Source organism: Peribacillus sp. V2I11, assembly GCF_030817135.1.
Lineage (GTDB): Bacteria > Bacillota > Bacilli > Bacillales > DSM-1321 > Peribacillus > Peribacillus simplex.
The window spans coordinates 1,369,535-1,484,877 of sequence record NZ_JAUSYW010000001.1 but is presented as its reverse complement, the minus strand read 5'-3'; the positions used below and the strand labels follow the sequence as shown (position 1 = coordinate 1,484,877).

Here is a 115,343-nt window from a genome sequence, read left to right as displayed (position 1 = left end):
TGTGGAGTTGCTTAGACAACCAGGATGTTGGCTTAGAAGCAGCCACCATTTAAAGAGTGCGTAATAGCTCACTGGTCGAGTGACTCCGCGCCGAAAATGTACCGGGGCTAAACGTATCACCGAAGCTGTGGATTGACACCATTAGGTGTCGATGGTAGGAGAGCGTTCTAAGGGCGTTGAAGTCAGACCGGAAGGACTGGTGGAGCGCTTAGAAGTGAGAATGCCGGTATGAGTAGCGAAAGAAGGGTGAGAATCCCTTCCACCGAATGCCTAAGGTTTCCTGAGGAAGGCTCGTCCGCTCAGGGTTAGTCGGGACCTAAGCCGAGGCCGAAAGGCGTAGGCGATGGACAACAGGTTGATATTCCTGTACCACCTATACATCGTTTGAACGATGGGGGGACGCAGAAGGATAGGGTAAGCGCGCTGTTGGATATGCGCGTCCAAGCAGTTAGGCCGGAAACGAGGCAAATCCCGTTTCCATTAAGGCGGAGCTGTGATGGCGAGGGAAATATAGTACCGAAGTTCCTGATTCCACGCTGCCAAGAAAAGCCTCTAGTGAGATGTAAGGTGCCCGTACCGCAAACCGACACAGGTAGGCGAGGAGAGAATCCTAAGGTGTGCGAGAGAACTCTCGTTAAGGAACTCGGCAAAATGACCCCGTAACTTCGGGAGAAGGGGTGCTTTTTAGGGTGAATAGCCCAGAAAAGCCGCAGTGAATAGGCCCAGGCGACTGTTTAGCAAAAACACAGGTCTCTGCGAAGCCGCAAGGCGAAGTATAGGGGCTGACACCTGCCCGGTGCTGGAAGGTTAAGGGGAGAGGTTAGCGCAAGCGAAGCTTTGAACCGAAGCCCCAGTAAACGGCGGCCGTAACTATAACGGTCCTAAGGTAGCGAAATTCCTTGTCGGGTAAGTTCCGACCCGCACGAAAGGTGTAACGATCTGGGCACTGTCTCAACGAGAGACTCGGTGAAATTATAGTACCTGTGAAGATGCAGGTTACCCGCGACAGGACGGAAAGACCCCGTGGAGCTTTACTGCAGCCTGATATTGAATTTTGGTACAGCTTGTACAGGATAGGTAGGAGCCTGAGAAGCCGGAGCGCTAGCTTCGGTGGAGGCGTTGGTGGGATACTACCCTGGCTGTATTGAAATTCTAACCCGCGCCCCTCATCGGGGTGGGAGACAGTGTCAGGTGGGCAGTTTGACTGGGGCGGTCGCCTCCTAAAGAGTAACGGAGGCGCCCAAAGGTTCCCTCAGAATGGTTGGAAATCATTCGTAGAGTGTAAAGGCACAAGGGAGCTTGACTGCGAGACCTACAAGTCGAGCAGGGACGAAAGTCGGGCTTAGTGATCCGGTGGTTCCGCATGGAAGGGCCATCGCTCAACGGATAAAAGCTACCCCGGGGATAACAGGCTTATCTCCCCCAAGAGTCCACATCGACGGGGAGGTTTGGCACCTCGATGTCGGCTCATCGCATCCTGGGGCTGTAGTCGGTCCCAAGGGTTGGGCTGTTCGCCCATTAAAGCGGTACGCGAGCTGGGTTCAGAACGTCGTGAGACAGTTCGGTCCCTATCCGTCGCGGGCGCAGGAAATTTGAGAGGAGCTGTCCTTAGTACGAGAGGACCGGGATGGACGCACCGCTGGTGTACCAGTTGTCTTGCCAAAGGCATAGCTGGGTAGCTACGTGCGGACGGGATAAGTGCTGAAAGCATCTAAGCATGAAGCCCCCCTCAAGATGAGATTTCCCATGGCGCAAGCTAGTAAGATCCCTGAAAGATGATCAGGTTGATAGGTCAGAGGTGGAAGCGTGGCGACATGTGGAGCTGACTGATACTAATAGATCGAGGACTTAACCAACGCTTTTTAAAAAATGAAATACCTTCTTCTTATTATCTAGTTTTGAAGGAATGAAAATTTCTTCTTGCATTTTTTCGAAAAGATGTTACAATAATATATGTCTTGAAAAAATGTTAACAATGTTTGGTGACGATAGCGAAGAGGTCACACCCGTTCCCATTCCGAACACGGCAGTTAAGCTCTTCAGCGCCGATGGTAGTTGGGGGTTTCCCCCTGTGAGAGTAGGACGTCGCCAAGCTTATATTGTTCCGCAGTAGCTCAGTGGTAGAGCATTCGGCTGTTAACCGAACGGTCGTAGGTTCGAGTCCTACCTGCGGAGCCATTATTGGAGAGCTGTCCGAGTGGCCGAAGGAGCACGATTGGAAATCGTGTAGACGGGTAACCCTGTCTCAAGGGTTCAAATCCCTTGCTCTCCGCCATTTATACCTGGCCCGTTGGTCAAGCGGTTAAGACACCGCCCTTTCACGGCGGTAACACGGGTTCGAATCCCGTACGGGTCACCATTTAGTCAACATATTGGAGGATTAGCTCAGCTGGGAGAGCATCTGCCTTACAAGCAGAGGGTCGGCGGTTCGATCCCGTCATCCTCCACCATTTCTTAACGAGATCAAGTTGTTTCTGCTGAAACGCTCAACACGAAAACTTGATGCATAATAGCAACATTATTACCGTCGCGGGGTGGAGCAGTCCGGTAGCTCGTCGGGCTCATAACCCGAAGGTCGCAGGTTCAAATCCTGTCCCCGCAATCTATGGTCCCGTGGTGTAGCGGTTAACATGCCTGCCTGTCACGCAGGAGATCGCGGGTTCGATTCCCGTCGGGACCGCCATTTTTATTGCTTGGCTCAGTAGCTCAGTCGGTAGAGCAAAGGACTGAAAATCCTTGTGTCGGCGGTTCGATTCCGTCCTGAGCCACCATAGTAGTGCCGGTGTAGCTCAACTGGTAGAGCAACTGACTTGTAATCAGTAGGTTGGGGGTTCAAGTCCTCTTGCCGGCACCATGTTTCATCCATATGCGGAGGGGTAGCGAAGTGGCTAAACGCGGCGGACTGTAAATCCGCTCCTTCGGGTTCGGCAGTTCGAATCTGCCCCCCTCCACCATATTTCTTACAGGGGTATAGTTTAAAGGTAGAACAGAGGTCTCCAAAACCTCCAGTGTGGGTTCGAGTCCTACTACCCCTGCCAATTTCAATCCTATAATGGCGATTGTGGCGAAGTGGTTAACGCACCTGATTGTGGTTCAGGCATTCGTGGGTTCGATTCCCATCAGTCGCCCCATTTAATAAAACATGGTATAATGAATACAACGTTAATGGGCTATAGCCAAGCGGTAAGGCAACGGATTTTGATTCCGTCATGCGAAGGTTCGATCCCTTCTAGCCCAGCCATATGCGAAAGTAGTTCAGTGGTAGAATACAACCTTGCCAAGGTTGGGGTCGCGGGTTCGAATCCCGTCTTTCGCTCCAAAAACGTTGGCGGCATAGCCAAGCGGTAAGGCAGAGGTCTGCAAAACCTTTACCACCGGTTCGATTCCGGTTGCCGCCTCCAACATACATGCCGGTGTGGCGGAATTGGCAGACGCGCACGACTCAAAATCGTGTTCCTCTGGAGTGCCGGTTCGACCCCGGCCACCGGTATCATCAATAGCGAAGAATCGCTATTACAAAAAGCTTCACACTTAATTGTGTGAAGCTTTTTTGTGTTTATGACGTATTACAAAATATGTACAAAAAATGTGCGGGGGTATTGTGCAATGATTTTTCATCACTCAAGAATGAAGGAGAATTGAAACCAAGGAGCATACAATCCCGAATCAAACATTATTAAAGGTGTTAGGATATCATTTCACTTTCAATCTACACTATGACATACGTCTATGGAAGATACGAAACGATACATGAAGTTATTGGCCTCTGGGGAGAGGCATAATAAATATTCTCCATTAAAACAATAAGCAATAGTTTAGAGAACGTTCGTTCTTACGGTGGAAATGAAAAACGAATGGGTCAAAGAGCATTAACTCTCCCATTCGTTCCAAAAATAATGATTGCCCATTTCAGATTTCAATATTCATAGCATTTAGTTCTGCTTCCGTATAGCCAGCAGCGGATAGTGCGATTTCAATTTCTTCAGCAGCCTTATAATCAAATAATTTAAATTTAGACATTAAAGCGAAAGCATTTTGATCTTCAATTGCCAAGGCAACAGCTTCCACGTCTTGTAGTAACTTCAGGTCTTCAATGTAGAATTGAGCGGTTCTCATCGCTAAATACTCATTCAGTGTAGTTGAACTGTAGAAAAGTCTTGTTAAAGTGGCGATTGCGTTAGGAACGAAAATCTTATTCATAATTACCCCTCCACTATTCTTAATTTTCTGTCATTTTAATTACTACAAGTATGAGTCACCATATAAATGTTGTCAATCTTTATCTGTTGAGCATTTTTTTCACCAGAGAATGTATGTCTGTACTCAAATTGAGTAAATAGAAAACAGGTGACTTTGCCAAAGGCAAAATATCGCACCAAAGCGCACCAAGTAAGCGAAGGAACGGTTGCTGAGTTTATGAAGCGACCCAAAAGAAACATACAGAAAAGAGTCATGTTGATTCAAGCCCGGTTGCACGCACATACAAAAAAAAGACCCCTGCTTATAAGGCAAGGGCCTTAGGCTCGATCATAACAAGTTGGATAGAAGAGATACTTTTTATATAATGCATTTACCTCTTTATTCCGATGTTCCCCGATTTCATTTCTTAGCTGGCCTTCCATACATTTCATTAATGTTTTTGACTCCACTTACTTTTTTTATTAGAAAAAACCTTTTAATTTATCTGCTAGTTTTTTTTGTCTGTCTAGGAACAAATGCCCGTGCGTATCAATAGTTGTTGTAATACTTGAATGACCAAACCGTTCTTTAATGACAGTGATATCTCCTCCAAACTCAATTAGAGAGCAGGGTGAGAATGTCTGAAATCATGTAATCGTATAGGTTCTAATCCAGCTCGCTTGCAAATGGTAGGAATGCGTTTAGTAAATTGGTTTCTCGTAGGTGTTACTTCCCTAAAATCTTCATGTTGACTATTAATAAATTTTTAAAATTCTTTTGGAGTCCAAAAATTCTTTTTTTCTTTTCTACTCACAACTTAGGTAATGTATCACAAGGATTTTTTTGGATTATTCCTTCATCAATTGCAACATTAGTGGAGTTAGATATTTCTTCTAAAATAGTGTTAATAAATAATATTCTTTATTTTCATAATTTATAGAAAAAGATGAATCGGTACAAACTATAGATAGGTATATAATAAAAATGGGTATTTTTTCAAAAAAAGCAAGGTGCGGGAAGGTAGCTTTAAGTTATCCGAAAAAACGTTGAAGGTTAACTAGTATCTTACTAATTTAAAGGTGTATTCAATTTAAACTGAAATAAAGTAGGAAGAAATCGAATACTTTATATGTTAAATAATCAGTGGAATTCACAAAAATATGAAAGTGGTTAATGGGAATTGGCTTATTATTAAGTATTATTCTAGTTTTTCTGATTCCAGTTAATGCTCATGCATATACTACATACAATGGCCACAAAATGTCTTCAGGAATTGGAAACTATGGTAAAAGTACAAAGTATTATTGGGTAGATTCATCCGCAAGCACTTATTCTACAAAAATAGCAAACATTTGATAGGTGGATATATTCAACAAAATATGCTGGTATTACAACACCAGCATCCTATAGGAAGACAACAAATAAAAGTGCCAGTACTATTGATTTTTATCGTGTCAACTCTCTTTCGGGAACAAATGTTATTGGAAAAACTATTTTTTATGTTAACCAAACAAATGTTAATGTTTCAGCACAAGACTGGTATTGGTCAAAAATCCAATTATCTAAAAGTTTAATGACTTCTTTACCTAAATATCAACAAGCAACTATTAGTCATGAAATCGGACATGCTTTTGGTTTAAATCACACGAATAATCAGTTAATGGATGCAACTATAAGTGATGCTTATAGCTTAGGAATCCAATATCCTAGAAAAGATGAATACAATGGCATCAACTATCTTTATAAATAATAGGGGGAAGAAAAATGAATAAGATAAAATTTTTATTCGTTTGTTTGTTATCATTTTCTGTTCTAACTGCATGTAATGGTGCAACTGAAGAATCTCAAAATAAGGGACAAGATAAATCTGTGGTAACAGCTGAAGACGATAAGTCTAATGATTCTACTAAAAAAGAAGTTGTTGCAGATAATGAAAATGTTTCTATGGACAATGTAACAGTTATAGAATCTGAACTTGCCTTTGCTTTTGATTATGAAGATGTTGAACAGTTAAGAGAGGATTCAGAATTAGCTGTTGAAGGATTAGTTATGTCTACTGAGAATTATGTATATATGGATGAAGAAACTGGAGAGGGTGAACCCTTTACAAAACTATCCTTTAAAATTAATAAAGTTTTAAACGGAGATTCAAGTTTAGAAGGAAAAGAGATAACAGTATTAGAGCAAGGTGGATATATTACTGCTAAACAAAGCGGGATGGGAGAAAAGTTTCCAGATTTAACAGAAGAGGAATTAAATGAGACCTTTTTTATCATACCTGATGGACATAGACCATCTGTAAAGGGTGATGAATTAGTTGCCTTTTTAACTAGTCAGACAGATGGTTTTGAAACTGGATTTGATTTTTACATATTTATTGGGGTATACCAATCAAAATTTGAATACGATGAAGATAGTGAAGAGTATGCAAGGCCTTCTGAGGATTTCGACGAATTGATAGGAGAAGCAGAAACACAAAAGGAAAAGGAAGTTATTGAAGAAGAGATACAAATAGAAGAGGACCTTAATACTGAAGTAACTAAATTAGTGAAATGAATTAAATTTAACTTTTCTTTATATGGGTGTGAATTGAAATATTAAGTTTGAACCATGGCTACATTTTGGACTCCATATCATTTTAATTTTCTTGTTTAAAACAAACGAAAACTATCAAACTATCAAAATATCATAAAATAAAGGGTTTTAATGATAGAAATTTATTAAAATAATTATAACAGACTTAAAATCGTGTTCCTCTGAGTGCCGGTTCGACCTCGGCCACCGTTCTCGCGAATAGCGATGAATCGCCATTACAAAGAGCTCCACACTTAATTGTGTGAAGCCTTTTTGTGTTTATGACGCACACAAAATATGTACAAATAATGTATATTAACAGCAATAGTTTAGTGCACGTTTGTTCTTGGGATGAAAATAAAAACGAATGGGTCAAAGAGCATTAACTCTACCATTCGTTCCGTAAACAGATTGGCCAATGATTTTAGATTTCAATATTCATAGCACTTAGCTCTGCTTCCGTATAGCCAGCAGCGGATAGTGCGATTTCAATTTCTTCAGCAGCCTTATAATCAAATAATTTAAATTTAGACATTAAAGCGAAAGCATTTTGATTTTCAATTGCCAAGGCAACAGCTTCCACGTCTTGCAGTAACTTCAGGTCCTCAATGTAGAATTGAGCGGTCCTCATCGCTAAATACTCATTCATTGTAGTCGAACTGTAGAAAAGTCTTGTTAAAGTGGCGATTGCGTTAGGAACGAAAATCTTATTCATAATTACCCCTCCACTATTCGTAATATTCTGTCATTTGAGCTACTACTAGTATGAGTCACTCTAAAAATGTTGTCAATCTTTATCTTTTGAGCATTTTTACTCACCAGTTGAAAGTAAAGCTGTACTCAAATTGAGTAAATGGAAAACATGCGACTTTTCCAAAGGCAAAAATCATTGCACCGAAGCACACGAAGTAGCGAATGAATGAATGTTGTTTACGAAACGAACCAAATTACATGTGACATGTTGATTCAAGTTCGATCGCTAGGTCTCAGGCTCGATCATAACAAGTTGGATAGAAGAGATATATATTATTTACTACATTCCATTTACTTCATTCAACAAATGGGCCGATTTTTTAGAAATTCTTTCATTGATGAGATCCTTTCTGTGTTCAAAATTTCAAAGGGCTTATAAACAACAGATCCTTATTAACTGTGAAGAAGGCGGGCTTCCACATTACGCAGCTCTCCAGATGAAACACTATCAGCCACAATTATTTGCAATGTTCTCGTAGCTGTCATTCGTTTGTCTGGATGCTTCATTTGCAGATGCTGTTGTATCGCTCGGAAAAGTTCATTATTTTCTGGACGGTTGGCGTTATAGATTTCTTGTAAACTCTTCGATTTTTCCATGGCTTTTCCTACTTTCCATCAAGTGTGAAATACATATGAAATCTTATGCGATAATATATATTTCCGTCTGGGCTTTTCCAATTCCTTCTTTTTTCAATTAAATCTTCTTTAAAGAACAGTGAAGTTGCTCCTGATTTTTTTACAGGGCGTTAGCTTACCTGTCTCACTGCTTGACCGTTGCCGTATATGTTGTTGTTTTTCTTTGTCTTTAACACGACGAAAATAATTCAAAACCTGTACATCTAGATTAGACGGTAGGGAAGTATGGTAAGAAGTGTGACCTTAAAAAGGGTGAAATAAAATCAGTAAATAATAGATGAAGAAGCATTTGAAAATTTCTTTAAAGAATTATTATTTAAGAAATCTTAAACCAGGAAAGTAGTTCCTCTAACCTTACTTCCATTTATTATCCGATTCCTGGTTTTGTAAATAATATCGTTGAAATATGGTAATAAATAATAAAACCACTATCTAAGAACACTTCACATGACAAATTTTCTAAGGGGGGGAAATTGTGAACAATATGGGATGTCAATGCAGGTCCAATGAAGAATTACAGCAACTGGTCGATCAGGCAAAAGAATATACAAATATGGGAACAGTGGCAGACTATATACCGGCTCTTGAAAAGGCGAATCCTGGGGATTTGTCTGTTGCTATTTACTATCCTGACGGAAAAGGATATTGTGCGGGGGATGTAAGTGGGAAAATGACCCTGCAAAGCATATCGAAAGTTTTGACACTTGCACTGGTATTAATGGAAAAAGGGGAGGAATATGTCTTTTCCTATGTAGGAAAAGAACCCACTGGGGACCCTTTTAATTCGATTGCCAAGTTAGAGACAAACAAGCCATCTAAGCCGTTAAACCCAATGATCAATGCAGGAGCATTGACTGTGACCCACATGATTGCAGGTGACAGTGTAAATGAGCGATTTCAGCGTATTTTACAATTTATCCGGGAGTTGACGCAAAATCCTACTATCGGTTTTAATGAAGATGTTGCCCGGTCAGAATACAATACAGCAGACTTAAATAGGTCGTTAAGCTATTTTTTAAAGCAGCATAATGTAATAAATGAGGATGTGGAGGAATTAATCGAATTGTATTCGAAGCAGTGTGCCATTGAAATGGACAGTCAGGATTTGGCGAGGATAGGCTGTGTGCTGGCCATGAATGGGAAAGATTTGTTGACGGGAAAGCAAATCATCCCCGGGGACATTGCTCGTATTTGCAAGACATTCATGGTTACTTGCGGCATGTATAACGCATCAGGTGAATTTGCCATTAATGTTGGCATTCCGGCTAAAAGCGGTGTGTCAGGGGGAATCATGGGGGCCGTCCCCGGAAAATGTGGGATTGGAATTTATGGTGCAGCGCTGGATGAGAAGGGGAACAGCGTTGCTGGGATAAAAATCTTGGAAATGTTGGCGAAAAAGTATTCCTTAAGTATGTTTAATTTGTAAACATTGACACCATTAGTGATGAGTCGATGATTTAATCAAGTTATTTTTTATTCGAATGTTGTCTGGAGTTAAAAATTGTTTGTCTCGTTAGCATGGCTTAGGAGAGTCAGAGAAGAGAGAGAATGAAGCTTGGAATAGAGCTTTTTCGTTATGTTATGTGTGGTGTTACAGGAAGAGGAAAAGGCCTACCAGATGCAGTATTAAATGAGGTTCAGCCTAAAGTCTACAGAAACAAAGCATTTACTTTCACGGCAAAAAAAGACCTCTGCACATAAGGGCAAGGTCTTAAGCTGATTATAACAAGTTGGAGAAAAGAGATACTTTTTTATATAAAGCATTTACCTCTTTATTTCGATGTTCCCCGCTTTCATTTCTTAGCTGGCCTTCCATATCGGTCATTAAATCAGCTAATTTCAATGCCTTTTGTCTGTCGGAAATATTGCTGCGAATGATATATTCATATTTTGCATTGTATTCAGTCAGTGACATTTCTTCCGTCCTCCTATAGTACATAGTCATTTAAGCTGTCTTCTGTTCCTTCATCTGTAATCCCGATGTACTTTAGTGTAATTTCAGGGTGTGGATGGTTAAGGATCATTTGTAACTCTGCAATGTCCTTACTTCGTTTATAGTACAAGTACCCGAATGTTTTCCGCATGGTATGGGTACCGACGCTCTCGATGTCTACCATGTCAGCTGCTTTATTAAGCTGTCTGTAGGCTTGTATCTTGCTTATTGGCTTATCGCCCTTACGTGAAGGGAATAGCCATTCACCATCAATTGTATCTATATAGGCTGCCAATTCCTTGCATACAGTATTAAGCTGTATGATTCTTGGCTTCTTTGTTCTGCCTTCCTTGATGGTGACCTCCATCTTGCCTTTAATATCCTTTATCTTCAACGATAATAAATCAGATACACGCATGCCGGTATTGATGCCTAACAAGAACAATATGTAGTCCCTCTCACTGCAATGTCTTTTCAATGACCATTTCATATCATCTAACTTTTCCAATGATCTGATTGGTTGAACGTCAATTAAATGTTCTTTTGGCAAATGTGATCACCCTTTTTTCATGCCAGTGGAATCGGTATTTTGAATGTATACTTTTTTATTAATTTAAGAGTAACACTGAAAAAGGATGGAAGTCAATGTGTTGGGTACATTGATAGCATGGTATACGGGGGAGGTTAAGATATTGGGACGAATTGAGATGAAAAAAACGCGGTCTCCTCTTAAAGAAAGGCGCGTTTTTAGGTAAGTGGGCAAACTTCACTATTCATAGTACATTCCCTAGATTTAATGAATAAGGCATAGAGTTCTTCGATATCGTCATGATTGGTATTAAGGTTGGATTTTAAGTGTGGATAGCTATAAAAAATACTGAAACTTGATATATAATGAATCAATAGTAATATTTTTCTAAACTAGTGTTATTGATGGATATTTAATAGGTCAATCTAAAGGAAAAGGGTTAGGTTCATTCAGAAAGAATAGGTCTTTTATAATTATTATGCTTTATCAGGATTGGGGAAACCACCATGAAGAGAGTTTTAGCTAAATTGAAAAAGTTACTGCCTTTAATGTCAAGGTTGTTTACTATGGCAATTATGATTGCGGTTTTTTACTGTATGTTCATGTTCGCAGACCTGGAGAATGAAAAGACAGACAGCGAGCGTCATAACGAGCGATCCGTGAATTTTGAAGAGATGAGCGATCGAGAATCGGAAGAGAAGCCAGCAGGTTCTTTGGTAAACTATTGTAAAGACAGCGCTAATGAGAGTCGCTCCTCCAGTTGGTTTGGTATTGAAGAAAACGAAATGGAACCTAGCGAATACACGGTTGAATGCATTGAACACTTGGAATAGCAGCAGGGTTCCCATGGATCACCCGGAAATTTGAAATTCAGGTTTCACAACAAGGTATCCGGGACGTCAGGGTGTATCGAACAAGATTTGGAAAAGGTAAGGACACATTGCGTAAGCGGGAGGTCACATCCAAAGATTTGGTTGTGAACGGAGCGGAATGAACGGAGGATTTTAAGTGTCTTGGAAAATAAGGGCTTCACTGAAATGTTGGTGACGAACCGGTTCACAGCAGGGGAGGCCGGGGAAAGTCTATTTTTTGCATACAGAATATTGACATTAGCCTGTTTGGATCTTGACCAAACAGGTTTTTAGTATGAAAGGAAATCCAATGGAAAAAATGGAATAGAATATATAGAATTAAGGAAAATTTTTCACCCCCATATCTTTTTCTCTTTCTGAAACGTTTATAGGATAGAGGGTGTTGAAGGAGTGAGAAAAATGATAAATAAGTTAAGGGAACATATTTCTGAAGAAAATGATAACGGTGCGATTTTGCGTGAGGTCTATCCTGAATTGCTTCGGTTTTGCCGATTTCTGACTCAAAATAATTGGGATGGGGATGACTTGGCACAGGAAACGATATTGAAGGCAATGCAGGGTTATGGAAAGAAAACGGAGATAACAACGGCTTTATTGAAGACGATAGCCCGCCATTCCTGGATTGATACGATTAGAAAAAGAAAAAAAGAATCCTTAGACGATCTGTTGGATACCGAACAGCAGGGATCAATTGGGGAAAATGCCTTTGAAACGGTTGAATTTATAATAAAATCCCTTACCCCGAAACAAGCTGTAGTGTTCATATTAAAGGAAGGGTTCCTCTATCGGTCCAAAGAAATATCGGATTATTTGAACACTACGGAAACGGCAGTGAAGGCCATCTTGAACCGTGTGAAAAAGCGTTTTGACAATGACGTTGAAGAGCGTAAGTTGTCTTGCGTGGAAGATTGGCAAGATGAGGAGGAACAGCGGCTCATGTCCCTGATGACACAGGCTTTAAAAGCCCAAAATCCTGATATCCTCATTAGAAGCATCCCATCTTTCAAATCCCTGAACAGTGAATCGATGATTCCTAAACTGATGAATCGTTCGATTCTTTCCAAATCAAGCTTCACTCCTTCAAACACACTCTCAATGGCTGCATAGCCAATATTATTGTTAGGAGGAAGAAGAGATATGACCACCATACCATATGTAATTGAGCAATCAGGCAAGGGTGAGCGCTCGTACGATATTTATTCCAGACTTCTAAAAGACCGTATCATCATGATTGGGGAAGAAATCACCGATCATTTAGCCAATAGTGTCGTTGCCCAATTGTTATTCTTGGCAGCAGATGCACCTGATAAAGAAATTACCATCTTCATAAACAGTCCGGGGGGATCGACTAGTGCCGGTTTCGCCATTTATGATACGATGCAATATATTAAGCCCGATATCCGGACTGTATGTACGGGAATGGCTGCATCATTCGGTGCCATGCTTTTATTGGCGGGTACGAAAGGAAAAAGGTGCGCTTTGCCAAATAGTGAAATCATGCTTCATCAACCGCTTGGTGGGGCGAGGGGGCAAGCCACGGAAATTGAAATTTCTGCCCGAAGGATTTTGAAACTGAAGGATCATATCAATCAAATCATTTCGGAAAGGACTGGGCAGCCTATCGAAAAGGTGGCGAAAGACACAGATCGTGATTACTTCTTAAGCGCAAATGAGGCGAAGGATTACGGTTTAATCGATGAAATTATCATTAAAGGTAATTAATAAAAAGTCCTGGATAAAAATAAACTGGAAGAAAACGAAAAGAAACGGTCGATATGTAAATCGGCCGTTTCAGACTGTAGACAAACTCGATGAAAATCGAGTTTGTCTATTTTTATGGCTTGTACAATTTGGACGTTGATTTCCACTCCAGGCACTCGCTTTCCGCGGGCGGTCGGGAAGCCTCCTCGGCTTTCGCCTGCGGGGTCTCCCCTAGACGCGCTTTTCCCGCAGGAATCTCGTACCTTCCGTTCCAATCAACTTTGTCTTACCTTTTAGATAGAACACTTTTGCCTGGAGTCATTTTTGTTTTAAAATAGAAGTATTAAAACTTGAGGTGATGAGGATGCTTTCTAAACATGATTCTATTCAGCGAGATCAACTTGAAATGATTACTTTAGATCAACTGGTGCCACCGAACCATTTGGTTCGTAAAATGGAGGCTGCCATTGACTTCACTTTCATTTATGACTTGGTGAAAGATATGTATTCAGAGGTAGGACGCCCAAGTATTGATCCAGTTATTTTAGTTAAACTGACTTTCATTCAATATACCTTCGGTATTCGTTCCATGCGTAAAACGATTGAAGAAGTTGAAACCAATATGGCTTACCGTTGGTTCTTAGGCTATGGTTTCCATGATAAAGTACCTCATTTCTCTACGTTCGGGAAAAATTATGAGCGACGCTTTAAAGATACAGACCTGTTTGAACAGATTTTCTATCGCATTTTAAACAGCTGCTAATAAAAAGTTAATAAGTGCTGAACACGTTTTCGTGGATTCCACACATGTGAAAGCCAGTGCGAATAAACGGAAATTTGAAAAGAAATCGTTCGTAAAGAAACACGAGCGTATCAAGGACGTCTTCAAGAAGAAATCAATCAAGATCGTGAAAACCATGGAAAAAAGCCTTTTCCACCAGATAAATTTGATAAAGAAGAGACCAAAGAGATTAAAGAAAGTACAACGGATTCTGAGAGTGGCTACTATGTGAAAGATGAACGAACAAAACAGTTTGCCTATTCATTCCACGCGGCCGCAGACCGCAACGGTTTTGTATTGGGAACGATTGTAACACCTGGAAATACACATGACAGTCAGATCTTAGAGCCACTAGTTGAACAAGTGATTGAGAAAGTTGGAAAACCGGAAGCCGTTGCCGCAGATGCAGCTTATAAAACACCAGCGATTACAAGCTACCTATTTAACAAAGAAATCATACCGGCTTTACCTTATACACGTCCTCGCACCAAAGAAGGATTTTTCCGCAAACAGGACTATGTATACGATGAACATTTTGATTGTTACCTTTGCCCTTCGGGCGAAACTTTAAAGTACTCAACAACAAATAAAGAGGGCTATCGCGAGTACAAATCGCCAAAACAAATTTGTACAACATGCTCATTTTTATCTCGGTGTACAGAAAGCAAAGACTGTCAAAAAGTGGTGACACGGCATATCTGGCAAACACATGTGGAAGAAGCAGATCATCTGCGTCATCATCAAGATGTAAAACCTATATATGCAAAACGTAAAGAAACGATTGAGCGTGTATTCGCAGATGCAAAAGAAAAGCATGGTATGCGTTGGACTACTTTAAGGGGACTTAAAAAATTGTCGATGCAGGCGATGCTTACTTTCGCTGCCATTAATTTAAAGAAGATGGCCAATTGGACATGGCGAGGTCCAAAAATGGCCTAACATAGTGGGCTCGTAGAGCCCCAATCTCTTAACTTTAGGCGAAAATTCAAAGGGAATTTCAAAAGGGGTTCAGAATTTTTTAATTCTGAACCCCTTTTGTCTACAAACTGAAACGGTCGATATGTAAATCGGCCGTTTCTTCTTTTACCCTCTTACATTACTCCATATATTTATCCACAAAATCCCATACCTTGTTCCAATACTTTTCAGGATCCACTAATTCAGCTTCACCATGCCCGGCACCCGGTATTATCAATTTTTCTTTGTCTACGTTCGCTGCATTGTATACGGCATCCAGCATGGAATAAGGGACGAATGAATCATCTTCCCCATGGATGAATAACATGGGTGTTTTACTTTTGAGTACTTGTTTGACAGCTGATGCTTCAGTTAAATCGTAGCCTGCGCGCAGCTTTGTCACCGTGTTGGCTGCTTTCATTACTGGAAATCTTGGCAATCCGAACAAATCATCAAGTTGATAGGTGAATACGTCCATTACCGAGGAATATCCGCAATCCTCTACGATCACTTTAACATTGGAAGGCAGCTTTTCCCCGGAGGTCATCATGACGGTCGCCCCTCCCATGGATATCCCGAATAATGCAATGTTTGCCTGGGAGTCTTTATCGGTAATTTGCTTGATCCATAAAAGCATATCTTTCCGGTCATCCCAGCCCATTCCAATGTAATCTCCTTCGCTTTTTCCATGTCCGCGAAGATCAGGTGCCAGCACATTGTATCCATTTCCATGAAAATTGCGTACCCACCGAATCATTTGTGTGTTATTGCCGGTATAACCATGAACGATAATAGCCCATTTATGGTCATTGTTATTATTTTCATAAAGTTTAGCACTAAGTTTTAGTTGATCTGTAGAAACAATGCTCATCTCATCCGGTTGATGCTCTTTGGCAAATTCCGAATCTGCCAATTTACTGGATTCAGCCACTTCACCTGAAACGGCTTCAGACTGGGCAAGATGGGGGTTATCGCTTAAAAAGTTTTTTTCCTTATTCGGATTTAAGGCGATATTGTAAAAATGGTTCCCGGTAAAGCCATACATAACGACTAGAATTACAATAATGCATATTGCAGCAATACTGAATTTCTTCATTCAAGACTCCCTCCAAAAAACTAAACCATCATTTTTAAATAATACAATATTTAGTAGTGCTTGTGAAAAAATAGAATGATGCTAGGGTGATTATTAATATCTGAAACTACTGAAATTATCTTTGAGTAGGGCAGAGACAAGAATTTTAGGTGTCTGCTTTACTGGATAGTCCATCCATTTAATATGTTAAAATAAATATTATCTAACATTATCAAAACCTTGGAGGAAGTTTTTATGAAGAAAACGCAAAAGGTTTTACTCATTAGTGGAATCTCATTTGTTTCATTATCCGGCTTGGGGATTTCTTCCTTTAAAATCATGGAAAACTCCAATGAGTACGAAAAAGCCAAACTGGAAATCGAAGCCAGGGAAACCAAGGAACAAATTGAAAGAGAAAGAGAGGATATAAAAATCAAAGCCCAAAGGGAAGAGAAAGCTAAAGCGGCGGAACTTGAAGCGAAAACGGCGATATATGATGGGATAGAATTTGAAACAGGACTTGATGAAGACTCAACCGAAACGGAAGTCATGGATGTCATGCATAAAATGACTCATCAAAAGGTTCGATCGCAAGATAAATGGGGAGCTATACCGATGTCCCCTAAAATTATAGAAGAAGTTTATAAAATAGTGGATTCAAGTGATTTTCAGCATAGAGATAGATTGCTCGGCATTGCTGCCCGGTGGCGAGACTTTAATTTCAGCACAATCGTTCAGGACCATAACTTCTTTTGGGAAGACAAAGAAGGCACAGTTGGAAAAGCCCATGGCACATTAAGTGCGGCAGAAGAGATTGAATACATTGAAGTGAATTTTAAATGAGGCGATTTGCAGGGAAGTACTTAAATGCTAAAGAGCGATTTGGAAGACCTGTTCAATAAAGAAAACACTCAAACCTCCTGCAATAAGGCCAGTTTCTCAGGAGGTTCGAGTGTTTTCGAACCTTACACTCTATAAAGGAGTTTTATTTTTTAATAATTAGTCTGCTGGAGTCGTTCTTCTTGTTTACGGGAACATCTTTTCCTACTGTGACCCGGCGAACGACGCGGTGCTGGTCCCCGTAATCGGCAATAGCGTAATGCTGAGTGGCCAGGTTATCCCAAATGACCACGTCCCCTTCACTCCATTGCCAACGCACGGTATTTTCTAAGCGCGTGACGTATGAATCGAAGATACTTAATAATCTTTCAGATTCACTTGTTGTATATCCTTCCACTCTTCCTGCAAAGCCACCTAATAACAAATGCCTTTTTCCTGTTTCTGAGTGCACGTGAACGACTGGGTGCCTTGTTTTATAAATGGTCGATTCGAATACATCACGATATTTCTTTTTAACCTCATCATCGATGTTTTCAGCTGGTTTGAATTGAGCATAATCATATTCATTTGTATGGATCGCCCATAGTCCGTCCGCTAATTCCTTCAATCCATCCGGCAGGTCCTCATATGCTTCATTCGTATTTGCCCAAACTGTATCGCCGCCGACATTAGGGATGGTTACCCCTCTTAAAACAGAGTATTTTGGAACTTCTGGAACGAAAGTGACATCGGTATGCCAATGGTTTGCTTTAGCACCCCTTTCGGAATCAAGTTCGAAAATATAGTTAGTATTGTCTTTGACCGGTACTGTAGGATGTGCATAAGGCTCACCCAATAGCTTGGCAAATGCTTCTTGGCCTGCATCGTCCAAATGATTCTGACCTTTGAAGAATACGACTTTATGATCGTTTAACGCTTGTTTGATTTCACTGAAAATAGCTAAATCCAAGTCTCCGCTTAATTGGACTCCTTGAATTTCCGCTCCAATCCTTCCTGCTACGGGTACCACTTTTATTTGTTGTGTTTTAGTTTCCGTCATAATCAATCTCCTCCTGTAAGGTATGTCTTTTTATTTTTTAAAGGCTTCATCAATGTATTCATTGTGGATCTGGTTTTTAAAATTAAATGATTTCTTGATATAACCCACATCAGCTAAAGTATCGATAGATTCTTGTTGTGCTTCGATGGCATCTTCGGTAAAGAAGATATTTGGTTCTTCGGCTGTTATTATTGTCTTGACTGTCCCCACAGGCAATTTAGTTTCTTTGGAATAAATTTCAGATGCTTCATCTGGATTTTCAATTTGCCAGTCGGCAGCTTGTTTATAAACCTTTAAATAGGCCTGGACAATTTCAGGATGTTCTTTTGCAAATCCCTTACGTGCAATGATTGCACCTGGAGCTAATATTTTTCCTTTTACTTTAAGTGCGACAGCATTCCCTTTTTCAATATTATTAAGGTAATAAGGGTTCCATATCGCCCAGGCGTCCAATTGTTTGGTTTCAAAGGCGGCTTGAGCATCATCTGGTTGTAAATTTATGAGTTTAATATCATCAGTCGTTAAACCATGTGCTTTCAATGCCTTGATTAAATACACATGACCCGTTGTCCCCGAAGCAACACCGACCGTTTTTCCCTTTAAGTCTTCAATCTGCTTTATGTTACCTTCTGCTTGAGCCAGGATCCGGACAGATGACTCACCTCGACCTGTTTGTGCAATCACTTCGAATGGCAGATTCTTATCAATGCCGGCAATCAGTGCACCATCCCCTAAAAAAGACAGGTCAACCCGATTGGAAGCAAGAGACTCCAATAGTGGGGGACCACTCGGGAATTCACTCCACTCGATTTGGGCATCCAGTTTAGAAAACTCTTCGTTGAACAATCCCTTTTCCTTTGCAATGACCAATGGCCCCATCTTGCCATTTAAGGCAATATGAACTTTCAGTGGATCACTTTTCCCGGAAGCTTTGCCGGCATCGGAATTACAGCCTGCCAATACAGCGATGCAACTGATGGCAAGTAGTACTGCGGTTAACTTGTTACGATATTCCTTCATGAATTCCCTCCTTTTTTAATACACTTACCACATCTGGATGGTCAGATTAATGACAAAAAAGGAGATTCAACGAAGAGTTTGCCGGGGTTACTCTTCATTGAATCTCCGGTAGTCCAGTTGATTCAAATGCCTATATTTAATTGGCTCCTGTGTGAAGCGGATTTGTGTATGAATGCATCTTAACAGCTGTTAGAATTATCTGTCAATTATTTTTTACCATTAATCCGATAAAATAAATTGGTATTAGGTGTTGATTATAAATAATCGATAAGTTAATATAAAATGAAATATTGAATCGACTAGTTAACTAGAGATTCAGCAAAGGGACAATATGTGCCTTATTGCTGGATCTCTATTTTTTTTATTTGAGAAAGGGTGAGGATATTGGTTGCGACATTAGAAATTAATCATGTAAGCAAAACATTTAAGAATGAGAATGAAAGTGTCCATGTTTTGGATAATTTAAATCTGACCGTCAACAATGGTGAGTTCGTCACCATCATTGGTCCGAGCGGCTGCGGGAAAAGCACGTTATTAAAGTTGATCGCAGGACTTGATTCAGACTTTGAAGGCGCGATCATAGCAGGGGATCATCCGGTTAGCGCCCCTTCTAAAGACCGTGGTTTCATTTTTCAGGAGCACCGCTTATTTCCATGGCTGAACGTGGAGAGGAATATTGCAGGTAACTTACAATTAAAGAAACCGGACATTCGAAAAAGGGTGGATGATTTGATTTCACTTGTTAAACTAAAAGGTTTTGAAAAGGCTTATCCACGCCAATTATCCGGTGGAATGTCGCAGCGTGTTGCCATTGCCAGGGCCTTATTGCGTAATCCTGAAGTTTTATTGCTGGATGAGCCATTCGGTGCATTGGATGCATTCACGCGAACGCATCTTCAAGAGGCTTTACTAGAAATATGGGAGAGGAATAAGACAACGATGGTGCTTGTCACCCATGATATTGATGAATCCATCTTTTTATCGAGGAAAGTGGTCGTCATGGATGCAAAGCCTGGGCGGATTAAAGCGATCGTTCCAATTGATTTACCATATCCAAGAACTCGAACAAGCAAAGCGTTTCAGGAATTCAGGTCCGTCATATTAACCCAACTTGATCATCATCCAGTAGAAGTGGAAGATTGGAGCATTTAATTAAATTTTTGAAAAAAGGAAGGATGAAAATTATGTCTACACAGACCGTTGCTCAAAACAAGCCGCTAGTAATAAGGGAAACGACAAAGCAATCCAAACTTGCCAAATCGGCATTGCGGGGTTCGGTCCTTCCCGTTGTCGTGTTGATTGCATGGCAAACATTAGGATCGGTTGGCATCCTGCCTGCCCAATTATTCTCATCACCATTATTGATCGTCACGACTTTCATTGATCTCGTTCAGTCGGGGGAAATGGGCATGCATTTACATATCAGTTTAACGCGGGCTCTTCTTGGCTTTGCATTAGGTGGTTTTTTAGGCTTATTGTTAGGAGTCATCGTTGGCATGCAAAAAAAATCCGAAGAATATCTAAACCCAAGCATTCAAATGTTACGAACGGTCCCTTTGCTTGCGATTACCCCTTTATTCATCATGTGGTTCGGGTTTGGTGAACTATCTAAAGTGCTGCTTATTGCTTTAGGTGCTTTTTTCCCTTTATATTTACAAACTTTTTTGGGCCTTCGGAATGTGGATAAAAAACTATACGATGTTGCCTTAATCTTGGAGTTTAGCCGTCGGGAACAAATAACGAAGCTCATGATTCCGGCAGCTTTACCAAACATATTACTTGGTATCCGTTTAGCCTTAAGTGCGGCTTGGATGTGCCTGGTCGTCGCTGAATTGCTGGGTGCGGATAGAGGGGTAGGCTTCATGATCCAGGATGCCCGTTCATTCATGCAAACGGACGTCGTATTCGTAGGCATCATCATTTTTGCCCTGGCTGGCAAAATCTCAGACTCGTTTGTCCGCTTTTTAGAAAATCATTTGCTGAAATGGCAAGATAGTTTTAAAGCCTAATTGAAAAAGGATGACCGCCTGGTGAAGGGTGGTCATCCTCTTTCTTATTTCGAATGTAAGTTTAATCTATTTCTTTATATAAGGGCAAATAAATGGTGAACGATGTTCCTTTGTTCACTTCGCTCTGTACCACGATTTTCCCTTTGTATTTTTGAACGATGGAATAACAAACGGTCAGGCCGATACCGGTTCCCCTATCTTTAAGTGAATAAAATGGGGTACCTAGTATTTCAAGCTGTTCTTTTGAGAGGCCTATTCCTGTATCCGTTATTCGTATTTTTGCCATGGTGCGTTCCTGCTCTGTTTCCACCTTGATGAATCCGGGTTTGTTCATCGACTCAATTCCATTTTTCATGATATTGACCAGTATCTGTTTAAGCTCGATGGGATTCATGTTAATGAACAGGTCGTCACGGAAATCCAGGAGAAAGCCGATGTTGCGATTATTGGCGAAACTGGTTAATAGATCGGAAATCTTTTGAATTTCATAATTTAAAGGAATGACCTGTACATTATCCGTTTGCGGTTTTGCCAAAGACAAATAGTCATTGATGATCACTTGTGTATATTCAAGTTCTGTAAGCATGGTCTGTACATAAAATTTTTCCGTTTCATTCAGTTCCTTCTCTTGGTCTAATAACTGGGCAAATCCTTTCACGACTGTAATCGGATTACGTATCTCGTGTGCAATGGTGGCAGCGAGCTGTCCGACTGAGTTCAATTGCTTGGCCTGCTGTATTTCCTTATGAAATGCATTAGTGGATTCCACCCTATTATTGGTTCCTATGAATACGAATACCAATATGATTTGTATAGCGATGAAATTAAGCGTGTTGCCGAAACTATCCAAAGCGACATAGTCATAAGTGTATTGAAGATCCGTTTTTGAAATGATCAAAATGGAGGCGGGACCCAATATGATATTTAAAGTGGCGACAATATAAAACCCGATTTTATCAAAGAGAAAAATGGGTATCAAGGGCGCTATAGCAAATAATGCCAGCATGATGGCGGTATCTGGGAAAATCCAGAATTTGCTATATGAATAAACAGTAATTAAGAAAATGAATAGGGTTTTATAAAAATTGACTTCTGTTTTTAAGAAAAATAACAGAGAAATTATCATCCCCGATATTAAAATGACCTGTAATATCATCTCGGAGGGATTATCTTTCCAACTTATAGGTGATACAGAAATCCCAACTAATAGTAAAAAGGATATCATTGCCATGAATGCTTTTAGTATAAATCGGTGTTTGTTTTGATAATATTGATAATTTTTTAACATAATTCCCCTTAATATTAATATTCTGTTTGTTTGTTTAATAGTAATATGATACTAGTTTTTTGTAAATCAGAAAAAGATAGATTTTGTCATCCCTCTATCTATATTTTAGAAAGGGCATTTCTCCAGGCAAGGTTCAGGTGGAAATTAGTACCGGAAGGGGTTCAGTATAGGAAAACACTTGTCCAGGACCCGTCGTAAGCCAACATTGGCACATCTGATCTAATATCTGGAATTTATCGGCTCTAAGTTTGATTTATTATGGATATGGAAGACTTAACGTATTAATGAAACGGTTAAAGACATATTTAACAGCGAAGTAAGGAGTAAAGTAATGAGGAGAATTTTGAAATATTTAGTTATATTCATTTGGGTGACTGTTTTTTTCTGCTTTTTCAATATGTTCATGCCAAGAAACTTACTATATTTTCTTATTGGTTTACCAGTATCCATGTTTGGCACATTTTTCATTACGATTTTTTTAGAAAAAGAGACTTTTAGTGGGTTCGTTTCTAATCATTAACCAAATAATTAAGCTGTCATTCACCTTTTGGGTTGGGTATAACAAACTAAAAAAATGCCCTGCGGGTAATCCGCTTGTTAGGTTATTTTACCCATTTTAACTAATATATTATATCTTTACATTATATTCGCTATAGATTCACATTCCCCTTTTAAAATAATAGTAATAATAGGAGGAGAGAGGGGAATGAAAACGAATATAATGAAATTCGGTTTATGTATGATGAGTGCGGCATTTTTATTGCAGGCTACTTCCATGGGGGCTTCAGCAGCAAAAGGAAATCATTCCAATTCATCTATTTATGAGAAGAAAATCGTGAATATCGCACATCGGGGAGCTTCTGGTTATGCACCTGAACATACCATTCCCGCTTATCAATTGGGAGAACAAATGAAAGGCGACTACATAGAAATCGATCTTCAAATGACCAAGGATGGAAGATTGATAGCAATGCATGATGAAAAGGTGAATCGTACAACGAATGGTACCGGTCTGGTGAAGGATTTAACGCTGGCAGAAATCAAGAAACTGGATGCCGGTACATGGTTCAATGAAAAATATCCGCAATTGGCAAAAGAGGTCTATGAAGGGTTAACGGTTCCCACTCTTGAAGAAGTCTTTAAGAAGTTCGGCAAGCAGGTCAATTATTATATCGAAACAAAGTCCCCTGATGTGTATCCAGGAATGGAAGAAGAACTCCTGCAGGTTCTGGAAGAATATAAAATGGTGGATTCAAAAGGCAGTACCAAGAATGTATTAATACAATCGTTCAGTAAAGAAAGCCTGATGAAGGTTCATGACATGAATCCAAAGTTACCGCTTGTGCAACTTTTTTCTTATAAGAACCAAGCAACCATTTCGGATGAAGAATTGGATTCCATTAAGGAATATGCAATTGGCGTTGGCCCGAACTTCAGTAAGGTAGACGGACAATATGTGAAGATGGTTCGTGACCATGACCTCCAATTCCATCCATATACGGTAAATGAAAGAGCCGATATGAAAAAGGCTCTTGAATGGGGTGCAACGGGGCTGTTTACGAATTATCCGGAAGTATTCAATGAGGTACTAAGAGAGTACAAGCACCATAATAATGGCAATAAATAAAGTACTAAATAAATGGTTTCATAGGTGAGTCCCGGTTTTCCGGGGCTTTTTTGTAATGAAGGATATCTAATTATTGAAAAAATTGGATATTAATAGGCTTAGTAGTCTTTTGGACGGGTATATTAAATGTAATAAGAATATTTTAGGAGGCTGATTATGAAGGCTGTAACGTTTCAAGGAGCAAAAGATATACAGGTAAAACAAGTTGAAGATCCGAAACTCCAGCAAAAGGATGATATCATCGTCCGGGTGACTTCAACGGCTATATGCGGGTCCAATCTCCATATATATCAGGTGCTATGCCGACGCATAAAGATTATGTCATTGGCCATGAACCGATGGGAATCGTTGAAGAAGTGGGTCCGGAAGTGACGAAGGTGAAAAAAGGGGACAGGGTTGTCCTGCCTTTCAACATTTCTTGTGGACACTGTTATTATTGTGAACATGATATGGAGAAGTCAATGTGATAATTCCAACCCCAATGAAGCGGTGGATACAGGCGGAAATTTTTGTTTTACTGAACGATATGGGAACTATCCCAGCGGGCAGGCAGAATATTTGAGGTCCCATATGGAAACTTCATGCCGTTTGTCATCCCAGAGTCATGTGAACTTGAAGATGAGGCACTATTGTTCATGTCCGATTTGCTTCCTACCGGATATTGGAGTGTAGAGAACGCTGGCATCAAGAAAGATGATACGGTAGCGGTATTGGGCTGTGAGCCGATTGGTTTGATGGCTCAGAAGTTCGCTTGGATGAAAGGAGCAAAAAGGGTCATTGCCATCGACAATCTTCCTTATAGACTCAAAAGGGCAAAACAGATGAATAAGGTTGAGGCGTATAACTTCGATGAATATAACGATATGGGCAGCTGCATTAAGGAAATCACTTCAGGCGGGGCGGATGTGGTCATGGATTGTGTGGGAATGGATGGCAAGAAATCAACGATCGAGGTGATTGAGCAAAAGTTGAAACTTCAGGGTGGAACGTTAAGTGCTATCGAGATTGCACTTAATGCCGTACGTAAATTCGGCACGATTCAACTGACTGGCGTATACGGATCCAAATATAATATGTTCCCATTAGGCAATTTATTTGAGAGGAACATTAACCTGAAAATGGGGCAAGCACCGGTCATTCACTACATGCCCAAGCTTTTTGATAAAATCACGGCAGGAGAGTTCGACCCCACGGAAATCATATCCCATAAAGTCCCTCTTGAAAAAGCGAGTGAAGCTTATCAAATCTTTAACGATCACCAAGATGAATGTATTAAAGTGGTGTTAAAGCCATAATGTGATTGCGTGAAAGGATATTTACAATAAGGCAGTTCACATTTGAAATAAAAAATATTCACAGTTAGCTGTCTTGTTTTTTCTTTTTCTTAGCTCTTCCCCCAATAACCGTCAAAAATGATAACTAAAATATGATTACACTTACATTTGTTAAATGAATGATTAAAATTAATATACCTATAAACAGCAAAAAAGCTCTTAACTAATAAGAGCCTCAGTTTGTAGACAAAAGGGGTTCGGAATTAAAAAATTCTGAACCCCTTTTGAAATTCCCTTTGAATTTTCGCCTAAAGTTAAGAGATTGGGGCTCTACGAGCCCACTATGTTAGGCCATTTTTGGACCTCGCCATGTCCAATTGGCCATCTTCTTTAAATTAATGGCAGCGAAAGTAAGCATCGCCTGCATCGACAATTTTTTAAGTCCCCTTAAAGTAGTCCAACGCATACCATGCTTTTCTTTTGCATCTGCGAATACACGCTCAATCGTTTCTTTACGTTTTGCATATATAGGTTTTACATCTTGATGATGACGCAGATGATCTGCTTCTTCCACATGTGTTTGCCAGATATGCCGTGTCACCACTTTTTGACAGTCTTTGCTTTCTGTACACCGAGATAAAAATGAGCATGTTGTACAAATTTGTTTTGGCGATTTGTACTCGCGATAGCCCTCTTTATTTGTTGTTGAGTACTTTAAAGTTTCGCCCGAAGGGCAAAGGTAACAATCAAAATGTTCATCGTATACATAGTCCTGTTTGCGGAAAAATCCTTCTTTGGTGCGAGGACGTGTATAAGGTAAAGCCGGTATGATTTCTTTGTTAAATAGGTAGCTTGTAATCGCTGGTGTTTTATAAGCTGCATCTGCGGCAACGGCTTCCGGTTTTCCAACTTTCTCAATCACTTGTTCAACTAGTGGCTCTAAGATCTGACTGTCATGTGTATTTCCAGGTGTTACAATCGTTCCCAATACAAAACCGTTGCGGTCTGCGGCCGCGTGGAATGAATAGGCAAACTGTTTTGTTCGTTCATCTTTCACATAGTAGCCACTCTCAGAATCCGTTGTACTTTCTTTAATCTCTTTGGTCTCTTCTTTATCAAATTTATCTGGTGGAAAAGGCTTTTTTCCATGGTTTTCACGATCTTGATTGATTTCTTCTTGAAGACGTCCTTGATACGCTCGTGTTTCTTTACGAACGATTTTCTTTTCAAATTTCCGTTTATTCGCACTGGCTTTCACATGTGTGGAATCCACGAAAACGTGTTCAGCACTTATTAACTTTTTATTAGCAGCTGTCATTAAAATGCGATAGAAAATCTGTTCAAATAGGTCTGTATCTTTAAAGCGTCGCTCATAATTTTTCCCGAACGTAGAGAAATGAGGTACTTTATCATGGGAACCATAGCCTAAGAACCAACGGTAAGCCATATTGGTTTCAACTTCTTCAATCGTTTTACGCATGGAACGAATACCGAAGGTATATTGAATGAAAGTCAGTTTAACTAAAATAACTGGATCAATACTTGGGCGTCCTACCTCTGAATACATATCTTTCACCAAGTCGTAAATGAAAGTGAAGTCAATGGCAGCCTCCATTTTACGAACCAAATGGTTCGGTGGCACCAGTTATCTAAAGTAATCATTTCAAGTTGATCTCGCTGAATAGAATCATGTTTAGAAAGCATCCTCATCACCTCAAGTTTTAATACTTCTATTTTAAACCAAAAATGACTCCAGGCAAAAGTGTTCTATCTAAAAGGTAAGACAAAGTTGATTGGAACGGAAGGTACGAGACTCCTGCGGGAAAAGCGCGTCTAGGGGAGACCCCGCAGGCGAAAGCCGAGGAGGCTCCCCGACCGCCCGCGGAAAGCGAGTGCCTGGAGTGGAAATCAACGTCCAAATTGTACAAGCCATAAAAATAGACAAACTCGATTTTCATCGAGTTTGTCTACAGTCTGAAGCTCTTAACTAATAAGAGCCTTTTTGCATGCTTAATTACTCTATGGCCTATTCGATCGGGTAACGCTGATTCTTCCTTCTTTGGATCTATTGAGGACGGGCTAAGATAATTCCAAAGGTGTTAACCTTAATAATAAATTTTATGTAACTCAAATGCTTAAAAGATCCTATAAAATAAACCAACAATAATAACTCTATCTATTATTTTGAAAAGATTTCTTTTGCATTGTCCATGGCCATTTTATTTCCAAGTGCTGAATAGTCAAGCCATGGCTGGTCCGGAACTACGTAAACATGTTTTCCTTTAACTGCTTTCAAGCCTTTCCAAATGGGGGTATCTTCTAACTGCTTAAAAGCTGTCTGAGACTCATCGTCACCGTTGACAATGACAAATATAGCATCTGCATCGAAATCTGGAAGAACTTCTTGAGATATGACTTCGTAAGGTAGATTCTCATCAATGTCTTCAACACCATTGGCAGGTTTAAAACCTAAATCCTGAAATAAGATGGGGCCCATTGGTCGTTTTGTACTAAATACTCGTAACTCCTTTGCCGTAACACGTATTGCCATTACTTTACTGCCTTCACCAAGTTTATTTTCAATTAAATTTTTCACTTCTTTTGTTTGTTTTTCATAATCTGAAATGAATTTTTCTGCTTGCTGTTGACGATCGACAAGTTTACCTACGGACTTTAAATGATCTCTCCATGTTCCTTCATCAAGATTAAATACTTGAGTCGGTGCAATTTTTTCATATTTTGATACATCTTGTCCTGAGAATTCCTTATCAAGATAAATCACGGAGGGGCTTAGTTCAATCAACGCTTCCATATCTGGATCTTTCACAGGTCCAAGCTTTTGCGTATCTTTTAATTGATCCTTCACATGAGGGAGAAAATCTTTTAATTCTCCACCAATAACAGAACCAACTGGAGTTATACCTAATGCAAGCAAATCATTTGTTAGGTGGATGGAAAGTGAAGCGATTCTAGGTTCTTCACTCTCAGGTTTATTTTTTGGTGCTGATTTACTATCATTTGAAGAAGTTTGTCCGCAAGCCGACAAAATAAGAATTAACATAATGCTAAATAAAATAGTAAGTTTCTTGTTCATTTTTTTCTCCTTATTGAAAAGTTATTTTGTTTTTGTGAGCAAATAAAGAAAATAGGGAGCTCCTATAGCAGCGACTACTATACCAGCTGGAATAGCATTTGGCTGAAATATGGATCGACCAATGGTATCCGCAAGCACCAAAATAATGAGCCCTATAAGTCCTGCAACTGGAAGGAAATGTTGGTACATTGGGCCAACAAGACGACGGGCAAGATGAGGGGCGACTAGACCAATAAATCCAATACCGCCGGCCATCGCTACACTCGCACAAGACAAGCCAACAGCAGTTACCAGCATCAGCAAACGTTGTTTTTGAACGGAAGCACCAAGTCCAGCCGCTACGTCATCACCAAGTGATAAGGCATTTAATGTGTTGGATTGGAAGTAAGCATAAGGTGCTAAAATAAGGATCCAAGGAAAAAGGGCAATAACATGAATCCAATCTCTTCCCCATACATTTCCAACTAACCATCTTGAAGCAAATGAGTAGGTTTCTTCATCAAGACGAAGAGACAGAAAAAGTGTAATAGCACTAAAACCAGCAGAAATCGCAATTCCAATGAGAATAAGTCGAATGGGCAGTATGCCTTTGTAACGATCATAGGCAAGTAAAACAATAAGAAAAGCAGTTAAGATTCCGCCTAAAAAGGTAAATAACGGTATAAGAATTGATGCTTTTTCATCTAATGAATGAAAATATGTAACAAAGATAATGAGACCAAAGGAGGCACCTGCATGTAAACCTAAAATTCCTGGATCTGCCAAAGGGTTACGTGATAATCCTTGTAAGATTGCACCGGAAATTCCTAATCCAACTCCCGCCAACATGGTAATCAAGATTCGCGGCATACGGTAATCGAACAGCACAGTGGAACTTTTAAAATCACCGTAGCCAAAAAGCGTTTGGATTACTTTTAAAGGTGAAATCCGTAATGTACCTGTATTCAAGCTTATTAATACTGCAACTATACTAATTAAAATAAATACCATAGTAACTGTATATGCCCTCTTGTTGTCTGCATTCATAAGGTATTTCACCTATAGGTCCCTCCCTACTTTACGAGCGATATAGAGAAAAAAAGGAACACCGACAAGGGCTACCATTATACCTATTGCCAGTTCTCTAGGCGGGTTCAACGTTCGAGCTCCCAGATCAGCCAGTATTAACAGTATCGAACCCAATAATGCTGACATTGGAATGATGAGCTGATAATATCCTCCAACCAATTTTCGTGAAATATGTGGGATTACGAGTCCAACAAAACCTATTGAACCAGCGGCCGAAACAGAAACACCTGCCAGAATAACGGCTATTATCATTCCGAGTATTCTGATACGATTCGTATTCACACCAAGATTGGTGGAAATATCATTGCCCAATGAAATGAGTGACACAGATCGCCCTAACGATATTGCCCAAATAATAGCGATAAGAATAATAGGAACCAACACTTTCAAATGACTCCACTTTATCCCTGCAACACCTCCGGCATACCAGAATGCTAAATCCTGACTCAAATCATAATAAATAGCCACTCCTGAGCTTAGTGAATGCAAGAGCGCTGCTATCACGGCACCTGAGATTGTTAGCCTTATAGGTGTTAATCCTCCCGGGACGGATGAGCCAATTATAAAAATGCATAATGTACTCAATACAGCTCCAATAAATGAAAAAATCATCAAAAGAGAATATGGAATGTTTGGAAAGAAAGCAAAACTAAGAGCTACCACAAACATGGAGCCTGCGTTAATTCCAAGTATCCCTGCATCAGCTAAGGGATTGTGGGTTACTCCTTGCATTAATGCACCTGCAACTGCAAAAGCTGCTCCGACCAATGCTGCTCCAATAACCCGTGGAAGCCGTAGTTCGTGGATAATCTGTTGCTGAGTCAATGCAGGATTATAATTAAAAACCGCTGACCACACCGTATTGAAGGTAACCTCTTTTGCCCCAAATGTTACAGCCAAAAACAGGGACACAACCAATCCAAAAATCACCAGGATGAATAAACACATTAGCAGAAAAACATTTGAACGATTTTTACGTTCCTTTAGAGAGAGAGTATGGAACATTTGTTAGGTCATCCTTTACTTTTCAATGAATGAAATTGATAATCATTATCACGATGAGTATAACTTTACTCTTTGTTGAAATCAAACTATTTTTCAATATATTAAAATATTGAATGATTGATATGTGTTTCCATAGCGCTTCTAAAGGCAGTAGAATCGTGGAAGAATTGTAGATTTGGAGAATATCATTAGTACAAAAATAAGCGGATGAAACATTCAAAATCTATTAATATGATCAAGGGAAAAAAATGAATTGATGTTCAAAAAAGACATGTTGCAAAGTGATCAGGAATAAGGGTTTTTGATAATGAAATGAAGTATTTATATTATATAATGATAGTGACAAAAGGAGGATGTACAGATGGTATATAATTCGGCAGCAGAACTTTGTGAAGGGTTTGGGTTTCCGCCCGTTCACGTTAAAGTGACGATAGAGATCGTCGATAAGAGATTGGGACCTGTAAAGGCGGAAGCGGAGATTGCCATCAAGCCTGTTAAGTCAAAGGAATATCTAGAAGTATTGGTGGAAGAATTGGAGTCGGAGCATATCTTTGCTGATGAAAATGGCAGTATCTATGGCAGCTTCGGCATCGATCAAAGCATCCAGATATATGATGAAGTCCTGACTACCATTCCGTTCGAAGAGTTAATAGGAAATGAAAATTGGAAAGGGACAGTTGAGGAAACCATCACGGTGGATAAGCTAAAGGAACAACTGGGGAAATCCCTCAATGATTATCAATTCAGTGATTTGAGCGGGAAATATAAATTCAGGAAAAGATGTACGATAACAGAACTTCAATTCATAGATTAAACCATGACTGGAGAAGGCGAAATGCTTTCTCTTTTTTCGATGCCATCATAATCAAAGCCTAACAGTGACACAAACCGTAAGATTTTTTAAACATACACAATGTCAAGGAGAGCTCAGTATGGTTTTTACTGGTTTCAACTGGCATTTATTATATAGTTTTACATAGGGTAATATATTGATAAGGCCTTTACAAGAAAAAGAAACGAATATTTCAAAAGATAAAAAGGAGAATATATGAAAATTGGTTTGGTACGGCATTTTAAGGTGACACATGAATTTCCTACTGGGAGATTTGTGACGGCGGATGATATGAAGCAATGGTTTGAGGACTATGATGCAGCGGATATTATTTATGGAACGACTTTATTTGGCGTGGAGGAATGGCAGGAATGTTATTGCAGTCCTATGTCGAGGGCTGTCAAGACAGCGGAACATATCTATCCAGGTACGGTTCATCGGATGGAGGAGCTGCGGGAAATACCTTCTCCCCCTCTTAAAGGAAGGGTAAAACTGCCGTTCATCCTTTGGGCCATCTGGATTCGCAGCTGCTCGGTGTTCAACAAGCAGACAAGGGCGGAAATCAAGATTGCAGAGCGAAGGATCAATAAAGTATTGGATGAAGTCTTTGCAAAGGGGGAAAGGGATGTCCTGATCGTAAGTCATGCCGCCCTCATGGTATATATCAGGAAGGAGCTGATCCGACGGGGGTTCACAGGTCCGAAATTCAAGATTGCCAGTAATGGAAAGCTTTATGTATTTGAAAAATGATGAGGGGGGAATATAGGGTTTCCCACCAGAAAGAGTAAGACATTTTCCGAATAGTTATTCTTTTTTTATCGGTTGTGGTTTATTATTGTAATAGCGTAATTTTTACGAATTCAATAATGGGGAAAGAGGGGTGGACAATTTGCTGAAAGCAGTTTTTTTTGATTTAGATGATACATTACTATGGGATCAGAAAAGTGTAAAAGAGGCTTTTGTGGCCACATGCGAAGTGGCTAAGGAGAAATATGATCTGAATGTCGAAGAGTTTGAAGAAGCGGTGCGAAAGGAAGCGCGCGAGCTTTATTCCTCTTATGATACATATGCATTCACTCAAATGATCGGAATCAACCCATTTGAGGGACTATGGGGGAATTTTCAGGATGATCATGATGAATTCCGGAAGATGGCCGGGATTGCACCGGCTTATCGGAAAGAAGCGTGGACGAGAGGTTTAAAGGCATTAGGGGTCGATGACCCGGAATTTGGGCTTGAACTGGCAGAACGTTTTCCTGCCGAGAGACGCAAAAAGCCATTTATCTATGAAGAATCATTCCGTGTTCTGGATGAATTAAAAGGGAAGTACAAATTGCTATTGCTTACGAACGGATCTCCTGAACTGCAAAATACCAAACTTGAAATTACTCCTGAACTGGTTCCTTATTTCGACCAAATCGTGATTTCAGGCGCATTTGGACGAGGTAAACCAGATGCCTCCATTTTTGAGCATGCTTTGGAAATCATGGAGCTTGATAAGGATGAAGTATTGATGGTCGGCGATAATTTAATGACCGACATCCTTGGAGCATCACGTGTAGGCATAAAGTCGGTCTGGATAAATCGCCATGATAAGGAACGGAATGAAGTGCTTCCAACCTATGAAATCAAGCATTTAGAGGAGCTTTTCCCCATCCTTGAGAGCCTGGGGAGTTAATTGGAGATACTCTCCAAATAACAAATTTTGGAGAGTTGTAAACGGAATATTAGGTCTTTAAAAGTATTTACAGAATGAAAAGGGTGATATATAGTTACCCTGTAATCAATTAAATTATTCAGACTAGGGGTGTCCAATAAAAGTTGGGCTGAGAGGGAAGCGCTAAAGCTTCTTAACCCTCAGGACCTGATCTGGTTCATACCAGCGTGGGGAAGTTAGAATCTACTAAATAATGACATTTCATTTGGTCATTTTTGTAGTCATACTAACGTCAGCCGGGTCTTAAATATGAGATCTGGCTTTTTCGTGCGAAATGGATTGGATTTTGTCCTTTTTAAATAACTTAAAAAGGAGAAATGAAATCATGAGTAATTCAGTAAATGACATGAACGTTTCAATTATGTCCAGTTTTGCCGGGAGTAAAAAAGTGTATGTTGAGGGATCTAGACCTGATATTAAAGTACCTATGCGTGAAATTAAGCTAAGTCCGACTACAGGGGCATTCGGGGAAGAGGATAATCCGCCTTTACGGGTATATGACACAAGCGGTTTTTATACGGATTCAGAATATCCCATTGATATTCATAAAGGTCTTGCCCCGATTAGACGCAGTTGGGTTCTGGAACGGGAAGATGTTGAAGAGTATGAAGGCCGTGAAATAAAGCCCGAAGATAACGGGTATAAAAAAGTGGAAACACAATCCAACGCCGAAGTTTTTCCGGGATTGAAAAGAAAACCATTGCGTGCAGTGAAAGGGCAAAACGTAACCCAGCTCCATTATGCCCGTAAAGGTATCATCACTCCGGAAATGGAGTTCATTTCGATCAGGGAAAATGTGTCCCCTGAGTTCGTTAGAGAAGAGGTAGCTAGCGGGCGTGCGATCATTCCGGCAAATATTAACCATCCTGAAAGTGAGCCCATGATCATCGGACGTAATTTTCATGTGAAAATAAATGCAAATATTGGAAATTCGGCTGTTAGTTCATCGATCGAAGCTGAAGTGGAGAAAATGACTTGGGCTACACGATGGGGTGCAGACAATATAATGGATCTTTCCACCGGAAAGAATATTCACACGACCCGGGAATGGATTATAAGGAATTCACCTGTGCCAGTTGGGACGGTTCCGATATATCAAGCATTGGAAAAAGTGAATGGAGTCGCGGAAGATTTAAATTGGGAAGTTTTCCGGGATACATTAATCGAGCAGGCTGAGCAAGGTGTCGATTACTTCACCATACACGCTGGTGTGCTTTTGCGATACATCCCCATGACAGCAAAGCGAGTTACGGGAATTGTTTCCCGGGGGGGCTCCATCATGGCACAATGGTGCTTGGCCCACCACCAAGAAAGTTTTCTCTACACTCACTTTGAAGAGATTTGTGAAATCATGAAGGCGTATGATGTCTCTTTCTCATTAGGTGACGGCCTCCGTCCTGGATCCATTGCAGATGCAAACGATGAGGCACAATTTGCTGAATTGGAAACACTAGGGGAACTGACGAAGATAGCTTGGAAGCACGATGTTCAAGTCATGGTGGAGGGACCCGGTCACGTACCGATGCATTTGATTAAAGAAAATATGGATAAGCAGCTGGAAGTCTGTCAAGAAGCTCCATTCTATACCTTGGGACCATTGACAACGGATATAGCTCCTGGATACGATCATATCACTTCTGCGATTGGTGCTGCCATGATTGGATGGTTTGGAACTGCCATGCTTTGTTATGTGACACCGAAAGAGCATTTGGGACTTCCGAATAAAGAGGATGTTAGAGTAGGGGTCATTACTTATAAAATTGCGGCCCACGCAGCTGACCTTGCTAAAGGCCATCCGCAAGCAAGAAAACGGGATGATGCACTTTCGAAGGCTAGATTCGAATTTCGTTGGAGAGATCAATTCAATCTTTCCCTCGATCCTGAAAGGGCGGTCGAATATCACGATGAAACACTTCCGGCTGAAGGTGCCAAAACAGCCCATTTCTGTTCAATGTGCGGACCAAAATTCTGCAGTATGAGAATCTCTCAGGACATCCGTGATTTGGCGAAGGAAAAGGGTCTGGGTTTTGAGTCGGTGATCGATGAAGGGCTTAAAGAAAAAGCGAATGAATTTAGGAAAACGGACGGGGAAATCTATCAATAATTCCGACGAGAGGGAGAATTCGATGAATCGGGTAATCCAGATAAAAGTTGAAATGAAACAGTTGGAGACTCAATTGGAACAGCTGAAAAGGGAGCTGAACATTTTTCGGGAGAATTGTAATCATGAATTTGTAAAAAATGATTATAGTCAACAATGCACAAAGTGCTACTTAATCGAAAGTCTGCATTGGTAATGATTCCTTAATCGTCCTTTCATTATCGGAATTAATCCCTTAATCATGTTGGACATATCACAAAGTCAACATGGTTAAGGGAGATTTCATTTTACAAACTTGTTTTATTAACATGAAGAGGAGGAGGGACAAGCCATCCTTTTTCCTTATTCAATCTTAGGAAGTCAGCACCCAATGCCGCTTTTTTTGTATGGAATTGTGCGAACATCTGTGCAATATCTTCGCGGATGCATTGACCCATGATCTGGCTACAAGCAACTAATCCTGCATTAATATCGATTGATACTGAAGCAGAGATTTCAGGATCTTGAAGTCGTGCCCCAACGGGAATATCCTCTAAATTAGCTTTAGGCCTTTCAGGTGGTGATGGAGGCAGTCCTACGCTATTTTCTTTTAATAATAATTCAATTTGGTCATTTTCCTGTTTCCCTTGATTGATCACTTCTACAAGTAATTTATGCAGGTCTTTATCTCCTGTATGATTAAGCATAGTTTGATGACAGGCAATCAAACCTTTTGTTGTTGTCAGAAATGCCCATTCCAAATACCTCTCCGTAATGCATAGGTTCTTCTTTCGGATTTCCGCTTAAGATTCCCATAGCCATCCTCCTTGAATTTCACTAATTTAACGCATAAGTTACCCATTATTAATCCATGTATACATGAAAATGTTAGAGGGATTTTAGCCTTTTATGCCTTGTAGCCATTCTTGATAACATTCATCGCAGAGAATTTCATTCCTATCCGTGTCAGTGACTTGAAACGTTACGACATGGATTTTTTTTTCTTCCGTGTCATCAGTACAATAGAAGCATTTATGTGCCATTAGAAATCCTCCCATTCAATAAAGTGTTTATATTAGTTTAAAACGTCACGGTTTTTTTATACAGAAAACATGATGTAGGCAGCTTATTGGTCTTCTTGGAAGAGTTTAGATTGAATAATCCTGTTGGGTTTTAACATACTAAACTTGTTCGCATTACTGATAAAATGAGGAGGAAATACGATGCAAAACCAATATCAACAAGGTCAAGTACACCAGAACATGCAAACGGGTGCTATTCCCCCACAAATGAATCACGGTGGTCACGAAGTATTCGATGTACATGAAGTGTTATCGGGAACGATTGATACACTAAACACTTATATGCTTTTGCGTCAGCATGTAAAGGATCAGGAATTGCGGGACATTCTGGATCGTCAAAATCAGTTCATCCAAGATGAATATAATATTACATTGGAGTGCTTCCAAACGGGCCAGGATCCTTCTAAACCGACCCAGAGCTACAAAATGAACCAAGGTAACGATTTTATATATGGATTGACACCAACGCAGCCAAAGAAACCTTTGCAATCCGTTTCGGAAATTACGGATGAATGCATTTCAGCCATGATGCTCGGAGCTGTCAAGTCTGCTGCATCCATGAAAGCGATGGCAGCGCTTGAAATAACAAATCCGGTAGTACGCCGTGTATTTGCGGATTCCGTTCCGAACTGCATTGAAATGGCATATGAGATTTCGTTATATCAAAACAAACATCATTACTACCAAGTTCCACAGCTTGCACAGCAGGATATGCAGCAAATGATGAATTCGTATGCACCCGCACAAGGAAATAACAACATCAGACATTAAAAGCACCCATTGAATGACAAGGCTTTTTGGCCATGAATGCTAAATGGATTTCTTTGTCAAGAACATAAAGAAGGGGTAGGACTAAAACTGTCCTATCCCTTCTTTTTTACTGTTTCATCTGATTTATTTCCTGAATGCATTCCTGGACGAGGGTAACAGCCTGACTCATGGTTGCTCCTCCGCCAAATGCCGCGGTCACACCAATGGCTTCAAGAATTTCTTGTTCGGAACAGCCTTGATCAAGACATCCTTTTGTATGATAGATAATACAGTATTCATCTTGTGAATATAAGCTTATTCCTAGTGCGATTAGCTGTTTTTCTTTCTTGGATAATTGACCTTCTTTAAAGCACTCTTCCGTAAACGAATTGAATTTCTCCGCGAGATCAGGCATTTTATGCGTAAAGGCACCGATTCCAGCTTTATAATCACGAAGAGCATTTTCAGTAGAATTGTTAGCTTCAAATTCCATTTTCCATTCAGCTCCATCCAAAATTTTTTCATCAAAAATTAGTATGAGCTAAATGTTGGACGATTAAACAGAAACACAGGAGTTACCGAAGTGATCATGTAACTGTTCCTGCTACAAGGCAAGTGATCCCTTAGGACGGGTGACTTTGAACCATTGATGGCAAAGGATGCAGATAAGTGCAACGTCAATGGCATCACCGGCATAGTACATTAACATTCCGCCATTTTCCGCTTGTTCCTTGGTGACACCGCTTGGCGGATGGGCAAAAATATATTTAGAAAGGATATCATGGCCCGCCAGTGAAATTGTAAATATGATAGCTCTAAACATGAAGTTGAACCTGTGGGGCGCAGGGTCCATATAAATCATCGAGGCAGTGAATAGATAGCCCGCCAAGAACATGTGAAAATGCACTAATGCATGTAGAAGGGCATTATGATGCATCAACCCATATAACCCAGTCGTATAAAGAATCCAAAGCCCCCCAATATTAAGCACGGAGGCAGTGATAGGATTGCTTAAAATGCGCAGCGGCCAACTTTTCAACACCTGTGAAAGGCGTCTTGCTGATGGCACATCAAGTGTTCGCAGTGCAAGAGTAATAGGTGCAGCAAGCACGAGTAAGATGGGTGCAATCATTCCAAGCAGTAAATGATCGACCATATGCGCCGTGAAGTCCATATGCGCGCGATTGGCTATGGGGCCAGTAATTGCTGAGGCTGCACAGATGGTGCCAAGAATCCAAAAGAACGTACGGTATAAGGGCCATTTTTTATAGCGGCGGCTCGAAAGTACGACAGCTCCGATATAAATCACTATAACAAGCGCGAATAAAATCAATAAAATCGGTTCAAAACCAGCACCATTATCATGAATATGTCCATTACTGTGCATTACGGGCGTCTTCTTTCATTTTAAGTAAGCTGAGCCTTGTTTGAATGACGAGGGTAATGCCAACCAAGATCATGATTGTGGCTGCAATGTTCCAAATCAAGTCGTATGGAAGAATGTCGACATTGTAACGGATTTGATGGAGACGCATGAGCTTGTGCTGGATGATCCCGTCATATAACTGAAATGAACCTGCCCCGAGTAAAACTCCTCCTATCCACCTTTTCAGCCATAATCCCTTTCGACGACGAAGGTCAGCAAACATGAACAAAGACCCGACCGTTGCAAACCAGCTTAGGGCATGAAATAAACCATCCGAGACAAGCCCGATATTGGATGTGGACTTGTCATAGAAATGGTGCCAATGTAATAGTTGATGAAAGATGGCCTCATCGATGAATGCGACCAATCCGATCCCAAATAGAAAACCGGACCATAGATTACGAGCGGAATAAGTATAACGTAATTCTGAAATAGATTGATCTTTTTGATTTCGGGGCTTGAAACCCATTTTCCATCCTCCTTTTAGGTTTCTTCGATATGGATCATTTTCCCATATATGGTTCTACTTTACCCTGTATTGTAAAGTTATAGACAGGTAAATGGACCTTTTATAAATCTTTTTTATCGAGCCATTCATAGCCCTAAGAGAATACTTGGCTATTAAGTTCAGTGATCATTGTCAACCACGTGTAAATTATTTCTAATTATTGTTCATTATAACTGGATTCATGTTTCAAGCATGGACAGGCGGGTAATAAAAAACCGTAGATCATATAAAAAAACAACCTAAAATAGAAGGAGGAGTCTATATGTTTCGTCATCAAAAAGAATTGCAATTTGAAGTTAAGGTAGATCGACCAGATCCGATGCTTGCCCGTCAAATTCAGGAAGTGTTAGGCGGACAGTTTGGGGAAATGACTGTCATGATGCAATATCTTTTTCAGGGTTTCAACTGCCAAGGAGAAGAAAAATACAAGGATATGCTGATGGATATTGGTACAGAGGAAATTGGACATGTAGAAATGCTTTGTTCGCTCATAAGTCAATTACTTGATGGCGCTTCTCCGGAAGATCAGGCTGAAGCCGCAAAGGATCCTGCTATGGCAGCGATCATGGGTGGAATCAATCCCCAGCATTTGCTCGTAAGCGGACTTGGCGGACTGCCAACCAACTCGAATGGGGTACCTTGGAACGGATCTTATATTGTAGCGAGCGGGAATTTATTAGCTGACATGCGGTCGAATCTGCATGCCGAAAGCCAAGGACGCCTTCAAGTTGCACGTTTATATCATATGACCAAAGATGAAGGGGTCCGTGCTACGTTCCGTAAAATGTTAGCCCGTGATCGTTACCACCAATATCAATGGATGGCGGCCATTGCAGAACTTGAAGAGAAAAATGGCGTTGTCGTTCCCGCGTCATTCCCACCGGAAGCGGAAATGGAATCTCAACCGGAAGCGTACGAATTCTGGAACTTGTCAGAAGGTAATGAATCAGCAGACGGCCTGTGGGCAACAGGAAGCGCCCCAGATGGTACGGGAGATTTTGTTTATATAGCAGAACCAGTTGCAAAAGGGCAGATTCCTAACCCTAAGGTACCGGCAGCACAATTGCATCATGACTTGGATAGAGATCAATTGCTTAATAAAAGGTAATAGAATCCTTCAAAATATGTCGATGGCCCCAAAAGGGACATCGGCTTTTTTTATTCTCTCATTTTTACCATAACCTAATTATTTGCTTGTGGATATTTTTTGGAGTAGCATAGTTTCCATCTTCAAGACAAACCATTTTAAAGGATGGTCACTAATTTAATGGTAAGGAGTGGGTCGAATGAAAGCGGTAGTGGTTAAAGAACCGGGTGGAGCAGAACAATTGCTATTTGAAGATTTTTCCAAGCCTATGCCCGGAAAAGGGGAAATATTAATTAAGGTGAAAGCCTCTGCGATAAATAGAACGGATATTGTTTCGAGAGAAGGGAAATCCGGTTATATGGGCAATCCAATATTGGGGATTGAAGTTTCTGGGGAAGTGGTGGAAACAGGGGAAGGTGCAAATATACAATTAGGGACAAGGGTGATGGGCCTTGTAAACGGCGGCGGTTATGCTCAATATGCCTTGATGCCGGCTGATCGAGCGATGAAAATCCCGGATAACCTGTCATTTGAAGAAGCGGCAGCGATTCCTGAGGTATTCTTGACTGCGTACCAAACCTTGTTTTGGTTAGGTGAATTGACGGATCAAGATACGGTATTGATTCATGCTGGCGGAAGCGGTGTAGGCACAGCTGCTATCCAACTGGCAAAAAAATTGACAAAAGCCAAGATCATCACTACAGCCGGCACAAAGGGAAAATTGGATTTCTGTCACTCACTAGGAGCGGATATCTGTATCAACTATAAAGAACAATCTTTTGATGAGGAAGTACTGAAAGCTACAAATAATCAAGGAGTGGATGTTATCCTGGATTTCATCGGTGCTTCTTACTGGGAGAAAAACCTTAAAAGCATAAAAACTGATGGACGATGGGTACTGATAGGCATTCTAGGAGGAACTGTAGTCGAGAAGGTGAACCTGATGGAACTTCTCTTAAAAAGAGTACAATTAAAAGGCACTCTATTAACTCCTCGGAGTGATGAATATAAAAAAGAGTTAACGGAAGAATTCATTAAAAAGGCCATGCCGTTGTTCCTCCAAAATGAAATCAAGGCAATCGTGGATCATGTCTTCGCTTTTGAAGAGGTGCAAAGGGCGCATGGACATATGGAAGCCAATAAGAATTTAGGTAAGATCATCTTACAGGTAAATGAATGATTAAAGAAAACTGCTTCCAAGCATGAATGGAGGAGGTTGCCCAGGATTAAGACATTATTGGGCGACCCCTTTTCATGTGATAAGGAAAAGGTGGAGCTAATGGCAGATTGATTGAAGAATGAAATATGGACAAAGTATAATGAATATATACAAATTCAAGATACTCTTCGTCGGTATCTGTCTAAAGGGGGGAATCTTAATGAATGAACTGAATGCATTATTCAGGAAAAGAATAGGGCTCCAGGAAGATGTGAAACTGACATTTGAGAAATTAGATGAAATTCTGGATAAGACAGCGAAAACCATTCCTTTTGAAAACTTATCAATCATGGCATCCCATCTGAGTGATATCAACAAAGAGAATATCATCAACAAAGTCCTCGGAGGAATGAGGGTGGATTATGCTATGAATTGAATACAGCCCTTTATTTTTTCCTGATGGAAAATGACTTTGATGTATTCTTGGTTCGGGGTGTCATCTATAATCAGGGGTGGATGACCATAGGAAGGACACATGTCACCATTCTATTGAACCATGAGGGCCAAACGTATTTGATCGATACGGGTTTTGGCGGGAATCTGCCTTTAAAACCAGTTCCGTTGAACGGAGAAACGATCGTTTCCCAAAATGGTGAATTCAGGATAAAAAAAGAAAATACCGACCATGGGGATCATATCATTGAATTAAAACTGAAACATAAAGATCGCGATTGGAGAATAGGCTATGCTTTCGATTCTACAAAACCCGTAGGAAATGTAGCGGAACTTAATGAGGTCCAAACGATCATCAGGGAAAATCCCCAATCTCCATTTAATAAGCATCCATTAATCACCCGTTTGACAAACAGCGGGAACATCACTTTAACTGATACATCCTTTACACAGTGGGAAGATGGGAAAGTGACGAAAGAAGAAATAGATGGAACACGATTTAAAGAGTTAATGAAACAACACTTCGATAGATAAAAGGTCTGAATATCAAAAGCTACCTCACCGAAAGACTGTCCATTCTCGACAGTCTTTTTATGTATAGTATGATCATCCCATGGACGTCATTGATGTGAAAGATGATCTAACTTTGCTGAAAGCAGGAGAATTGTCATTCCTTGTCGAATGAAGTAGTTGAAAAGAGGCTGATGAAAATGAGTAATGCAAAATATAAATTTTATTATGTGAATGGTGAGACAGAAGAGTTAGAGACGAATGAACAATATTCTGATGAAGCGAATAGTATCCTGAAATTGCAATTAATTCAAAATGCGACGTGGCTGCAAGCCGGTGGCAAACATATCAATTTGGCTAATGTAATCAGTATTGAATATACAGGAGAAAAAGGTAATCGTAAATCGGAGTCGATAAAGTTCAGACCTAATAAGTAAAACATCCATTATAAATGTTCAGTTTTTCGACAAAAGGGGGTTCGGAATGTCTCATCCCGATCCAATATTAAGACTAGTTTATAATTTAATGCTTTATGAAATTCTCATTGAATTGAAGAAATTTGCGACCCTCCTGCCGAATAACTGGCTAGTCGAGATTCAGCTAGGTGCTTTTGGCGAGGAGGCTTGGCAGACAGCCGGCGGAAAGGGAGCGAATTTCTGAAAACACTTGAAAACTGTAGGCAAACTCGCTTTCTTCGAATTTGTCTACAGTCTGAAACATCCATTATGGATGTTTTTACTATTTATATAGATTCGAATTCAGTGGGGTGAGAAGGATATGAAGAGGAAGAATCGATTGGTTTTTACTAGATCGAATGCGGCAGCTAAACGAAAATTTGATGAAGCGATCACCATTTTGGAATATAGTGTAATGCTTGTTGAATTCTTTGGATTAGAAGAGTTCAACAATATAATTGCCGGACAGTTAAGGCTGATTCTATGTGAAACGAAAAATACGCGCATAAAGCGGGAAAAGGTCACGATTGACCAATCCTTAATAAAGAAAATCAATCCTAACCCAAAATTGTATCCCATTAAAGACTCTAGTCAAATGAGCAATGTTCATATTACGGAAGACCTCTTCGATTATACTAAACAGAGGATTGAGCTTAAACTTTGGAGAAATCAAATTATCTATAAAACCGATATCGAAGGAAAAATCCAGGAAATTAAAATCATTGATTTTATTAAGGAAACTGCTAATAAGATTGGCGGTGCACAAGCTGAATCAAGTTTCCCTAATAAGTCCATGATTTTGGATGGACATACCAAAATCATGTTAATAGGTATAGCGAAAGGGTTATTCAAATCCATTGGCAGGGATTATAAAAAACATGCCTCCATGAACCTTTCACATATCATACAAAAAATCGAACAATCAACTTTGGAAGACTAGACATGAGAAGGACTTTTGACCAAGTCCTTCTTGCTTGATTTTCAAGAAAAATGCGGCAGGATTGAAAACCTCAAATAACCTCTATCAATAAATCATCTCTTTTTACCTCCGTAAACACTCTCGATAGATCCTATTCACTTTTATTAATAAAAAATTATGGTTATTAATATAGAAGAATCGGAATTCCCTGATTACAAAACAAACATTGGGGCCTTATTATATGTAAATGTAAAGACTTTTTAAATTTACACTAAAAAGCAGCTATAGACGGATCAAGATTATTTATAATGATATTCCGAACTTATTTTTATACATCAAGGTAAACTGAATATTGCACCTTACGATCCAGATAAATTAATCATTAGATAAAAATAAGGAGATGATGTTATGAAGGATTTTGATGGAAACCTTTCTGAAGAATGGCTGGAATTAGTAATATCGGCAATGAAATCGGATGTTACAAAAGAGCAATTCAAAAAGTTTCTGCAAGAAAAGTCGAATAGCAATAAAAGCAGCGGTGGCTAAATAGAGTTCTGTTCAGTCAAAGTAAGGCGATTTACATAAAAAATATGAGGCTCCATTTCTTTTGCCACGAGTTACTCCATATTTTCTGCATATTTAATTGATAAGATGGCTGTAATCATAAGGAGGTTTTATTCAATATGAAAAAAAGAACAAAATTGCCTATCATTTTATCATTATTAGCGGCCCTGTTTTTAGTCCTTGGCGCATGTTCCAACAGCGATGATAAAAACAAAGAAAATAAAGAAGAAAAGGATCATAGTGAAATGGACATGAATCATTCTAGCTCGGGTGATGTTCCAGAAGGATTAAAAGCTGCAGAAAATCCAACTTATGAAGTTGGAAGTCAAGCGATTATCGAATCAGGTCATATGGAAGGTATGAAGGGGGCGGAAGCAACAATAGTTGGCGCCTTTGATACGACTGCTTATGCAATTTCGTATACGCCTGCAACTGGCGGAGAAAAAGTGGAAAACCATAAATGGATCATTCACGAAGAAATTAAAGATGCAGGTGAGAAAACATATAAACCCGGAGCGGAGGTCACAGTAAATGCTTCTCATATGGAAGGGATGAACGGGACAGTCGCTGAAGTAGAATCTGCTGAAAAAACGACTGTTTATATGGTCGATTTCACACCGACTACGGAAGGAGAAAAAGTGAAGAACCATAAATGGGTAACGGAAAGTGAATTATCGGCGTCTGAATGATTTAACATCATGATTTTCAAAACAGAAGAAGAAAAAAGGATCGGAAGTTCCTTCAGTTTGTGACAAAAGCGGGTTCTGAACGGTCTCATCCCGAACCATGATTTTAAAACAAGACTAGATGATCCTTCATGTTTTTTTACTATAATCCCTTAATGGATAGAAGAAATTTGCGACACTCCTGCCGAATGACTGGCTAGCCGAGACCCCACAGACGCTTGCTTTGATGAGGCTTGGCAGACAGTCGGCGGAAAGGGAGCGGGTTTCTGGAATCAACTGGAATGTAATTTAAGAAAAACCGTAGGCAGGCTCATTCGAACCAAATATAAGACTAGGTGATCTTTCATGTTTTTTTACTATAATCCTTATTGGATGGAAGAAATTTGCGACACTCCTGCCGAATAACTGGCTAGCCGAGACCCCACAGGCTCTTGCTTTGATGAGGCTTGGCAAACAGTCGGCGGAAAGGGAGTGGATTTCTGGAATCAAACGGATACTTTTTAAAAATTGTAAACAACTCGCTTTTCTTCGCGTTTGCCTACAGTCTGAAGGAATGGTTAACAAATCCATTCCTTTTTTTGTGAATGAATTTTCTTGAAAATTACTTTGCAGTGGAGTGTAAAACTTTAGTATCTGTTAATATGGCTTTATCAGATATGTAAAAAATGGGGTGCAAGTACGGTGACTGGATTAACTATTAGACCTTTTATGGAAAATGACTATGAGGCGCTGATCAACTATTGTTTACCTATAGAACAAGCAATCTATACTTCTTTACCTTTGAAAGTTATCGAAGACTTCAGGAAGGATAAATATAACCTTCCCATGGTCATTTATTTAGATGAGGATTTGATTGGATGTTTTGCCTTATATACGGATAAAGCGGGAAATCAATTTACAAGTAATGAGAATGCGATTCTTCTTAAATCATTCTCCTTGGATTTGCGCCATCAAAAAAAGGGGCTAGCTTTTAAGACTTTAAAAGTGTTGCCTGATATGATCAGACTAAGTCATCCAGATAAAGATGAGATCATTCTAACAGTGCATCATTCGAATGTTCCAGCGATAAATTTATATAAAAAAGCTGGATTCTTTGACAAAGGATACAGATTTAACGGAGAAGAAGGGGAGGAATTCATTTTCCACTATGCTCTGGATTAAGGGATCTTTAGATAACTTCCTGAATATATAGAGGGAAGTCGAACGTGTTTGCAAATGAAACACCTCGAGGGAGTAAGATAGAAGAAAAACGGATCTCCCATGAGACGGTTATCAGAAAAGAAACGATAGCGGATTAAACATTAGTAGAGGCATAAAGGAAATGGGAATCTCCCATATTACCTATTCCCCGATATGAATGGAATTTAATTAAACTTCCGTATACAGTAACTAAAAAATGAAAGAGTGGTTAAACGCAAAATAAGCATCTTAAAGATGCTTCAGTTTATCGACAAAATAGGGTTAGGAATGGTCTCATCCAGAATCCCTTTCCCGGCTTTATCGAAGGAATGATTATCATTTTCACTCTTTTATATGGGATGAAACTCTTACTAGATTGAAGAAATTTGTGACATTCCTTTCGAACAACTGGCTAGCCAAGACCCGCTAGATGCTTGCTTTGATGAGGCTTGGCAGACAGTCAGCGGAAAGGGAGCGGATTTCTGGAATCAACAGGAACGTTTTTCAAAGAAAAAAACTGTAGGCAAACCCGTTTTCCGAATTTGTTTACAGTCAGGAGAATCTAAACGAGTCTTATTTTTTGGAAGGTATTCCATCCGACCTATCTTGCAGGAAAATTTTCACCATAATTTTAATATGGATACGGTATGTTCATGATTCATGGAATCCATCCTACAATTTCTAAAATCGTCAGAACAATCTCAAAGACAATGAGAATCACAATGATCCATTCAACGAATAGTCCCCTGATCGAATGACTGATGTTAGAAAACCCATCCATAATGTTATATAAAATTTCGGTTTTACTTTTCAAGATTTTATACCGATCATTCAATTCAAAAAAATCAAGCATTCTGTCATAAAATTCGCCGGCACTACTGCTTGTCCATGTAATATCAGGTTTATCCAAGATCATGATATACGCTAGGGTATTATACTCGTGACGTACTATTTTTGCCGTTGTCCTCGCTAGCTCCTTGTTGCCAATTCTCAGCTTGCCTTTTTCCAGTCGGTCTATCATGGCTTCGAGCTTGTCATGGATTTTTCCGAGTTGTTCCTCAGTTTTTTCAAGTGCCACCGATTTTGCAAGAATAGTGGAAATTAATTCAGGGTAAAAAAATTCATATTTAGGCACAATAACATATTCGTCTGTCAAATTGATGTTTTCAGTTTCACTGAAGTGAAGGCTGTAATCGTCTGTATATCTATCTACATTGACGAGATCAATGTCCGGTTCGAAAGAATGGATAAAGGATGAAAATTCCTTTATCTCATCCGCGTGTGAGTAATTAATGAATACAATGCTGCCAAAGGAAAAAACCAGTACCTGTTGCGATTCGTCCACATTTTTTTTAAGGATGGAACGTAGAATATCGCCTTTAAGGATTAAAGGCTCTTCCCAGGTGAATTTTTTAGGAATGCCGCAATGAATGGCGATTCTGTTCAAATCAATTTCATTAGTGATTGCACATGCTTTAAAGGTAATTGGTCCCATCTATATCACTCTCTTCAGCAAATTGGTCTTTTTTCGATTCGATTCTATTCTTACAAAATACAATAGTTTAAATGTAAGAGGGCGATTCCGGTAAATGGATCGACCTTCTTTATTTTGCTTGTTTATACGAATACTGTTCCCCCAGAAATGTCCTTACTAAAAATTCACAAAAACAGATAAAAGTTCATGGAAACTTTACTTTAATTTACAGAACTCTCATATTGATGTCAATATTCAGTAATACATGTTTGTTATAATCGATTGACGGTTTTAAAAGAGATTGGAAAAGGGTCTTCTAAAAATCCTTCATTTACAGATAAGTAGCAGGCTGACTGAAGATGACTGAATAGTAGGAGTGAACAAAAATGGAGGAATCTATAAATCTATATGAGCTTACATTTAGTGAAAAAGATAGGTATGTAATCATTACGAATGCTTATCCACATGAAGAGCAGTTATATCGGAATGGGTTTATCCACCGAAGAGTCAAGGCTTATCTGGATGAGGGTGTGCAGGTTGATGTCTTTGTTTTGCATCCTGCCTACAAAAAAGCAGAAAAGTATACGTATGAAGATGTGCCTGTTTATCGAGGAACTGAACAGCATCTGCGCATTTTCTTAAATCATAAAGTACATAAAAAAGCGCTCATTCATTTTGTTAATCCAAAAATGGTACAAGCGATAAAAGAAACGAACACAGATTTACCGATTATCACCTGGATACATGGATTTGAAACGGAGGCATGGCATAGAAGGTGGTTTAATTTTCTTGAAAGCCCTGAAAGCTTGCGAAAGATACTAGAAATGTCGGACGACTATTATGTAGCACAGCTTTCTTTCATGAATTGGTTTTATCAAACGAATGAATTGGATACAACCTTTGTTCATATTTCCAAATGGTTCAAAGAACATATAGCGGAATGTGACGCAAGAGCAGAGTCGAAAAATTCAGTAATCATTCCTAATGTAATAGATGACAATCTGTTTACCTTTATTGAAAAACCAGTTGAAATGCGGACAAAAGTCCTTTCGATAAGGCCATACGCTTCACGAAAATACGCCAATGATTTATCGGTGAAAGCAGTGCTGGAACTATCGAAGAGACCATACTTCGATAAGTTGGAATTTGCATTTTATGGTGATGGAAAATTGTTCGATCAAACCGTTGAGCAAATCCGGGATTTTGAGAATGTTACGATTCATAAAGGTTTTCTATCTCAGGAGCAAATCGCTAGATTACATAAGGAGTATGGAATTTTCCTTTGCCCGACCCGTTTGGATTCTCAAGGGGTTTCGATGTGTGAGGCAATGTCGAGTGGGCTAGTGCCGATTTCAACAGATATTACGGCAATCCCGGAATTCGTTAAACATGACGTTTCTGGCCTTCTGACAAAACCTGAGTCTCCTATCGAAATTGCCGATGCAATAGAGCGCTTATATTACAACTCGGACGTATTTTTAAGAGTGTCAAAACAAGCATCTCAGTCGATTCGAGAAAAATGCGCGGTAGATGTTGTTATTAAAAGGGAATTGGAGATTATCCAAGGTTAAATGAGGGGAGTTTTTTCAATATGGACGAACGAAACGAGTATTGGAAAACTATGTATGAGGAACTTGAATTACAAATGAAAGACATGATGTCCATGACATTGGAGCTCATAGAAGGCAATGTCATTGAAAAACAAAAAATAATTGAGAACGTTACAAAAGAAAATAATATGCTGCGAGAAGAATTAGAAAAAAGTAAGATGGCCCAAAAAGAAAATATTAAGCTTAACAAAGAGATACGAAGACTTAGGATATTAGAACACAAATTCAACGTTACATATGCAGGGAAATTCACGTTAAAATATCTTGCGCTTAAATCATCTATTAAAGAACAAATAAAAAAATAAAAATGCATATCAGATTTCAGTCATAGGAGTGAAAACTTTGAATTCACATGAACTAGTTGAAAACAGAAAAATGAAGGTACTTCTATTTGGCTTTATTGACATGAATTCAATGGATGGATCTGCAGTATTTTTATCTTCCTTAGCATCGACCATTGCGTTAGATTCTAACATCGAGGTTGGCTTACTTTTAGCTAGCCCGGTCAAACGTGATATCTTAATTAAGCCTCTTGAGAAATTTGATAATATAACCATCCTCAATCCTTTTGTTGATCCTTTTTTTAGTGCCGACGATGATGAATGGGTAAAAAAAGGTGTCATTGATTTTGATATAGCTGAAATGCTCATTTCTCATTATTGGAGTCAAAAGGGATATGATTGGCTATTTGTTAGAAGCATCGAGACTGTTGAAAAAATGGCAAAGCATAAGCATATCATAAAGAATACATTAGTATATGCTACAGGATTGACTCACATAGGCCAGGATGTTAATGAAGAAAAATTTGAGAGCATCAAAAATATATATGATCAGTGTGCGTATTTCTTATGTCAAACAGAAGAGATGTGCGAGTTTGTCATTGAGATTCTTAATTTGAATAAAGAAAAAAACAAAGTTTCCCTGCTTACCCCGATGATACCGAACATTGAATCAGCGGAAGGACAGACCCGGTTAAAAAACAAACTTGTATATACAGGGAAATTCGACCCGGATTGGAAGACCATTCCCATCATTACTGCTTTTAAAGAGTTAAAACGTGAGATTCCGAATCTATCACTTGATGTAGCGGGGGATAAATTCAAATGGGTTAAAGATGATTCTCAGTTTAAGGAAGAAGCGGCATACCTCCTTAAAAATACAGATGGGCTTACATGGTACGGGGCATTGACCAGGGAGAATGCCCAACAATTAATCGTGAACAGTGATATTGGGATAACCTGGAGAAGTGAGGAAATGGACAGCAGTCTGGAGCTGTCTACAAAGCTATTGGAGTATGGGATTTTGAGGAAGGCTGTAATAATGAATCCAACCAAAATGCATATAAAGCTTTTTGGCGAAGATTACCCGTTATATGCTGTTACAGAGAAGGATTTCCGTGACGCTGTCAAATTAGCACTATGTAACAAAGAGATATATGAGTTTGCTGCAAAACGAATGTATCAAGTTAGCAGGCAGTTTTTATTTTCGGAAGCAATAAAAAAACTGCAAGGACTATTATGGAGCAAGCGTATTACAGATTATGTAGATCAGAGCATAAATATGTTTTATATTGATGAAGATGACTTTGATGAACTGAATAAGCATGCACCATCAAAAAAAGTGAAAAAATTGCCTGCAGAGTTTAATGTTGAAGAAGTTTTCACCTATATTGTCAAAAACATACCTGAAGAAATAAAACGAGTCGAAAAACTGTTTAAACTGTCTGGGTATGGTCAAATCACTTCAGCAGAAAAAGCTGGATGTTATACATTTCTCCACATCCATAAAAGTTATGGGAATTTTGAACAAAATTTTCAAAATAACATTCCATATTTAAAAACTATAGGATTTGAAACCTATGGCAATCCTAAATTAAAACCAAAAGATGTGGAAATTTCAATAAAAGAACGGGCAATTGTTGATAAAGAAAAATTTGATATGAAATGGAAAAATAAAAAATTAGCTAAAGAAGTAAAGCAATTAAAAAGACTTAATGCAGTTCAACTTAAACAAATTACTAAGCTAGAAAAACAAAACCTAGCACTTGGGCGTAAATACGATTCACTTTCGAAGTCGAAAATGGGTAAAATGACATTCAAGTATTGGGATTTAAGAAAAAGGCTTAACTTTTAATAAGAAGGTGAGCCTGCAACAGAATAGTAGACAAAGCAATGAAAGACACTTCTTAACTATAGTTTAGTCAAAGGAAAGCTCCTGAATGTTGCTCGCTTACAGGGGCCTTTGTCATTTATATCGAGTAAAGGTGCAGGGATTCTTGCAAACTTTTTATGTATGTTGTCGATTTGCACAGTATGTATAAAGCTCCGTCAGTTTACTATTCTATGAAAATTAAAACTTGGAATAAAGCTTAACAAAGAATCAAGGAATTACAAAAAAACTAACCTTTCAGCAATTATCCAAATAGACCGATTATCCTTTAATGATGCTATAATATTCTGGAAAAGGAGGAGAGATGATGGAGGAGACTGTGCTAAAAGCGATTCAAGATGATTATCCAGATGCATTTGCATGGTGTTATGGATGTGGTCGCTTAAACAAAGATGGTCATCATTTTCGAACGGGTTGGCAAGGCGAGCAAACAAGGACAATTTATACACCACGTCCAGAGCATATCGCAATTCCAGGATTTGTTTATGGCGGCTTGATTGCATCTTTAATTGATTGTCATGGAACAGGTTCCGCTGCATTGGCTTTACACCGTAAAAATGGTCATGAAGTTGGAGATGGAGTGGAGCCTCCCAGGTTCGTGACTGCGTCACTGAAAGTGGAGTTCGTAAAGCCAACCCCAAATGATGTGCCATTAATAGCCGTTGGGACAATTCATGAAATTCATCCTAAGAAATGGAGAATCGAAACAGAGGTATTTGCCATCGATAAACTTTGCGCCCGTGGAGAGGTAATTGCTGTGGTGATGCCAAGTACTTTTACAAGCAAAGAGTGATCTTAATTAATGTAAACGCATTCAAAAGTGGATTGATTGTATCAAAGGGCCGTCCAATTATTTGGACGGTTATTTAGTGTATCTGAGTATCCATTTCAAGCATGTTATCGGTAGAAATTGAGAGTGGATTGACCAGTTAGAGTAACTTGGGGGGGGGGGAGCTCATTTTCATATACCCCGCCGGCTTCATGATACTTGTATCAACTGAGGTAGGTTCAATTGTAACAACTACTGCTTTTACAATAAAAAGGGGAAGCTCTTTGAAGATAAAGCTGCAAAACGGTGATTTAACTGTGACCAAACAAGAACCCCAATAAGAATAGGGGAACAGATGCCATGAAGATTCCGTACCAACTTAAACTATAATATTTCTGGATTTCCCATGAAAGCCGTTATACCTGCTCGATCTATAGCAGGTCTTTCATTTCATCTTTCCTATGGTATTACTCCATTTGTTTGCCCCCACCCACCCCCTTTGGTTTTAAATAAAGAGACACCGCTCCCTGTTGTATCGTTGTCTCTTTATAATTTATCAATCTTGTACCATTAACATTTCATCATAGATTAAGTTTTGTCTAAGCTCAGTTGCCGTTTGCATGGATTTTTGGTCATCTTCAACCATTTGCTGAATGATATCACGTTCGATTTGCATCGCATTCAACTGAAAATGACTCACCATCTCTTTAAAGCGATTAGCTTCTTTTTCACTTAATGTTCCGAATGGATTCAAATAACGATTATATCTTTGAATGACAAGCATGACTTCATGACGGTTTTCAGGTGTAGTTTGTTGTTTGATCAATGAAATGGCTTCCTTTGAAGCTTCTTTTTGTGCTTTACGGAACTGCCGGATCAGGTCCGCATTTTTAACGATGGATTCCTCTAATTTCACTTCCATTTCTTATCCCATTTGACATTGATCTTTTTCTTGAAAAGAATGGCCTGCAAATTGATCGAAGCCCTTTTCAGCGAAGATTTTTGCATATAATTTAAGGTTCTTGAAATATACACTTTATAAAGGTCAAAGGCTGTTTCAGATATAGTCCCTTTTTCGGCTAATCCGGAAACGACCTCCAATTCCTTATTGGACCCTAGCTCCACTAAATCGCGTATTGTCCGATTATCCGGTCTATTCGTTATTCCCCGTTCCAAATCTATCAGTTGTTCATTTAAATCTTCCATTACTTGATGGACCGCTTTCTGGTTATCCATGGTTGCTTCTTTGCTCAGCTGATTGATCGTTTTATTTAAAACAATTTTATAAGCCTCCTCAGTGGTTAGGCGTCGATCTTTGAATTCAATCGGTGTCTTTACCAGTAATGGCAAGAGAACCGTAGCCAACGTAACGCTTAACAATATAACGCAAGCTGCGATAAACAAGACTGTATTACGCATCGGGAATAAAGTGTCATCCGGCATAAAATATGGTATGGATAAAGCTGTAGCTAATGTAATGGTTCCATGAATGCCGCTAACGGATGTCAGAAATGCAAATCGTGATCTTGAAACATTCTCCTCATCGGTGTCATTGCCATATTCTGGGTGAACCCTGGACATAATGAATTGGTCTAATGGATTCACTCTGTTTTTCGTAAAAGTATCATGCAGAATGTATACCCAAATAAAACGGACCACCAATAATAAAAGAACAATCAAGAAACTTATCCCAAAAAGATTACCCCTATTTAAGTTGGACTCAATTTCCTGATAAATACTCGGCAGCATAAATCCTAACAAAGCAAATACAAGTCCATTCAAAACATAACCTAACACAGACCATATATTCGTTGATACAATTTGCAATTTAGTCGTGGAACTCTGAAGACGATCCCGCTCGATGCCATGAATCACTCCTGCAGCAACCACTGCCAAGATTCCGGATACATGGAATTCTTCAGCTACCATATATATGGCAAAAGGCGTAATTAGTTCAATAACAATGGACATGGAGATTTCTTCAAGTCCATGAACCCGTAAAAATAATCGTAATTTAACGATTAAATAGCCCAATAGGATACCTATAAAGATACCGCCTAAAGCTACAAATATAAAATTAAGCGAAGCATCTTTTATAGAAAATGCTCCAGTTAAGGCAGCTGCCAGGGCAACTTTAAAAGCAACGATTCCAGCAGCATCATTGAAAAGTGATTCACCTTCCAGGATAGGCATCATATTTCCTGGCAATTTCAATCCTTTTGTAATCGATTGTACCGCTACGGCATCCGTAGGGGTAATTGTAGCTGCTAAAGCAAAAGCAACTGCCATCGGCATATCAGGTATTAACCAGTGGATGAAAAAAACTCCTGCAAAAACGGTCACAAATACTAACCCAAAGGCCAATAACAGAATAGGCTTACGCAATTCAAGCATTTCTTTACGGGACGTATTTTTTCCTTCTGTAAAGAGCAGCGGAGCAATGACACAGATCATAAATAGTTCTGAATGAAAGTCAAATGATAAGTGAAATGGTAATAATGAAAGCACCGCTCCCATGGAAATCTGATATATCGGAAGTGGAATACGAGGCCATATGGCATTTAATATTGTAGCGATTATTGTGGAAACCAATAACCCGAGCAATGTGATTAAGAATGGCATAGAATCTCCCTTATCTTCTATTGTTTAGTCTGATTGCCCATGAAACTTATAAAAAGATAAAAAAGAAGAGATATTTTAAAGCGAATATCCATCCTTTAAAAAAATTACCCCTACTTTATGGTCTTGCGTATCTTCAATAAACAATAATTAGCCAGAGACAGTATTTCCACTAATATGTAGTCTCGGTTTTTGATATACCCCTTAGTTATTAATTACAAACAGGATACTACAAAGGTTTACGTGTTATTCAATATCAACTTATAACATAGCTTTTCAATTCTGATAAATATAAGTTCATGCTGGGCTCAGGATTTTCTGTATAAAATACCCTTAATGAAGAAACATAGAAAAATGGAGTAAGAGCGACCTGCAAAAAAATGGGGGTAACCAGCTTGATTCGTAATGTAGGCAAATTGTTAAGAAAAAAGAAAGTAAAAGAATCCCTGATACAAAATAATTACCTAGATTCTAAGCCTGCTGATTCACTTGATGCGAATTTCAGTCAAAATGTAGAAACACTTCGTACTGTTTATGATAATTGCTCGGATGTCATGTTCCGTTCGTTCTTACTTTTCGGAAAGACGCGGGCGATGCTTATTTACATTGCGGGACTCTCAGACATCGAGGCGATAGAGCAATATGTGCTATCTCCACTCATGCAAGAGTCATCAAAAGAACCACAACAATTAAATGAGTTTATTGAACATAAAATGCCCGTTCCTAAAGTGGTGAAAGTGAATATGCTGGCGGATTGCATTGAATCGATTTCCTCAGGAAACCCGATCCTTCTATATGAAGGGGAAAGCGATGGATTTTCTTTAGGGTTGTCCAAATGGGAAAAGCGGGCGATTGAAGAACCTATGGCAGAGGGGGGAGTTAGGGGATCACGAGAGGGATTTATTGAATCTCTAGAGGTAAATACGTCCCAATTGCGACGTATTATTAAAAGTCCTGCCCTTAAAATACAATCGATGAAGATCGGAACTTATACCAGGACGAATGTTTCGATTGCTTATATTGATGGACTTATGGATAAAACACTGATTGAAGAGATTACAGCTCGGTTGGAACGAATTAAAATAGACGGCATTTTAGAAAGCGAGTACATCGAGGAAATGATTGAGGACAATCCGTATTCACCTTTCCCTCAGATCATGACGACAGAACGGCCGGATGTAGCCTGTTCTAGCTTGCTCGAGGGACGGGCTGTCATTCTTGTAGAAGGAACCCCTTTTACTTTAATTGCACCAATATCCTTCTTTTCTTTGATTCAATCACAAGAGGATTATGCGCAGCGTTTTTTGGCAGGCACTTTTATCCGTTGGTTACGTTATTTTTTTATGGGATTATCCCTTTTGCTTCCTTCACTTTATGTTGCTATTTTGACGTTCCATCATGAGGCGGTCCCAACCGCACTCCTGCTAAGTAGCGCGGCATCCCGGGAATCGGTCCCCTTTCCTGCAATAGTAGAGGCATTGGCTATGGAAATTACCTTTGAAGCACTAAGAGAGGCAGGGGTTCGATTGCCGAAGCAGGTAGGTTCTGCTGTCAGCATTGTTGGAGCGCTAGTGATTGGTCAAGCTTCCGTACAAGCGGGGTTGGTTTCAGCGCCAATGGTCATTGTGGTTGCGATTACGGGAATTGCTTCTTTTATGATGCCTCGTTATATTGCCGGAATTGCTTTCCGGATGCTGCGTTTTCCAATGATGCTGCTTGCCGGTACATTAGGACTGCTTGGTATCATGATGGGGATCATTGCCATAGTCATTCACTTATGCAGCTTGCGTTCCTTCGGCGTTCCCTACTTAGCGCCACTGGCACCGTTAAAAGGTCAAGAGCTGAAAGATGTGCTGTGGAGAGCTCCTTGGTGGAAGATGACTACACGCCCGCGCCTCACAGGGGATTCTAATGTATACCGACAATCCCCGGAGCAGGGACCAAATCCAAAAAGGGGAAGTGAAACGGAGTGAATAATGGTTGGGGGCGAACAAAGATATTGGAGAAAGTAAAGAGGCGTCATTTCATGAAAAGCGTCCTTCTTTTGCTCGGTATTTGTGGAACAACCCCTTTTCTAAGCGGTTGTTGGGATCGAGTGGAAATCACTGATTTGGCGATTGTCACAGCAGCCGCCATCGATAAGAAGGATAATGATCACATCGAACTATCCGTCCAGGTCTTTATTCCAAGTTCAATAAGTAGTGGAGGCGGCGGTCAAGGAGGAGGGAGCAGTCAAGGAGGGGGGGCTGTTACGACATTGGTGAGATATGAAAAAGGCTCCAATATTTCAGATGCATTGTCTAAGCTTCAAAGCAAGCTTCCGCGAAAAGTATTTTGGGGACATTGTAAAATATTTGTATTCGGTGAAAAGTTAGCGAAGGAAGGAATTCAAGAGCAGCTGGATTTTTTGCTGCGCCATCCGCAGCCAAGAGAGAAAGCAAATGTGTATGTCAGCAAAGGGAAAGCAAAGCCTATCCTTGAATCTTTGCCACCCCTGGAAAACTATTCAGGGGAAGTGCTTAGAGAACTATCTGATTTACATATCGGGATGCTGGTCACAATGCAGGATTTAGATGAAATGTTAACGGGTATACCTCAAGCGGCCGCACTTCCATTCGTTAAAATTTTACCACCAGGGAAAGGGCAAACGAAATTACAGGGAATTCCTTACATTGTCGGGACAGCCGTGTTCAAAAAAGATAAAATGACTGGGATGATGACGGAAAAAGAAACAAGAGGGCTATTGTGGTTAAGGGATGAAGTGGAATCATATACCGTGACCATAAAACCCAAAGGGGTGAAAGGGAAGATATCTTTAAGTCCAGTGTCAGCCAAAGTCAAGATCATTCCGCAAATTATCAATGATAAATGGAAATTATTGGTGATGGTAAATACGGATGGAGCTGTTATACAAAATGGAACGAATTTAAACCTTTCAAATCCTAAGTCTCTAAAAGCTGCTGAACGAGCCTATCAAAAAGATATAGAAAAACGCATCGAGAGTGCTTTTCTGAATACTCAGCATAAGAAAGCGGATATTTTAGGGTTAGGTAAAGATTTCTATAGGAAATATCCTAAACAGTTCAATAAGGTCGAGAACCAATGGAATGAAGTATTTTCAGAGTTGGAAGTGGAAGTCGATGTTGCGGCCCATATTCGAAGACAGGGCTATATAAACAGACCGGCGGGTTTGTCTGAGAAAGAGGTGAAGGACAAGTGAGATGGGGGGCTTTTATGTGTACAACGGTGATCGTAACTCTAATCATTTTGTTTGAATGGCCGAAAATGAAACAAAATCCTAAAAAAGATAAAATGGCATTTCTTACACTGCTCCTCACTGGATTGGTTCTGTCCATGTTCAATCTCCCACAGATGTCAGGACCCACTGAATGGATTCAAACTCTTTTTAAGCCGTTTGGAGAGTTTATGGAAAAGTGAATCTATCAGTAGGTTGCGTGCGTGATTCCGATTTTCGATTCTATTACAGAAGGGAGAACGATGATGGAGAAAGGCAAAATTTCATCCTTTCAGATGGCAGTTATGATGTATCCCACGATTGTGGCTACCGCCATTCTTTCGGTTCCAAGCATTACAGCGAAATATGCCAAAACAGATTTGTGGATGTCCCCTATATTAGCGTCCCTTATCGGGTATGTGACGGTGTATATCGCTTATAAACTGCACCAACTTTATCCGAAACAAACGGTGATCCAATTCAGTGAACAGATCATGGGGAAATTCGCGGGAAAAACTATTTGCTTTTTAATCTTGTTTTTTTATATCCAGGGAACGGGACAAGTCACCAGAGCTTACGCAGAATTTATTGTTGACTCCTTTCTAGTCAATACCCCAATTAGTGTGATCATGGCATCGATGGTATTCCTCTGTGCTATGGTCGTACGGGGAGGAATAGAAGGATTAGGGAGAGTAGCTGAATTGTTTTTGCCAATGTTTATACTTCCAATCCTCCTCTTAATCATCTTAGTGTTCTCTGATTTTGAATTTAAAAATATATTCCCGATATTGGGGGATGGGATTATGCCTCCAACAAAGGGTGCGATTGTGCCGAGTGCATGGTTCACAGAGTTTTTCCTTATCACTTTTCTTCTCCCTTTTTTAGCGGATAGGAAAAAAGGAATGAAATACGGAATGATGACGGTATTTGCCGTGATGATGACGTTAGTTGTGGTGAATCTGGTTGTTCTTTTTGTATTCGGGCCAACGACACCCTCTAAGGTTTATCCCTTGATGCACATAGCTAGATACATCAGTATCGCAGACTTCTTTGAACATATGGAGTCCGTCGTAATGGCCATTTGGATTGTAGGGGCGTTTGTCAAAATTTCTGTGTTTTATTATGCGGCTACTTTAGGTACCGCACAGTGGCTGAATCTTTCGGACTATCGGCCAGTTGTATGGCCGTTAGGGATTCTGATCGTAGCACTCGGCTTTTGGTCGCTTCCTAACTCAATGGAATTGGCTCGTTATAATATCGGGGCCTTCCCCCCTTTCGGACTATTAATTCAAACGATGATTCCTCTGTTTTTGTTGGTGATTGCTGTTGTAAGGAAAAGAAATCGTAAAGGAACCGAAACCAGCTGACTGGGCATTTTTTATGCTAAATATCCTATCGATAAGGTGCTGTCTATGTTCGTACTCGCGCAGATGGCAGGACCAACTGAATGGATTGAAACTCTTTTTAGCCGTTTGAAGAGTTTATGAAAAAGTAAATCTATCAGTGGGTTGCGTGATTTCAAATTTACATACTATTACGGAAAGGAGGAAGATGATGGAGAAAGGTAAAATTTCAGCTTTACAGATGGCATTCATGATGTATCCAACGATTGTGGCAACGGCCATTCTCGGGGTTCCAAGCATCACAGCGAAATATGCCAAAACTGATTTATGGCTTTCCCCCATTTTGGCGTCTCTCATCGGGTATGCCACAGTATATATCGCTTATAAACTGCACAAACTTTATCCGAAACAAACGGTTATCCAATTCAGTGAACAGATCATTGGTCGGATTCCAGGGAAAATTCTCGGTTTTTTATTCTTGTTTTTTTATATCCCGATCACAGGGCAAATCCTAAGAAGTTACGGAGAATTTATTGTCGACTCTTTTCTGGTCAAAACCCCGATTAGCGTGATCATGGCATCGATGGTACTTCTATGTGCCTTTATCGTACGCGGAGGGATAGAGGTGTTGGGGAGAGCTGCCCAATTGTTTCTTCCTGTTTTTATCTTTCCAATCCTCCTCTTAATCGTCTTACTGGGCCCTGATCTTGAATTTAAGAATATATTCCCGATATTGGGGAATGGAATTATGCCTCCAATCAAGGGTTCGATTGTACCGGGTGGATGGTTCAGCGAGTTTTTTCTGATGATTTTTCTCCTCCCTTTTTTAACCGATATGAAAAAAGGGATGAAATCCGGGATGATGTCTGTTTTTGCCGTGATGATGACGTTAATTGTGGTGAATCTCCTGGTTCTTTTTGTACTCGGGTCAACAACAGCCACAAAGAATTATCCCCTGATGAATGTATCTCGGTACATCAGTTTAGCTGACTTTTTTGAACATTTGGAGTCCGCCATCATGGCCGTATGGATAGTAGGTGCGTTTGTCAAAATTTCTGTGTTTTATTATGCGGCTGCTTTAGGTACCGCGCAGTGGCTGAATCTCTCCGACTATCGTCCTGTTGTATGGCCGATAGGGATTTTGATTGTAGAATTCAGCTTTTGGTCGTATCCTAGCTCCATGGTTGTCAATCGATATGATATCATCGCTTTTCCTTTTCAAGGAATTTTGATGCAAACGATTATTCCGCTTTTATTATTGGTGATAGCTGTTTTTAAAAGAAATAGAAATAGAAAGAGAAAGAGAGAGGGAAGCAATTCAAGTTAGCCTTTTCTGTCGCTTGGTTTAAGAGACGTGAAAGAGTATGGGCATGAAAGTAGGCAAAAGGAGTTCTATCTTAATGTTAAAACAAAGGTGATTGGAACGGAAGGTACGAGAATCCTGCGGGAAAACGCGTCCAAGGGATACCGAGCATCCGTAAAGGCGCCGAGGGCGGACCGCCCGCGGAAAGCGAGTGCCTGAAGTGAACGCAACGTTCAATATATACATATCCTCAAAAAAACCGTAGACAAACTCAATTATTATCGAGTTTGTCTACAGTCTGCAACCATTCCGTTTTCGAATGGTTTTTTTTGTTGAGTAAAAAAGAGAAAAGCTTAAGATCAGCAGATGTATTTTGCATCAGGATAAAAATAATTAACAATTTTTTTCAAACCGTTTTGGGATTTGTTCCGTTATCTATAGTACAAAGGCTTTTTAGAAGGGAGAGAAGAAAGACTTGAAAAAGGTCATTTTTGTTGGATGGATATCATTGATGGCAGTCTTGTTAGGATTTTCACCGGAAATGGGTTCGAATCGGGGGCAAGTTGTCAACGACGTCGTAAAAGTATATGGACCAGGTGGACCTCTTGGACCTATTAAGGAAGTTGCGGAACAATTCACCAAAGAAACGGGGATAAAAGTTGAAGTAACAGCGGGACCCGAAGAAAAATGGATTGATCAAGCCAAACAGGATGCGGATATCATTTACGGAGGGTCTGAATATATGCTAACAGAATTCATGCATGATCATCCGGAGGTCCTTGATGAAAAAAACCGTACAGAATTGTATGCACGATCAGTTGGAATCCTTGTTAGAAAAGGAAACCCAAAGAATATAAAGTCGTTGGAGGATCTAACGAAGAAGGGCGTAAAGATTGTTGATGTTAATGGAGCCGGGCAACTGGGTATATGGGAAGATTTGGCTGGGAGAAAAGGACTTATTCCTGGAATTAGCAGGAATATTGACATTTCGGTGAAGTCCAGTGCAGAAGCTATCGATCTATGGAAGGCAAATTCTAAATTGGACGCCTGGATTACATATGAATCCTGGCATTACCGTCTGGCGGATGTGACGGACCTGGTTCAACTCCCTGAGGAAGACAAGCTCTATAGAGGAACCCCGGTAAGCATAACAAGTAATAGTGAAAACAAGAAAAAGGCAAAACAATTCATTGATTATCTTAAAACGGAAGAATCCCATCAAGTATTTCAAAAATGGGGATGGAAGTAAATTGACGAGGAGTGAGAGATATGAAAAAGTGGATGGTATTTTCAGTTTTTATGATGGTCCTAGTTTTGGCGGCATGTGGAAATGAAGTTAATGATTCACCCCAAAATGATCAGGTTGTTAGTGGTACTGCCGATGAAAAAGCAGTAACCCTAAAATTATTGGAAAGTGAACCAACAGGTGAATACTTGGCTGATTCCAAGGGAATGACACTTTACTTTTTCAAGAATGATAAATCAGGAAAAAGCAATTGCATGGGTGATTGTCTGAAAAAATGGCCGCCGTTCATGGAAAGGGATTTTGCTGTCCCTAAAGGATTTGAGGAAAAAGACTTTGGAACCATTAAAAGGGAAGATACAGGTAAAGAGCAGGTAACGTACAAAGGATTTCCACTCTACTATTTTGTGAATGATAAGGCAGCGGGAGATGTCAATGGCGAAGGTGTGAAAAATGTTTGGTATATTGTAAATAACAAGACGGTTTTTCCAAAATAAGAAAAAAGGGACGATCACTGATGGTCGTTCCTGTTACAGGTTTTTTCCAAATTTACTGGTGAGGAGTTGCAGGTGCGATTGAAAGAAAAACTTGATAAGGAATTGATGGCATTAGTAATGAAAAAGCATCGTCCTGCTCTGGAAGAACTTTATGACCGGCATATTAAATTAATCTATGGTTTTATTTTTAAGTTCACAAATGGAAATGCTGAAAAAACTAAAGAGATTGTGCAGTTGGTCTTTTTAAAGCTCTGGACCACAAAAAGCAGTTACAATCCAGAAAAGGGGCACTTTGTTAGCTGGCTTTTGACCGTTACACGAAATGTGTGTGTGGATTATATCCGTAAAGACAGCGTTCATATTCGGAATAACAATCACATGGACATGAGCCATCCAATTGACATAGAAGATCCGAATAATGACATAGAAAATGGGCTGTTACACAGTGAAATTGCCAATGCAAAAAGTAAGTTAAGCAAGCCGCAAAAAAGACTGATTGATTTACTGTATTGGAAAGGGTACTCGCTAACGGAAATTGCCAAAATTGAAAATGAACCGATTGGTACCATCAAGAGCAGACTTCATCAGTCGCTTAAATTGTTGAAAAAGCATTTGGAAGTAGGTGGTTTGTAAATGAATACTGAGTGCGCTAACCTGCTTTCATTTTTATCGGGTGAACTGGGAGAAAAAGAAAAAAAAGCATTCGCGGAACACATAATTCAATGCTCTGAATGCACTAGGGAGTATGAACAAATGACGGAAGCCTGGAATTCATTGAAATGGGATTTCAAAGAAATAGAACCTTCTTCTTCCCTGAAATCAGAGGTTATGAATTTTGTCTTTGAGACTGATGATGAAGTTCCGGTAAGAAAGGAAAAGAATTGGAGTAGTTTTTTCTTTAAGCAGTTTACACCAGTAACTTCAGGTCTCTTGCTTGCCGCTCTAGTTTTGGTGTCTGTGCTGTTATATTCCAATATTCAACTAAAAAAAGAACTTGCAGCCATCAATCTGCCAATGGAGGTAAAGACGGCTCTATCTCTGCAGCCTGCCGATAAAACGGCTGTAAATATGAATACGGACGGTGCTGCATACATTTTGCAGCAAGGTGAAGAAAGAAGGTTAATCGTGCAGATTCAGAATTTGCCTAGCCTTCAAGAGTCCGAGGTGTATCAGGTGTGGTTGCTGAAAGATGGAAAACGGACAAACGCAGGAACTTTCAAGCCTGATGAAGCCGGCACAGGATCATTGACATACAAACTGTCCATTAATGATAAATTCAATCAAATTGGCATCACAAGGGAACCAGATTCAAATAGTACAAAGCCGAGAGGCGAAAAAATAATAGGATCTTCTTAAAAATAAGAGACTTTCCCGCAAAGGGGAAGTCTCAGTTTGTAGACAAAAGGGGTTCGGAATTAAAAAATTCTGAACCCCTTTTGAAATTCCCTTTGAATTTTCGCCTAAAGTTAAGAGATTGGGGCTCTACGAGCCCACTATGTTAGGCCATTTTTGGACCTCGCCATGTCCAATTGGCCATCTTCTTTAAATTAATGGCAGCGAAAGTAAGCATCGCCTGCATCGACAATTTTTTAAGTCCCCTTAAAGTAGTCCAACGCATACCATGCTTTTCTTTTGCATCTGCGAATACACGCTCATCGTTTCTTTACGTTTTGCATATATAGGTTTTACATCTTGATGATGACGCAGATGATCTGCTTCTTCCACATGTGTTTGCCAGATATGCCGTGTCACCACTTTTTGACAGTCTTTGCTTTCTGTACACCGAGATAAAAATGAGCATGTTGTACAAATTTGTTTTGGCGATTTGTACTCGCGATAGCCCTCTTTATTTGTTGTTGAGTACTTTAAAGTTTCGCCCGAAGGGCAAAGGTAACAATCAAAATGTTCATCGTATATATAGTCCTGTTTGCGGAAAAATCCTTCTTTGGTGCGAGGACGTGTATAAGGTAAAGCCGGTATGATTTCTTTGTTAAATAGGTAGCTTGTAATCGCTGGTGTTTTATAAGCTGCATCTGCGGCAACGGCTTCCGGTTTTCCAACTTTCTCAATCACTTGTTCAACTAGTGGCTCTAAGATCTGACTGTCATGTGTATTTCCAGGTGTTACAATCGTTCCCAATACAAAACCGTTGCGGTCTGCGGCCGCGTGGAATGAATAGGCAAACTGTTTTGTTCGTTCATCTTTCACATAGTAGCCACTCTCAGAATCCGTTGTACTTTCTTTAATCTCTTTGGTCTCTTCTTTATCAAATTTATCTGGTGGAAAAGGCTTTTTTCCATGGTTTTCACGATCTTGATTGATTTCTTCTTGAAGACGTCCTTGATACGCTCGTGTTTCTTTACGAACGATTTTCTTTTCAAATTTCCGTTTATTCGCACTGGGTTTCACATGTGTGGAATCCACGAAAACGTGTTCAGCACTTATTAACTTTTTATTAGCAGCTGTCATTAAAATGCGATAGAAAATCTGTTCAAACAGGTCTGTATCTTTAAAGCGTCGCTCATAATTTTTCCCGAACGTAGAGAAATGAGGTACTTTATCATGGAAACCATAGCCTAAGAACCAACGGTAAGCCATATTGGTTTCAACTTCTTCAATCGTTTTACGCATGGAACGAATACCGAAGGTATATTGAATGAAAGTCCGTTTAACTAAAATAACTGGATCAATACTTGGGCGTCCTACCTCTGAATACATATCTTTCACCAAGTCATAAATGAAAGTGAAGTCAATGGCAGCCTCCATTTTACGAACCAAATGGTTCGGTGGCACCAGTTGATCTAAAGTAATCATTTCAAGTTGATCTCGCTGAATAGAATCATGTTTAGAAAGCATCCTCATCACCTCAAGTTTTAATACTTCTATTTTAAAACAAAAATGACTCCAGGCAAAAGTGTTCTATCTAAAAGGTAAGACAAAGTTGATTGGAACGGAAGGTACGAGACTCCTGCGGGAAAAGCGCGTCTAGGGGAGACCCCACAGGCGAAAGCCGAGGAGGCTCCCCGACCGCCCGCGGAAAGCGAGTGCCTAGAGTGGAAATCAACGTCCAAATTGTACAAGCCATAAAAATAGACAAACTCGATTTTCATCGAGTTTGTCTACAGTCTGAGACTTTCCCGCAAAGGGGAAGTCTCTTATTTACTGTTCGTACCTTAATTTAATAGCTAAGTGATTGATAAGTAATACGTAATTAAAGGAAATGTGTTAAGTTGGACTAAAATGATTATGGAGGCAGCGATGAAATACGAGATTATCTTATTTGATGTTGATGATACATTGCTAGACTTTGGATTATCGGAAAAAAAGGCATTGCATGAAGCTTTCTTAGAGTTCGGTTTGCCCAGAGGGGCAGAGGATTATGCGGGATGCTATCAAGAAATCAGTGGGGTATTATGGAGAGATTTGGAACAGGGGCAAATTGATTTAACAAATCTGGGAGTGGAAAGGTTCAAGCGGTTGTTCCTGAAGCATGGGCTTGATATCAATGCGGATGCATTCAGCCGTGCATACCTAGAACATTTGGGAAAGGAGATACATCTTGTGCCCGGGGCTTTAGAGATTTGCGAGAAGCTTGGAGGATGCCGGCTGGCCATTATAACAAATGGCTTCACTTCAGTGCAGACAGCAAGAATCGGGGGGTCACCCCTTTGCAATACCTTTGAAACTTTGATAGTTTCCCAAGAGGCTGGGTTTCAGAAGCCTGATAGAGGGATTTTTGATTATGCATTTTCCAAGTTAAAGATCACAGATAAATCGAAAGCGTTGATAGTGGGTGACTCCTTGACATCAGATATACAGGGCGGCTTGAATTATGGAATGGATACATGCTGGTTCAATCCCCATCAAAAGGAAAATAATCTGGGAATCAAGCCCACCTATGAAATCCGGACGCTGACTGATCTTTTGGAGATTGTAGGAAGTAAGGAGGTTTAGGGAGGTATATGCGTTCTAAAAAAACAGAGGCCGCTTGTCCAAGTGATAGGACGTGCAGCCTCTGTTTTTACTTATGCCAGGGATTTTAGAATCAGTTCAAATCCAGCTCATGTGGTTTGTGTGTTTGATCCTTTACAATCCTTCTGCTGAAATGCGGTGATAATATACAAAGCGCAAGGGAAATTGCGAGACCTGCCATCATGAATCCGCCAAATACCAAAGGGGATGGGCCATATGATTCCGCCATGGCAGTCCAGATGAGCGGACCGAAACCTGCGATGGCTGCCGCGACCTGATAACCGACAGATAATCCAGTATAACGGACCTTGGCTGGAAAGAGCTCTGAGAATAATGTCCCTTGTGTAGAAAAAATGGCTCCCCAGATGACGCCGAGTACAACTGCCTGCATAAGGTAGAACCAGCCGACCCCACGCCCAATCATTGTGAAATATGGGATGGCCAAGACGAAAAGGAGAATCAGGCCCCCAAAATAGATGATTTTTCGATCGATAAAATCAGAAATGTAACCAATGACAGGAATGGTAATTAGCATTGTAGCGCAGCCAATCGTTAAACCGGTAAGGGCTGAATCTTTGGAATAGCCAAAATACAGTGTAGTAAAGACGAGAACATAGGACATGATGAATACATTGAAGAACCCGTCCCCAATTTTTAGTCCGATTACTTGCAGCACACTTCTCCAATCGTGTTTCAACGTTTCAATAATGGGAACTTTCGCAAGATCACCGCTATCTTTCTGCTGTTGGAATTCCGGCGTTTCTTCAATGCCACTCCTTACCCATATCGCCAATCCGATCAGTACACCGCTTAAAAGGAATGGAATCCGCCAACCCCAAGATAAAAATTGGGCATCGGTTGTCAAGGAACTGATAAGGGTTAGGCTGAACGAACCGGCAACCAAACCGATGGGGACCCCTAGTTGGGGAACGGATCCATATAACCCACGGACACCCTTCGGAGCGGATTCCGTTGCCAATAGGATGGCTCCGCCCCATTCACCACCCAAGGAAATTCCTTGAATCAACCTCAGCACCACCAAGAGGGCGGGGGCGGCCAACCCAACCTGGGCATAAGTGGGCAGAACACCGATGAGCATTGAACTCCCTCCCATACCAATAAGGGTGAACATGAGTGCTGCCTTCCGTCCGATGCGATCACCCATATGGCCGAATAGGATACTTCCGATTGGACGGGCTGCGTAACCAGCCCCGAAAGTGACAAAGGCGAGAAGAAGTGAAATGGCAGGATCATGATTGGGAAAGAATAGAGTTGTAAAAACTAGGCCTGTTGCTGTTCCGTATAAATAGAAATCATACCACTCAATAACGGAACCAGCTAAACTGGCGAAAAGAACTCGACTTTTTTTCATGGAAAATGCTCCTTTAATGCATAGTTTTTCATCAAAATTGTTTTTAAAAATAAATAAAGCCGAAATGAACAAAAATGATGGTTAATGAATATAAGTAAAAAAACTGGATTATTTAGGTTATTTTAGAGGGGTTATCCATATCGGTCAATATATTTCTGATTTTTCTGAAAAAATGAAGCGAATAACTTAGCTCCCGTCACCTGTATTGGAATATAATTAATTCTAAAGTAATGGAAATAAACGATTCGACCTTCCCGGATAAAATGACTTAAGCGAAATGAAATGTAAAAGTTTTAACTATTTTTTATGTATAGAAGAGTGGCAAAGTGGAAATCATGTGGATAAGGAAATGAAAAAGAGGAAGGGATAAGATTTTAATAAATAATAATAATCTCCAAGTTATTTAGTATAATAGAAAAAAGGTTAAGGAGTTGGTTTCGTATGGAGAAGCAATTGCCAGGAACATCGCTTGAACCTGAAGAGATGGCTGAAATGGTTTTGAAAAAGGCCCTTAGTGATTACCGGAAAGCACAACTCGAAAAAGAAATCGATGACTCATTAAAGAATCGTGATAAGGAAGAGTTCCTGCGTTTAACTGAAATATTGAAGGGCATTTCATGAAATTTTAAACACTGTGAACAAGACAAGTATAGGAAGTACACCTAAAAGCCAGCACAGCTGATAATATAAAATGATGAAGATAAAACTTTATTTATCTGGAACATTCTAAGTAAATAGCAATCTATAGTATTATAATATTTTGCATTGTAAGCGCTTTCTTGTATAATCAAATAAAGAAAATGATGGAGGCTGGACTCACAGATATTAGTGGCTGAAAAGGTTTATGCACCGGGATAATAACTAAAAGGGGGAAAAGCTATGAAAAAAAATGGAGTGTCGTTAGTTGAATTTGTTCAGGAGGATCGATTCGAACTCAGCTCCTACATTACTTCTTTATTTAACAAACTGAATGACTATGTTCCCAAAAGTCTTAAAGATAAAAGGTGAATGACAATAAAAATGGATCAGGAAGATAAGTATAACTTCCTGATCCATTTTTTATTCTGTTTTTGGAATTTAGAGTTTTAAGTAGTTTAAGTCAAAGTCTCAATAATCGACAATGAGAATCGTTATCGAATAGAATGACTCAATATAAGTATATCGATTGGAGTTGTTCATTATGTTCGTTCAGATGAGAAAAATGGTGGTAAAAGAAGGTAATTCAGAATAAGTAGTAAAACGGTTCAGTGGGGAAGGGATCATAGAAAAGCAGGAAGGGTTCATCGATTTAAGTGTGATGGTGAAAAAAGTGCGACGCGGGGATGAAGAGGTCATCATTATGATCAATTGGGAGTCGGAGGCGCATTGGAAGCAGTGGGAAAAGAGTGAAGCCCATATCGCAGGCCATAAAGCAAACCTTGGGAAACCAAAGCCTGAATATATCGTCAGTTCGGAAGGATCATTATATGAAGTGAAAGCTATTAAAAAGGCAGTGAAATAACTGACTATAAGCTGGCCTGTTTTAAATTCCGTACAATAGAAAAGACATTTCCTAAGTTACTGGGTGAAATATCCCATTTCTCAATCATCGTGTTAGCATAAGGATGCGGAATGGTTACCGTTCACATATAATAGCTTACCTTCACTAAAATTCAGGCTCCCATTATGGGTGCCTCTTTTTGTTGATGAAATCATCTCGGGATAGGATATGTAATTTAAATTCTGTTGATATAGTAAAATATCTTTTATTTTCATTAAAATGGAGATATTCATGGAAATGTAAAGAAAAGGGGAGCAGGAAGGTAGTCTAAAAAGTTTACAAATATGAAATAAATAGGGATGTTGTTCTAAGGTAAGCTGGCATTCCTATGATGATAAATTCAATTGAGTATAGAAATATTAATATACCAAAAAACCATTATCGATATTGATAAAGTAGTGGTTAGTTTATATAGAACCAAGACCGGTCCTGCTGGGATTCAATTACGGGAATGAAGGTATTTTCCCTGGAAATGCTTTTAACTAAATATTCAAGACCATTTCCATATACAACAACGTTTTGAAGTGGAGAGAAGAGAGAATATTATAAAAAATCCAAAAAAAGTGTTTACAGGGAAAAAAATTCATTGTAGTATTTCCTTATAAAGTAAATGAAATCGATTTCATCCCGGAGCGCGATTACGTACAAGCTATAACAGAAGTGGGAGTGATTGGTCCTTACCTTTTCTTCAGGTGGAACTCCTGAAATAAAATGAAATCGATTTCATTAGCGGATTATGAGACTTGACTATTGGGATTGAATTTATTGATTGATCCAAAAAGAAACATGGATGGATTTTTTTCATAGTCAAATGAAATCGATTTCATTGACGACGATACTTATACTGGCTTGATTATCTAACAAAATACTTTATTTTAAGGAGGAAAAAACATGTCATCAGTAACACATGATGTGAAAAAATTAAAAAATTATATAAATGGTGAGTGGATCGAATCCACTTCAAAGGAAACGGAAATCGTGTTCAACCCTGCAACTGGTGAGGCGATTGCCGAAGTGCCACTTTCTACTAGGGAAGATGTGGATCGTGCGGTTCAAGTGGCGGATGAGGCTTTTAAAAAATGGTCGCAGGTTGCTGTCCCGAAACGGGCTCGAATATTGTTCAAATATCAGCAGCTCCTCGTGGAGAATTGGGAAGAACTTGCTAAACTGGTCACTATCGAAAATGGTAAAAGTTTATCGGAATCGATTGGTGAAGTGCAGCGGGGCATCGAGTGTGTTGAGTTTGCGGCAGGTGCACCCACGCTGATGATGGGCAAACAGCTTCCGGATATCGCGACAAACATTGAATCGGGTATGTACCGTTACCCAATTGGGGTAATCGGCGGCATCACTCCATTTAACTTTCCGATGATGGTCCCTTGCTGGATGTTCCCGCTTGCGATTGCATGTGGCAATACATTCGTGCTAAAGCCATCTGAACGTACACCTTTACTTGCAGCACGCATTGTTGAACTGTTTGAGGAAGCAGGTCTTCCTAAAGGAGTATTGAACATTGTAAATGGCGCACATGACGTGGTTAATGGGCTTTTGGAGCATAAAGATGTAAAAGCTATCTCCTTCGTCGGTTCACAGCCAGTGGCTGAATATGTGTATAAAACAGGCACGGCTAACTTGAAGCGCATCCAGGCTCTTGCGGGAGCGAAGAATCACTCGATTGTCTTGAAAGATGCCAATCTTGATATGACGGCCAAGGAAATAACAAGTGCGGCTTTTGGGTCGGCCGGTGAGCGTTGCATGGCCGCTGCAGTTGTTGTCGTAGAAGAAAGTGTAGCGGACGAGCTAGTTGAAAAATTGAAACAGGCAGCTGATGCCATTACGATCGGAAATGGTTTGGATGACGGCGTTTTTCTTGGACCGGTGATCCGGGAAGGAGCTAAGAAGAGGACCATCGATTACATCGAATCAGGTATTGCTCAAGGTGCGACCCTTATACGCGATGGGCGTAAAGACGAGGCAGCAAGCGGCAATGGATATTACCTCGGGGCAACGATTTTTGATCATGTGACACAGGAAATGAAAATCTGGCAAGATGAAATTTTTGCACCAGTGCTCTCCGTTGTCCGTGCCAAAGATTTAACGGGAGCCGTTGAAATTGCCAATGCTTCAGCACTGGCTAACGGGGCTTGCCTTTATACGGACAGTGCTGCTGATGTACGCCAATTCCGTGAAACGATCCATGCCGGGATGTTGGGCATTAACGTGGGTGTTCCTGCACCGATGGCTTTCTTCCCATTCTCTGGATATAAAGATTCATTTTATGGTGATCTTCATGCAAATGGAACCGACGGTGTGGAGTTCTACACACGTAAAAAAATGGTGACTGCACGCTACGTGAAATAAGTGAACGAAAAAGACATTGCAAGATGGCCCGTTTGGATACGGGCCGGATTTTTTGAAAAACAAGGAGGTACATATGAGTAAACTGCTTCAAAAACCGGAAAAACAAGAGGTCGCTGAAGGTGTTACAGTCGTTCAAGCGGTTACGAAAGAAAATTCCCCTTTAGATTTTGTTGAATTCAAAATAGTGGAGTTGACTCCGGGTGCCGAATATTCAGAATTATTAATTAATAAAGAGTGCTGCATTGTCGCTCTTACGGGAAAAATCAATGTGACTGTAGGCGAAGATGTATACCATGATTTGGGCACACGCGATAGTGTATTTGATAAAGTGCCGACTGATAGCATTTACGTGTCAAATGATAGAGGGTTTGAATTGGAAGCGATAACCAATGCAAGAGTTGCGCTGTGTTATTCGCCTTCTGATAAGCAACTTCCGACTAAATGGATTAAAGCGGGAGATGTTGACGTTGAACATAGGGGCATTTTGAGCAATAAGCGGATGGTGCATAATATATTACCGGATTCAGCTCCGTATGCGAATAGCCTTCTGGTGGTTGAAGTATATACAGAAAGCGGGAACTGGTCGAGTTATCCTCCGCATAAACATGATCGGGATAACTTACCAAATGAGTCATTATTGGAAGAGTCCTATTATCATGAAATGAACCCGCCTCAAGGATTCGTATTTCAGCGAGTATATACAGATGACCGTTCGATCGATGAGACCATGTCCGTCGAAAACGGTGATGTCGTACTTGTACCGGCCGGTTATCATCCGGTAGGGGTGCCTGACGGTTATGAATCATATTACTTGAATGTAATGGCCGGTCCGACAAGGACATGGAAATTCTACAATGATCCCGATCATGAGTGGATCCTGAATCGTTAAAGGAAAAGGAGCTGTTAACCGGATGAACTATACATTTAATGCGGATAAGGAATTTGACTTGATTGCCATTGGCCGTGCTTGCATCGACTTGAATGCCAATGAATATAACCGTCCGCTGGAAGAGACCATGACATTCACGAAATATGTGGGCGGTTCACCTGCCAATGTTGCCATCGGAAGTGCCAAATTAGGCTTGAATGTCGGATTCATCGGTAAGCTTGCCGATGACCAGCACGGCCGTTTCATCGAGCGTTATATGCGTGAGGCAGGTGTTGATACATCGAATATGGCAATCGATCAAGAAGGGCATAAAACGGGACTCGCCTTCACGGAAATTAAAAGTCCTGAAGAATGCAGTATCCTGATGTATCGGGATGATGTAGCCGACCTTCATTTAGCACCTTCGGAAGTGGATGAAGAATATATCAAAAAATCAAAGATCCTATTGGTTTCAGGGACGGCCTTGGCAAAAAGTCCATCACGTGAGGCAGTTTTAAAAGCAGTCAGCCTTGCGAAAAGAAATGATGTAAAAGTCGTATTTGAATTGGATTACCGTCCTTACACATGGAATTCCATTGAAGAAACCTCCGTTTACTATTCGTTAGTCGCGGAGCAATCAGACATTTTGATTGGCACGCGTGATGAATTTGATGTAATGGAAAATACCGAAAAAGGTACGAATGAAGGGACCGTCCGTTACTTGTTTGAACATTCCGCAGACCTGGTCGTCATCAAACACGGCGTCGAGGGTTCATATGCCTATGCCAAATCAGGCGAAGTATTTAAAGCGAAGTCCTATAAAACGAAAGTATTGAAAACATTCGGCGCAGGGGATTCATATGCTTCCGCTTTCTTATATGCGTTAGTGAGCGGCAAAGGGATTGAAAGCGCTTTGAAGTTTGGCAGTGCTTCCGCTTCCATAGTAGTAAGCAAGCACAGCTCTTCCGAGGCGATGCCCGTTGCAGAAGAAATCGAGGGTTTGATTGCCGAACGCGTGTAAGGAATTTATCTACATAGAGGGGTGAACAGAAGATGGGAACAGTGAGGTTGACGACAGCCCAGGCTTTGATCAAGTTTTTAAATCAGCAGTACATTCATGTTGATGGTGAGGAGTCTCCATTTGTAGAAGGGATATTTAATGTATTCGGCCATGGGAATGTCGTTGGTATCGGTCAGGCTCTCGAACAGGACGCTGGCCACTTGAAAGTGATTCAAGGAAAGAATGAGCAAGGGATGGCACACGCAGCAATCGCCTACAGCCGCGAAATGCTCCGAAGGAAAATCTATGCCGTCACTACATCTGCCGGGCCAGGCTCGGCAAACTTGATAGCTGCAGCGGGGACGGCACTTGCCAACAATATTCCTGTCCTCTTGCTTCCTGCTGATACATTTGCGACACGTCAGCCGGATCCGGTTCTTCAGCAACTTGAGCATGAGCATAGTACGGCCATCACCACAAATGATGCTTTTCTGGCAGTATCAAGATATTGGGATCGCGTCACTCGCCCTGAGCAGCTCATGTCCAGCCTGATCCGGGCCTTCGAGGTGATGACCGATCCCGGGAAAGCCGGACCAGCGACGATATGCATCTCACAGGATGTGGAAGGGGAGGCCTTCGATTTCGATGAACGTTTTTTTGAAAAACGCGTTCATTATTTGGATCGGAAAGCTCCGGTTGAACGGGAACTGCAAGGGGCCGCCGATAGAATTAGAGCAAGTAAGAAGCCGATCATCATCGTCGGTGGCGGAGCAAGATATTCCGGAGCTCGGGATATTTTGATGAAGCTGGCAGAAAAGCATAACATTCCACTTGTGGAAACACAGGCAGGTAAATCGACGGTGGAATCATCTTTTCCTAAGAATTTGGGCGGAGTCGGAATTCTCGGTACGATGGCTGCCAATAAGGCTGCCCGCCAGGCAGATCTCGTAATTGGTGTCGGGACCCGGTATACGGACTTTACGACTTCTTCCAAAACTGCATTTGATTTTGAAAGGACAAAGTTTTTGAACATTAACGTCAGCCGCCTTCAAAGCTATAAATTAGATGGATTTCAGGTCGTCGCCGATGCAAAGGTGGCGCTCGAGAACCTTGAAGCGTTACTGGTGGGCTATGAAACCGAATATGGGGAAATGCTTGGAGATTGGAAGGCGGAGTGGCTTTCCGAACGGACCCGTTTAAGTCAAGTCACTTTCAGCCGTGAAAATTTCATGCCTGAAATCAAAAACCAGTTTTCACAGCAAGTCTTGAATGAATACTCGGATGCATTGAACACTGAATTGGCCCAATCAACTGCGATGATCGCAATAAACGATACGGTCGATCAGGAAAGTGTGGTGGTCGGTTCAGCCGGGTCACTTCCGGGTGACTTGCAGCGCCTCTGGCATTCAAGCGTGCCAAATACGTACCATCTTGAATATGGATTCTCCTGCATGGGCTACGAAATTGCAGGAACTTTAGGAGCTAAGCTTGCCCATCCAGACCGGGAAGTCTATGCAATGGTAGGGGACGGCAGTTTTCTGATGCTTCATTCGGAATTGATCACAGCCATCCAATATAATCATAAAATCAACATTTTATTATTTGATAATTCAGGCTTTGGCTGCATCAACAATCTGCAAATGGAGAATGGCAGCGGAACATATTGCTGTGAGTTCAGAACACATGATAATCAAATCATGAATATTGATTACGCAAAAGTGGCGGAAGGGTACGGTGCCAAAACTTATCGGGCCAATACAGTAGATGAGCTGAAAGCTGCATTGGAGGATGCAAAGAATCAATCCGCATCTACATTAATAGAAATGAAGGTTCTGCCGAAAACCATGACGGATGGTTATGACTCCTGGTGGAATGTTGGCGTGGCAGAGGTCTCGGAACGGAAAAGTATACAAATGGCATATGAAGCAAGACAAGAGAAATTAAAAAAGGCCAAACAATATTAAAAGGGGGAAGTCGAAAATGCAGGAGATTTCGTGGGGGATTGCCCCAATTGGCTGGCGTAATGATGACATTCCGGAAATCGGGGCTGAAAACACCTTATCCCACCTTTTAAGCGATATTGTCGTGGCAGGATTTGAGGGGACCGAAGTAGGAGGTTTCTTCCCGGAACCGGCTGTCCTGAATAAAGAGCTGCAGCTTCGGAACTTAAAAATAGCCGGTCAGTGGTTCAGCAGTTTCATCATCCGTGATGGCATCGAAAAAACAGAACGGGATTTCCATGAACACTGCAAATATTTACAGGCTGTCGATGGAGATGTAGCAGTGGTATCCGAACAGACTTACAGTATCCAAGGCGGAAGGTACGATGTATTTAAGGAAAAGCCCCACTTTACTGATGAAGAATGGGGAATATTGTGTACGGGCCTGAATCGGCTCGGGGATATAGCAGGACTTTACAACTTAAAACTCGTGTATCACCACCACCTGGGGACAGGGGTCCAGACACTGAGTGAAATTGACCGCCTTATGGAAAATACAAAAAAGAAAGTGCAACTGTTATATGATACTGGACATATTTATGTATCGGATGGTGATTGCATGTCCCTTCTGCAAAAGCATATCGACCGCATAGGGCACGTTCATTTCAAGGATGTACGGCATAACGTGCTGGAGCAGTGCCGGAAAGAGGGAAAATCATTTCAAGATTCTTTTTTAGCCGGTATGTTCACAGTGCCTGGTGACGGCTGCATTGACTTTGTGGAAGCTTACCATACATTACTGGAAAATCATTATAAAGGCTGGATTGTAGTAGAAGCGGAACAAGATCCGTCCGTTGCCCATCCATTGGAATACGCATTAATCGCTCGCAAGTATATAAATGACAGGCTGCTCCTCGTTCAAGATTAAAAACCGGAAAGAAGTGATTAATTTGAGTAATGATGGAAATCAAATGGCATTCTTACGCAAGATTATTATTATCTCGACGTTAGGCGGTCTTTTGTTCGGATATGATACAGGTGTCATTAATGGTGCCTTGCCGTTCATGTCCGAAGCGGATCAACTTAACCTCAATTCACTTACGCAAGGACTTGTTGCCAGTTCACTTCTTTTAGGGGCGGCACTTGGAGCTTTTCTGGGAGGCAGGCTTTCGGATTATGCGGGCCGCCGAAAAAACATTCTTTTTCTTTCGGTACTTTTTTTCTTTTCCACCATTGGATGCACGTTTGCACCAAATGTTACGGTCATGATTGTCTGCCGTTTTCTACTCGGCCTTGCGGTAGGCGGGGCGTCAGTAACCGTTCCTACTTATTTGGCGGAAATGTCTCCTGCTGAACGACGCGGCCGGATCGTCACCCAAAATGAATTGATGATTGTTAGCGGACAGCTGCTCGCATTCATCTTCAATGCCATTCTTGGGACAACGATGGGTGACAGTTCACATGTATGGCGTTATATGCTGGCCATAGCATCACTTCCCGCCATACTTCTTTTCTTTGGCATGATCAGGTTGCCTGAAAGTCCAAGGTGGCTTGTGTCCAAGAACAAAAATGAAGAGGCCCTGAAGGTTTTGAAAAGAATACGTAAAATGGATGAGGCAGAATCGGAATTTCAGGGAATCAAAGCAACATTCGAAAAAGAGAACCATGTTAAAAAAGCTACATATAAAGATTTGACCGTCCCATGGATACGGAGAATCGTCTTTCTTGGAATCGGGATTGCCATCGTTCAGCAAATAACGGGCGTCAATTCTATCATGTACTATGGTACCCAAATTTTAAAAGATGCAGGGTTTGAGACAAAAGCTGCTTTGATCGGGAATATTGCAAACGGTATCATTTCTGTTTTGGCAACGTTTTTAGGTATTTGGCTGCTTGGTAAAATCGGGCGCCGTCCAATGCTCTTAACCGGTTTGATCGGGACTACGACCACATTGCTATTGATTGGCGTCTTATCATCCCTTCTTGAAGGGACGGCTGCCCTTCCCTATTTCATTTTGTCCTTGACTGTCACTTTCCTTGCCTTTCAGCAGGGGGCCATATCACCGGTTACCTGGTTGATGCTTTCAGAGATCTTCCCGCTCCAAGTACGAGGTCTTGGTATGGGTGTCACCGTATTTTTCCTTTGGGGCGTGAACTTTCTAATCGGCTTAACATTCCCGGTTTTACTGGATAAAGTCGGATTGTCTACCACATTCTATATCTTTTTCGCTTTAGGCATCATGGCTATCATCTTTGTGAAAAAGTTTTTACCGGAAACTAGAGGACTTACACTTGAACAGCTTGAACAAAACTTCCGCAATCATGGAAAAGAACCTGCAAAGGAAATGACACAAATAATTTAAGAATTATAGAGTAATAAACCAGATATGCATAAAAGGAGGAATATGATCATGACATTAAATTTTGGTGTAATAGGAACGGGTGCCATCGGCCGGGAGCATATTAAAAGAATGACAGACAAATTATCCGGAGGGAAAATTGTGGCTGTAACCGATGTGAATGAAGAGGCGGCAAAACAGGTCGTGAAACAATATGGACTTAAGGCACTTGTATATCCGGATGACCAATCACTAGTAAACTCGGAAAATGTCGATGCTGTTCTTGTTACTAGTTGGGGCCCTGCACATGAGCAAAACGTATTGAATGCGATAGAAGCTGGTAAATATGTATTCTGTGAAAAGCCACTGGCAACAACTGCGGAAGGCTGCAGGAGAATTGCCGAAGCGGAAATGAAACACGGGAAGCGTTTGGTGCAAGTTGGTTTTATGCGACGTTATGATAGCGGTTACGTCCAACTGAAAGAAGCCATTGATAGAAATGAAATTGGCGACCCCCTCATGGTCCGCTGTGTACACCGCAATCCAGAAGTGGATGAAAAATATACGACGGAAATGGCGGTCGTTGATACTTTGATTCATGAGATTGATGTATTGCATTGGTTAATCAGCGATGATTACAAATCAGTTCAAGTCATTTACCCGAAGAAAGCAAGCCGCGCGCATGCTAACTTAAAAGATCCCCAGCTCATCATATTGGAAACGAAGAGCGGGATTGTCATTCAAGCTGAAGTGTTCGTGAATTGTAAATATGGCTATGATATCCAATGTGAAGTCATTGGTGAGGACGGTGTTGCATATCTTCCTGAACCAGCGAGCATCGTGACAAGGAAAGGGGCAAAACGCAGCACGGATATCTTGGTAGATTGGAAAGATCGTTTTGTGGATGCATATGACAAAGAGTTGCAGGATTTCATAGATTCCATTATAAAGACAGGTCAGCCGAATGGTCCGACTTCATGGGACGGATACATTGCCGCCGTAACAGCTGATGCTTGTGTAAAAGCACAAGGGTCAGGACAGAAAGAGTCCGTTGACCTTGAAGAGAAGCCCGTTTTTTATACGGAAAAAATCACTGTACAGTGAACGTAACCATGCATTGAAACGAAAAATAAATCATAGGGGGAAAGACCAATGAAACTAGCTTTGGATCCTACGATGTATGCCAATTTATCATTAAAAGAAATGGTCGATAAAACGGCGGAACTAGGCTATGAATATATCGAACTGTCACCGAGGGAAGACTTTTGCCCATTCTATAAATATCCTAAAGTGGATAAGGAACAGATTAAAAATCTGAAACGCTGGTGTAGTGACGCAGGTGTGAAGATATCATCTTTGCTTCCGCTATACTACTGGGCCGGTCCGGATGAGGAAAGGCGCCAGGCGGCTGTCCGTAATTGGAAACGCGCCATTGAAGTGGCTGTGGAATTGGATGTTGACTTGATGAATAGTGAATTTAACGGTTCCAAATTCAATGAAGTTATCTGTGAAGAGAAATTCATTAAATCAATGGATGAACTCCTCCCGGTATTTGAAAGGGAAGGCGTTAAACTGAATTTGCAGGCACACCCATTCGATTTCATCGAAACCCATGAGGGAGCGATGGATATGATCCGTGCCCTTGACCGTCCGTGGATAAACCTTGTGTATTCAACCGCACATACATTTTTCTATGATGATGGCAAAGGTGATATTGCCCCTATGTTCGATTCTGCCGGGGATCGCCTGCAGCACGTCTTGTTTGCAGATACATTCAATCATAAAGCATCCAACGGACTCCGTTATATCGTCAATCCTCCAGGTGTCGAGGCAACCGTCCACCAGCATTTGAACATCGGCGAAGCGGAAGTTGACTTTGATACGATCTTCAAAAAACTGAAAGAAATGAATTTTGACGGCATCGCGACAAATGCAGTATTTGCTTGGATCGACAAAGCAGACTGGTCAAGTAAGCTTATGCTTCAAAAGATGAGAGACGGATTGGGTTTAGCAGAAAGAATTGGAGGCTGACAGAATGAAACTTTGTTTCAACCAAGCGACAACACTTGAAAATTCCAACTTGGTCAAAGATCTCAAATACTGTGAAAAACACGGTTACGATTATATCGAAATCCGTACCATGGATAAATTGCCTGAGTATTTGGAAGAGCACACAATTGAAGAACTAGCCGAATTTTTTAATGCAAATCATATTAAACCACTTGCTTTCAACGCACTCGTATTCTTTAATAACCGCGATGATGACGGCCATAAGGCGATAATAACCGAATTTAAAAACATGATGATCATGGCGGAGAAATTGGGTGTGAAATATGTGGTGGCTGTTCCGCTTGTAACGGAAGCGAAAATATTGAAAGAAGATATTAAAAACAGCTGTGTGAAAGTATTGACTGAGCTTTCCGAGATCGCTGAACCGTTTGGCGTTAAAATTGCAGTGGAATTTGTCGGGCATCCGCAATGTACTGTGAATACATTCGGACAGGCATACGATATCATTGAAACAGTCAACCGTGACAATGTCGGGTTGGTGCTGGACTGTTTTCACTTCCATGCCATGGGTTCCAGTTTGGAAGACTTGAAGAAAGCGGATGGGGCGAAAATCTTCATTTTACACATTGATGATACAGAGGATTTTCCGATCGGTTTCTTGACGGATGAAGACCGGGTATGGCCTGGACATGGCGCCATAGATTTAGACAGCATATTATCCATCTTGAAGGGAATTGGATATTCTGACGTCGCCTCTGTGGAATTGTTCCGTCCAGAATATTATGAACTTGATGCCGAAGAAGTAATTAAGACCGCAAAAGAAACGACAATTCAAGTTATTTCGAAATACTTTGCACTACAGAACGCGTGAGTGGATCATGATAATCTCGGGAATAAGGGGGTGATGGAATAATGCCTTTAGTATCAATGAGAGAGATGCTTTTAAAAGCAAAAGCGGAAAGGTATGCTGTGGGGCAATATAATATTAATGGTTTGGCATTCGCCCAGTCGTTTTTACAGGCTGCCAATGAGGAACGAGCGCCGATCATACTTGCGGCATCGGACAGGCTTGTTGATTATCTTGGCGGATTTAAAACGATTGCGACTATGGTAAAAAGCCTTATGGAAGAAATGGACATTACGGTTCCGGTTGCCCTTCATCTTGATCATGGAATGGATGTGGAACGCTGCAAGAAAGCGATCGATGCGGGTTTTACATCGGTCATGATCGATGGCTCCCATCATCCAATAGATGAAAATATTGAAATCACCAAAGTGGTTGTCGACTATGCCCAAAAGAGCGGCGTTTCCGTTGAGGCGGAAGTGGGGACAGTCGGAGGGACGGAAGATGGCCTCGTCGGCGGGATTCAATATGCAGATCCCCGTGAATGCAGCAGGATGGTAAAAGAAACGGAAATTGATGCACTAGCGGCTGCTTTGGGTTCCGTTCATGGCCCATATCAAGGAGAACCTAAACTCGGTTTTGAGGAAATGGAATTAATTTCGAAAATGACGAATGTGCCCCTTGTCTTACATGGAGGTTCAGGTATTCCACTGCACCAAATCAAAAAAGCAATTGAACTTGGACACGCTAAAATAAATGTCAATACTGAAAGCATACAAGTGTGGGCAAAAACGATTCGGGAAGTATTGGCCGTTGAAGGAAAAGTATATGAGCCTCGAGCCATCATCACACCAGCGAAAGAGGCTATCATCTCCGTAGTGAAGAGGAAAATGGCAGAGTTCAATACAAGTGGAAAGGCTTAAGAATGAAAAGGTGTTCCCAATTACGTTGCGGGCACCTTTTTGTATATTCACTTTTTACATGAGGTGCCATCGGTGAAAAATAGCTCGCTGGTTAGAGGAAGTGTTGCAATGACTTTGTTACATACCGCACGAAATAGATTTTTATTTTTAGTGCTCTCATTTATTTTTTGGTTTTCAAATTTCATTTATATTCCCATTTTGTCTCCTTACCTTGAGACGATTGGAGGGGATTATACATTTATCGGCCTGGTATTAGGCAGTTATGGGCTGATGCAATTTCTCTTCAGGCTTCCGTTCGGGATTTATTCCGACCTCATAAAAGTAAGAAAACCTTTTATTATCTTTGGAATGGTCGTGAGTACTTTGAGTTGCGTGACATTTGCAGGGGCCGATAGTTTAGGCTGGATCCTTTTGGCCCGCTCGTTAGCTGGAGTTGCCGCCGCAACTTGGGTAGCGTTCACCATTTTATTTTCCAGCTATTTTTCAGAACGTGATCTTCACCGAGCGATGGGCAGTATCTCGTTAGCTGTGGTTCTGGCACAGCTGCTTGGAATGGCGATCAGCGGATACATTGTCGATCTATGGGGATGGCACGCGCCTTTTTGGATGGGAGGAATTATCGGTTTCGTTGGTATCGTACTTTCACTTTTTATTTATGAATCGAACGAAGATTTTCAGAAAGAGCCTATTCAATTGAAAGAATTGATATCAGTCATGCTTGAACCGGCGCTATTAAAAGTATCATTTCTTTCCATTCTTGCTCATGGCATCATCTTCACGACAATGTTCGGCTTCACCCCGGCATTTGCTTTAAAGCTTGGGCTCCAGACTGATGAAATCAGCATGGTCATCTTTTCATTCATGATTCCACATGCCATTGCCACCATGTTAAGCGGGAAAATATTCGTACCATTATTCGGACAATGGAAGTTACTGAAACTAGCTTTCGGCCTAACGGCCATTTTTACAGTATGTACGCCATTAATAGATACAGAAGGGATGCTTTTTATGATCCAAGGATTGAATGGATTCTCATTAGGCACTCTTTTTCCATTATTTTTAGGAATGGCGGTGGAGTCGATTCCCCTTGAAAAAAGGGCAACGGCCATGGGGGCATATCAAGCAATCTACGCGATTGGTATGTTTGCTGGACCTTTCATTGCAGGAGTATTGATTTCACATTTAGGTATTTCTGCAGGATTTTATTTCGCGGGATCATTAGGTTTAACCGCTGTTTTCTTTATGATTGTATGGAGTCGCCAAAGGAAAGCAACAAAACATAATTTGAAATTGAACTAAGCAATGTGAAAGGGATGTCTAGTTTAAATAGAGGAGGAAAACTTTATGAAGGTTGGTTTAGTTACTGATATTTTAGGTTACATGCCATTTGAAGAGATGCTGGATACGTGTGTGGATCAGGGAATAGAGACACTGGAGCTTGGATGCGGCAATTGGTCGGATGCTCCACATCTCGATCTCGATGGGCTTATTGGCAGCACCGCAAAACGAAAGCAATTTTTAAATGAATTAAATGTAAGGGGGATTAGCATTGCCGCGTTGAATTGTTCTGGCAATCAGCTTAATCCATCAGATGAAGGAACCATGCATAAAGCCGTTGTTAATAAGACCTTTCAGCTAGCTGGGCTTTTAGGAGTCGAAACGGTTGTAATGATGTCAGGGTGTCCTGGCGGCGGACCAAGTGACAGGACGCCCAATTGGCTGACACATCCCATTTTGCCCTCGCATTTTGAGATGCTTGATTGGCAGTGGAATGAGGTAGCATTCCCTTATTGGGAAAAAGCGGTGACAACGGCAAAAGAACACGGAGTTCGAAAGGTTGCCATCGAAAATCTAGGCTGCAATTTAGTTTACAATCCTGAAACACTCTTTAAATTAAGGCAAGAAGTCGGTGATACGGTCGGCATGAATTTCGACCCGAGTCATTTATTTTGGATGGGTGGTGACCCTATCGCGGCTTTAAGAACATTAGGAAGCGCAGTTTATCATATTCACGCAAAAGATGTCCGGTTAGAAAGAGGGATATATGATGTCCAGGGATTGATTGATGTAAAACCAATGAACCAATACGCAGGAAGATCATGGAATTACGTTGCACTTGGATATGGTCACGACAGTGGCTGGTGGAAAGAGTTTTTTACTATCGTTAAAATGGTAGGTTATGAAGGACCGATCGTTCTCGAAATGGAAGATTTAACAATGGCGCCATTAACAGGCGTGAAAAAATCCATGAATGTTTTGAAAGAAACGTTGCCTAGAGAATTCGATATTTTAACATGAAGTCTAAATTACTTTATAATGGAATTAATGAAAATGACAAAATAGAAAATAGGCAGGTGGAGATAATAATGAAAATGAGCGATGTGGCGAAATTGGCCAACGTATCTCCCGCAACCGTTTCAAGAGTGCTCAGACAGCCGGATTTAGTCAGCGAGGATACCAAACAAAAGGTGCTGCAGGTAATTGAAGAGATGAATTACAAGCCTCACATGATTGCCAGTCAGTTCAGGACGAAAGAGACAAAAATCATTCTGGTCGTCGTACCGGATATAACAAGGCCCTTTTTTTCCGAAGTGCTTCGGGGAATTGAGCATACTGCTGTAGAAAATGGCTATCAGGTTATATTGGGAGATACGGAGAACGACATTGAGCGGGAAAAGGAATACATCGATTTGCTATATAAAAAGCAGGCGGATGGAGCGTTACTTCTTACCGCTAGAATGAGCAGAGAAAGCCTGGAAAAACTATCGAATCAATTTCCGATTGTATTGGCATGTGAATACGTGGACGGACTGGACATTCCAACTGTATCGATCGACAATGTTAGCAGTGCCAGAAAAGTAACGGAACATTTAATCAAGCTTGGACATACACGAATTGCCCATATAACAGGGCCCATGAACATCATCCTTAGCCGGGATCGCCTAGGAGGGTTCCAGCAGGCAATGAAGAATCATCACTTGAAGGTCAACCCGGAATTCATCCAGGAAGGGGGGGATTATGGCATTGACTCAGGTTATGACCAGATGGTGAATTTATTATCGCTGGAAAACAGGCCTGAAGCAGTGTTTGTTTTTAATGATGAAATGGCGCTGGGAGCTGTAAAGGCAATCCAGGATCATGGGTTGAGCGTTCCCAGGGATATTGCTGTCGTAGGTTTTGATAATTTGAAAATAGCATCGATTTTTCATCCTCATATTACGACCATTGACCAGCCTAAGTACGAAATAGGGAAAATGGCAACGAACTTATTGCTGACCTTAATGAAAGGCGGAACCGTTGAAAAGAAAAAATTCGTTCTGGAAGATAAGTTGATCATCCGCGAATCTTGTGGTTCCGAATTGGAAAAAAGCTTGAATGCATGAAAATGTTCGGCAAGATTGCTATGTTAGTAAATGAGTGGCTTCCTTTTATGGAAGCTTTTTTGCATTTCGACTAAGATATGAAAAAACCACATTTGGGAGTTGGCCAAACATACCAGGAGGATTTCTGATAGTATGAATTATTTGGTCTATAAAGCAGGGGGCAACCGAAACAAAGGGAATAATTGGAGCTACTGGATCACCCGGGAAACTGGTACAACTGGAATGATCGGAGCAAACGGAGAAACAGGAGAAGTGGGGGCAACCGCTTATAAGTAACCAAAATTCAGGGTCATTTTCAGTGAATGGAGGAAACACTACGTTTACCGTTCCTGTTACTGGTCTTTATTAAAATAAATACAACCGCTGGACTTCCTGCTGGTTCGAGGTTGATTTGCTACACCTATTCCCAGCTCCATAATATCACCAGCAGTCGCGATTTCTAAATATAATAATGATGTGATTTTAAATTTATCAGCAGGTGATACAACCCTCCTTCAGATATTTGGTCTAGTGGCTACCGCTGTCTTAACAGGTGGGGCGGGAGCTTCACTGACAATCATTCGGTTGAATTAATGTAAGCCTGCAAACTTTAACCTTAATAATATGGAAACGTATATGATATTTGTGAATCCCATTCATCATGAATGTGGATTTTTTTCGTTGGAAGGTATTTAGGGCTTTTTTAATTGGACTTATTGTCGATAACCATCATAGGTTTCACTTGATTTGCAGGCATATAAGGGTTCAAAAAGCTCCCTTAGCTTGAAGACATCTATGACTAAAGGTTAAGGACCATTCAAGGTTTGCAGGGATTCTAGTCCAGATGAATTTACAAATATTTTTTGTATTTTTTTAATTTATAGATGACTGTTGGCTGGCTGATGCCCAAATGATCTGCCATTTCGTATGTGGTTTTACATTTTTTCCATGCTTTTGCAATCAGTTGCCTTTCAACCTTTTCCAGTGTCTTCTTTAAATCGAAATTCTCTTCACATTCCTGTTCGATAGCCAAGAAGGTGGAGTCTTCAGGCTGTTCTATTTGCCCTGTGATGGATTGCGGAAGGTGTTCGGGAAATATAATTGGTTCTTCGATGGTCAGGATTAACCGTTCAATTAAGTTTTCTAATTCTCGTATATTTCCTGGCCAATGATAATGAGTCAAAACTTCATAAGTCGATGGATGGATTTTTTTGAATTTCTGGTATTTATCACTGGTTTTCTGTAAGTAATGCTGAATTAAGAGAGGGATATCTTCTTTACGTTCATGTAATGCCGGAATTTGGATGGGAATCACATTCAAACGGTAAAATAAGTCCAATCTAAACTTACCTTGACTTACCATCTCCTTCAAATCTTGATTAGTTGCTGCAACCAGGCGGAAGTTAATATAGTTATCTTTTTTTCCACCGATGCGCTTTATCTTTTTTTCCTGTAATACTTTCAGTAATTTAGCTTGCATGGTAAGTGGAAGTTCCCCAATTTCATCCAAGAAAAGGGTTCCGCTGTCAGCCTGCTCAATCAGGCCTTGCCTTCCTTGTTTATTTGCCCCTGTAAATGATCCCGGCTCATAGCCGAATATTTCTGATTCAAACAAACTATCAGGTATCGTACTGCAATTCACTTCGATAAAAGGTTCTTTCTTTCTGTTGCTTTGGTCATGAAGAGCACGGGCAAAAGTGGTTTTCCCTACCCCGGAAGGTCCTAATAAGAGAATCGTGGCATCGGTTTTTGCAACATTATGGATCGTTTTTAAAATATGCTTCGTTTCATTACTTCTAGCAATCATATAATGGTAATCCAGTTCCCTTTCCCTTAAATCCTCTACTTCCGTTTGATAGCCTTTTACTTTTCGTTGTAATTGCTCAAATTGATCCTGCAATTGCAGGATCTCGGTTTGATCCTGACCATAGCTGATTACCCTAACGAGAAGTCCTTCCTTATTAAAAATGGGATAGCCAGTTGACATGACAACATGACCTGTTTTTGTTTCTTGCATTATGCGCTTCGCTTTCTTTTCTTTTAAAACAATCGCATTGATGGAAGGTGTGAGAAGGCCCTCGCTTTCTAATTGATAGACGGAGGTACCGATATAAGAGTCACTTTCCATTCCATAAATCTCCCAAAGCTTTGGGTTGGAATATAAAATGATTCCATCTTGATCGGTAATGAGAATGTTATTATTCGATGTCTCAATAATCTTATTTAGTTCTTCCTCCAGCATATCATCGTACATGAGTTCCGCTCCTTTGGGTTTTGTGATGCTGTTTAATTAAAATATAAATCAAAATGTCAAAATAATCAAAAAATAAATTAAAAAACAAGAAAATGATTAAGTTTTTAATCATTTGATGAAACAAAATAATGAAAAGCCTTATATACTGCATCGAAATAGTTGGCCTGAATCTTGCTTATGTAAAAGGTAAGAAGGGAATTTCCAAGGGTGTTATATACATCCATTCTATTAGAAAAGATGGAAGTTTGTATGGCATCTGCAATTGCAGTGGAGTGAAAAATAATAATAACAGAATTAGAATTTAGGAGGATGTTACATGATGAAGTATCAACCGAAAGACTCATTCAAATCACCCCGTTTTTGTGGAGTGCGTACGTTTATGCGGCTCCCATTTGTTGAACAGATAGATGAACATATGGATTTTGTCATTACGGGAATTCCTTTTGATTCCGGGCAATCATTTAGAACGGGTGCGAGATTCGGACCAGAAGCCATTCGCGATTTTTCAATCCTTTTACGTCCTTATAACCCAGAACAAGATATTAATATTTTTGACTATATATCAGGAATTGATTATGGGGATATTCCGATCATTCCGGGGTATATTTCTGAAACATATAAAAAGATCGAAGAAGAGCTTACTCCCGTCATTGAAAGAGGGATCATTCCCATTTCATTGGGAGGCGATCATTCCATTACACTAGGGGAGTTACGTGCGATCGTAAAAAAACATGGACCTGTTGCCTTGCTTCAGCTCGATGCTCACTCTGATACTTGGGATAGTTATTTTGATCAAAAGTATAATCACGGAACCGTTTTTCGCCGCGCAATAGAAGAGGGTCTCATCGATGTATCGCGATCTCTTCAAATTGGTATGAGGGGTGGTCTGTACGGACCGGAAGATCTTCAGGATGCCCGGGATTTAGGTTTGGGCGTTTATACGACAAACGATTATAAACGAATCGGGGTCGAAAAGATGCTAGGGGTCATTCATGAGCGTGTTGCGAATGGTCCGGTGTTTTTATCATTTGACATTGATTTTTTAGATCCGGTCTATGCTCCCGGAACGGGAACCCCTGAAGTTTCCGGTGCCAGCATTGATGATGCTTTAGCCTTAGTGAGAGGATTGACGAATATAGATTTTGTTGGATTCGATCTTGTTGAGGTTTTACCATCATACGATCACGGGCAAATCACGGCTGCCGCGGCCGCTAATATCGTCTATGAATTCATCACTCTCATCGCTCTAGCAAAAAAAGGGAAACTGGAGAAAAAAGAGAGAGTGGGAGATTTGGAAACACAGCTTAACAACTAGTTTCCATTTTAATGGAAGGGATCGGAGAAAAATCCCTTCCTTCTATCTTTAACAAAAGTCGTTATAAAATAAAACAACCTTAAAAGGAGATGTGTACATGCATATTTTGGATATATCGATCATGATTCTATACTTTTCTGTTTTAATCATTGTGGGAGTAATAGGATCCAAACGGGCAAAAACAGCAGATGATTTCATTGTAGCAGGGCGTAATCTCGGTCATTTTATGTATTTATCTTGTTTGGCTGCTGTGATATTAGGGGGCGCTTCTACACTCGGAACAGCAAAGTTAGGTTATCAGTTTGGGATATCCGGTATTTGGCTAGTGGTGATGATCGGGCTCGGGATTATCGCAATCGGGTTTTTTTTAACAAATAAGATCTTTGATTTAAAAGTACTGACAATCAGTGAAATGCTTGAGAAGCGTTACAATTCCCAAACGCGATTGGTAAGTGCCTTGGTCTCGGTTATCTATACATTCATGCTGACTGTAACGCAAGTGATCGGGATGGGGACGATATTACATGTTTTGGCTGGTTGGAATTTAACGGTTTCCATGATAGTCGGGGGTGGAATCGTTTTATTCTATACAATATTAGGAGGAATGTGGTCTGTCACCATGACTGATGTCGTGCAATTCGTCATCATGACGGTCGGGATTTTCTTTATCATGCTCCCAATGAGTATCTCTAAGGCAGGAGGGTGGAGCTCACTTAAAGAAAATCTTCCTGCATCACATTTTGAGTTAGGCAACATTGGCGGCGAGACCATTTTTCAATATTTTTTACTTTTTACTTTAGGGGTAGTTGTTGGACAAGATATTTGGCAGCGTCTCTTTACTGCACGAACCAAAGCGGTCTCTCGTGGCGGAACGGTTGGAGCTGGAATATATAGTGTTTTTTACGCAATTGCAATCAGTATCATAGGAATGTGCGCTTTTATTATTCTTCCTAATTTAGGAGATCCACAAAATGCATTTACTAGTATAGCGATGGAAACTCTACCTGCTGGCCTATTGGGGGTTGTCATTGCAAGTGTGGCCTCAGCCCTAATGTCCACTGCTTCAGGAACATTGCTCGCTTCATCCACTTTAGTTGTTAATGACATCATTAAAAAATATATCGGTCCAGGAATGAGTGAACGACAATTTTTAAAAACATCACGGTATACTACTTTAACGATTGGTGTATTGACGATAATCGTTTCGATATGGATACAAGATATTTTAGTTGCACTGGATGTAGCTTACGCAATCTTATCCGGCGCTGTGTTCTTTCCGATCATTCTTGGCTTCTTTTGGAAGAGAGTCACGGCTAAAGCTGCATTCTACTCCATTCTAGCTAGCATGATCGTTATTATTGTTGGATTGGTCATTAATGGACCTTCCTCCACTCAACCCATTTTATACGGACTCGCTACTAGTTTTGTCGTCATCACTACCCTTACTTTCCTCAGCCCAAATAATGAGGTAAAGCAAGATGTAAAGGATAAAGCGGACATGGACACCATGGCTAATTGATGGAAGGCAAAAAATGAGGAAAAAGAATCGAGGAGGAAAGAAAAATGACAAAGTCAATTTCCCTGCAACCCGCAACATTCAATACAATGGAAGAAGAACGTAATCACCGGAAAGAACGATTGGCAGCTTCATTCCGTCTTTTTTCAAAGTTTGGTTTCGATGAAGGGATAGCTGGCCATATTACGGTCCGAGATCCTAAATATCCTGACCATTTCTGGGTTAATCCGTTTGGTATGCATTTTAGTCAAATTTCCGTTTCCGATCTTATATTGGTTAATCATAAAGGTGAAATAGTAGAGGGGGAACATTCAGTGAATGGTGCTGCCTTTGCCATTCATTCGGAAATCCATAAAGCACGACCGGATGCCATAGCAGCGGCACATGCTCATTCGGTATATGGAAAGACATGGTCTTCATTAGGGAGACTGCTAGATCCGATTACGCAGGATGCCTGCCAATTCTATAAAGACCATGCATTGTTCGATGATTTTACTGGTGTGGTTTATGCATCTGAAGAAGGGAAACGCATCGCTAGGGCTTTAGGTCAATATAAAGCTGTCATCCTCCGCAACCATGGTCTGCTTACGGTGGGCCAATCTGTAGATTCAGCTGCGTGGTGGTTCATAACGATGGAACGTTCATGTCAAGCACAGATAATGGCTGAATCTGTAGGTAAGCCCATTTTTATAGAAGAAGAGTATGCAAAGTTAACGGCAGAACAAACGGGAACGGAATATGAGGGATGGCTGAGTTTTCAGCCTCTTTGGGACAGAATCAGAAAAGAGCAACCAGATTTCCTGAAGTGATCATAAAGCACGGCATGGTATAATCGCAACGGATTGCCATCCCATAAATGAGGGAAAAAGGAATCGTAGGTTCTTGAGGAGGTTTTATAATGTCCGTTTCTAAGAAAATAGCACCTTCACTTTACATCAGGGTCGATATACCGGAAAAATACATCAATGAGTTTAAGGAGATTTGTTCAGAAGTTGTTGTCGAGCCATGGGAATTCGGCGAACCTGAACCACAGCCAACAGTTGATTTATCAAAATTTGATGTCCTTTATACGCTGGGGCTTCATGATAATCTTAACATTATAAAAAAAGCTCCAAAGATTAAATGGGTCCATTCAGACAGTGCTGGAGTGGAGGCCATGCTGAATGAAGATATACAAAACAGCGATGTCATCATCACCAATGTCAAAGGCTGCACATCTGTCCCGATAGCCGAGCATACAATTGCAATGCTATCTTCGTTAGCAAGAGGCGTACCGACAATGATCAGAAATCAAATAAACAAAACTTGGGTTGATATTCCCGTGAAAGATCTTGAAAATGCGACAGTGGGGATAATTGGGTATGGTGATATTGGCTATGAGGTAGCAAAGAGATGTAAAGCACTAGGTATGACCGTTATTGGCTGCCGCCGGAGTCCCTCCAAGAGAAACAAAGAATATGAACCTGCTGATTTGATAATGGGAATGGATCAAGTGGATGAGGTCCTTTCTATGTCCGATTTTGTCGTCTTGGCACTCCCGTTTACAAAAGATACCTCATACTTTTTTAATAAAGAACGCTTAAATAAAATGAAAAAAGGCAGCTATGTAATTAATGTCGGCCGTGGTAATACGATTGTGGATGAAGATTTAATCGAATCCTTGAGCAATGGGCACATAGCTGGGGCGGCGCTCGATGTGTTTGAAGTTGAACCTTTACCTGAGGATCATCCTTTCTGGCAGCTGGAAAATGTCATGGTTTCCCCACATAATGCTTACAACTCTTCCAAACACCTAGATCGTGTGATGGAATTATTCCTGAAAAATTTAAAGCTATTTTCTGACGGTAAACCCTTAATGAATGTTGTGGAAAAAAACCTTGGTTATTAACAGTAATAGGTCATTTGAACAGAAAGTTTCAACGATCAATGATATGAATGGAGTAGAGGGCAGACCCTGATTGGGTTTGCCTTTTTTTGTTTAAAAGCCACCCCTTCATTTTTTTCTTGTATAGGACAATCTCTGATCAGGAAAAGCTGGATATAAGGAGGCGATGTATGAATGGGTACTTTCGAAGTTATTTCCCTAATGCTAAGCTTTGGCATGTTTGTAATTGCTATTCTTGATTTCAAAAATCATGACAAGAATCCTTGAAGATAATAAAGGCCGGCCAATTTGTTTGATTAATAATGGAAGCGTTTAAAAAAATAGCGGATTGTATATAGAAGATATTGATTTCCTCCATTTTTTAAACTTGCAGAGAACACCATTATGAGGTGTTCTTCTTGTTTTCAATGAGTTCAATAGCGTATTCCATTCATAGGCTGTCATTTTTGACAAACCAATGATATACAAGTATAGTCTCTAATAGACCGGTTGATATAATTTCAAGGAGTGATCCAGCTATGGCAGAAAAACGAAACTCGAAAGACATTCTTATTGAAGCTGCTTCCCGACTTTTTCGGATACGTGGATATTACGGTGTAGGGCTTAAGGACATTATTGAGGAAAGTGGTATCCCAAAAGGTTCGCTGTACCATTATTTTCCGAAAGGCAAAGAAGAATTGGCGATCGAGGCGATTATTCATACAAAAGAATTCGTGATAGATGAAATTAAACGGGGCTTTGATGAAATCGAAGACCCTATCAAAGCCATTCAGGCTCATATTTTTCATTTATCCGAGGTTTTTGGTGATAGTGAAAATCTATTGGGACTGCCAATCGGGACGATTGCGGCGGAAACATATACGACGAGTGAGCAGATAAGAACGGCTTGTCAAGAAGCGATAGAAGATTGGCAATCCATATATGTGAAGAAATTACTCGAGGCGGAATTCAGTGAGAAACGTGCAAAAGAATTGAGTATCGTAATTAATGCTTTAATTGAAGGCGGTATCCTTTTATCCTTAACGGCGAAAAACGGGGAACCTCTCGAAGCCATTGCGGAACAGATACCATTATTGCTGATAAATAAATAAGTCATACGGAAAAATTATCTTAAGCTTAGGTCGAACAGTTAGTAATTGGAGGATTTATTTTATGTCTACAGAAGCAACACAGCAACAAAACCCAGTCATTAGAACGACCCCCATTTTAATTGCTTTTTTAATTGCAGGGTTCATTGGGTTATTCAGTGAGACGGCTTTAAACATGGCGCTGGGGGATTTAATCCAGGAATTCAATGTCAGTCCTTCGACCGTGCAATGGCTGACAACGGGTTACCTATTAACATTGGGGATATTGGTTCCCGTTTCGGGACTCTTGATCCAGTGGTTCAATACTCGTCAATTATTCATTGCCTCCATGGTGTTCTCCATCATTGGGACGCTCATTGCAGCAATTGCACCTGGGTTCGGTATCTTGATGCTAGCCCGTGTCATCCAGGCAATCGGAACGGGTCTTTTATTGCCTCTCATGTTCAATACGATTTTATTGATTTTCCCTATTCATAAAAGGGGAGCGACGATGGGATTGATGGGGCTGGTGATCATGTTTGCCCCAGCCATCGGGCCGACAGTTTCAGGTTTGATTATAGAAAATCTGAAATGGAATTACATTTTCTGGGTGTCTTTGCCGTTCTTTGTGATCGCTTTACTATTCGGTCTCAAGTATATGCAAAACGTTTCAACAATCACCAAACCTAAAATCGATGTACCTTCCATCATTTTATCGACCATTGGTTTTGGGGGAATTGTTTATGGCTTTAGTATTGTCGGTGAACAAGGATGGAGCAATGCGATAGTTCTATCTTCGATCATTGTTGGACTTATAGCGCTATTCCTGTTTGCTGTAAGACAATTCAACATGGATAAACCGATGATTGACTTGCGCGTTTTTAAATACCCGATGTTCACGTTAGGGTTAATAACCGTCTTCATCACCTTCATGATCATCATGTCATCCATGATTCTCTTACCGCTATACCTGCAAACCGGACTTGCATTAGCTGCATTTTCGGCTGGGCTGGTACTTTTACCGGGTGGAGTGCTTAATGGTATCATGTCTCCGGTTACGGGGCGCATTTTTGATAAGTTCGGGCCAAGAGGGTTAGTGATCCCAGGCTTCATTATCATGATTGTCATGTTATGGACTTTGACGAACATAACGACTGAAACTACGATCATTATGGTAATCGTCATGCATTCTCTCCTTATGATTGGAGTTTCGATGGTCATGATGCCGGCCCAGACAAATGGGCTGAATCAACTGCCGAAAAACCTTTATCCGGATGGAACGGCTCTCATGAATACATTGCAACAAGTATCGGGGGCCATCGGTACAACCGTTGCCATTACAATCATGTCAGCGTCACAAAAAAATTATATGGCAAATGCAGAAGATCCGTTCGATCCATCCGCCATCAGCGGTTCATTGACTGCAGGCGTTCAAGATGCCTTCATTTTCGGTCTAGTCCTTGCAATCATTGGATTGATCGTGTCATTTTTTATCAGGAGAGCACGAGACTAATAAGATAAATTAGCCAGCAGGGAATGGAGTTTCTCTGTCTGGCTTTTTGTTTGGAAAAAACAATAACACCGAAAATAAAATCGTTTTTATTGGTCTTTATTACCATATTTTAGCGGAAGCTATAAAAAACAGAGTGAATTATTTGAAAAAAAACCAGTTATCGGATAATCTTACACAGTAATAGTTACTAAAATTTAGCCCGGGTAAAGCGGTTAACAGGAGGAATTCAAATGAATACAATAAAAACCAAAATGTTTGAACCTGTAACAATAGGTGCATGGAACTTAAAAACAAGAACGGCGATGGCTCCCATGACACGGTCGTTTGCCGATAACGAAACTGGTGTTGTGAATGACCTGACCGTAGAATATTACCGAAAACGGGCTCAAGATGGAATCGGACTTATCATCACTGAAGGTATAGTGATTTCACCAAGGGCAAAGGGCAATCCTGGAGTTCCCGGAATATATACTAAAGAGCAAATCAACGGGTGGAAAAAAGTAACGGAAGCAGTGCACGCAGAAGGCGGAACGATTATTGCGCAAATCTGGCATGTGGGCCGTGCAAGCCACCATGAAATTGCAGGAGGACTTCCTCCGCAGGCTCCTTCCCCTATCGCTGCGGAAGGTAAGGTTTCCCGATTCGGTAAACCTTTTGACATTCCTGAAGAAATGACAGAGAAGGATATTGCAGAAGTTGTGAACCAATATAAACAAGCTGCAAAGAATGCAATGGATGCTGGCTTTGACGGCGTTGAAGTTCATGGTGCACATGGCTACTTAATAGACCAGTTCAATTCTGACACCTCCAATAAAAGGACCGATCGTTACGGTGGTGAACTAAAACAGCGTCTGACTTTTATGAAGGAAGTGCTAAAAGCAGTTATTGATGCGGTTGGAGTGGAACGCACCCTTATTCGTTTCTCGGCTTTGAAAATTGACCAGCCGTCTTACATGTGGGAAGACCCTGAAAAAGCGATCCAAACATTTATTGAAGCGTTCAATGAAACAGGAGTCAAAATGATTCACCCATCCACGATGGAATTTACCAAACCGATTGCAAGAGGATTGACGATGCATGAATTGGTACGCAGCCACTGGGATGGAATCATAATTGGTGTAGGGGGTCTTGATCCTGAAACCGCTGAAGCCGCACTGGAAAAAGGCATTATTGACGTTGCGGCGATTGGACGTCCGCTTATAGCCAACCCGGATTATCTGGCACGAATTAAGCAGGATGAAAAACTTGTTGATTACGAGGCAAAGAAACATTTAGGGCAACTGATTTAATAGAGATAAAATATAAGTCAGGCATGGCATCGCAGTGACCATACTTCCTTTTCTATAACTGATGCGATTCTTCATTCAAGAAGGGTCGCCTTTTCTATGGAACTAAAAGGGGAGTGCAGAGGAAGAAGGTTGTTAAAAAGGTTATATATATATTTGGTAGACTTACTGGTCATTTCGATTAATAAAGTGAGGAAGCTGGTATATAAATGGAACGTATCATGGTTATCGGGGTGTCCGCGGGTGTCGGGAAATCTACTTTTGCAAGAAGACTTGGAGATCATTTGGATATCGAAGTCCATCATTTGGATACTTTCTACTGGAGGCCTGGCTGGGTGGAAACTCCTTTAGAGGATTTTATTTCTGCTCAAAAGGAAGTATTGAGTCATGACAAGTGGATAATGGAAGGCAATTATAGTAATTCTTTTCATTTACGTTCGGAGCTTGCCGATACGATTATTTATTTAGAACTTCCTCTCCGTGTTTGCCTTTACCGTGTGATAAAACGTTGGTTGTCTTATCTAGGTAAAACAAGGCCTGATATGGGCAAAGGCTGCAATGAAAAATTAGACTGGCAGTTTGTTAAATTTATCATGACCACCTACTTTCCTCGCAAGAAAGAGATGAAAATGAGATTTGCAGATCTTCAAAAGAGTGACCCTGAAAAGGTAATAGTCATTTTAAAAAGCAAGCTAGAAATTGAAGGATATCTGTTGAATATGAAGGGATAAGCTTCTTACCATTAATTTTTTATGACACTTAGAGATTTCCGAAACTTAGGGAAATTTGAAGTTAATATAAAGCCCCCAATGGAAAAGGGATCTTCCAATCGAAGATCCCACAGACTGTAGACAAACTCGATGAAAATCGAGTTTGTCTATTTTTATGGCTTGTACAATTTGGACGTTGATTTCCACTCCAGGCACTCGCTTTCCGCGGGCGGTCGGGGAGCCTCCTCGGCTTTCGCCTGCGGGGTCTCCCCTAGACGCGCTTTTCCCGCAGGAGTCTCGTACCTTCCGTTCCAATCAACTTTGTCTTACCTTTTAGATAGAACACTTTTGCCTGGAGTCATTTTTGTTTTAAAATAGAAGTATTAAAACTTGAGGTGATGAGGATGCTTTCTAAACATGATTCTATTCAGCGAGATCAACTTGAAATGATTACTTTAGATCAACTGGTGCCACCGAACCATTTGGTTCGTAAAATGGAGGCTGCCATTGACTTCACTTTCATTTATGACTTGGTGAAAGATATGTATTCAGAGGTAGGACGCCCAAGTATTGATCCAGTTATTTTAGTTAAACTGACTTTCATTCAATATACCTTCGGTATTCGTTCCATGCGTAAAACGATTGAAGAAGTTGAAACCAATATGGCTTACCGTTGGTTCTTAGGCTATGGTTTCCATGATAAAGTACCTCATTTCTCTACGTTCGGGAAAAATTATGAGCGACGCTTTAAAGATACAGACCTATTTGAACAGATTTTCTAGCGCATTTTAATGACAGCTGCTAATAAAAAGTTAATAAGTGCGGAACACGTTTTCGTGGATTCCACACATGTGAAAGCCAGTGCGAATAAACGGAAATTTGAAAAGAAAATCGTTCGTAAAGAAACACGAGCGTATCAAGGACGTCTTCAAGAAGAAATCAATCAAGATCGTGAAAACCATGGAAAAAAGCCTTTTCCACCAGATAAATTTGATAAAGAAGAGACCAAAGAGATTAAAGAAAGTACAACGGATTCTGAGAGTGGCTACTATGTGAAAGATGAACGAACAAAACAGTTTGCCTATTCATTCCACGCGGCCGCAGACCGCAACGGTTTTGTATTGGGAACGATTGTAACACCTGGAAATACACATGACAGTCAGATCTTAGAGCCACTAGTTGAACAAGTGATTGAGAAAGTTGGAAAACCGGAAGCCGTTGCCGCAGATGCAGCTTATAAAACACCAGCGATTACAAGCTACCTATTTAACAAAGAAATCATACCGGCTTTACCTTATACACGTCCTCGCACCAAAGAAGGATTTTTCCGCAAACAGGACTATGTATACGATGAACATTTTGATTGTTACCTTTGCCCTTCGGGCGAAACTTTAAAGTACTCAACAACAAATAAAGAGGGCTATCGCGAGTACAAATCGCCAAAACAAATTTGTACAACATGCTCATTTTTATCTCGGTGTACAGAAAGCAAAGACTGTCAAAAAGTGGTGACACGGCATATCTGGCAAACACATGTGGAAGAAGCAGATCATCTGCGTCATCATCAAGATGTAAAACCTATATATGCAAAACGTAAAGAAACGATTGAGCGTGTATTCGCAGATGCAAAAGAAAAGCATGGTATGCGTTGGACTACTTTAAGGGGACTTAAAAAATTGTCGATGCAGGCGATGCTTACTTTCGCTGCCATTAATTTAAAGAAGATGGCCAATTGGACATGGCGAGGTCCAAAAATGGCCTAACATAGTGGGCTCGTAGAGCCCCAATCTCTTAACTTTAGGCGAAAATTCAAAGGGAATTTCAAAAGGGGTTCAGAATTTTTTAATTCCGAACCCCTTTTGTCTACAAACTGAAAAGATTAGCCATATCAGGGCTAATCTTTTTTGTTTTAGTTCTGGTAGTTTAGTAGTCACTTATAATCAAGTAACTTGTGATCTCCGTACTTGGGTTTTTTCACTTTATATTTGCTTTTAGATATCGTTTTCCCTGTAACGATATCGACTTTGTGGTTTTCGCCTTCCTCTACACTATATCGGACTCTATATCCCATATATACTACACTGTTAGGGTCCGCATTTAGTGTATATCAATACTACTAGTTTTAGATGCTCCGGTTGAAATACCCAACCCGGATATACTCTCGGTTACAGAAGCATTAAAGGTAACACTTTTAGTTGAGGAAATAGAACCCCTTTTTTTCCTGTTGTCAAATTATCGGAAACCCTTTTAAAACTGGACCACTGTTCATATTTTTTAACCTTCTTTTTTACATTTCTAAAATCATTTACAAATTTGGCTCTTACTTCATTAGAATTTCCTTGTTCAATAGCCATCGATTTTTGACTACTAGCTGCACTAGTTTCACTAGGCAATTACAAAGAGCACATAAGAAATACTTAACATTAACATAACAACAAACATTTTTTTGACCGTTCCGTTTCTCACTAAAACACAACCTTCCATTTTTTGCTAGTATATCAATATATGTCATAAAACTACTCTGCAGGAAGATATTGTAAATTTTAAAGCGGGGGAGGCTCTAAGATTTATAGACTAACAATCATTTAAACTTTCTGTCTCACTAGTAAAAGATTACTTTGAGTTAGAACTCCGCAGAAAGTGTTCTTCACCTAACGGGTGCGTTACTTTTCCATCTGGCTGCCAGATGGAAAAGTAGTTATGTATCATTTTAATAACGTATACAACGTATTTTTCCTTCATGTTGCATGATAAAATGATACAAAAGAGAAAAGCTTGGCGTGGCTATGAATACAAGTATATATCATTGCTATCACTCTTTTCTTTTTGCTGATGATATGATCAAGAGTAACAAAACAGCTAATAACAAGGATCCAATACAATCTGAGCAATAGTTAGACAGCAGAAGAATTAGGATTACGATATCATGACTTAGATTAAACCAGGATATTCTAAAAGAACAATGAATCTATTACAGATGATAAAGGAAGTCGATTACTGGATGTATAAAATCGGACTTGTCGGTCTAAAAACTTCTATAGAACAAATTTTAGTATTGGCAGAAGAATATAAACATGAGTTGGAATTCATCTCTTTGCCCTATGTAAAGACAGAAGAGGTAGGGGGTATTGTAAAAGAATATAATTCTCATGTACATGCATGGCTTTTTTCTGGTCCACTTCCCTATGAAATTGCGGGAAAAACACTAGGCACAGATAAAATAATGGTCCATGTTCCTGCTACGGAATCAGGATTTTATAAATCCTTTATAGAGCTGGTCTATGAACAAGGGAAAATTATTGAGCAGCTTAGTATCGATACTATGTCTTCAAATAATATTAGTGAAGAAGCTTTGTCACAGTTGAATATAAAAACCCCAAAGATTTATACGAAAGTGTTTGAGTCAGATGTTGATACGAATGAATTGGTACATTTTCACTTGGATTTATGGAATAAGGGAATGACTGAAGGTGCGTTATCTTGTTTTCCGTCTGTCTGTGAAGCTTTAAGTGAATATGGGATTCCGGCTTACCGGATGTCGATGAGTAAGATGGAAGTTCGGCAAACGCTTCGAATTCTATCTGAAAAAGTAAAGACTTCCTACTTTAAAGATACACAAATCGGAGTGGAGATCATTGAGGTCGAATACTTTGAAAAAGTGGCAGAGGAAATGAAAACTCCTTATCATTTACAGTACTTGGAACTTCGGCTGAAAGAAATGTTGATTCAACTTGGAGAAAAAATAAATGGTTCCTTTTCAGATAAAGGGAATGGGAGGTACATGATTTTTAGTTCTCGCGGCGCAATTGAACGAGAAATCATTACCCTCGAAGATACCATCCAAAAATTGGCGTTTGAAGCAGATACAACCGTTGCCGTTGGGATTGGCTTCGGTGAGACTGCCTATTCGGCGGAAATCAATGCTTTTCGTGCTATTCAACATTCAAAAGAGATGAAGAAGCGAGAAATTGTGATTATTCAAGATGATGGCAAAATTATCGAATCACCAGGCAAAAAGAAAGAACTGCAATATGATACCCGTACCCACAATAAACCCCTTATAGAAAAGTTGAAAAACGGAAATATCAGTGTTAAAACGTATAAGAAGATATCCGCTCTCGTTCAAAGAATGGGCTGGAGTGATTTTACTACAAAGGACTTAGCGACACATCTTGAGATGACAGAGCGCAATGTACGGCGTATTGTTGCCGATATGTGCGAAGTTGATTTGGCACAATGCGTTGGTGAAGAGGCTAACTCCACCCGAGGAAGACCGAGTAAAATTTATCAATTATTATAGATTACAGGCATCCATAATTTGGGTGTTTTTTTTATTTCCACTTCATGTCGTATTAAAAAATTTTTACAATTAGATGCAGTGTAAAAAAACAGTTTGGAATTTTCAAAAAAATAATTGTAATGAAGACCGTGTGAGATTATACTCTATTTAAGGAATTTTTTCCTTAAACTATCCTAAATTAGAGGGTCGTTATGTAAATTGAATGAAAAAGGGGTTGTAGTGGATGTCTCAAACTATAATGATTCATGATTTGATCGAGTCTGTAAAAGATGAAGTGATTGCTTGGAGAAGATATTTACATAAGTATCCTGAGCTGTCTTTTCAGGAGGAAAAAACAGCACAATTTGTTTATGAAACGCTACAAACTTTTGGTGAATTGGAAATTTCACGTCCGACGAAAACAAGTATAATGGCTCGTTTGATCGGTCAGCAGCCTGGGAAGGTTATTGCACTGCGGGCAGATATGGATGCGCTTCCAATTGAAGAAGAGAATGATTTTGACTTTGTATCTCGGAATTCAGGCGCGATGCATGCTTGCGGTCATGATGGGCATACGGCGATGCTGCTTGGAGCAGCAAAAATTCTTACACAGTTAAAGGATCAAATTAAAGGTGAGGTGCGCTTTTTATTTCAACATGCTGAGGAACTGCCGCCCGGCGGAGCTCAAGAGATGGTGAAAGCCGGTGTGCTTGATGGAGTGGATATAATCATTGGATCCCATCTCTTGTCGACTCTTCCTTTAGGGAAAATGGGTCTGAGTTACGGTCCGATGATGGCTGGAGCCGATACTTTTAACATTACAGTGGTGGGTAAGGGGGGGCACGCCTCACAGCCAGAACTGACCATCGACCCCATAGCGATTGGAACACAGGTTGTATCAAATCTCCAGCACATTGTTTCTAGATATCGAGAAGCCCAGGAAGCTCTTGTGATTTCAGTGACTCAGTTCCATGCGGGAAGTGCGATTAATGTCATTCCAAGTAAGGTAAGCATTGGTGGATCAGTTCGAAGCTTCAATCCGGAACTGCGGGAAGAAATCCCGAATTTAATCGAACGCATAGTAAAAGGGATTACTGAAGCGCATGGTGCTACTTATGAATTCGAATATCGGTTCGGTTATGCTCCTACCATTAATGATGAAGAAGTTACCCGATTGATGGACGAAACGGTCTGTGAAGTATTTGGTGAAGGAAGTCGAGAGATTCTAAAGCCAATTATGGGAAGTGAAGACTTCTCTGCTTTTCAAAAAGTAGTTCCGGGATCTTATATTGTAATAGGGGCTCGTAATGAAGAAAAAGGGATTATATATCCTCACCATCATCCCAAATTCACAGTCGATGAACAGGCTTTACAAAACGGGGTGAAGTTATTTGTTCATGGGACTTTTAAAATGTTAAATCTAACATACTAGGAGGCTAAGTGTATGAAAAAAATATATTGGCTCGGAATCATCCCGTTTCTTGGCTTTATCGTGGGCGCTTTGTTTACAAATAAAGTGACTCCCTATGTTCTGGGTATGCCATTTTTTCATTTTTGGATTGTACTCTGGTCTGTGCTGACCACAGGTATAATGGGGATCATTTATCTACTGGATCCTGCTAATCAGAAGGGAGATTCAAGATGAACATTGCCGTTTTTTTCATCCTGTTTTTTTTCGTCATTTCTGTTTTGATTGGTATCCAGGCTAAAAAAGGGAAAGAAATGAACTTGGAACAATGGTCGGTTGGAGGACGCGGAATGGGAGCCCTATTGATTTTCCTCTTATCCGCAGGTGAAATGTATACTACCTTTACCTTTTTAGGTGCAAGTGGTTCGGCTTATGGGGAAGGTGGTTCCATCTTTAGTATCGTGACATATGGCTGTCTGGCTACAGTCATCTCCTATTGGACATTCCCGGCAATCTGGAGGTATGCAAAGAAACACCAATTAGTTTCCCAATCTGATTTTTTTGTGAAAAAATATCAAAGTCCATATCTTGGTGTGCTTGTTGCTGTAATAGGTGTCATAGCTTGTACTTGCTACTTAGTCCTGCAATTGAAAGGGTTAGGATATATCGTTTCTGCAACATCCTATGGGGTCATTTCTTCTACAGCTGCCATTTGGGTTGGAGCAATTGGTGTGACCATTTTTGTAATGGTTTCAGGTATTCACGGTTCTGCCAGGACGGCCATTTTGAAGGATATTCTGATTCTTGGCATTGTTGTATTTTTAGGAGTTTATTTCCCGCTTCATTATTATGGCGGTATTCAACCTATGTATGAGGCTATTGAACAGGCAAAGCCGAACTATACCATACTTCCAGATCAGGGAATGAGCGTTTCATGGTATATATCGACCGTTATATTAAGCTCTATTGGGTTTTATATGTGGCCGCACGGGTTTTCTCCTATTTATGCTGCCTCTAGCGAGAAAGCCCTACGAAAAAATGCAATCCTAATGCCAATGTACCAATTGATTTTATTGTTTGCCTTTTTTGTTGGATTTGCAGCTATCTTACAGACGCCTGGATTAAAAGGCAGCGATGCCGACCTTATCTTGCTGCAGCTTTCTAAACAGGATTTTGATCCATGGTTTGTGGGCTTAATTGGTGGCACTGGCGTGTTAGCCGCCCTAGTGCCAAGTTCCATGCTGTTGATGTCTATATCAACATTGCTGGCGAAAAATGTATATAGCGTATTCACTCCATCGGCAACGGAAAACCAAATCGCAAAACTGGTGAAATACTTGGTTCCCCTTATATCCCTTGTAGGGATTTACTTGACCTTTAAAGGTGGAAACACCCTCTTTAGTCTCGCTTTAATCGCTTATAATTTCATTACACAACTTGCTCCTGCCTTTTTCGCAAGTTTGATGAGAAAGAATTTTGTGACCAAACATGGAGCATTTGCCGGGATTATAACAGGAGGAGTGCTAGTCTCTATTATGGAACTGGGGAACATAAAAATCGGTCAACTGTTTCCTTATCTTCCTCAAGCTATTAAAGACTTGAATGTAGGAATCATCGCCCTATTTGTTAATATCGTAGTCTTGGTGGTTGTAAGCCTGATGACAAAAAACATTAATTATACTCATCAAGGTACCGATAATTTGGAGACGACAACGGTAGGGCGCAAGGTATCAATACAAAAAGGATCTAATAGCTAACTCAACATGATTAATAATTTCACTTCCGATCCGATATGATTATGAAAAACTAATGCCCACAACTATGAGATATGCGGACAATTTTTCAGGATTTATTTACAGCGAGTTCGGATAACGCGATATTGTAGACCGACAAAGAATTGCACTTTTTTTGAAATCAAAAGTGGTCCAGTGCACATGGTAATTCAGCGAGTCTCCCCTGGGGTGACTTGAGAATCCATGGAAACCAAAGAAGATTAATTTAAAATGAAAACAAACCGGTCGAATATGACCGGTTTGTTTCAATTAATTACTCTGTTTTAGAACTTTGATCTTTATTTCTTTTATTTCCTTTACTGTTATCCCCACTAACAGGAGCTTGGCCGTGTAATTGCGGTGAATTTTGATTACGGCTGCCTTTATTGAATTTTTTTGTCATGTCTCACATCTCCTTTCTTTTTTCAAATACAGTTTGTCCCTTTTTGGTGAACTTATGATTTTTGAGAGTGGGATGTCTGAGTTACAAAGAAACTCTTCGTGAAGAATATATGATTAAAATAAAAAAACTAATTCAAGTCCTAATGTTACTTTTTCTTTTGCATTGCTTTTTATTGTGATTTTTGGATTTTGGATAAGATCAAGGATTAATTCATTCGATTTTAAGAATAGAAGTAAATTGTTCTTCTTGTTGGACAATTATGGGGTGGTTAGTGACTGCACCCCACTGTATATCTACGACGTACGCAAGATATGATAAAAATATTTTTAACGTACAACAAGAAGAAAACATGAACCGTGAGATGCAGTGTGGAAACGCACTTCTTCCACACTACAACTCAAGGCCAGTTTATCATTACCTGTTGAAAAAAGGGGCTCGGCTGCATTTCAAGTCAGGTTGGTTAGAATTGAGTCACAAAGGGGCTGAGTCAAATTCTTAAAACGCTGTCGGACCTCCAAGCTTATCGATCTGGAACCAGCAAAGAGAATTATCATTTCGCCCTTGAGGGATCTTACACAGACAAAGCGTTCAAAAGGGCTGTTTTGACTATTGAAAGTTCTGATTATGGAGATAAAATAAAATAATCGTTAGGGAATGTTCGGAACTAGAGGATCTTTTATCATAAGTTCATTCAAGAGGTTTAAATTACATAAATCGCTACTTTATTTTTAATAAGCTTGCAGTAGTAGTTTGTAGCTCTGAAAAAAAGAACAGTATATACAGATAACTGATTTCAAGGATACATGTGGTATTCTTTTTTAAAGCATGTATAAACATATTCATAGTGATCTTTCCTTTCTTAATGTAATTTCATCAATTATACTAATGATTTTATACAAAATCTTCCTCTGTGTTAGATTACCTACCATTGTTTTTATGAAAGTAAGATTTTGTTGAAAAAGGATCGTTCACCATTTCCAAACTGGTGAATATCGGCATGTAAATGAAGAAGGGCCATTTTAAGTGGACAATATTTCCGACAATTACCTCGATAGAATATATTTTACGTACTATTTTGGGAACGATTATGTACTTTATGAAGGACCAGCCGATTATTTGCTCCACAGTTACTAGCACTTGTACCATTAATTCGACGAGGGAGCTTTTCTGGTTGCTGCTTTTTCTTCCTTAATAAGCGCTTTTTTTATTTTTCATGCTCTTTCAAAAAAGATTATTAGCTTATAATTTAAAAGCGGGACAGAGTACCTCGGAGAAAATATAAAAAACAAAAGGCAGAATTATTCTGCCTTTTGTTTTTTATATTTAACTTCTAAATTGTAAAATAGAATTATTTAAAGTGCTTTTAACTCATTTAATAAACTATTCAATTCTATAATATCGATATTTCCTGGGAATTCTAAATGATCTTCATTTCTGTTATTTATACAAACAATTATGGGATACCCAGGGCTATAATCTTCATTTTTAATCTCATATCGGGAGGCACGAGGATCATTTGATTAGAGCTTTGCGAACTCCGGGGGAGACACAATTCTCAATTTTTATTTTTATGATCCTCATTACTGGTTATGTCATATTTGTTTAAAAATTCAATAATTCCATTGACCAATCCAGGGGATAATGGTAGTTCAGGATTTGTATAGGTTGCTAAATTTCCCTTTCGATCTGCAGGGGCTTCTTTCAATACATGATTCATCTTTTCGAGTATAAGTAATTCAGAATCGCTTTTTTCCTTATGTAACGCTTTTGCGTTAGTCGCCGGCACTTGGATGTCTCTTTTGCCGTTTACGATTAGAACAGGGATATTCAGTTCCTTTACTGATTTAATCGGGTTATATTGAATCCAAGAAATCATGTAAGGTTGAACAGAAGGACGGAATACACTTTGCAAATCAGCACTGACAGTTTCGACTTGCTTTCCTTGTTTTAGCTTTGCCAGTATATCTTTGGATTCCGTTAATAACGTCGGTGTCAGTTGTTGCTCTTCAAGCTGTTTAATGAGTACTTGGTCAATAGGTTCGCCTGCACCCGCTAATGAAATGAATATGTCTGCTTCTGTTTTCTTTGCAGCTGCCATTCCAATTAAAGAGCCTTCACTATGTCCGATGATGCCGACTTTGGAAAAACGGCCATCCTTTTTGGCAAATTGAACCCAAGCAGCTGCATCATCAATATATTGTTCAAATCTCAGGTCCTTTTCATTTCCTGCCAATTGCATATTTTCACCAATTCCGCGCTTATCATACCTAATGCTTGCGATACCTTTTTCAGCAAGACTCTCGGCTAACATTTTCAAACTATTATTTTTCCCGGGATTTGCAATGGTGTTACCATCTTTATCGGTCGGACCAGAACCCGCAATTATAATCATCACAGGAAAAGGCCCTTCACTTTTTGGTTTTTCTAAAAGGCCTTTAATGGTTCCGTTCTTTAAGTCGGCCTGCACGATTTCACCTGATTCTTTTTCTTCAACTGCCTGATCGGATTCCTTAAGCAATTCAAAGGGGAACGCTTGCCCTTTTTGGACAAATGTTCCTGAAATCCTTTCCTGATCTACTTTCCCATCAAACGTTATTTGCTGATTTTGGATTTTCATATCAAAAAACAAGTCTGATTTACTTAACTTTACACTTGTTAAGGGGAATTCGTTCAACCCTTGTACAGGAATACTAATCGTTCCATCTTTCTTCGTAAAATGAACAATGATTGGAAGCGGTTGATTTGGAATCTTAATATCTCCCTCCCACCTGCCTTCAATGGCTTTCAATGAGCTCACTTCCTTCGATTTCTCTTCCACTTGTACCGTGTCCTTGGTTCTGCAACCTACCATTAATACAAAAGCACTTACGATAATACATATAATCGAAAAAGTTCTTTTCATTTGAGCAATTTCCTTTCTTTAAATAATTTAGAAATAAAAAGATATTTTTTATTAGAACATGTAACGTGTTCTTTTGTTTCAGTCATTCATATCCGTCTTCATTATAAGTGAGTTTTGGTATATAATTCCAATATTTTCCCTTGTATCTTTTTAAATAGGTGGTAATTGCGGCTGTACAGAGGGGGTGTTTTTAAAAAATATCGAAGAGACATTCAATCAGTCAGTCTTAATCGAGAGCGCTTAAGTCGGTGTTGTTTTCATGGTACCTTAGAATTATTTGAATCAAACATTGACATCTAAAAGAAACTCTTTTAGAGTGGATGTGTAAATTAAATATCCTCGTTAGGTGAGGCTCCTGTGTAGGAGATACGCTACTGCCCAAAAATGTCGAAAGACGCCAATGGGTCAACAGAAACCATCGACATAAGGTGGTTTTTAATGTAGCTGGCTTTGTCCTATGCCACACAGTGCTAAAGCTCTACGAATGGAGGAACTGGATTTATGCTTGTATTTGTCATTCAGTCGTATACGACCGTTTGTATTTGTCATCCAGACAATGTACGCATATATACCGTATTTAACACCTTCATTTGTAATGGAGGTGTTTTTATTTTTTTCCTGGAGGTGAGGGGTAGTGGATAACTATTCACGACGATATACTCGAAGCTTAATGAGAATTGAATGAACACAAAGATTTTGGAAGGGGAATAATAATATTTTTTTTACTCTTATTATATTTAAGGGAAATATTTTTTGGCTCCCCTAAAAAGGAGTGAGTGACGAAATGATAAAAGTCCTGACGGAAGATCAAATAACTTTACAAATCATAAAAGTTTTAAAAGAAGGAAAAAAGAAAGAATTTCAAGCAATATTAGAAGAACTCCAACCATATGACATTGCGCGAATTTTTGAGGGGCTGCCTGAAAAACACCATACACGTTTCTTGTTATTACTTGATTCAGAACAAATCGCTGAACTGATTCAAGAAGTTGAAAAAGTACATCAATTAAAAATTCTTAGTAAATTGGGAATAGAGAAATCCGGCCATGTAATGGATTTAATGGATAATGATGATCTAGCTTCATTGTTAGAGGACCTATCCCCTGGAAAAATCGAAGAACTTCTTTCAGGTATGAAACAAGAAGAATCAAAAATCGTTCAAAATATCATGAATTATCCCCCTGAAACGGCTGGACGAATAATGACAAACCGTTTTGTATGGATTCCCCAACATTATACGGTTCGTGAATCTGTTGAAAAACTGAAAATCTTTGCAGAGTTTTCGGAAACGATCAACTATCTTTATGTAATAGATAATGATAAAAAATTAGTAGGTGTTGTGTCATATCGGGATTTAATAATAAATGATGAATCTGAAAAAATTCAAGATATTATGTATAGCCGGGTTATTTCCGTATCTGCTTATGAAGACCAAGAAGAGGTAGCTCGTGTTATTGAGCGATATGATTTTTTAGCAATTCCTGTAGTTGAAAAAAATAATGAGTTATTAGGAATTGTAACCGTCGATGATATTATTGATGTTGTCATTAAGGAAGCGAATGAAGATATTGAAAAATTATCGGCTTCCGGTAAAGCTATAGACTTTGACACGAAGGCGCACGTGGCCGCATATCGTCGGCTCCCCTGGCTTATTTTACTTTTATTTATCGGATTAGTGTCTGGAACTATTATAAGCGGTTTTGAAGAAACATTGTCCAAAGTTGTTGCACTTGCTTTCTTTATGCCGATGATCGCTGGGATGACTGGAAATACAGGTACTCAATCTTTAGCTGTTGTTGTAAGAGGCCTAATCACTAGTGATACGGATAAAGGAGTCGTAACCAGACTTATTATACGGGAACTGAAAGTTGGATTGATAATAGGCATTACCTGTGGAATATTAATTTCCATCATAGCTTATGTTTGGCAGGGAAACCCCGTTTTGGGATTAGTGGTTGGAAGTTCGTTAGTGATGACCCTAATTATCGGGACTTTAGCTGGGACCATTATTCCTCTGATATTATATAAATTCAATATCGATCCTGCAGTTGCTTCTGGTCCGCTAATTACAACACTAAATGATATACTCTCGTTACTTATTTACTTTGGAATTGCAACGATGTTTATTTCAAAATTGATGTAGACTATCCATTAAACCAAGTTCACATATGTTTGCAAAGTTTTTTCAAGGGCGTACATAGTCTCAATGTTTTCAGTACAAACTGTCCAGGCTGACGTTTTAAATCGGGAATATAGATAAGAAGAAAAAAAGTAGCTGCTGAGCTTGAACATATGCCAAGTAGACCAATAAAAATAGTGTATTTAAAGCTGCGGCCTTTTCTTGGTATCCAAACGGGGAAAGGCCGTTAAATTTTCCAGGAAGCGAACCGTATATTGTAGAAGTCTAGGTACATTATTTATTCATAAAATGAGCATTGGAGGTAACAATGCCTTTTCCTCATGAACTTTATATGAATGAAAAACATGGGACATAATAGGTCGTATCAAGTTTAGGATTTTTAGGGAAGGCTACATAAAGAGTGTTATGGAAGCTGTAGCCAATCATATTCTTTGACCTATTAACTTCATCAGTGATACGCTTCTTTTCGAAATTACGTATTCAAAACCAAGGAGGAACAATGATGACACAAACCAAACAACAAATAATCACCCTGGCAAACCGTCCAAAAGGTATGCCTTCGAAAGGGGATTTTAACTTTGTTGAGAGTGAAGTTCCTACACCAAAGGATAATGAAATTTTAGTACGTACACTATATTTATCTGTCGATCCATACATGCGTGGCAGAATGCAAGATACCAAATCATATATTGCTTCATTTGAATTGAATAAGGTCATCACGGGTGGCGTTGTTGCTGAAGTTGTTGAGTCCAAATCGAGTTCCTTCAAACAAGGGGATGTCGTTGTTGGGAATATCGACTGGGCAGAATACACAGTTGTCACCGAAAAGGAAATCCGCGTGATTGATCCCAAGGTGGCTCCGGTCACAACTCATTTGGGGATTCTTGGAATGACCGGTTTAACTGCTTACTTTGGTTTGCTTGATATTGGTAAACCCCAAGAAGGTGAAACTGTAGTGGTTTCAGGAGCGGCTGGAGCAGTTGGTTCAGTAGTCGGACAAATTGCTAAGATTAAAGGTGCGAAGGTTGTTGGAATCGCTGGTTCAGATGAAAAACTTGAGTACTTAACGAAAGAGCTCGGATTTGATGGAGCCGTAAATTATAAAAGTGATAGTTTTGCGACAGATTTAGCTAATGCTGTTCCCGATGGAGTGGATGTTTATTTCGATAATGTGGGCGGCGAGGTGTCCGATGCTGTTTTCACACTTTTGAATGCGAATGCCCGAATTCCATTATGCGGAGCGATTTCCTCGTATAATGCAGAAGGGAAGGATTTAGGACCGCGTCTGCAATCGGCGATGATCAAAACGAGTGCACTTATGAAGGGTTTCACAGTTGGAAATTATGCCGCTAGATTCCAAGAGGGTGCTACGGATTTAGGTAAGTGGCTTCAAGAAGGAAAGCTGAAGTATGAAGAAACGATTATTGAAGGGTTTGAAAACACACCTGATGCATTTTTAGGTTTATTTAAAGGAACGAACCTCGGTAAACAACTTGTAAAAGTTGCGGAACCTGAATTCGCTCAACTATAAGTTTATGGAAATAAAGCTGCGGAAGGTCCTTCGTTGTGCTTTTTAAGCAACTTATAATAAAAGCGGCCTTTTTTCGATATTCAATCGGGGAAAGGCCGTTTTCCTTTTCATAATAAGATATAATTCCAGACTGTAGACAAACTCGATGAAAATCGGGTTTGTCTACAGTTTTATAAGGGTTTGTACAAATTGAACGTTGCCTCCAGGCACTCGCTTTCCGAGGGCGGTCCGCCCTCGGCGCTTTTGCGCCTGCGGGGCTCCACTGGACGCGCTTTTCCAGCAGGAGTCTCGCACACCCGCTCCAATCTACTTTGTTGTAAAATTTAGATAGAACCCCTTTTACAAACTGATAATCCTTCATTCCCTTTATTGGTATCTTTTTATCCATATGAAGGATATTAATTATTAGAAGTCACCTATTCAGACATAGCTTTCACTGCAGAGTTAATAGAATCATTAATGAAAGGATAAATTCGAAAATGGGTGAAAATAAGAACAGGTCCTCTTCCCAATCTCTGAAATTGGATGAGATACATACGACATTTAAACAGGCTTTTGAAATAAAAAAGAATCCATTTCCTTGGATAAAAGCACTAAGTGCAGGCATAGCTGCTGCCTTACCTGTTTTCATTGGTTTATTATTCGGAAATTCAGCTTACGGTTTACTGGCAGGGATAGGAGGTTTCACTTATTTATACGTTTTTAACCAACCCTATCACCAAAGAGCTAAAAAGATTTTCTTTGTGATGGTGGGTCTTGCTTTATCTGTTGTTTTAGGGACGCTTTTGGCTCCATACCAATTGGGAACAGCCATAATGATGGGGATCATCGGGGCAAGTGTTTTTTTTCTATTTGGTGCATTAAAGATTACCGGTCCTTCAGCGGTATTCTTCGTCTTGAGTTTTGCACTTGCGACAGGTATGCCCGTAGATCAAAGTCTGGCCCCGGTGCGTGGGGGCCTCGTTTTAATGGGTGGGGCACTATCTTGGATAATCTGTATGTTAGGCTGGTTTTTCAACCCTCATGGACCAGAATCGCTTGCGGTGGAAAAGGTGTACAGAGAATTGGGGGCATTTTTTGATTCCATGGGAACCGAGAAATTCAATAAAGCAAGACAGGGAACGGTATTGGCGATGAAACACGCTGAAGATACACTGTTAGCCGGGTTTTCGAACAGGCGAAGTTCAGATGAGCTAAAGCGGTTGTTCTTATTGAATGAACATGCGAATGCCATATTCTTGGAGGCACTGGAAATTTCCTTGAACAAAAATATCGTACTGCCGCCAGAATTAGGTCAATCCGTTCGTGCCCTGGCCGGTTCCATTGCATCTAAAACAGAGAATAAAAAAAAGATCCTTCAACCTGACCAAATGACTGAAGAGGTGGAAGAGTTATTCATGAAGATTTATAATGCAGATGCCATCATGAATGAACCTGTCCAGAATATCGATCAAGCAGCAACCATCTCAAAGCCTTCTTTAAAAACCATTTTTCTTGGGGCGTTCGATAAGAATTCAATTGTCTTCCTCTCTTCCGTTCGATATGGAACAATCCTTACCATTGCTGCCATCATCGCCTATTCCGCCGATTTTAACCGTTCGTACTGGATTCCCTTATCCTGTGCGGCCGTTATGTCGGGTTCGACCATCATCGCCACATTCCATCGGGCGGTCCAAAGGACTTTCGGGACAGTCATCGGACTCCTGATAGCAAGTTTAATTCTAGCATCCGTTCATATCGAGTTCATCATCGTCTTGATCATTTTATGTTTAACATTCATTACAGAGCTTTTCATCGTTCGGAATTATGGATTGGCGGCGATGTTTTTTACCCCTTCAGCATTGATCATGGCGGAATATTCATCTAAAAGCTATGATTTCAGTTTTTTTGCGACTGTAAGGATAACCGATATCGTCGTTGGAAGCTCGATAGGTCTTATTGGGTCGCTGTTGCTCGGAAGTCGTTCCGCATCCAGTCTTCTCAATCATTTGATAGCCAAGACGATTCGAAGCCAGGGGCAGTTATTATTGATGGCGTTCTCTGAAAAAGATAATGACCTTGCAATTGATGAAAGCAGCGAAAGGAACAAAATGCAAACCAATATGGTGAATCTATTAACGGTCTACAATGCATCCCTTGGTGAGATATTCAAAAACAAGGCTAGACTGGAATCTCTTTGGCCCGTTATATTTTCGATAGAACAGATGGGGTATTATCTTAATGCCAGCTTGAAATCCCCTAAACGGCCAGTACTATCAGAGAGAAAGCTCGCTCAGTTGCTGTATGTTTTCGAAACCATGGCGATAGCGGCAGATAAAGGCAGATCACATACTAATAAAGAAGTGCCTGAAATCGAAGGATATTCAAAAATCCGCCAGGAAATTTTGGACCTTCAAGAAGCGCTTCAGTTTTGCGGAGGAGCAACTGGCTAATCCATCTATTGATTCCAATAAGGGAGTTCACATTTGACACCCATTGATTTAATGGGTGATTTCTTCGCCTCTGTTAATGGATGAAATTGGAAGGTTTATAGAAAAGTCTGTAAAAATGCCGGATTTCATTATAAAATGTACATACAAACAGAAAGGTGATGAACCATGTCAAACGTTGCTAAATTTCGTGATTTTTTAACTAGTGAGAAAATCTATATGAATGAGTTGAATGAAGATGGCACCACCTTTTTTAGAGCTGAGCAAAAGTTAAAGGACGGGTGGAAGGTCCTTTTAGTATTTGCTTTCAATCAAGATGAAAATGTGGCGGACTTATTTTGCTTTAATGTCGCCGAGTTGAAGAATCCTGAAAAGAAACAGGATGTACATACACTGTTGAATGAATATAATGCTAATTTTAGGTATTCCAAGCTGTATGAAGAAAATGGGACCATTTCCATTCGGTATTCATACTCCATTGAGGGGGATATCGTACCGGATCTGGCGTTCAGGAAGTTAATCATGCTGCTTGAAACGGCACAGCAGGTTTATCCGCGGTTAATGGAAGCCATTTGGTCTTAAATCATCATATAGGATGAAAAAGTTCTCTGAATCAGGGGACTTTTTAACATCTTTACTAGAGTGAATGAATATATTAACGTTACAATACATTAATTATTAATTTTTTTTAAAAGAACTATTGCATTTTTTCACATTAAACTATATAATTAATTTTGTTGGTGATTCGACAAAGTTCTACAAGGATATGCGGGTGTAGTTTAGTGGTAAAACCTCAGCCTTCCAAGCTGATGATGAGGGTTCGATTCCCTTCACCCGCTCCAATACATACTCATAACGTAGGGTTTCGTTACCTGGAGAACGAAGCTTTGCGTTTAAATATTTTTACAAGAATTCTACTGTTTACAGTGGGATTTTTTTATTGTCCAAATACCATGTCCATCTCTTTTTACCTACATTTTAACGAATTGGGGGCAGGATGGGGATTAATATGGTGAAAGATAACCATTGCATAGGTATCTGTTCCAATTTGGATACTAATTTGGTTGAAAGGTTGAAGAATAGGGAACCGATGAATGGGTATTAATAATACGAGGATCTTGATTACTTCTACCGTAACAAAGGTCGTGTTTCTGATGAGCTGGAGCACCCAGTTAAAATAAAACATTTTTTTAAATACCTCCCATCCTAAAAAAAATGGTACTAATTTTATAAAGCATCCACTTGTTTCAAAAGTGATTCCCTACATTAGTAGAATCAATTGGACAGGTTTTTGCTTTTTTGCTTTCCACTCCGCCATTTTAGTCTTCTTCAGCAGGGAGCCTTAATGCCCCTTTCCATTTTTGAGTGAATTGGTATCATCAAGATTGTTATTCGTATCCCAAGGTATAATAATACTAATTGTTTCAATTGCTGCCATGTATTTTATACCGAAAAAAAGCGTCAATCAAAGCTATTCAGCATAACACGAAATAAAATCATGAAAAGACCCCTTCCGATTGTGGAAAGGGTTTATTTCCGTTCAATTTTAAATTTTAATTATCCTTCGACAATCGAGTAAGTCCCTTCGCCACCGTGGATTTCAAGGAACATGTCCATCAAGGATTTCGTTAGCTGATGTGCTTCCGTGATTGGAGTATTGGGTTGTAAATAAATGATTTGGATGGCTTTTTTCGTTTCTTCTGTGACTTTCGTGCGTTCTGAATCAACGTAAGGGCTTCCGAATGCGCCCTCATGATCGGCTGATGTAATCATATTTTCCATGGAATTCAAGCGGCCGTTCAAACCGTCATAACCATCTGACCCCTCGCCAATCTTAATCGAGATGTCTCCAGATAATTTTTCCGCATCATAAATGCCGATCGGAACTTCATATAACAGCGAGAAGAAGTTATTAAAATCGATGGCCGAATGGATAGGTGTCAAGTAATTCTGTTTTTTTACGCGGCGGTAAAGGGCTTCCACGGAGGGGCGATACCGTGACGGGTTTGTGCCAGAAGCCTTGAAGATCTCCCGCCACACTTTGATGCCGGAAAAGTCGGTCAATTCCTTTTCCTCAAGGTCGAAGAAAAGAGCTTCCTGAAATAGTTGAAGTCTCCCCTTCACCATTTGCGGGGAGGGACCTACTTCGATGTTTTCATATGTAATGATCCCAACTTTGAATTGAGGGATTTTACTGCTAAGATTAGCTGATACGGTAATTTCCAAGCGTTTCACCTCCAAAAATGATTGCAATTAGTTTATCATAGATAGCAATGGTTTGAAATGGATTCAAGCTTCAATGGGAATACTGAATGAACGTGGGTGATTAATATGAATATGAACACATTCAAGCAAGAAGTGATTTTATATAGTAAGGAAATCGGCATCGATAAAATCGGTTTTACATCGGCCACGGCCTTTACCGAATTGAAAGGCCGGCTGATACGTCAACAGGAACTGGATTATCAGTCAGGGTTTG

General features: G+C 40.1%; 97 protein-coding genes, 16 tRNA genes, 2 rRNA genes, 8 pseudogenes and 2 riboswitches (2 of these 125 running past the window's edge). Of the genes and pseudogenes, 95 read left to right on the top strand and 28 right to left on the bottom strand.

Annotated features, from left to right (window positions below):
- The 17 genes from QFZ73_RS07225 to QFZ73_RS07145 all read left to right on the top strand — a co-directional run.
- A 23S ribosomal RNA gene (locus QFZ73_RS07225) occupies positions 1 to 1,856 on the top strand (it extends 1,077 nt beyond the left edge of the window).
- A 122-nt stretch (positions 1,857 to 1,978) separates the two neighbouring features.
- Positions 1,979 to 2,094 (top strand): 5S ribosomal RNA (gene rrf, locus QFZ73_RS07220).
- Between the two features lie 9 nt (positions 2,095 to 2,103).
- Positions 2,104 to 2,178, top strand: a tRNA-Asn gene (locus QFZ73_RS07215).
- A gap of 5 nt (positions 2,179 to 2,183) precedes the next feature.
- Positions 2,184 to 2,275, top strand: a tRNA-Ser gene (locus QFZ73_RS07210).
- Positions 2,276 to 2,284: 9 nt separating this feature from the next.
- Positions 2,285 to 2,359: transfer RNA gene (locus tag QFZ73_RS07205), tRNA-Glu, on the top strand.
- A 15-nt stretch (positions 2,360 to 2,374) separates the two neighbouring features.
- Positions 2,375 to 2,450 (top strand) — tRNA-Val (locus tag QFZ73_RS07200).
- 78 nt (positions 2,451 to 2,528) lie between these two features.
- Positions 2,529 to 2,602: transfer RNA gene (locus QFZ73_RS07195), tRNA-Met, on the top strand.
- 5 nt (positions 2,603 to 2,607) lie between these two features.
- A tRNA-Asp gene (locus QFZ73_RS07190) sits at positions 2,608 to 2,683 on the top strand.
- Positions 2,684 to 2,695: 12 nt separating this feature from the next.
- Positions 2,696 to 2,771, top strand: a tRNA-Phe gene (locus QFZ73_RS07185).
- A gap of 7 nt (positions 2,772 to 2,778) precedes the next feature.
- Positions 2,779 to 2,854: transfer RNA gene (locus QFZ73_RS07180), tRNA-Thr, on the top strand.
- Positions 2,855 to 2,870: 16 nt separating this feature from the next.
- Positions 2,871 to 2,954: transfer RNA gene (locus tag QFZ73_RS07175), tRNA-Tyr, on the top strand.
- A gap of 10 nt (positions 2,955 to 2,964) precedes the next feature.
- Positions 2,965 to 3,038, top strand: a tRNA-Trp gene (locus tag QFZ73_RS07170).
- Between the two features lie 17 nt (positions 3,039 to 3,055).
- Positions 3,056 to 3,131: transfer RNA gene (locus QFZ73_RS07165), tRNA-His, on the top strand.
- A gap of 35 nt (positions 3,132 to 3,166) precedes the next feature.
- Positions 3,167 to 3,241: transfer RNA gene (locus QFZ73_RS07160), tRNA-Gln, on the top strand.
- A 3-nt stretch (positions 3,242 to 3,244) separates the two neighbouring features.
- Positions 3,245 to 3,319, top strand: a tRNA-Gly gene (locus tag QFZ73_RS07155).
- An 8-nt stretch (positions 3,320 to 3,327) separates the two neighbouring features.
- Positions 3,328 to 3,401 (top strand) — tRNA-Cys (locus tag QFZ73_RS07150).
- 8 nt (positions 3,402 to 3,409) lie between these two features.
- Positions 3,410 to 3,490, top strand: a tRNA-Leu gene (locus tag QFZ73_RS07145).
- Between the two features lie 419 nt (positions 3,491 to 3,909).
- On the opposite strand, the gene QFZ73_RS07140 is transcribed toward QFZ73_RS07145, so the two are convergent.
- A complete protein-coding gene (locus tag QFZ73_RS07140) occupies positions 3,910 to 4,200 on the bottom strand; it encodes a hypothetical protein (RefSeq protein ID WP_251438178.1) in 291 nt (96 codons plus the stop codon).
- A gap of 1,342 nt (positions 4,201 to 5,542) precedes the next feature.
- Here QFZ73_RS07140 and QFZ73_RS28890 point away from each other — a divergent pair.
- Both QFZ73_RS28890 and QFZ73_RS07135 read left to right on the top strand, forming a co-directional pair.
- Positions 5,543 to 5,929 carry a matrixin family metalloprotease gene (locus QFZ73_RS28890; RefSeq protein WP_373458999.1) on the top strand — a complete coding sequence of 129 codons (387 nt, stop codon included), beginning with the start codon at positions 5,543 to 5,545 and terminating at the stop codon, positions 5,927 to 5,929.
- A gap of 14 nt (positions 5,930 to 5,943) precedes the next feature.
- Positions 5,944 to 6,735 carry a hypothetical protein gene (locus tag QFZ73_RS07135; protein WP_307264654.1) on the top strand — a complete coding sequence of 264 codons (792 nt, stop codon included), beginning with the start codon at positions 5,944 to 5,946 and terminating at the stop codon, positions 6,733 to 6,735.
- A gap of 442 nt (positions 6,736 to 7,177) precedes the next feature.
- Here QFZ73_RS07135 and QFZ73_RS07130 read toward each other — a convergent pair whose 3' ends face one another.
- Together QFZ73_RS07130 and QFZ73_RS07125 are read right to left on the bottom strand one after the other, a co-directional pair.
- Positions 7,178 to 7,468: a hypothetical protein gene (locus QFZ73_RS07130; RefSeq protein WP_307264651.1), complete on the bottom strand. Its 291-nt coding sequence runs from the start codon at positions 7,466 to 7,468 to the stop codon at positions 7,178 to 7,180.
- A 431-nt stretch (positions 7,469 to 7,899) separates the two neighbouring features.
- Positions 7,900 to 8,103 carry a hypothetical protein gene (locus tag QFZ73_RS07125; protein ID WP_251438181.1) on the bottom strand — a complete coding sequence of 68 codons (204 nt, stop codon included), beginning with the start codon at positions 8,101 to 8,103 and terminating at the stop codon, positions 7,900 to 7,902.
- Between the two features lie 523 nt (positions 8,104 to 8,626).
- Here QFZ73_RS07125 and glsA point away from each other — a divergent pair.
- Positions 8,627 to 9,568, top strand: coding sequence for a glutaminase A (gene glsA, locus QFZ73_RS07120; RefSeq protein WP_307272657.1), 942 nt, complete (start codon positions 8,627 to 8,629; stop codon positions 9,566 to 9,568).
- Positions 9,569 to 9,862: 294 nt separating this feature from the next.
- Here the strand turns inward: glsA and QFZ73_RS07115 are convergent, their stop codons facing one another.
- Together QFZ73_RS07115 and QFZ73_RS07110 are read right to left on the bottom strand one after the other, a co-directional pair.
- Positions 9,863 to 10,057: a hypothetical protein gene (locus QFZ73_RS07115; protein ID WP_251438182.1), complete on the bottom strand. Its 195-nt coding sequence runs from the start codon at positions 10,055 to 10,057 to the stop codon at positions 9,863 to 9,865.
- A gap of 13 nt (positions 10,058 to 10,070) precedes the next feature.
- Positions 10,071 to 10,565 carry a tyrosine-type recombinase/integrase gene (locus QFZ73_RS07110; protein WP_251438187.1) on the bottom strand — a complete coding sequence of 165 codons (495 nt, stop codon included), beginning with the start codon at positions 10,563 to 10,565 and terminating at the stop codon, positions 10,071 to 10,073.
- A 545-nt stretch (positions 10,566 to 11,110) separates the two neighbouring features.
- On the opposite strand from QFZ73_RS07110, the gene QFZ73_RS07105 reads away from it, so the two are divergent.
- The 4 genes and pseudogenes from QFZ73_RS07105 (at position 11,111) to QFZ73_RS07090 (ending at position 14,897) form a co-directional block, all read left to right on the top strand.
- Complete coding sequence (locus QFZ73_RS07105) at positions 11,111 to 11,437, top strand: hypothetical protein (RefSeq protein ID WP_251438183.1); 327 nt, start codon at positions 11,111 to 11,113, stop codon at positions 11,435 to 11,437.
- 438 nt (positions 11,438 to 11,875) lie between these two features.
- A complete protein-coding gene (locus QFZ73_RS07100; RefSeq protein ID WP_307264643.1) occupies positions 11,876 to 12,583 on the top strand; it encodes a sigma-70 family RNA polymerase sigma factor in 708 nt (235 codons plus the stop codon).
- Between the two features lie 30 nt (positions 12,584 to 12,613).
- Positions 12,614 to 13,198: an ATP-dependent Clp endopeptidase proteolytic subunit ClpP gene (gene clpP, locus QFZ73_RS07095; RefSeq protein ID WP_063235356.1), complete on the top strand. Its 585-nt coding sequence runs from the start codon at positions 12,614 to 12,616 to the stop codon at positions 13,196 to 13,198.
- Between the two features lie 343 nt (positions 13,199 to 13,541).
- Positions 13,542 to 14,897 (top strand): annotated as a pseudogene (locus tag QFZ73_RS07090) (IS1182 family transposase).
- 157 nt (positions 14,898 to 15,054) lie between these two features.
- Here QFZ73_RS07090 and QFZ73_RS07085 read toward each other — a convergent pair.
- Positions 15,055 to 16,011, bottom strand: a complete 957-nt coding sequence (locus QFZ73_RS07085) for an alpha/beta hydrolase (protein ID WP_307264637.1) — start codon at positions 16,009 to 16,011, stop codon at positions 15,055 to 15,057.
- Between the two features lie 234 nt (positions 16,012 to 16,245).
- Here QFZ73_RS07085 and QFZ73_RS07080 point away from each other — a divergent pair, with 234 nt between their 5' ends.
- Entirely contained in the window at positions 16,246 to 16,833 is a 588-nt protein-coding gene (locus QFZ73_RS07080) for a DUF6241 domain-containing protein (RefSeq protein WP_307264634.1), read from the top strand.
- A 142-nt stretch (positions 16,834 to 16,975) separates the two neighbouring features.
- On the opposite strand, the gene QFZ73_RS07075 is transcribed toward QFZ73_RS07080, so the two are convergent.
- Together QFZ73_RS07075 and QFZ73_RS07070 are read right to left on the bottom strand one after the other, a co-directional pair.
- Positions 16,976 to 17,869: a TauD/TfdA dioxygenase family protein gene (locus QFZ73_RS07075; RefSeq protein ID WP_307264631.1), complete on the bottom strand. Its 894-nt coding sequence runs from the start codon at positions 17,867 to 17,869 to the stop codon at positions 16,976 to 16,978.
- A gap of 30 nt (positions 17,870 to 17,899) precedes the next feature.
- A complete protein-coding gene (locus QFZ73_RS07070; RefSeq protein WP_307264628.1) occupies positions 17,900 to 18,889 on the bottom strand; it encodes an ABC transporter substrate-binding protein in 990 nt (329 codons plus the stop codon).
- Between the two features lie 381 nt (positions 18,890 to 19,270).
- Between QFZ73_RS07070 and QFZ73_RS07065 the strand changes: the two genes are divergently transcribed.
- Positions 19,271 to 20,041 (top strand): ABC transporter ATP-binding protein, encoded by a 771-nt coding sequence (locus QFZ73_RS07065; RefSeq protein WP_373458998.1) that lies wholly within the window; start codon positions 19,271 to 19,273, stop codon positions 20,039 to 20,041.
- A 23-nt stretch (positions 20,042 to 20,064) separates the two neighbouring features.
- Positions 20,065 to 20,898, top strand: coding sequence for an ABC transporter permease (locus QFZ73_RS07060; protein WP_373458919.1), 834 nt, complete (start codon positions 20,065 to 20,067; stop codon positions 20,896 to 20,898).
- Positions 20,899 to 20,959: 61 nt separating this feature from the next.
- Here QFZ73_RS07060 and QFZ73_RS07055 read toward each other — a convergent pair whose 3' ends face one another.
- Positions 20,960 to 22,186, bottom strand: a complete 1,227-nt coding sequence (locus tag QFZ73_RS07055) for an MFS domain-containing histidine kinase (protein ID WP_307264621.1) — start codon at positions 22,184 to 22,186, stop codon at positions 20,960 to 20,962.
- A gap of 706 nt (positions 22,187 to 22,892) precedes the next feature.
- On the opposite strand from QFZ73_RS07055, the gene QFZ73_RS07050 reads away from it, so the two are divergent.
- Positions 22,893 to 23,813, top strand: a complete 921-nt coding sequence (locus tag QFZ73_RS07050) for a glycerophosphodiester phosphodiesterase (protein ID WP_307264618.1) — start codon at positions 22,893 to 22,895, stop codon at positions 23,811 to 23,813.
- 156 nt (positions 23,814 to 23,969) lie between these two features.
- A pseudogene (locus QFZ73_RS07045) lies at positions 23,970 to 25,108 on the top strand (zinc-dependent alcohol dehydrogenase).
- 325 nt (positions 25,109 to 25,433) lie between these two features.
- On the opposite strand, the pseudogene QFZ73_RS07040 reads toward QFZ73_RS07045, so the two are convergent.
- From QFZ73_RS07040 to QFZ73_RS07025, 4 genes and pseudogenes are all read right to left on the bottom strand, one after another.
- Positions 25,434 to 26,791 (bottom strand): annotated as a pseudogene (locus tag QFZ73_RS07040) (IS1182 family transposase).
- Between the two features lie 475 nt (positions 26,792 to 27,266).
- Positions 27,267 to 28,181: an ABC transporter substrate-binding protein gene (locus tag QFZ73_RS07035; protein ID WP_307264615.1), complete on the bottom strand. Its 915-nt coding sequence runs from the start codon at positions 28,179 to 28,181 to the stop codon at positions 27,267 to 27,269.
- 21 nt (positions 28,182 to 28,202) lie between these two features.
- Positions 28,203 to 29,207: a FecCD family ABC transporter permease gene (locus QFZ73_RS07030; protein WP_373458918.1), complete on the bottom strand. Its 1,005-nt coding sequence runs from the start codon at positions 29,205 to 29,207 to the stop codon at positions 28,203 to 28,205.
- Positions 29,208 to 29,219: 12 nt separating this feature from the next.
- The gene (locus QFZ73_RS07025; protein WP_373458997.1) at positions 29,220 to 30,197 is read right to left on the bottom strand and encodes a FecCD family ABC transporter permease; all 978 of its coding nucleotides are present in this window, start codon (positions 30,195 to 30,197) and stop codon (positions 29,220 to 29,222) included.
- 418 nt (positions 30,198 to 30,615) lie between these two features.
- On the opposite strand from QFZ73_RS07025, the gene QFZ73_RS07020 reads away from it, so the two are divergent.
- The 5 genes from QFZ73_RS07020 to QFZ73_RS07000 all read left to right on the top strand — a co-directional run bounded on the left by QFZ73_RS07020 (position 30,616) and on the right by QFZ73_RS07000 (position 35,100).
- Entirely contained in the window at positions 30,616 to 31,068 is a 453-nt protein-coding gene (locus QFZ73_RS07020; RefSeq protein ID WP_251435330.1) for a hypothetical protein, read from the top strand.
- A gap of 234 nt (positions 31,069 to 31,302) precedes the next feature.
- Complete coding sequence (locus QFZ73_RS07015; protein ID WP_251435326.1) at positions 31,303 to 31,836, top strand: histidine phosphatase family protein; 534 nt, start codon at positions 31,303 to 31,305, stop codon at positions 31,834 to 31,836.
- Between the two features lie 139 nt (positions 31,837 to 31,975).
- On the top strand, positions 31,976 to 32,764 hold the full coding sequence (locus QFZ73_RS07010) for an HAD family hydrolase (RefSeq protein ID WP_307264605.1): 789 nt from the start codon (positions 31,976 to 31,978) through the stop codon (positions 32,762 to 32,764).
- A 115-nt stretch (positions 32,765 to 32,879) separates the two neighbouring features.
- Positions 32,880 to 32,994, top strand: a riboswitch (TPP riboswitch).
- Positions 32,995 to 33,125: 131 nt separating this feature from the next.
- Positions 33,126 to 34,907: a phosphomethylpyrimidine synthase ThiC gene (gene thiC / locus QFZ73_RS07005; protein WP_307272651.1), complete on the top strand. Its 1,782-nt coding sequence runs from the start codon at positions 33,126 to 33,128 to the stop codon at positions 34,905 to 34,907.
- 22 nt (positions 34,908 to 34,929) lie between these two features.
- Positions 34,930 to 35,100, top strand: a complete 171-nt coding sequence (locus QFZ73_RS07000) for a hypothetical protein (protein ID WP_307264602.1) — start codon at positions 34,930 to 34,932, stop codon at positions 35,098 to 35,100.
- Positions 35,101 to 35,191: 91 nt separating this feature from the next.
- On the opposite strand, the pseudogene QFZ73_RS06995 reads toward QFZ73_RS07000, so the two are convergent.
- Positions 35,192 to 35,699 (bottom strand): annotated as a pseudogene (locus QFZ73_RS06995) (DUF3231 family protein).
- A gap of 83 nt (positions 35,700 to 35,782) precedes the next feature.
- On the bottom strand, positions 35,783 to 35,926 hold the full coding sequence (locus QFZ73_RS06990; protein WP_307264599.1) for a hypothetical protein: 144 nt from the start codon (positions 35,924 to 35,926) through the stop codon (positions 35,783 to 35,785).
- A gap of 180 nt (positions 35,927 to 36,106) precedes the next feature.
- Between QFZ73_RS06990 and QFZ73_RS06985 the strand changes: the two genes are divergently transcribed.
- Positions 36,107 to 36,736, top strand: coding sequence for a spore coat protein (locus tag QFZ73_RS06985; RefSeq protein WP_251435318.1), 630 nt, complete (start codon positions 36,107 to 36,109; stop codon positions 36,734 to 36,736).
- A gap of 106 nt (positions 36,737 to 36,842) precedes the next feature.
- Here QFZ73_RS06985 and QFZ73_RS06980 read toward each other — a convergent pair whose 3' ends face one another.
- The 3 genes from QFZ73_RS06980 to QFZ73_RS06970 form a co-directional block, all read right to left on the bottom strand.
- Complete coding sequence (locus QFZ73_RS06980) at positions 36,843 to 37,208, bottom strand: carboxymuconolactone decarboxylase family protein (protein ID WP_061461776.1); 366 nt, start codon at positions 37,206 to 37,208, stop codon at positions 36,843 to 36,845.
- 111 nt (positions 37,209 to 37,319) lie between these two features.
- Positions 37,320 to 38,102 (bottom strand): cytochrome c oxidase assembly protein, encoded by a 783-nt coding sequence (locus tag QFZ73_RS06975; protein ID WP_307264591.1) that lies wholly within the window; start codon positions 38,100 to 38,102, stop codon positions 37,320 to 37,322.
- Positions 38,092 to 38,610: a DUF2243 domain-containing protein gene (locus QFZ73_RS06970; RefSeq protein WP_307264588.1), complete on the bottom strand. Its 519-nt coding sequence runs from the start codon at positions 38,608 to 38,610 to the stop codon at positions 38,092 to 38,094. Before QFZ73_RS06970 ends, QFZ73_RS06975 begins: the two co-directional genes overlap by 11 nt.
- A gap of 301 nt (positions 38,611 to 38,911) precedes the next feature.
- On the opposite strand from QFZ73_RS06970, the gene QFZ73_RS06965 reads away from it, so the two are divergent.
- The 9 genes and pseudogenes from QFZ73_RS06965 (at position 38,912) to QFZ73_RS06925 (ending at position 45,643) form a co-directional block, all read left to right on the top strand.
- Positions 38,912 to 39,757 carry a manganese catalase gene (locus tag QFZ73_RS06965; protein ID WP_307264584.1) on the top strand — a complete coding sequence of 282 codons (846 nt, stop codon included), beginning with the start codon at positions 38,912 to 38,914 and terminating at the stop codon, positions 39,755 to 39,757.
- Positions 39,758 to 39,935: 178 nt separating this feature from the next.
- Positions 39,936 to 40,916 carry an NAD(P)H-quinone oxidoreductase gene (locus tag QFZ73_RS06960; RefSeq protein WP_307264577.1) on the top strand — a complete coding sequence of 327 codons (981 nt, stop codon included), beginning with the start codon at positions 39,936 to 39,938 and terminating at the stop codon, positions 40,914 to 40,916.
- A gap of 199 nt (positions 40,917 to 41,115) precedes the next feature.
- A pseudogene (locus QFZ73_RS06955) lies at positions 41,116 to 41,882 on the top strand (arylamine N-acetyltransferase family protein).
- A 140-nt stretch (positions 41,883 to 42,022) separates the two neighbouring features.
- Positions 42,023 to 42,295, top strand: a complete 273-nt coding sequence (locus QFZ73_RS06950) for a hypothetical protein (RefSeq protein WP_251435308.1) — start codon at positions 42,023 to 42,025, stop codon at positions 42,293 to 42,295.
- 46 nt (positions 42,296 to 42,341) lie between these two features.
- Positions 42,342 to 42,518 (top strand): hypothetical protein, encoded by a 177-nt coding sequence (locus QFZ73_RS06945; protein ID WP_307264573.1) that lies wholly within the window; start codon positions 42,342 to 42,344, stop codon positions 42,516 to 42,518.
- 117 nt (positions 42,519 to 42,635) lie between these two features.
- Entirely contained in the window at positions 42,636 to 43,253 is a 618-nt protein-coding gene (locus tag QFZ73_RS06940) for a hypothetical protein (RefSeq protein ID WP_251435305.1), read from the top strand.
- Between the two features lie 387 nt (positions 43,254 to 43,640).
- Complete coding sequence (locus QFZ73_RS06935) at positions 43,641 to 43,778, top strand: anti-repressor SinI family protein (protein ID WP_307264569.1); 138 nt, start codon at positions 43,641 to 43,643, stop codon at positions 43,776 to 43,778.
- 137 nt (positions 43,779 to 43,915) lie between these two features.
- Positions 43,916 to 44,485, top strand: coding sequence for a YdhK family protein (locus tag QFZ73_RS06930; protein WP_307264566.1), 570 nt, complete (start codon positions 43,916 to 43,918; stop codon positions 44,483 to 44,485).
- Between the two features lie 678 nt (positions 44,486 to 45,163).
- On the top strand, positions 45,164 to 45,643 hold the full coding sequence (locus QFZ73_RS06925) for a GNAT family N-acetyltransferase (protein ID WP_307264563.1): 480 nt from the start codon (positions 45,164 to 45,166) through the stop codon (positions 45,641 to 45,643).
- 676 nt (positions 45,644 to 46,319) lie between these two features.
- On the opposite strand, the gene QFZ73_RS06920 is transcribed toward QFZ73_RS06925, so the two are convergent.
- Positions 46,320 to 47,156: an RMD1 family protein gene (locus QFZ73_RS06920; protein ID WP_307264560.1), complete on the bottom strand. Its 837-nt coding sequence runs from the start codon at positions 47,154 to 47,156 to the stop codon at positions 46,320 to 46,322.
- A gap of 365 nt (positions 47,157 to 47,521) precedes the next feature.
- On the opposite strand from QFZ73_RS06920, the gene QFZ73_RS06915 reads away from it, so the two are divergent.
- The 4 genes from QFZ73_RS06915 (at position 47,522) to QFZ73_RS06900 (ending at position 51,707) form a co-directional block, all read left to right on the top strand.
- Entirely contained in the window at positions 47,522 to 48,706 is a 1,185-nt protein-coding gene (locus tag QFZ73_RS06915; protein WP_307264557.1) for a glycosyltransferase family 4 protein, read from the top strand.
- A 20-nt stretch (positions 48,707 to 48,726) separates the two neighbouring features.
- On the top strand, positions 48,727 to 49,050 hold the full coding sequence (locus QFZ73_RS06910; RefSeq protein ID WP_251435292.1) for a hypothetical protein: 324 nt from the start codon (positions 48,727 to 48,729) through the stop codon (positions 49,048 to 49,050).
- 37 nt (positions 49,051 to 49,087) lie between these two features.
- The gene (locus QFZ73_RS06905) at positions 49,088 to 50,878 is read left to right on the top strand and encodes a glycosyltransferase family protein (RefSeq protein ID WP_307264553.1); all 1,791 of its coding nucleotides are present in this window, start codon (positions 49,088 to 49,090) and stop codon (positions 50,876 to 50,878) included.
- A 343-nt stretch (positions 50,879 to 51,221) separates the two neighbouring features.
- On the top strand, positions 51,222 to 51,707 hold the full coding sequence (locus QFZ73_RS06900) for a PaaI family thioesterase (protein WP_251435287.1): 486 nt from the start codon (positions 51,222 to 51,224) through the stop codon (positions 51,705 to 51,707).
- Between the two features lie 532 nt (positions 51,708 to 52,239).
- Here the strand turns inward: QFZ73_RS06900 and QFZ73_RS06895 are convergent.
- Together QFZ73_RS06895 and QFZ73_RS06890 are read right to left on the bottom strand one after the other, a co-directional pair.
- Positions 52,240 to 52,605, bottom strand: a complete 366-nt coding sequence (locus QFZ73_RS06895; RefSeq protein WP_307264550.1) for a hypothetical protein — start codon at positions 52,603 to 52,605, stop codon at positions 52,240 to 52,242.
- Positions 52,596 to 54,305 carry a Na+/H+ antiporter gene (locus tag QFZ73_RS06890; RefSeq protein WP_307264547.1) on the bottom strand — a complete coding sequence of 570 codons (1,710 nt, stop codon included), beginning with the start codon at positions 54,303 to 54,305 and terminating at the stop codon, positions 52,596 to 52,598. Before QFZ73_RS06890 ends, QFZ73_RS06895 begins: the two co-directional genes overlap by 10 nt.
- Positions 54,306 to 54,682: 377 nt before the next feature.
- On the opposite strand from QFZ73_RS06890, the gene QFZ73_RS06885 reads away from it, so the two are divergent.
- From QFZ73_RS06885 to QFZ73_RS06845, 9 genes are all read left to right on the top strand, one after another.
- Entirely contained in the window at positions 54,683 to 56,275 is a 1,593-nt protein-coding gene (locus QFZ73_RS06885) for a spore germination protein (RefSeq protein ID WP_373458917.1), read from the top strand.
- Positions 56,272 to 57,522 (top strand): Ger(x)C family spore germination protein, encoded by a 1,251-nt coding sequence (locus tag QFZ73_RS06880; protein ID WP_307264541.1) that lies wholly within the window; start codon positions 56,272 to 56,274, stop codon positions 57,520 to 57,522. Before QFZ73_RS06885 ends, QFZ73_RS06880 begins: the two co-directional genes overlap by 4 nt.
- 14 nt (positions 57,523 to 57,536) lie before the next feature.
- Entirely contained in the window at positions 57,537 to 57,740 is a 204-nt protein-coding gene (locus tag QFZ73_RS06875; protein WP_307264538.1) for a hypothetical protein, read from the top strand.
- Between the two features lie 63 nt (positions 57,741 to 57,803).
- Positions 57,804 to 58,904, top strand: a complete 1,101-nt coding sequence (locus tag QFZ73_RS06870; protein WP_307264535.1) for a GerAB/ArcD/ProY family transporter — start codon at positions 57,804 to 57,806, stop codon at positions 58,902 to 58,904.
- 187 nt (positions 58,905 to 59,091) lie between these two features.
- Positions 59,092 to 60,207 (top strand): GerAB/ArcD/ProY family transporter, encoded by a 1,116-nt coding sequence (locus QFZ73_RS06865; protein WP_307264531.1) that lies wholly within the window; start codon positions 59,092 to 59,094, stop codon positions 60,205 to 60,207.
- A 487-nt stretch (positions 60,208 to 60,694) separates the two neighbouring features.
- A complete protein-coding gene (locus tag QFZ73_RS06860; RefSeq protein WP_373458996.1) occupies positions 60,695 to 61,432 on the top strand; it encodes an extracellular solute-binding protein in 738 nt (245 codons plus the stop codon).
- A gap of 20 nt (positions 61,433 to 61,452) precedes the next feature.
- On the top strand, positions 61,453 to 61,923 hold the full coding sequence (locus QFZ73_RS06855) for a COG4315 family predicted lipoprotein (RefSeq protein ID WP_307264525.1): 471 nt from the start codon (positions 61,453 to 61,455) through the stop codon (positions 61,921 to 61,923).
- A 78-nt stretch (positions 61,924 to 62,001) separates the two neighbouring features.
- Positions 62,002 to 62,556 (top strand): RNA polymerase sigma factor, encoded by a 555-nt coding sequence (locus tag QFZ73_RS06850; protein WP_307264520.1) that lies wholly within the window; start codon positions 62,002 to 62,004, stop codon positions 62,554 to 62,556.
- Positions 62,557 to 63,279: an anti-sigma factor gene (locus QFZ73_RS06845; protein ID WP_307264517.1), complete on the top strand. Its 723-nt coding sequence runs from the start codon at positions 62,557 to 62,559 to the stop codon at positions 63,277 to 63,279.
- 142 nt (positions 63,280 to 63,421) lie between these two features.
- On the opposite strand, the pseudogene QFZ73_RS06840 reads toward QFZ73_RS06845, so the two are convergent.
- A pseudogene (locus QFZ73_RS06840) lies at positions 63,422 to 64,779 on the bottom strand (IS1182 family transposase).
- Between the two features lie 402 nt (positions 64,780 to 65,181).
- Between QFZ73_RS06840 and QFZ73_RS06835 the strand changes: the two are divergent.
- Positions 65,182 to 65,877 carry a YjjG family noncanonical pyrimidine nucleotidase gene (locus QFZ73_RS06835; protein ID WP_307264515.1) on the top strand — a complete coding sequence of 232 codons (696 nt, stop codon included), beginning with the start codon at positions 65,182 to 65,184 and terminating at the stop codon, positions 65,875 to 65,877.
- A gap of 91 nt (positions 65,878 to 65,968) precedes the next feature.
- On the opposite strand, the gene QFZ73_RS06830 is transcribed toward QFZ73_RS06835, so the two are convergent.
- Complete coding sequence (locus QFZ73_RS06830; protein WP_307264512.1) at positions 65,969 to 67,267, bottom strand: MFS transporter; 1,299 nt, start codon at positions 67,265 to 67,267, stop codon at positions 65,969 to 65,971.
- 441 nt (positions 67,268 to 67,708) lie between these two features.
- Here QFZ73_RS06830 and QFZ73_RS06825 point away from each other — a divergent pair, with 441 nt between their 5' ends.
- The 17 genes and pseudogenes from QFZ73_RS06825 (at position 67,709) to QFZ73_RS06745 (ending at position 85,048) form a co-directional block, all read left to right on the top strand.
- Positions 67,709 to 67,888, top strand: coding sequence for an IDEAL domain-containing protein (locus QFZ73_RS06825; protein ID WP_251435256.1), 180 nt, complete (start codon positions 67,709 to 67,711; stop codon positions 67,886 to 67,888).
- 559 nt (positions 67,889 to 68,447) lie between these two features.
- Positions 68,448 to 68,768: pseudogene (locus tag QFZ73_RS06820) on the top strand (antibiotic biosynthesis monooxygenase).
- 930 nt (positions 68,769 to 69,698) lie between these two features.
- Complete coding sequence (locus QFZ73_RS06815) at positions 69,699 to 71,168, top strand: CoA-acylating methylmalonate-semialdehyde dehydrogenase (RefSeq protein WP_307264507.1); 1,470 nt, start codon at positions 69,699 to 69,701, stop codon at positions 71,166 to 71,168.
- 73 nt (positions 71,169 to 71,241) lie between these two features.
- On the top strand, positions 71,242 to 72,057 hold the full coding sequence (gene iolB, locus QFZ73_RS06810) for a 5-deoxy-glucuronate isomerase (protein ID WP_307264504.1): 816 nt from the start codon (positions 71,242 to 71,244) through the stop codon (positions 72,055 to 72,057).
- A 22-nt stretch (positions 72,058 to 72,079) separates the two neighbouring features.
- The gene (gene iolC, locus QFZ73_RS06805) at positions 72,080 to 73,057 is read left to right on the top strand and encodes a 5-dehydro-2-deoxygluconokinase (protein WP_307264501.1); all 978 of its coding nucleotides are present in this window, start codon (positions 72,080 to 72,082) and stop codon (positions 73,055 to 73,057) included.
- Between the two features lie 32 nt (positions 73,058 to 73,089).
- Positions 73,090 to 75,000, top strand: a complete 1,911-nt coding sequence (gene iolD, locus QFZ73_RS06800) for a 3D-(3,5/4)-trihydroxycyclohexane-1,2-dione acylhydrolase (decyclizing) (protein ID WP_307264498.1) — start codon at positions 73,090 to 73,092, stop codon at positions 74,998 to 75,000.
- A gap of 16 nt (positions 75,001 to 75,016) precedes the next feature.
- The gene (iolE, locus tag QFZ73_RS06795) at positions 75,017 to 75,904 is read left to right on the top strand and encodes a myo-inosose-2 dehydratase (RefSeq protein ID WP_307264494.1); all 888 of its coding nucleotides are present in this window, start codon (positions 75,017 to 75,019) and stop codon (positions 75,902 to 75,904) included.
- 22 nt (positions 75,905 to 75,926) lie between these two features.
- A complete protein-coding gene (locus QFZ73_RS06790; protein WP_373458916.1) occupies positions 75,927 to 77,339 on the top strand; it encodes a sugar porter family MFS transporter in 1,413 nt (470 codons plus the stop codon).
- A 48-nt stretch (positions 77,340 to 77,387) separates the two neighbouring features.
- Positions 77,388 to 78,419, top strand: a complete 1,032-nt coding sequence (gene iolG / locus QFZ73_RS06785) for a bifunctional inositol 2-dehydrogenase/D-chiro-inositol 1-dehydrogenase (protein WP_307264489.1) — start codon at positions 77,388 to 77,390, stop codon at positions 78,417 to 78,419.
- A gap of 48 nt (positions 78,420 to 78,467) precedes the next feature.
- Entirely contained in the window at positions 78,468 to 79,346 is an 879-nt protein-coding gene (locus QFZ73_RS06780) for a sugar phosphate isomerase/epimerase family protein (protein ID WP_053533868.1), read from the top strand.
- Between the two features lie 4 nt (positions 79,347 to 79,350).
- Complete coding sequence (iolI, locus tag QFZ73_RS06775; protein WP_307264485.1) at positions 79,351 to 80,196, top strand: 2-keto-myo-inositol isomerase; 846 nt, start codon at positions 79,351 to 79,353, stop codon at positions 80,194 to 80,196.
- Positions 80,197 to 80,237: 41 nt separating this feature from the next.
- Positions 80,238 to 81,092 (top strand): class II fructose-1,6-bisphosphate aldolase, encoded by an 855-nt coding sequence (gene fba / locus QFZ73_RS06770; RefSeq protein WP_307264482.1) that lies wholly within the window; start codon positions 80,238 to 80,240, stop codon positions 81,090 to 81,092.
- A gap of 108 nt (positions 81,093 to 81,200) precedes the next feature.
- Positions 81,201 to 82,391, top strand: a complete 1,191-nt coding sequence (locus QFZ73_RS06765) for an MFS transporter (protein ID WP_307264478.1) — start codon at positions 81,201 to 81,203, stop codon at positions 82,389 to 82,391.
- A 45-nt stretch (positions 82,392 to 82,436) separates the two neighbouring features.
- The gene (locus QFZ73_RS06760) at positions 82,437 to 83,390 is read left to right on the top strand and encodes a sugar phosphate isomerase/epimerase family protein (protein ID WP_307264475.1); all 954 of its coding nucleotides are present in this window, start codon (positions 82,437 to 82,439) and stop codon (positions 83,388 to 83,390) included.
- A 65-nt stretch (positions 83,391 to 83,455) separates the two neighbouring features.
- Positions 83,456 to 84,475, top strand: a complete 1,020-nt coding sequence (locus QFZ73_RS06755) for a LacI family DNA-binding transcriptional regulator (RefSeq protein WP_251435355.1) — start codon at positions 83,456 to 83,458, stop codon at positions 84,473 to 84,475.
- A 132-nt stretch (positions 84,476 to 84,607) separates the two neighbouring features.
- On the top strand, positions 84,608 to 84,751 hold the full coding sequence (locus QFZ73_RS06750; RefSeq protein ID WP_251435226.1) for a hypothetical protein: 144 nt from the start codon (positions 84,608 to 84,610) through the stop codon (positions 84,749 to 84,751).
- Positions 84,752 to 84,931: 180 nt separating this feature from the next.
- Positions 84,932 to 85,048, top strand: coding sequence for a hypothetical protein (locus QFZ73_RS06745; RefSeq protein ID WP_251435224.1), 117 nt, complete (start codon positions 84,932 to 84,934; stop codon positions 85,046 to 85,048).
- A 256-nt stretch (positions 85,049 to 85,304) separates the two neighbouring features.
- Here the strand turns inward: QFZ73_RS06745 and QFZ73_RS06740 are convergent, their stop codons facing one another.
- The gene (locus QFZ73_RS06740; protein WP_251435221.1) at positions 85,305 to 86,708 is read right to left on the bottom strand and encodes a sigma-54 interaction domain-containing protein; all 1,404 of its coding nucleotides are present in this window, start codon (positions 86,706 to 86,708) and stop codon (positions 85,305 to 85,307) included.
- A gap of 316 nt (positions 86,709 to 87,024) precedes the next feature.
- Here QFZ73_RS06740 and speB point away from each other — a divergent pair, with 316 nt between their 5' ends.
- From speB to QFZ73_RS06695, 10 genes and pseudogenes are all read left to right on the top strand, one after another.
- Complete coding sequence (gene speB, locus QFZ73_RS06735; protein WP_307264467.1) at positions 87,025 to 88,023, top strand: agmatinase; 999 nt, start codon at positions 87,025 to 87,027, stop codon at positions 88,021 to 88,023.
- Positions 88,024 to 88,120: 97 nt separating this feature from the next.
- Positions 88,121 to 89,542, top strand: a complete 1,422-nt coding sequence (locus tag QFZ73_RS06730) for a sodium:solute symporter family protein (protein WP_307264464.1) — start codon at positions 88,121 to 88,123, stop codon at positions 89,540 to 89,542.
- 44 nt (positions 89,543 to 89,586) lie between these two features.
- Positions 89,587 to 90,348, top strand: a complete 762-nt coding sequence (locus QFZ73_RS06725; RefSeq protein ID WP_307264460.1) for a class II aldolase/adducin family protein — start codon at positions 89,587 to 89,589, stop codon at positions 90,346 to 90,348.
- 89 nt (positions 90,349 to 90,437) lie between these two features.
- Positions 90,438 to 91,427, top strand: a complete 990-nt coding sequence (locus QFZ73_RS06720; protein WP_251435210.1) for a D-2-hydroxyacid dehydrogenase — start codon at positions 90,438 to 90,440, stop codon at positions 91,425 to 91,427.
- 171 nt (positions 91,428 to 91,598) lie between these two features.
- Complete coding sequence (locus tag QFZ73_RS28885; protein WP_220126990.1) at positions 91,599 to 91,691, top strand: putative holin-like toxin; 93 nt, start codon at positions 91,599 to 91,601, stop codon at positions 91,689 to 91,691.
- 251 nt (positions 91,692 to 91,942) lie between these two features.
- A complete protein-coding gene (locus QFZ73_RS06715) occupies positions 91,943 to 92,515 on the top strand; it encodes a TetR/AcrR family transcriptional regulator (RefSeq protein WP_251435207.1) in 573 nt (190 codons plus the stop codon).
- Positions 92,516 to 92,576: 61 nt separating this feature from the next.
- Positions 92,577 to 94,004: an MDR family MFS transporter gene (locus QFZ73_RS06710; protein ID WP_307264453.1), complete on the top strand. Its 1,428-nt coding sequence runs from the start codon at positions 92,577 to 92,579 to the stop codon at positions 94,002 to 94,004.
- A gap of 230 nt (positions 94,005 to 94,234) precedes the next feature.
- A complete protein-coding gene (locus QFZ73_RS06705) occupies positions 94,235 to 95,293 on the top strand; it encodes an alkene reductase (RefSeq protein WP_373458915.1) in 1,059 nt (352 codons plus the stop codon).
- 206 nt (positions 95,294 to 95,499) lie between these two features.
- Positions 95,500 to 96,021, top strand: coding sequence for a P-loop NTPase family protein (locus tag QFZ73_RS06700; protein ID WP_307264450.1), 522 nt, complete (start codon positions 95,500 to 95,502; stop codon positions 96,019 to 96,021).
- A gap of 383 nt (positions 96,022 to 96,404) precedes the next feature.
- Positions 96,405 to 97,763, top strand: a pseudogene (locus tag QFZ73_RS06695) (IS1182 family transposase).
- A 402-nt stretch (positions 97,764 to 98,165) separates the two neighbouring features.
- Here QFZ73_RS06695 and QFZ73_RS06690 read toward each other — a convergent pair.
- Positions 98,166 to 98,354, bottom strand: a complete 189-nt coding sequence (locus QFZ73_RS06690) for a hypothetical protein (protein ID WP_307264446.1) — start codon at positions 98,352 to 98,354, stop codon at positions 98,166 to 98,168.
- 647 nt (positions 98,355 to 99,001) lie between these two features.
- Between QFZ73_RS06690 and QFZ73_RS06685 the strand changes: the two genes are divergently transcribed.
- From QFZ73_RS06685 to QFZ73_RS06670, 4 genes are all read left to right on the top strand, one after another.
- Positions 99,002 to 100,300 (top strand): hypothetical protein, encoded by a 1,299-nt coding sequence (locus QFZ73_RS06685; protein ID WP_251437297.1) that lies wholly within the window; start codon positions 99,002 to 99,004, stop codon positions 100,298 to 100,300.
- A gap of 223 nt (positions 100,301 to 100,523) precedes the next feature.
- Positions 100,524 to 101,711 (top strand): M20 family metallopeptidase, encoded by a 1,188-nt coding sequence (locus tag QFZ73_RS06680; RefSeq protein ID WP_307264443.1) that lies wholly within the window; start codon positions 100,524 to 100,526, stop codon positions 101,709 to 101,711.
- Between the two features lie 12 nt (positions 101,712 to 101,723).
- The gene (locus QFZ73_RS06675) at positions 101,724 to 101,924 is read left to right on the top strand and encodes a DUF3311 domain-containing protein (RefSeq protein ID WP_053344651.1); all 201 of its coding nucleotides are present in this window, start codon (positions 101,724 to 101,726) and stop codon (positions 101,922 to 101,924) included.
- Positions 101,921 to 103,444 (top strand): sodium:solute symporter family protein, encoded by a 1,524-nt coding sequence (locus QFZ73_RS06670; RefSeq protein WP_307264437.1) that lies wholly within the window; start codon positions 101,921 to 101,923, stop codon positions 103,442 to 103,444. The genes QFZ73_RS06675 and QFZ73_RS06670 overlap by 4 nt, the downstream gene beginning before the upstream one ends.
- 289 nt (positions 103,445 to 103,733) lie before the next feature.
- Here the strand turns inward: QFZ73_RS06670 and QFZ73_RS06665 are convergent, their stop codons facing one another.
- Positions 103,734 to 103,862 carry a hypothetical protein gene (locus QFZ73_RS06665; protein WP_255256698.1) on the bottom strand — a complete coding sequence of 43 codons (129 nt, stop codon included), beginning with the start codon at positions 103,860 to 103,862 and terminating at the stop codon, positions 103,734 to 103,736.
- Between the two features lie 1,555 nt (positions 103,863 to 105,417).
- On the bottom strand, positions 105,418 to 106,764 hold the full coding sequence (locus QFZ73_RS06660; protein ID WP_307264431.1) for an alpha/beta hydrolase family protein: 1,347 nt from the start codon (positions 106,762 to 106,764) through the stop codon (positions 105,418 to 105,420).
- Between the two features lie 331 nt (positions 106,765 to 107,095).
- Positions 107,096 to 107,261, top strand: a riboswitch (M-box (ykoK) riboswitch).
- A 287-nt stretch (positions 107,262 to 107,548) separates the two neighbouring features.
- Between QFZ73_RS06660 and mgtE the strand changes: the two genes are divergently transcribed.
- From mgtE to QFZ73_RS06635, 5 genes are all read left to right on the top strand, one after another.
- The gene (mgtE, locus tag QFZ73_RS06655; protein WP_251437284.1) at positions 107,549 to 108,907 is read left to right on the top strand and encodes a magnesium transporter; all 1,359 of its coding nucleotides are present in this window, start codon (positions 107,549 to 107,551) and stop codon (positions 108,905 to 108,907) included.
- A gap of 499 nt (positions 108,908 to 109,406) precedes the next feature.
- Positions 109,407 to 110,435 (top strand): NADP-dependent oxidoreductase, encoded by a 1,029-nt coding sequence (locus QFZ73_RS06650; RefSeq protein WP_307264429.1) that lies wholly within the window; start codon positions 109,407 to 109,409, stop codon positions 110,433 to 110,435.
- Between the two features lie 479 nt (positions 110,436 to 110,914).
- On the top strand, positions 110,915 to 112,867 hold the full coding sequence (locus QFZ73_RS06645; protein ID WP_307264426.1) for an FUSC family protein: 1,953 nt from the start codon (positions 110,915 to 110,917) through the stop codon (positions 112,865 to 112,867).
- A gap of 165 nt (positions 112,868 to 113,032) precedes the next feature.
- On the top strand, positions 113,033 to 113,446 hold the full coding sequence (locus tag QFZ73_RS06640) for a YbjN domain-containing protein (protein WP_251437277.1): 414 nt from the start codon (positions 113,033 to 113,035) through the stop codon (positions 113,444 to 113,446).
- 186 nt (positions 113,447 to 113,632) lie between these two features.
- Positions 113,633 to 113,706, top strand: a tRNA-Gly gene (locus QFZ73_RS06635).
- A 715-nt stretch (positions 113,707 to 114,421) separates the two neighbouring features.
- Here the strand turns inward: QFZ73_RS06635 and QFZ73_RS06630 are convergent.
- Positions 114,422 to 115,090, bottom strand: a complete 669-nt coding sequence (locus QFZ73_RS06630) for a B3/B4 domain-containing protein (protein WP_307264422.1) — start codon at positions 115,088 to 115,090, stop codon at positions 114,422 to 114,424.
- A gap of 105 nt (positions 115,091 to 115,195) precedes the next feature.
- Between QFZ73_RS06630 and queG the strand changes: the two genes are divergently transcribed.
- A protein-coding gene (gene queG / locus QFZ73_RS06625) for a tRNA epoxyqueuosine(34) reductase QueG (RefSeq protein WP_307264419.1) crosses the window boundary here: on the top strand, positions 115,196 to 115,343 show its 5' portion. The gene runs 992 nt beyond the window's last position; only the first 148 of its 1,140 coding nucleotides appear in the window; it begins with the start codon at positions 115,196 to 115,198; its stop codon lies off the right edge, out of view.

What these genes read in the sequence shown, in the direction of transcription:
- QFZ73_RS07140 (WP_251438178.1), bottom strand. Translation starts at nt 4,200, where the DNA reads ATGAATAAGATTTTCGTTCCTAACGCAATCGCCACTTTAACAAGACTT.
- QFZ73_RS07135 (WP_307264654.1), top strand. Translation starts at nt 5,944, where the DNA reads ATGAATAAGATAAAATTTTTATTCGTTTGTTTGTTATCATTTTCTGTT.
- QFZ73_RS07130 (WP_307264651.1), bottom strand. Translation starts at nt 7,468, where the DNA reads ATGAATAAGATTTTCGTTCCTAACGCAATCGCCACTTTAACAAGACTT.
- QFZ73_RS07125 (WP_251438181.1), bottom strand. Translation starts at nt 8,103, where the DNA reads ATGGAAAAATCGAAGAGTTTACAAGAAATCTATAACGCCAACCGTCCA.
- glsA (WP_307272657.1), top strand. Translation starts at nt 8,627, where the DNA reads ATGGGATGTCAATGCAGGTCCAATGAAGAATTACAGCAACTGGTCGAT.
- QFZ73_RS07115 (WP_251438182.1), bottom strand. Translation starts at nt 10,057, where the DNA reads ATGTCACTGACTGAATACAATGCAAAATATGAATATATCATTCGCAGC.
- QFZ73_RS07110 (WP_251438187.1), bottom strand. Translation starts at nt 10,565, where the DNA reads ATGAAATGGTCATTGAAAAGACATTGCAGTGAGAGGGACTACATATTG.
- QFZ73_RS07105 (WP_251438183.1), top strand. Translation starts at nt 11,111, where the DNA reads ATGAAGAGAGTTTTAGCTAAATTGAAAAAGTTACTGCCTTTAATGTCA.
- QFZ73_RS07100 (WP_307264643.1), top strand. Translation starts at nt 11,876, where the DNA reads ATGATAAATAAGTTAAGGGAACATATTTCTGAAGAAAATGATAACGGT.
- clpP (WP_063235356.1), top strand. Translation starts at nt 12,614, where the DNA reads ATGACCACCATACCATATGTAATTGAGCAATCAGGCAAGGGTGAGCGC.
- QFZ73_RS07085 (WP_307264637.1), bottom strand. Translation starts at nt 16,011, where the DNA reads ATGAAGAAATTCAGTATTGCTGCAATATGCATTATTGTAATTCTAGTC.
- QFZ73_RS07080 (WP_307264634.1), top strand. Translation starts at nt 16,246, where the DNA reads ATGAAGAAAACGCAAAAGGTTTTACTCATTAGTGGAATCTCATTTGTT.
- QFZ73_RS07075 (WP_307264631.1), bottom strand. Translation starts at nt 17,869, where the DNA reads ATGACGGAAACTAAAACACAACAAATAAAAGTGGTACCCGTAGCAGGA.
- QFZ73_RS07070 (WP_307264628.1), bottom strand. Translation starts at nt 18,889, where the DNA reads ATGAAGGAATATCGTAACAAGTTAACCGCAGTACTACTTGCCATCAGT.
- QFZ73_RS07060 (WP_373458919.1), top strand. Translation starts at nt 20,065, where the DNA reads ATGAAAATTATGTCTACACAGACCGTTGCTCAAAACAAGCCGCTAGTA.
- QFZ73_RS07055 (WP_307264621.1), bottom strand. Translation starts at nt 22,186, where the DNA reads ATGTTAAAAAATTATCAATATTATCAAAACAAACACCGATTTATACTA.
- QFZ73_RS07050 (WP_307264618.1), top strand. Translation starts at nt 22,893, where the DNA reads ATGAAAACGAATATAATGAAATTCGGTTTATGTATGATGAGTGCGGCA.
- QFZ73_RS07035 (WP_307264615.1), bottom strand. Translation starts at nt 28,181, where the DNA reads ATGAACAAGAAACTTACTATTTTATTTAGCATTATGTTAATTCTTATT.
- QFZ73_RS07030 (WP_373458918.1), bottom strand. Translation starts at nt 29,207, where the DNA reads ATGAATGCAGACAACAAGAGGGCATATACAGTTACTATGGTATTTATT.
- QFZ73_RS07025 (WP_373458997.1), bottom strand. Translation starts at nt 30,197, where the DNA reads ATGTGTTTATTCATCCTGGTGATTTTTGGATTGGTTGTGTCCCTGTTT.
- QFZ73_RS07020 (WP_251435330.1), top strand. Translation starts at nt 30,616, where the DNA reads ATGGTATATAATTCGGCAGCAGAACTTTGTGAAGGGTTTGGGTTTCCG.
- QFZ73_RS07015 (WP_251435326.1), top strand. Translation starts at nt 31,303, where the DNA reads ATGAAAATTGGTTTGGTACGGCATTTTAAGGTGACACATGAATTTCCT.
- QFZ73_RS07000 (WP_307264602.1), top strand. Translation starts at nt 34,930, where the DNA reads ATGAATCGGGTAATCCAGATAAAAGTTGAAATGAAACAGTTGGAGACT.
- QFZ73_RS06990 (WP_307264599.1), bottom strand. Translation starts at nt 35,926, where the DNA reads ATGGCACATAAATGCTTCTATTGTACTGATGACACGGAAGAAAAAAAA.
- QFZ73_RS06985 (WP_251435318.1), top strand. Translation starts at nt 36,107, where the DNA reads ATGCAAAACCAATATCAACAAGGTCAAGTACACCAGAACATGCAAACG.
- QFZ73_RS06980 (WP_061461776.1), bottom strand. Translation starts at nt 37,208, where the DNA reads ATGGAATTTGAAGCTAACAATTCTACTGAAAATGCTCTTCGTGATTAT.
- QFZ73_RS06975 (WP_307264591.1), bottom strand. Translation starts at nt 38,102, where the DNA reads ATGCACAGTAATGGACATATTCATGATAATGGTGCTGGTTTTGAACCG.
- QFZ73_RS06970 (WP_307264588.1), bottom strand. Translation starts at nt 38,610, where the DNA reads ATGGGTTTCAAGCCCCGAAATCAAAAAGATCAATCTATTTCAGAATTA.
- QFZ73_RS06965 (WP_307264584.1), top strand. Translation starts at nt 38,912, where the DNA reads ATGTTTCGTCATCAAAAAGAATTGCAATTTGAAGTTAAGGTAGATCGA.
- QFZ73_RS06960 (WP_307264577.1), top strand. Translation starts at nt 39,936, where the DNA reads ATGAAAGCGGTAGTGGTTAAAGAACCGGGTGGAGCAGAACAATTGCTA.
- QFZ73_RS06945 (WP_307264573.1), top strand. Translation starts at nt 42,342, where the DNA reads ATGTCTCATCCCGATCCAATATTAAGACTAGTTTATAATTTAATGCTT.
- QFZ73_RS06940 (WP_251435305.1), top strand. Translation starts at nt 42,636, where the DNA reads ATGAAGAGGAAGAATCGATTGGTTTTTACTAGATCGAATGCGGCAGCT.
- QFZ73_RS06935 (WP_307264569.1), top strand. Translation starts at nt 43,641, where the DNA reads ATGAAGGATTTTGATGGAAACCTTTCTGAAGAATGGCTGGAATTAGTA.
- QFZ73_RS06930 (WP_307264566.1), top strand. Translation starts at nt 43,916, where the DNA reads ATGAAAAAAAGAACAAAATTGCCTATCATTTTATCATTATTAGCGGCC.
- QFZ73_RS06920 (WP_307264560.1), bottom strand. Translation starts at nt 47,156, where the DNA reads ATGGGACCAATTACCTTTAAAGCATGTGCAATCACTAATGAAATTGAT.
- QFZ73_RS06915 (WP_307264557.1), top strand. Translation starts at nt 47,522, where the DNA reads ATGGAGGAATCTATAAATCTATATGAGCTTACATTTAGTGAAAAAGAT.
- QFZ73_RS06910 (WP_251435292.1), top strand. Translation starts at nt 48,727, where the DNA reads ATGGACGAACGAAACGAGTATTGGAAAACTATGTATGAGGAACTTGAA.
- QFZ73_RS06900 (WP_251435287.1), top strand. Translation starts at nt 51,222, where the DNA reads ATGGAGGAGACTGTGCTAAAAGCGATTCAAGATGATTATCCAGATGCA.
- QFZ73_RS06895 (WP_307264550.1), bottom strand. Translation starts at nt 52,605, where the DNA reads ATGGAAGTGAAATTAGAGGAATCCATCGTTAAAAATGCGGACCTGATC.
- QFZ73_RS06890 (WP_307264547.1), bottom strand. Translation starts at nt 54,305, where the DNA reads ATGCCATTCTTAATCACATTGCTCGGGTTATTGGTTTCCACAATAATC.
- QFZ73_RS06885 (WP_373458917.1), top strand. Translation starts at nt 54,683, where the DNA reads ATGGGGGTAACCAGCTTGATTCGTAATGTAGGCAAATTGTTAAGAAAA.
- QFZ73_RS06875 (WP_307264538.1), top strand. Translation starts at nt 57,537, where the DNA reads ATGTGTACAACGGTGATCGTAACTCTAATCATTTTGTTTGAATGGCCG.
- QFZ73_RS06870 (WP_307264535.1), top strand. Translation starts at nt 57,804, where the DNA reads ATGGAGAAAGGCAAAATTTCATCCTTTCAGATGGCAGTTATGATGTAT.
- QFZ73_RS06865 (WP_307264531.1), top strand. Translation starts at nt 59,092, where the DNA reads ATGGAGAAAGGTAAAATTTCAGCTTTACAGATGGCATTCATGATGTAT.
- QFZ73_RS06860 (WP_373458996.1), top strand. Translation starts at nt 60,695, where the DNA reads ATGGCAGTCTTGTTAGGATTTTCACCGGAAATGGGTTCGAATCGGGGG.
- QFZ73_RS06855 (WP_307264525.1), top strand. Translation starts at nt 61,453, where the DNA reads ATGAAAAAGTGGATGGTATTTTCAGTTTTTATGATGGTCCTAGTTTTG.
- QFZ73_RS06845 (WP_307264517.1), top strand. Translation starts at nt 62,557, where the DNA reads ATGAATACTGAGTGCGCTAACCTGCTTTCATTTTTATCGGGTGAACTG.
- QFZ73_RS06835 (WP_307264515.1), top strand. Translation starts at nt 65,182, where the DNA reads ATGAAATACGAGATTATCTTATTTGATGTTGATGATACATTGCTAGAC.
- QFZ73_RS06830 (WP_307264512.1), bottom strand. Translation starts at nt 67,267, where the DNA reads ATGAAAAAAAGTCGAGTTCTTTTCGCCAGTTTAGCTGGTTCCGTTATT.
- QFZ73_RS06825 (WP_251435256.1), top strand. Translation starts at nt 67,709, where the DNA reads ATGGAGAAGCAATTGCCAGGAACATCGCTTGAACCTGAAGAGATGGCT.
- QFZ73_RS06815 (WP_307264507.1), top strand. Translation starts at nt 69,699, where the DNA reads ATGTCATCAGTAACACATGATGTGAAAAAATTAAAAAATTATATAAAT.
- iolB (WP_307264504.1), top strand. Translation starts at nt 71,242, where the DNA reads ATGAGTAAACTGCTTCAAAAACCGGAAAAACAAGAGGTCGCTGAAGGT.
- iolC (WP_307264501.1), top strand. Translation starts at nt 72,080, where the DNA reads ATGAACTATACATTTAATGCGGATAAGGAATTTGACTTGATTGCCATT.
- iolD (WP_307264498.1), top strand. Translation starts at nt 73,090, where the DNA reads ATGGGAACAGTGAGGTTGACGACAGCCCAGGCTTTGATCAAGTTTTTA.
- iolE (WP_307264494.1), top strand. Translation starts at nt 75,017, where the DNA reads ATGCAGGAGATTTCGTGGGGGATTGCCCCAATTGGCTGGCGTAATGAT.
- iolG (WP_307264489.1), top strand. Translation starts at nt 77,388, where the DNA reads ATGACATTAAATTTTGGTGTAATAGGAACGGGTGCCATCGGCCGGGAG.
- QFZ73_RS06780 (WP_053533868.1), top strand. Translation starts at nt 78,468, where the DNA reads ATGAAACTAGCTTTGGATCCTACGATGTATGCCAATTTATCATTAAAA.
- iolI (WP_307264485.1), top strand. Translation starts at nt 79,351, where the DNA reads ATGAAACTTTGTTTCAACCAAGCGACAACACTTGAAAATTCCAACTTG.
- fba (WP_307264482.1), top strand. Translation starts at nt 80,238, where the DNA reads ATGCCTTTAGTATCAATGAGAGAGATGCTTTTAAAAGCAAAAGCGGAA.
- QFZ73_RS06765 (WP_307264478.1), top strand. Translation starts at nt 81,201, where the DNA reads ATGACTTTGTTACATACCGCACGAAATAGATTTTTATTTTTAGTGCTC.
- QFZ73_RS06760 (WP_307264475.1), top strand. Translation starts at nt 82,437, where the DNA reads ATGAAGGTTGGTTTAGTTACTGATATTTTAGGTTACATGCCATTTGAA.
- QFZ73_RS06750 (WP_251435226.1), top strand. Translation starts at nt 84,608, where the DNA reads ATGAATTATTTGGTCTATAAAGCAGGGGGCAACCGAAACAAAGGGAAT.
- QFZ73_RS06740 (WP_251435221.1), bottom strand. Translation starts at nt 86,708, where the DNA reads ATGTACGATGATATGCTGGAGGAAGAACTAAATAAGATTATTGAGACA.
- speB (WP_307264467.1), top strand. Translation starts at nt 87,025, where the DNA reads ATGATGAAGTATCAACCGAAAGACTCATTCAAATCACCCCGTTTTTGT.
- QFZ73_RS06730 (WP_307264464.1), top strand. Translation starts at nt 88,121, where the DNA reads ATGCATATTTTGGATATATCGATCATGATTCTATACTTTTCTGTTTTA.
- QFZ73_RS06725 (WP_307264460.1), top strand. Translation starts at nt 89,587, where the DNA reads ATGACAAAGTCAATTTCCCTGCAACCCGCAACATTCAATACAATGGAA.
- QFZ73_RS06720 (WP_251435210.1), top strand. Translation starts at nt 90,438, where the DNA reads ATGTCCGTTTCTAAGAAAATAGCACCTTCACTTTACATCAGGGTCGAT.
- QFZ73_RS28885 (WP_220126990.1), top strand. Translation starts at nt 91,599, where the DNA reads ATGGGTACTTTCGAAGTTATTTCCCTAATGCTAAGCTTTGGCATGTTT.
- QFZ73_RS06715 (WP_251435207.1), top strand. Translation starts at nt 91,943, where the DNA reads ATGGCAGAAAAACGAAACTCGAAAGACATTCTTATTGAAGCTGCTTCC.
- QFZ73_RS06710 (WP_307264453.1), top strand. Translation starts at nt 92,577, where the DNA reads ATGTCTACAGAAGCAACACAGCAACAAAACCCAGTCATTAGAACGACC.
- QFZ73_RS06705 (WP_373458915.1), top strand. Translation starts at nt 94,235, where the DNA reads ATGAATACAATAAAAACCAAAATGTTTGAACCTGTAACAATAGGTGCA.
- QFZ73_RS06700 (WP_307264450.1), top strand. Translation starts at nt 95,500, where the DNA reads ATGGAACGTATCATGGTTATCGGGGTGTCCGCGGGTGTCGGGAAATCT.
- QFZ73_RS06690 (WP_307264446.1), bottom strand. Translation starts at nt 98,354, where the DNA reads ATGGCTATTGAACAAGGAAATTCTAATGAAGTAAGAGCCAAATTTGTA.
- QFZ73_RS06685 (WP_251437297.1), top strand. Translation starts at nt 99,002, where the DNA reads ATGTATAAAATCGGACTTGTCGGTCTAAAAACTTCTATAGAACAAATT.
- QFZ73_RS06680 (WP_307264443.1), top strand. Translation starts at nt 100,524, where the DNA reads ATGTCTCAAACTATAATGATTCATGATTTGATCGAGTCTGTAAAAGAT.
- QFZ73_RS06675 (WP_053344651.1), top strand. Translation starts at nt 101,724, where the DNA reads ATGAAAAAAATATATTGGCTCGGAATCATCCCGTTTCTTGGCTTTATC.
- QFZ73_RS06670 (WP_307264437.1), top strand. Translation starts at nt 101,921, where the DNA reads ATGAACATTGCCGTTTTTTTCATCCTGTTTTTTTTCGTCATTTCTGTT.
- QFZ73_RS06665 (WP_255256698.1), bottom strand. Translation starts at nt 103,862, where the DNA reads ATGACAAAAAAATTCAATAAAGGCAGCCGTAATCAAAATTCACCGCAA.
- QFZ73_RS06660 (WP_307264431.1), bottom strand. Translation starts at nt 106,764, where the DNA reads ATGAAAAGAACTTTTTCGATTATATGTATTATCGTAAGTGCTTTTGTA.
- mgtE (WP_251437284.1), top strand. Translation starts at nt 107,549, where the DNA reads ATGATAAAAGTCCTGACGGAAGATCAAATAACTTTACAAATCATAAAA.
- QFZ73_RS06650 (WP_307264429.1), top strand. Translation starts at nt 109,407, where the DNA reads ATGACACAAACCAAACAACAAATAATCACCCTGGCAAACCGTCCAAAA.
- QFZ73_RS06645 (WP_307264426.1), top strand. Translation starts at nt 110,915, where the DNA reads ATGGGTGAAAATAAGAACAGGTCCTCTTCCCAATCTCTGAAATTGGAT.
- QFZ73_RS06640 (WP_251437277.1), top strand. Translation starts at nt 113,033, where the DNA reads ATGTCAAACGTTGCTAAATTTCGTGATTTTTTAACTAGTGAGAAAATC.